Source organism: Streptococcus sp. sy004, from assembly GCF_007859205.1.
Classification (GTDB): Bacteria; Bacillota; Bacilli; order Lactobacillales; family Streptococcaceae; genus Streptococcus.
Genome location: NZ_VOHP01000004.1, coordinates 1 through 115,343, shown reverse-complemented (window position 1 = coordinate 115,343; position 115,343 = coordinate 1). Strand labels below are relative to the sequence as shown.

The window sequence follows — 115,343 nt, the reverse complement described above, 5'->3', positions numbered from 1 at the left end:
AAACACTTGCTAAAGGAAAAGAACTAGTAGAAGATGCAAAAGATGCTGTTGATGGTGCAGTAGAGTCTGTTAAAGAAAAATTGTAAACCGAAAATAATCTCTCTCTAAAAAAGATGATATATAGAGCCTAATTCCTTAGCTTAGCTAAGGAATTTTTATGTCAATCAGCTGTAATCTCATGGAAAAATGAGAAGATGACTGAAAATATGATATAATGTAAGAAGTATCTTGAAAGAATGGAAGACTAGTTAGTATGAGTAATTATGCAATCATTTTGGCAGCCGGAAAAGGCACACGCATGAAGTCAGATTTACCAAAGGTATTACATCAAGTGGCAGGAATCAGCATGCTAGAGCATGTGTTTCGTAGTGTATCAGCCATCAACCCTGAAAAAATGGTGACGGTTGTTGGTCATCAAGCAGAGTTGGTACAACAAGTTTTAGGAGAGCAAACCGAATTTGTTCTTCAAACCGAGCAGTTGGGAACAGGTCATGCCGTGTTAATGGCTGAGGAACAGTTGGCAGCTTTGGAGGGACAGACCTTAGTCATTGCTGGTGACACCCCCCTAATCACAGGAGAGAGCCTGACGGCATTGATTGATTTTCATGTTAGTCATAAAAATGTTGCCACTATTCTCACAGCTCAAGCAGACAATCCGTTTGGTTATGGTCGTATTGTCCGTAATCAGATTGACGAAGTGGTTAAGATTGTTGAGCAAAAAGACGCCTCTGATTTTGAGCAACAAATCAAGGAAATCAACACAGGCACTTATGTTTTTGATAACAAACGCCTGTTTGAAGCCTTGAAAAACATCAATACCGATAATGCCCAAGGTGAGTACTATTTGACAGATGTTATTGGTATTTTCAAAGAGGCTGGTGAAAAAGTAGGTGCTTATAAGTTACGAGATTTTAACGAAAGTTTAGGTGTCAATGACCGCCTAGCTCTAGCAACTGCTGAGAAAGTGATGCGTCAGCGTATCAATCAAACCCACATGCTAAATGGGGTGACCTTTATCAATCCAGAAGCGACCTATATTGATATTGATGTTGAGATTGCTGCGGATGTGACACTTGAGGCTAATGTTGTCCTTAAAGGGCAGACCAAGATTGCCAGTGAGGCCATTTTGACCAACGGAACTGTGGTAGTTGATTCTGTTATTGGTCAAGGGTCTGTCATCACAAGTTCAATGATTGAACAGTCTCAAGTTGGCTCTGATGTGACGATTGGCCCTTACGCCCATATTCGACCAGACTCAGTTTTGGCCAATAAGGTGCATATCGGTAATTTTGTCGAAGTTAAATCCTCATCAATTGGAGAAAATAGCAAGGCAGGTCATCTGACCTACCTTGGCAATGCAGACGTTGGCTCTGATGTCAATATTGGTGCTGGTACTATTACCGTCAACTATGACGGTCAAGGAAAATATGCCACCCATGTCGGCAAGGGTGCTTTTATTGGTAGTCACTCAACGCTAATTGCTCCCTTGTCAGTAGGAGATTATGCCCTAACGGCAGCAGGTTCAGTCATTACAGATGATGTGGCAGCAGACGCCCTAGCCCTAGGACGTAGTCGTCAGGTGACCAAAGAAGGCTATGCGACCAAGTTTCCTCATCATCCCCAACAAAAATAGGGTAACAAGATGAATTTTGAAGAAAAAACCATTGAGCGTAAAATCATTTTTCAAGGTAAAATTTTTGATGTCGCAGTTGACCAAGTAAAACTCCCTAACGGTCTAGGTACTAGCCAAAGAGAATTAGTTTTTCATAAAGGGGCAGTCGCCATTCTTGCCATTACCCCCAAAGACAAGATTATCCTAGTCAAGCAGTATCGAAAAGCGATTGAGAATATTTCTTATGAAATTCCTGCAGGTAAGTTAGAACTTGGTGAAATAGGTTTAGAAAAAGAAGCCGCACTCCGAGAATTGGAAGAAGAAACAGCCTATACTGGTCATTTGACCTTTCTTTATGAATTTTACACGTCCATCGGTTTTTGTGATGAAAAAATCATACTCTACTTGGCTGATAACTTGACTAAGGTCGCCAATCCCCGTCCCAAAGATGATGATGAAGTGATTGAAGTATTGGAATTAAGTTATGAAGAGTGCATGGGATTGGTTAAATCAGGGCAACTACAAGATGCCAAGACCTTGATTGCCTTGCAATATTATGCACTCCATCTATCTCAAAGAGGTGAACAACATGACTAAATCGAGTTTTCCAGATGATTTTTCAACTGTCAAACAAGCCCAACCAGTCAGAAGTCGCCGTCAGGCTCAACTTCAACGGAACAGGTTTCAATCAAAACTCAATGTGATTTTAATGATTGTTTTGATTTTGTTGGGGCTCTTAATTTATGCAATTTTGAAATGGTAGGAAAAGAAACATGAAAATAGGAATTATCGCAGCCATGCAGGAAGAATTGAATCTCTTGGTTGATACACTAGATGAAAAGACCAGTCACAAGGTTTTGGGTCATACCTACTATCAAGGACGACTAGGAAATCATGAGGTGGTCTTGGTTCAAAGTGGTGTAGGTAAGGTCATGTCAGCCATGAGTGTTGCTATTTTAGCCGAGAATTTTGGGGTCGAAGCCATTATCAATACCGGCTCTGCTGGAGCGGTCGCTTATGGATTGGCGATTGGAGATGTAGTTGTGGCAACTCAGTTAGTCTATCATGACGTGGACTTGACAGCTTTTGGCTATGCCTATGGTCAAATGTCTATGCAACCCTTGTATTTTGATTGTGATCCGTCTTTTGTTAAGACCTTTGAACAGGTCTTAGACAAGCATCAAACCACTAGTCATCTTGGTTTGATTGCCACAGGCGATAGCTTTGTTGCTGGTCAAGATAAAATTGATGCCATTAAAGAACACTTCCCTCATGCATTAGCTGTTGAGATGGAAGGGGCAGCGATTGCTCAAGCAGCAGCGAGCTGTAACCTCCCCTTTATTGTCGTCAGAGCCATGAGTGATACGGCAGCTCATGATGCCAACATGACTTTTGATGAGTTTATAGTAATGGCTGGTAAACAATCTGCCAAAATCTTGCTCAGTTTTTTAGAACAAGTAGTCTAAGACATCATAAAACCCTTTTCTGAAATAGAAAAGGGTTTTTACTAGGTTATTTATCACCTAAGAAAAAGAAAGGTGGGGTGTATTGGCTAATTTCTTTGAAGCAACGTTTGGCAGCGTCATTATCTTCACAAATAATCAAACAAGTATCATCGCCGCAAATGGTAGCGAGAACGTCAGAAAATTGTAAGGCATCAATAATTGACCCAAAAGATGGTGCCAAACCTGGTAAGGTTTTTAGAATAACCTGATGTTGCACAGGTCTGAGCATGATTAGAGCGTCTTCCATATAAAAACGCAAGCGTTGTTCCCAGTGAGCAGGAGACACAGTATGAATTTCGTAGTGTGAGTTTTCTGAAGCAACTTTGACGAGATTGAGTTCTTTCATATCTCGTGAGAGTGTGGCTTGAGTGACCTCAACGCCATTACGTTTTAAGGCACGCTGTAATTCTAGTTGTGTATGAATTTTAGTTTCAGAAATGAGGGATCGAATCAATTGGTGGCGGGCATCTTTTTTATTCATTTGAACTTCCTTTCTAAATTAAAATCTTCTTAATGTTAAGTATAGCAAAGAAAAAATATAAAGTAAACAGAAAACAAAGTCTATACAAAGAAAATGTAAACGTGAACAAAAACTTATATTTTATCAAAAAATCATATTTTTTGATAAAATATAAAAATAATATTGCAAAAAACGAGATGATTTGGTATGATTATAAAAAAGTTAATTTAGGAGAAAGATTATGTCGAAAGATTCTAAGAAATTAGGAGTTTTTGCTCTGACAGCCTTAGTCATTTCTTCTTCCATTGGTTCAGGAATTTTTGCCATTCCGACAGATATGGCATCAGCAACTGCACCAGGAGGAGCATTGATTGGTTGGCTAGTAGCAGGTGTGGGGGTTTTGACCCTTTGTTTATCTATTGTTTATATCGGTCAGAAAAAACCAAATTTGGCTGGTATTGTCAGCTATGCTGAAGAAGGTTTTGGTCCGTTTAACGGTTTTATCAGTGGATGGGGCTATTGGTTATCCGCTTGGTTGGGAACGGTGTCAGTTGTCATCATGATGATGAAAACTCTCTCTCGATTACTTCCAGTTTTTGGTAATGGTGATAACTTCTTATCTATTGTGGTTGGTTCGTGTTTACTCTGGTTCTTATGCTACTTGGTTAATCGAGGGGTTGAGAGTGCCATTGTCTTAAATACGATTATTGCCGTTTGTAAGATTGTTCCTTTAGCGCTGTGTATCATTTTGGCCTTTGTCTTTTTTGATATGGATACCTTTATGACAAATTTCTGGGGAACTCAGTCAGGTCAATTTGAATTAGGTAGTGTGGCTAGTCAAGTTAAAAATTCAATGATGACGATTATGTGGGTTTTTGTCGGAATTGAGGGGGCAGCGATGATGTCCGATCGGGCTAAAAATCAATCAGTAGTTGGAAAATCAACAGTTTTTGGCTTGATTAGCTTGGCAATTATTTATGTATCAGCATCGATTTTGCCTTACGGTATTTTAACTCAAGATCAAATTGCCAACTTACCAAGTCCAGCCTTGGGCTATGTCTTTACTAAGGATGTTGGCAACTGGTTTCCTGTAATGGTTAATATTGCGTTAATCATTTCTCTCTTTGGGTCGTGGTTATCTTGGATGATGTTGCCTGTTGAAACAACCGCGATTATGGCTCAACGTAAACTTTTATCAGCTAAATTTGCAGAGTTGAATGACAAAGGGGTGCCAACCTTCTCGCTAGTCTTTATGACAGCTTTAATTCAAATTTTTATGTTGACGTTGTTGGTTACAGATCAAGCCTATCAATTTGCCTATACGCTTTGTACGGCCTCAATGTTTATTTCTTGGCTTTATGTGGTGCTTTACCAAGTTAAACTAGCTTACCAACATAAAAATATGCCACAGGTAATCCTTGGCTTATTAGGTTCTGCCTTCTTTATTTGGGTAATCTGGGTTGCAGGATTTGATTATGTGTTGCTTTGTTTGATTGCTTACCTAGTTGGTATTGTCTTTTATATCAAAGCACGTCAGGCAGCAGGTGAGAAGAAAATTTTCACAACAGGTGAATGGTTATTAGTGGCTATTTTAGTCTTAGGTGCCCTTCTTGCCCTAGTCCGTTTGATGACTGGACAAATTGTCATTTAATGAAAAAGAGTTTGGTTTTCAAGTCAAGCTCTTTCGCTTAAAATGAAAGGATAAGTTATGGAGATTCAAGCTTTTGGAGTGGAAGAATGGCTAAATGTTTGGGAGAATGATGCTCGCTATGACATTGCGGGTAGTTCGATTGCTTCTTTGACCCTAGATGACATCTTAACGCTTGGCAATCAAAAAGAATGCCTATTGGAGCAACTAGCAGCAAAAACCATGAATTATGGCTGGATTGAGGGATCGCAAGCTTTTAAGGAAGAAGTGGCTAGTTTGTACCAACAGGTCAAGCCTTCTCAAGTCTTGCAGACCAATGGAGCGACAGGTGCCAATCACTTAGCTCTTTATGCCCTGATTGAGCCAGAAGACCATGTTATTTCCCTTTACCCGACCTACCAACAGCTTTATGATATTCCAAAATCTTTAGGAGCTGACGTCTCCTTTTGGCACATTAGGGAGGAACAAGATTGGTTACCATCTTTGGCTGAATTACGTCAGTTAATCCGTCCAAAGACTAAGATGATTTGTATCAACAATGCCAACAATCCAACAGGGGCAGTTATGGATCGCTCTTTCTTAGAAGAATTGGTTAGTATTGCTAAAGAAGTGGGCGCCTATATCCTATCAGATGAAGTGTATCAACCTTTAGAGAAAGATTTAGACGTGCCTGCTATCGTTGATCTTTATGATAAGGGGATTTCTACCAACAGTTTATCCAAAACTTATTCTGTTCCTGGAGTTCGGATTGGCTGGGTGGTAGCCAATGAAGCAGTAACAGATATTTTTAGAAAATATCGTGACTATACCATGATTTGTAGCGGTGTCATTGATGATTTTTTGGCAGTTCATGTGTTGAAACATCGCGAAACGATTTTATCACGTAATCGTGCTTTGGTGGCTAAAAACTTAGCCATTGTCAAAGATTGGGTTGCCAAAGAAAAACGGGTGTCATTGATTTTTCCACGCCATGTGTCAACCTCGTTCATCAAACTTGATATTCCAGAAGAAACCGAAAAGTTCTGCATTCGTCTGTTGAAAGAAAAAGGGGTCTTGCTTGTTCCAGAAAACCGTTTTGACATGCCAGGCTATGCAAGGCTAGGTTATTGTACTTCGACAGACACTCTAATCAAAGGATTAGCAGCCTTATCTGAATTTTTAAGGCAGTATGATTAAAACCAAGTAAGGACTTGGTTTTTCTTTAGCTTTTAAGCCAAAATTTGATATAATAAAATTTATGAGAGTTGTAGCAGGAGAATTTGGTGGCCGTCCCTTGAAAACCTTGTCTGGTCAAACAACACGACCGACCACAGACAAGGTCAAAGGAGCCATGTTTAATATGATTGGGCCTTATTTTGATGGGGGCAGGGTTTTAGATTTGTTTGCTGGTAGTGGTGGTTTGGCTATTGAAGCCATTTCACGAGGGATGACAAAAGCTGTCCTGGTTGAAAAAGACCGCAAGGCTCAGCAAATTATAGAAGCGAATATTCAAATGACTAAACGACAAGCTGCTTTTCAATTGTTAAAAATGGATGCCAATCAAGCTTTAAGTCAATTAACAGGTCAATTTGATCTGGTCTTGTTAGATCCTCCTTATGCTAAAGAAGAAATTGTTAAACAAGTCACGTTATTGGAAGAAAAAGGGCTTTTAACAGAAGAAGTGATGATTGTCTGTGAAACTGATAAGGCAGTAGCTTTGCCAGAAGAATTTAGTCAATTTGGTATTTGGAAACAAAAAATTTATGGAATTAGTAAGGTGACGGTTTATGTCCGCTAAAATAGGTCTTTTTACAGGAAGTTTTGATCCAATTACCAAGGGTCACCTTTCCATTATTGAACGAGCCAGTCAATTGTTTGACAAACTCTATGTGGGACTCTTTTATAATCAGGAAAAAAAAGGATTTTTTGACATTAACCAACGTCAAATCTTTTTACGAGAGAGTCTAGCACACTTGTCTAATGTTGAAGTTATCGTCGCTCAAAACAGTTTAGCAGTTGATGTTGCCCGACAGTTACAGGTGACACACTTGGTGCGTGGTTTACGTCATCAAGCTGATTTAGATTATGAAATGAGCTTGACTTATTTTAATAAGCAATTGGCTCAAGAGTTGGAAACTGTCTTTTTCTTGACTGATTTTCAATACCAGTATGTGAGTTCTAGTCGGGTGCGTGAACTGATTGCTTTTGAAACAGACATCAGTCCTTATGTTCCCGACCCAGTTTCAAAGAAAGTGAAAAGTAGTTATGAAACGCATCAAAAAATTTAGATGGTGGTTAGGAGTTAGTTTAGTCTTATCTATCTTGTTTACCTTGTTTTATCCGCTACCTTATTATATCGAAACGCCAGGCGGTGCTTATGATGTACGAACAGCTTTAACAGTAAATAACAAGGATGATGAAGCACAAGGCTCTTACAATTTTACAGCAGTCAGTGTCAGTCGAGCAACGCTTGCCCGTGTTTTATATGCCCTAGCGACTCCTTTTAGTGAGATAGCGTCAGAAGAAGGCACAACAGGTGGTTACAGTGAAGAAGAGTTTATGCGGATCAACCAGTTCTACATGGAAACGTCACAAAATGGAGCTATTTACCAAGCTCTAACCTTGGCGAATCAACCAGTTAGTCTAAACTTTTTAGGTGTTTATGTGTTAGATGTTGCTAGTGATTCGACATTTAAAGGCATTTTAAACCTAGCTGACACGGTGACAGGAGTTAATAATCAAACCTTCAAAAGCTCTAGTGAATTGATTGACTATGTTGGTGGCCTTAACTTAGGTGATAAGGTCTCTGTCCAATATACTTCTGATGGGAAAGAAAAGTCAGCTCAAGGTAAAATTATCAAACTCTCTAATGGGCGTAACGGTATTGGCATAGGTTTAGTAGATCATACAGAAATTGCAGCTGACGTAGATGTTCAATTCAAGCTAGAAGGTGTAGGTGGACCAAGTGCTGGCTTGATGTTTACTCTGGCGATTTATGATCAGTTGATTGATGATGATTTGCGTCAAGGACGTGTCATTGCTGGAACGGGAACAATTGAGCAAGATGGTTCAGTTGGCGATATTGGTGGCGCAGCCTTCAAGGTGGCGGCAGCCGATGCGATTGGTGCAGATGTTTTCTTCGTTCCCAACAATCCAGTTGACAAGAATGTCTTAAAGACCTATCCTGATACGAAAACCAATTATGAAGAAGCCTTAGAAACAGCCCAACAATTAGGAACCAAGATGAAGATTGTTCCTGTTAAAACGGTTCAGGAAGCTATTGATTATTTGAAAACCAATTAAAAAAGTTGAGATAACTTATCTCAACTTTTTTGATAGTTAGATTTCTTTAACAGCGTAATAATGCCCACTAGGTGCCTGGAAATTAAAATTTTTGAAAGGTTGCTCCTGAATCGGGCTGACTTGGGCAGAAACTTCTTTGACCCGAGCATGTAGCCCAACCAAATCACTGCTTTCAAATAAAATACTTGGCTGATTATTAGCTACCTCTGGTGACATTTTTTCAATAAAAGATAAGTCAAAAACGGTAAAAGTGACAGGAGAGTGGCTATCAATTTTCATATCAAAGGTTGGATAGCCCATGATGTCCTCCTTTTCTATAATCACAAAACCAAGTGCTTGCCAAAATGTTTTTTCAGCTAGAACGTCCTTACTGTAAAGCATCAAACCAAATGTGTTTTTCACAATCAATCACTCCTTTATTATGATAGTTTATTTTAACATATATAAAGTTGTTTTTCACATAATCATTTGTTCTTTGTTATAATGAAAGAGGACGGAGGTATTTATATGATTAATATTTATAAAAACTATTGGAAAAAATCCTTGGTATTTTCAGGAAAGAGTTCATGGAAAGAGTTACTGATATGTCTCGTAATCACTTTGCTTCTTTTGGCAGTGACTTACCTTATTCCAATTTTATTACCACCATCTTTGGAAAATCTAGGATCGGATTTATGGGATATATTAACAGCTTTTCTTTTATTTCCAATGATTGCCATGACTGTTCGTGTTTTAAATAAAAGATAAGAAAATAAGTAAGTCAATGATGACTTGCTTTTTTTGTTTTAGATTGAATGATTTGAGGATAAATTATATAATATTTTCATGGAAAATATAATGAAAATTGCAGAGCAACTGGCTATTAAAGAAAGTCAGATTAGTCAGGTTTTGAGTTTAGCAAGTGAGGGAAATACTATTCCTTTTATTGCTCGTTATCGAAAAGAAGCCACTGGTAATTTGGATGAAGTTCAGATTAAGGCCATTCTTGATTTGGATAAGAGTTTAACCAATTTATCAGAACGTAAGGCTAGCGTCTTGGCCAAGATTGCAGAGCAGGGAAAATTAACTCCTGCCTTGCAACAAGCCATTGAAGAGGCTGAAAAACTGGCAGATGTGGAAGAGCTTTATTTACCTTATAAGGAAAAACGTCGAACCAAGGCAACCATAGCTAGAGAGCAGGGCTTGGCAGACTTGACACGCTTGATTTTGCTAAATGATAAAGCACTCATGACCAAAGCTAAAGACTTTGTTAGTGAGCAAGTACCAACAGTAGAAACTGCTCTTGAGGGGGCAGTTCACATCTTGATTGAAGCTTTGGCAGAAGATAGTCGTTTGCGTTCTTGGACCTATAATGAAATCTGGACTTATAGTTTTCTCAAAACTAGTTTGAAAGATGAGAGCCTAGATGACAAACAAACCTTTCATATCTACTATGACTTTAGTGAAAAGTTGGCAGAGCTAAAGGGATACCGTGTCTTAGCCATCAATCGTGGTGAGAAATTAGGTGTTTTAACGGTTAAATTTGAGCACCATTTAGAGAAAATTTATCGTTTTTACCAATCTCGTTTCAAGGTTTTAAATCGTTATATTGAAGAAGCTGTAGTTAAGGCTGCTAAAAGTAAGATTATTCCAGCTATGGAAAGACGGATTCGTTCGGAGTTGACAGAGAAAGCTGAAGATGGGGCCATTAGTCTGTTTTCAACCAATTTACGCCAATTACTTCTAGTCTCTCCTCTTAAGGATAAGATTGTGCTTGGCTTTGATCCAGCCTTTAGAACAGGTGCTAAATTAGCTGTTGTTGATCAAACAGGAAAGCTTTTAGCAACAGAGGTTATCTACCCTGTTCAACCAGCTGCAGCTAGTAAAATTGAACAAGCTAAGGAACGTTTATCTCAGCTGATTGAGACTTATCAAGTGGATATTATTGCTATTGGTAATGGGACAGCGAGCCGAGAAAGTGAGGCTTTTGTAGCCCAAGTCTTACAAAAACACCTTAACACGTCTTATGTTATTGTCAATGAAAGTGGAGCATCCGTTTATTCTGCTAGTGAGTTAGCTAGAGCAGAGTTTCCAGACTTGACCGTCGAAAAACGATCAGCCATTTCTATTGCTCGTCGCTTACAAGATCCACTAGCAGAATTGGTTAAGATTGATCCTAAATCAATTGGTGTGGGGCAATATCAACATGATGTGGGACAAAAGAAATTATCTGAACAATTAGACTTTGTCGTTGAAACCGTGGTCAATCAGGTTGGTGTCAATGTTAATACCGCCAGTTCAGCCCTACTTGCTCATGTAGCAGGTTTGAATAAAACCATTTCTGACAATATTGTGAAATACCGTGAAGAACATGGTCGTTTACGTAACCGTCATGACATTAAAAAAGTCCCTCGCTTGGGTGCCAAGGCTTTTGAACAGGCGGCAGGCTTTTTGCGTATCCCTAATGGTGACAATTTGTTGGATAACACAGGTGTTCATCCAGAATCTTATGCTACGGTAACAAAACTGCTTGATTATTTGGGAATTGAACAATTGGATGAGTTGGCAAAAACTAAATTAGCTCAATTAGACATTGATGTTACAGCAGAAAAATTGAATGTAGGTGTTTTAACCTTACAAGATATTATTGCTGATCTGTTAAAACCAGGACGCGATTTGCGAGATGATTTTGCCAGCCCTGTCTTACGTCAAGATATTTTGGAATTGAAAGATTTAAAAATTGGGCAAAGACTAGAAGGAACTGTTCGTAATATCGTGGATTTTGGAGCCTTCGTTGATATTGGTTTACATGATGATGGTTTAATTCATATTTCTGATATGAGTCAGTCCTTTATTAAACATCCAAGCCAAGTAGTTTCGGTAGGTGACATCGTGACGGTTTGGATTAAGAGCATTGATGATAAGCGTGAAAAACTCAATTTAAGTTTGGTAGCTTTAGATGAACCTAACTGATTATGTGAATCGAGTATCTGAGGAGGATTTTGGTTTGCCTTTTAAGCACGAAGCAAAGTGGAATCCTCGTCTAAGAACAACCGGTGGTCGTTTTTTCTTAACAGATGGTCACTTAGATTTTAACCCTAAAATTTATGAAGCCTATGAGTTAAGTATTTTTCGTCAGATTGTTCGCCACGAGCTTTGTCATTACCATCTCTATTTTCAAGGTAAGGGTTACCGTCATCAAGATGATGATTTTAAACAATTGTTACGATCTGTCGATGGTTTACGTTATACGCCAAGACTGACACCAAAATTATTGTTTTCCTATTGTTGTGATGTTTGTGGGCAGACTTATCATCGTAGGCGACGCTTCAACTTAGAGCGTTACCGTTGTGGCTCTTGTCACGGCAGATTAGTTTTAGAAAATAGGTCTTATGACGGATGATTTTTCAACTGGATTAGCCTATAATAGAATTATCCAAAAGATGAAAAATCCATAGCAGGAGGATTTAAGATGACATCTGAATTTTATCGATTAAAACAAGGTAAGCTTGTGGCAGGAGTAGTGGCAGGCCTAGCTGATAAATTTGGCTGGGACTTGACCTACGCACGCATCTTACTTGGTCTATTTTTCTACTTTACTGGTTTTGGTTGGTTGATTTATCTTCTTTTAGCAATCATTCTTCCTTACAAGGAAGAAAAGGGAAAAGTGTACTGGCAAGGGCCTCGCCAGCGTAAAGAGGCTAAACCAGTTGAGGATGATTAGTCAATCCATAGTCATAAAATGAAAGTCCAGACGGCTAGATCTAGCTTGATTGACTTTCATTTTTTCTTTTGTCTAAAATATGATAAAATAAAGGTAATATAAAGGAGAACTTATGACAGTTACGGTACAGATGTTAGTTGACAAGCTAAAGCTTGAAGTTATTTCAGGTTCTGAAGCAGAACTCAGCAAGCCTATTATGACATCGGATATTTCTAGACCAGGGCTTGAAATGACAGGTTATTTTGATTATTATTCGCCAGAACGTATTCAGCTCATTGGCATGAAGGAATGGTCTTATATGAATGCTATGACTTCTGGCAATCGCTATGCGGTTTTGCAAAACATGTTTCAAGAGCAGACGCCAGCCATGGTTGTTTCTCGTAAATTAGAGATTCCTAAAGAAATGCTACAAGCAGCCAAGGAAGAAGGTGTAGCTCTTTTGCGTAGTCACTTGCCAACAAGTACCATTTCAGGTGAAATGTCTTGGTATTTGAATTCTTGCTTGGCTGAACGAACCAGTGTTCACGGTGTTCTCATGGATATCTATGGCATGGGTGTCTTGATTCAAGGCGATAGTGGGATTGGTAAGAGTGAGACAGGTCTGGAATTGGTTAAGCGTGGTCATCGTCTAGTAGCTGATGACCGAGTTGACATTTACGCCAAGGATGAAGATACGCTTTGGGGTGAACCAGCAGAGATTTTGCGTCACTTGCTTGAGATTAGAGGGGTCGGGATTATTGATGTCATGAGTCTCTATGGTGCTAGTGCCGTTCGAAATTCTTCCCAAGTGCAACTGGCTGTTTATCTTGAAACCTTTGAACCAAATAAGGTTTTTGATCGCTTAGGTAATAAAAAAGAAGAAATTGAACTGTCAGGGGTAAAAATCCCATTTATTCGTATTCCAGTTAAGACAGGTCGTAATATTTCCATTGTTATCGAGGCAGCAGCTATGAATTATAGAGCCAAACAGATGGGGTATGATGCCACAGAAACCTTTGAAAATCGCCTAACTCAATTGATTAGCCAAAATGGAGCGAGTCATGATTAGTCCGATTATATTTGAATGGGGACCGTTTGCAATACGTTGGTATGCTGTTTGTATTGTTGTTGGCTTAGTTTTGGCCGTTCATTTAGCGATGAAAGAAGTTCCCTATAAGCAGATTAAGCCAGATGATGTTTTAGATTTTATTTTGTTTGCTTTTCCTGTATCTATTATAGGGGCTAGACTTTATTATGTTGCTTTTCAGTGGGATTATTACCGCCAACATTTAAGTGAAATTCCTGCCATTTGGAATGGTGGCATTGCCATCTACGGTGGACTTTTGACGGGACTTTTATGTGTCTATGTTTTTACTCGTCAGCGTTTTATCAATTTTTTTGATTTTTTAGATATTGCAGCTCCTGGAGTACTTTTAGCACAGAGTCTTGGTCGTTGGGGAAATTTTTTTAACCAAGAAGCTTATGGTAAGGCCGTTGAGAAGCTAACAGGCCTACCAGACTTTATTCGTCAACAGATGTATATTGATGGAAGTTATCGCCTACCAACTTTCTTGTACGAGTCTCTATGGAATCTTTTGGGTTTTATCTTGATTATGATTGGGCGTCGTCAAAAAGGATTTTTGAAAAGAGGAGAACCAACCTTTTTCTATCTGATTTGGTATGGTTTGGGGCGTTTTGTGATTGAGGGGATGCGAACAGATAGTTTGATGTGGCTAGGTTTTCGTGTTTCTCAGCTTTTATCACTAGTGTTGGTCTTACTTGGTTTGACCTTGTTGATTTATCGTCGCTTAAGATTGGAAATTGAAGATTATTAAAAGGAGTAACAAATGAATTTAGGTGGAATTGCATTATTGATTATTGCCTTGGCAGTAGTAGCTTTGGTGGTTTATTTGATTATCTTATTGAAAAAAGTGTCCCAAACCGTCGAAGAAGTGACTAAAACTATCAACGTTTTAACGTCTGATTTGGACGTGACGTTGAATTTAACCAATGGTTTAATGGCCAAGGCTAATGTCTTGGTTGAAGATGTTAATAGCAAGGTCGCTACCATTGATCCCTTGTTTGAAGCTGTGGCTGATTTATCTGTCAGCGTGTCAGATTTAAACATGCAGGCACGTCAATTCAGTCAAAAAGCTAATAGTTCAACGTATAATTTAGTCAAAGCTGGTATGGCGAGTGGGGCAACGCGTATGGCAAGTAAATTATTGCGTAAAAAAGATAAAAAAGCCTAGTGGTTATAGAATAGGAGATAAGAGCTATGAGTAAATTTTTTAGAACAGTATTATTTGGCAGTCTAAGTGGTGCTACTGCGGCTTATCTTTTAACGAGTAAGGAAGGCAAGATCTTACAAAGTAAAGCCAAGGATTTCATTGTAGCTTATCAAGAAAATCCAGAAGCCTATCATGAATTGGTTAAAGAAAAAATTGATTATTATCGTCAACAGATGATCAAAAAAGTTCAATCTTATCAAGAGGATTTGCAAACAACCTTAGATAAAGACGCTGAATTGACGGGGCAAGCAGAAAAGTTGCCAGAAGTAAGTGCCTATATTGATGATATTGTCCTTGACTATGATGATGTGATTAACAAAAAAAAGTAGCGAAAGATTTCGCTACTTTTAATGTTTCATTGAAAAAATAAAATAAGATAGGGTAGAAGTTAAGGCGGTACTAATTAAGATAGCTAGTAGAAAGGCCCAACCAACTCCAATTTCAAGTGAGAGTAGAACAAAGCAAGATAACACAGATAAAATAGAAAAGATTGTAACGCGTGCAAAAAAGACCAGCTCACGAAATTTAGCGCTGTTGCTATTTAATTCTTGAAATTCTTTGTATTTTGGCGAGTAAGAAATTTGTAAGTCTTCTTCAAATTCTTCAATTCTCTGCCGTTTCAAGTTCGCTGGCATTCTAATCTCCTTTGTTAATCTCTTTCATTATACCATAGTATCGAAAATTTGTCATATTAAATCAAAAAAAATTTGCTTATCATGAATTTTTGTTATAATAGGTTACGAATAAATGGTAAAGGAGGTTTACATGGCAGAGTTCAAATTTGAAATTGTTGAAGAATTATTGGTTTTGTCAACCAATGATAAGGGCTGGAGCAAGGAGCTGAATCGCGTCAGCTTTAATGGTGCTGAGCCAAAGTATGACATTCGTTCTTGGAATGCAGATCATACTAAGATGGGAAAAGGAATTACTCTGACAAATGAGGAATTTAATACCTTATTAGAAGCCTTTCGTTCAAAAAAATAGTCTAGGATTTTCTAGACTATTTTTTTCGTTTTCTTAACCAATCAGCCAAGCTAATCATGAGAAAGGTAATGCCTAAATAGATAAACATCATTTTATTTTTTGATTGTGATAGCAAGCCATAAATGATGAAAATGAGGGCAGATAAATTGGTTATTGTTCGATTAGTTTTCATAGGCAATGATTATTTCATGGTTGGGAATAAGAGAACATCACGAATTGATGTGGTATCAGTGAGTAGCATACATAGGCGGTCGATACCGATTCCTAAACCACCTGTTGGTGGCATACCGTATTCAAGGGCTTCGACATAGTCATAGTCAATACCAGTTGCCTCATCATCCCCCAATTCTTTAGCTTTAGCTTGTGCTTTAAAGCGTTCTAATTGATCTAAAGGATCATTAAGTTCTGTGAAGGCATTTCCATATTCTTTAGTCATGATAAAGAGTTCAAAACGATCGGTAAAGCGTTTATCTTGATCATTCATCTTAGCCAGTGGTGAAATTTCAACGGGATGTCCATAGATAAAGGTTGGTTGAATTAAGGTTTTTTCTACAAATTCTTCAAAGAAGGCATTGATGATGTGGCCGACGGTAAAGTGTTTCTCAACAGCCACCTTGTGTTCTTTGGCAAGAGCAGTGGCGTCTTCTAAACTCATTTCTTGCCAGAAGTCAACGCCAGTTTGTTCTTTAATGGCATCAACCATGTGAACACGTTTGAAGGCTTGATGGATATTTAGTTCAGTATCTTGATACTTGATTGGGCCATCTCCCTTGACCTTTTGAGCAACGTGTTGGATAATTCCCTCAGTCAAGTCCATCACGTCTGTGTAGTCATGATAGGCTGTGTAAAGTTCTAGCATAGTAAATTCTGGATTATGGGTTTGGTCAACCCCTTCGTTACGAAAGACACGACCGATTTCATAAACTTTTTCCATACCACCGACAATCAAGCGCTTGAGATGAAGTTCAAGGGCAATGCGCAGCACCATATCCATGCTTAGTGCATTGTGATGGGTATTAAATGGCCTTGCAGCAGCTCCACCAGCTTCATTGTGAAGAACAGGAGTTTCAACTTCTAGATAACCAAGACCATCAAGGTAACGACGGATTTCTGAAATCACACGGCTACGTGTGGTAAAACGATCAAAACTCTCACGATTAGAGATTAAATCCAAATAACGTTTACGATAGATGGTTTCGATGTCAGTCAGGCCGTGGAATTTCTCAGGTAGGGGACGAAGCGCCTTAGACAAATGTGTTAGTTTGGTTGCCTTGATAGAGAGTTCCCCCATGTCAGTACGCATGATTTGTCCTTCAACACCAAGGAAATCACCAAGGTCAGCTTTTTTGAAAATATCATAATTTTCTTCTCCAACCATATCTTTACGAACATAGATTTGTAATTGCCCCTCACGGTCTTGGATATGGGCAAAGCCAGCTTTTCCCTTGCCTCGCTTGGTCATCAGGCGTCCAGCGATGATTGCCGTTTGATTAAGTTCTAGTAGGTCTTCTTTACTTTTATCAGCATATTGTGCTTTTAAGCTAGCTGAATCAGCAGTACGTTCAAATCGTTTACCAAAAGGGTCGATACCTTGTTGGCTTAGTTCATTCATTTTGTCACGGCGGACTAATTGTTGGTCGTTTAGTTCTTCAATATGTTCTGTGGACATGTCTTCCTCCAAAAGTTTCTTTCTCTTTTATTCTATCATAAATTGAGCAAAATTTCACAGTAGGATAGCTAAGTTTATATGTTGTAGAGGCTAGTATTCATTTAACTCTAGTAAAAAATCTCCTCTTTAGAGGAGATTAGTTGGTTAAGGCCAATTCTTCCTTTACTTGAAAATGTGAGGTGTCATTCCAACTTAGGAGTTGGAAGTTGACCATATCTTGACTTTCAAGGATGGTCAGACTAGCATTGTCCAATCTTCCATGGCGTCGAAGTTGAGCTGTGCTATAACCAAGTAGATGGCCAATACCAGCAGCTAATGAGGCACCATGACCAACAATTAGCACGGTGTCATATTTTTTAGGATCAAGTTGAGTGACAAAATTAGCGATACGCTGAGTGACTTGATAGACACTTTCCGCATCGAAAATGTCGTTGTTGAAACACGAAAGATTGTGGGTGAAGGCATAAATTTGTCGAGGATAAATCGCCTGCATTAGACTAATTTTTTTACCTTCCAGGTTTCCCAACCCCCATTCACGTAATTGGGGACTAATTTCAATCGATTTTGGTTGATGGTTTTCTTGGTTAATAAGTTGGGCAGTTTCAAGGGCTCGAGTCAAATCACTAGAAAAAATAGCATCAAAATCAATGGTTCTTAGGTGTTGACCAAGAGCGATAATATCTTCTTTACCATCTTCTAGTAGGCTAGGATTGAGGCTAGCTCCTTGAAAAATACCTTGACGGTTCCAAATAGTTTGACCGTGACGAACAAAGTATATCTTCATGTGGGAAATCTCCTATTTCTTGATATTAGTTAATGTCGTGTATTAAGTCTGCAAATGCTGCTTGAACAAAGTCAGCTAAATCTTGACTATCGATTTGGATAGAACGACCAAGTTCACCAGCAGATACAATGATTTGCCCTAAATTTAGAGCCGTTTGATCAATAAAAATTGGGAAAAGGTGTCGTTGACGAATGCCAATGGGGTTGTTAGCACCGTGAATGTAACCTGTTGTCTTTTCCAAGTCCTTCTGTGGAATCATCTGAACCTTTTTATTTTGGGATAATTTAGCTAATTTCTTCTCGGATACCTGAGTCGTTAGCGACACAAGAGCAATCAAGCTTCCTGTCTTGTCACCTGTTAGAGCTAAGGTTTTGAAAATCCGTTCTTTTTGAATTTCTGTTGGTACTTGCTCGGTTAGGGCATTAAGTGCTAGACTTTGGTAGCTGATTTTTTGCTTGTCTAAAATTTGCTCAACAAGGGTTTTCTTTAATTTGTATTTTTTACTCATTTGTACTTTGCTTCTAATTTACTCATCCAAGCTCCAAGTCCTACCCCTGCTAGAAATAGAAGCAGTGAGAGCAAGATTGTGAACCAGTTGATACCAATGTAAGAAATGGCTTCTTTACTATTTGGCACTGGAATGATAATCAAAAGGGTGCTAGAGAGAACAAGACCGATGATGAAATGATACACTTTGGAATGATAGTTGGCTAAGGCATAATCCATGGCTTTGGAAAATAGTAATACGGCTAAACCACCACCGATAGCAATAGGAAGAAAGACGCCTGTCAAATCCAAACGTTTGAAGCCATTAAGCATTGGGCTATATAAACCAAGAATGAGTAGTAAGTTAGACGGGCTAAGGCCAGGTACTAAAATACCAAGGGCAATCAAGCTACCAGCCAAGATAAAGCTCAAAAAGTTAGCAGGCAGAGTACCGATAAGATTATTTAGATTATAGAGTAAGAAACCAGATAGGACAAAGGTGACCAGTAGAATTAGCCAATCTGTTTGCTGGCGCGGGCTTTTTGAGCTGGCTTCTTGCCAAAGACTAGGTAGAGTACCAATAATTGCTCCAGTAAAGGCCCAAAGAACAGGAACTTGATAATGACTTAGAAGATACTCTAGCGGTGCTGAAAAGAGTGCGATTCCAAGAATCCCCCCAATTCCAACAGGTAGGAAAAAGAGGAGATTATTGACAAAATCTTTAGAGATATGAGCAAGAAAAGAAATAATCTTTTCATAAAGCCCTAAAATTGAGGCCAAAACCCCACCTGAAACACCAGGTAAAATAAAGCCAAGGGCAATAATAATTCCCTTAATGAGTCTTGTCAACCAAGATAGCATAGTAACCTCCAAAATAAAAAATGGCATTTGTTTCATTATACCATTTTTTAGCTTATTTGGTTGAGTTAAACAGAGAATAGTTTAGGGTTTTTCTTGGATAAAAGTAATAGCACGACACTGACTAGGATAGCAGACGGCAAAATGTAGCTGGCATTGTAACTTAGAGAATAGAGCCAAACAGGTGTGCCTTTTGGCGCATAAACACTATAAAACACAATACCGGCTAGGGTATGGGCAAATAATCTCGCCAGGCTAGCCAAACTCACTCCAAGTAGGAGTCTGCTAGTGCTTAGTTTGCCTGTATGTTTAAGGTTGACAAGACCAGCTAGTCCAATCATGGCATAAGCGATTGGATAGTCGAGCAAAAATTGCAAAGGACTGAGAAAATAGCCTCCTAAAAAGAGTTGTAGCCCTCCAGCCAAGCCTCCTAAGAATAAGCCTGCAGCTAGACCATGGCGTAGGGCAAAAATGATAAGAGGGAGCATTCCAAGTGAGATGTTGCCTCCTTGTGGTAGTTGAAATAAGATGAGCTTATCTAAAATCAGAGCAAGGGCAAGTAGTAGAGCACGTTCGGTCACTTTGGCAGATGCTAATGATGACATAAAAAACTCCTTTCTGTGACAGTCAGGAGTTTTAACTTTTAGTCACAATCCCTACGCTAGTGTTAACTAGATCAGGTGTTGAGGATTTCGTCTATGCTAGACGATCTCAGCAAAATGCACTCCTATGTGTCAATCATGATTTAATTTATTAGTTAAAAGTCTATCATGAAAGCCCTTTTTTAGCAAGAGTTTGCCCCAAATAAAAACAACTAAGCAAGAAAATACTAGCTTAGTTGTTGAGTTTGCCAAAGAGTTTTTCATAAATCGCTCTTTGGTTTTTGCTACTAGGAATTTGATTGAGGTCAAGTGCCTTATCAAATCCATTAAGATAACCTTGAGAGGTGTATTGATGTAAATCGTAGCTAAGGTTGGTTTCAGGTAGTGCTTCAAAGTAACCAGAGTCTGTTCCATAGGCTGGGAACCAGACAGCATCAAATTTATCAATCGAGATAGATTGTTCTTGCATGAAGTAAGTCCCAATATAGATGCCAACATTTTTAGCACCAAGGCGTTTTAGCTCTTTACGAAAAGCTTCAACCCCAGCGTCCATATCTTTCATGGTCACTTCTTCCACATCAATCCAGTAGAAAGTAGGGTTATAAGGCGAGGCATTTTTATAGAAGATTTGAGCTTCTTCTTTCATTTCTTTAACGCTTCGTCCTAAGGCGTAACTATAGACGGCAACAGGAACATTACGCTTTTGGAATTCTTGGATATGTTTCTTAAAGGATTTGTCAACCCCAGTAGTGTAGGCGGCATTATTACTGGTAGTAATTTGTGACCCACCAAAAACACGGACAATGGCCTCTGAAATATTTTTCGAAAGCACATCATAATTTATTTCTTCAGGTAGTTGCCAACCAGAAACGTCAATAATTGGATTTAGAACAAGATCATCCTCAGACGAATCAGTTTCTTCTTCATCGCTTGAACGACTAGTCGCTGTTGGAATGGTTTGTTTGGCTAATTTTAAGGTTTCTTTCTGTACTAGAGTAGAATGGATTTTGCCAATTAACAGGATTAGGGTGATCAAGCCGAAGAAAAGAAAGACAACAATTGGTTTAATTTTTCTTCTCATCATTATTTATTATAGCTTAATTCATTAAAAAAATCAAAGCACTTATCTCGAAAGCCTGACTTAAACTTACTCCAGGCATTTTATTTAAGATGAACCAGAGCTTACAAAGTTAACTTGATTTGATAAAATAGAAAAAGAGGTGTTGACATGTCTTTGAAACAATTAAGTCGAGTGGCTGTTTTATCAGCTCTTTGTGTAGTCTTACGTTACTTGTTTGCCCCATTGCCAAATGTTCAACCATTAACGGCTATTTTTCTAGTTTTAGCTAGTGTGAATGGTTTAGCAGAAAGCTTGGGTGTCATGGTTATTTCGCTTTTGGTCAGTAGTTTTTTTTTCCTATTTGGTCCGTGGGTCTTTTGGCAAATAGTCTCATTTACTCTGGTCATTTTGTTTTGGCAGTTTTTGATTTTTCCTTGGACTAAGCAGGCGATGGTACTACAAGCTCTTGGGGCAGCGAGTTTGGCTTTTTTTTATGGGATGATGATTGATGGCTTGATGGCACTTTTTTATGGAAGTAACCCTTGGTTGCATATGATAGCAGGGACAAGTTTTAATCTAGTCCATGCTTTGTCAACTCTAGTGTGTTATCCGCTTGTTATTCAGATGTTTAGGAGATTTGAAGATGAAAAAATTATTTAGTTTTGTATTGGTGTTATTTAGCTTTTTATTGGTGGCATGCAGGCAGCCAACAGAGCAATCAGTTGAAGAGCCTAATCCACAGTCTAGTCTTGTTTCAGAACAAGTGAGGGTTCAGTTGATTGTGAAATTTGACCAATCAAGTCAGGAAAAAACTCTGACACTTGAAAAAGAAGAAACGATCATGACGATCTTGAAAGCTAATTATGATATCAAGGAAGTTAATGGTTTTATTACTGCTATTGATGGGGTTGAACAAGATGAGGCGGCCAAAAGATACTGGTTATTCAAGGTCAATGGTCAAATGGCCCCTAAAGGTGCTGATCAGATAGTAGTAAAAGATGGAGATGTGATTGAGTTTTATCAAGAAAGCTTTTAGTGTGCCTTGTGCTAGTATTGTTAAGATGGTATTTTAATTGAAAAAATGATAAGATAGTCAGTAGGTTTAGCCAATAAAGGAGGCAACTGTGAACATTCCCAAATTAGAAAATTTGAATAGTAAAGAAACCGTTAATGAAGAAGTGGAGCTGTTAACTCGCTTGCTACAAGAAGTTACTAAGGACTTGGTCAGTGAGCGAATTTTCGAGTTAATCAAGCAACTAACAGAGTTGTCGATAGCCGAGGATTATAATCAGTTGGAAGAATTGATTCAGCAAATTGATAACCAAGAGATGATCATGGTGGCTCGCTATTTTTCAATTTTGCCACTTTTAATCAATATTTCTGAAGATGTGGAGTTGGCCTATGAGGTCAATTACTGTAATAATGTGGGGCAAGATTATCAAGGGAAATTATCCTTGATTATGGACGAAGTTGCTTATCATCAAGACGGGCAGGCCATCTTAGAAGCTGTCAACGTCGTACCTGTCTTAACGGCCCATCCAACCCAAGTTCAACGTCGTACCATGTTGGGCTTGACCAATCAAATTTATCTTCTTTTACGTCAGCGACGTGATTTGAGAGAAGGAAGCCTTAATCAAGAAAAATGGCAGCAAGATTTACGACGTCAGATTGAGTTGATGATGCAGTCTGATATTATCCGTGAGAAGAAACTTAAGGTTAAAAATGAGATTAGTAATGTCACAGAGTATTACAATCGTTCCTTGATTCCTGCCATTACCAAGTTAGTCAAAACCTATCAAGATTTAGCAAAGGATAAGGGCTTATTACTTGAAAAAGCTAATCCGATTAGTATGGGCATGTGGATTGGTGGTGACCGTGATGGAAATCCTTTTGTAACTGCAGAAACCTTAAAATTATCTGCTTTGACACAGGCAGAAGTCATTCTAACTTATTATATGACGATGGTGGATAAACTTTATGACGCCTTTTCCATCTCAACTAATCTGATTCCAGCAAGCTCAGCGGTGATAGAATTAGCTAAAAAATCTCAACACACGTCTGAATTTCGTGAAAAAGAACTCTATCGCCAAGCCTTATCTTATATCAAAAACAGTCTGCGTCATACGTTGGGATATATTAGTCAAGATCAAAAGGTTGCTCCTTACTATGCCAAGGCTAGCGATTTTAAGAAAGATTTGCTGCTGATTCAATCCTCTTTATTAGAGCATAAGGGACAACATCTTTTGACGGGTGAGTTTTCAGAATTATTGCAAGCAGTAGATGTCTTCGGTTTTTATTTAGCCAGTATCGACTTAAGACAGGATTCGAGTGTTCATGAGTCTTGTGTAGCTGAACTTTTACAAACAGCAGGCATTGAAGAAAATTATAAAGCCTTGTCTGAAAAAGAGAAATGTCAATTGTTGCTTGATACCTTGACCAAGGACCCTAGAACCTTATCTTCTAGCCTTTTACCTAAGTCTGAACAATTACAAACAGAACTAGCTATTTTTGAGATGGCAAAACAACTCAAGGATAAGATGGGAGAAGAGATTGTTCGTCAACACATCATTTCTCATTCAGAAAGTGTGTCAGATTTGTTAGAGTTGGCTATTCTCTTAAAGGAAGTTGGCTTGGTTGATAAGCAAACTTCCAGAGTTAGAATTGTACCTCTTTTTGAAACCATTGATGATTTGAATAATGCTTATGACATTATGGAGGCTTACTTCAATTTACCGATTGTTAAAACTTGGCTAAAGGACAATCAGCATGACCAAGAAATCATGCTGGGCTATTCGGATAGTAATAAAGATGGAGGGTATTTGGCATCTGGTTGGACCTTGTATAAAGCTCAGCAAGACTTGACACATCTTGGTACTCAGCATGGTATCAAGGTGACCTTCTTCCATGGCCGTGGAGGGACAGTTGGTCGTGGTGGTGGCCCTTCTTATGATGCTATTACATCACAGCCGGCAGGGACTATTAAAAATCGTCTTCGTTTGACAGAACAAGGAGAGGTTATTGGCAATAAATATGGTAATCAAGATGCAGCTTATTATCATTTGGAAATGTTGTTGTCAGCGACCCTAAACCGTATGATTAAGGAAAGGCAAACCAAGCCAGAAGATTTGGTTGGCTACCGGCAAATCATGGATGAGATTATTGCAGACAGTTATCAGACTTATCGCCATCTCATCTTTGACCACCCACATTTTTATGATTATTTTTTTGCGGCTAGCCCAATTCGTGAGGTGTCAAGTTTAAACATTGGTTCTCGTCCAGCAGCTCGTAAAACCATTACTGATATTTCTGGTTTAAGAGCGATTCCTTGGGTGTTTTCTTGGTCACAAAATCGTGTCATGCTGCCAGGTTGGTATGGTGTTGGCTCAAGTTTTAAAAAATTTATTGATCAAGACACAGAAAATCTTGGCAAACTACAAAAGATGTATCAAAACTGGCCGTTTTTCAAGAGCTTATTGTCTAATGTTGATATGGTGCTTTCCAAATCTAACATGACCATTGCTTATCAGTACGCACAGCTTTGTCAGGATGAGTCAGTGAAGGAGGTTTATCAACTCCTGCTTAAAGAGTGGGAATTGACGAAGATGATGATTTTGGCAATTGAACAAGAAGAAGACCTCTTGGCTGAAAATCCATATTTAAGAGCAAGTTTGGCTTTTCGCCTACCTTACTTTAATGTTTTAAATTATATTCAATTGGAACTGATTAAACGTTCGCGCCAAGGGGATCTAGCAAAAGGAGAAGATCATTTGATTCATATTACCATAAACGGAATTGCAACAGGTTTACGTAATTCAGGTTAGGTTAATAGACATTAAGAAGATTGAGGCTTGCCTAATCTTCTTTGTTTTTTCTAGGTAAAGATGATATAATCGAAACTGCAGTTTAGTCGTAAACGGAGAGAACTATGAAAATTGACAAAAAACACCTCTTGAATTATTCCATTTTAATCCCCTATTTGATTTTGTCTATTGTAGGATTGATTGTGGTGTATTCAACAACCAGTGCAACCTTGATTCAATATGGTCTGAATCCTTTTAAGTCAGTCATTAACCAAGGCATGTTTTGGATCATCAGCCTGCTTGCCATTACCTTTATTTATAAGTTGAAGTTGAATTTTTTGAAAAATTCTCGTGTTTTAAGCCTTGTTATGCTGATTGAGATGGGTTTACTGCTGATTGCTCGTTTTTTTACCAAGCAGGTCAATGGCGCTCATGGTTGGATTGTGCTTGGTCCAATTAGTTTTCAGCCAGCAGAATACTTAAAAATTATCATGATTTGGTTTTTGGCTTTTACTTTTGCCAAACGTCAAAAACTAATCGAACGTTATGATTATCAAGCCCTAACCAAGCGACGCTGGTGGCCACGCCAATTGTCTGATTTAAAGGATTGGCGATTTTACTCGTTAGTTATGATTTTACTAGTAGCTTCCCAACCCGATTTGGGTAATGCAACTATCATCGTTTTGACTAGTATTGTCATGTTTTCGATAAGTGGTATTGGTTACCGATGGTTTTCTGCCTTGCTGAGTGTGATTGTCGCAACATCCACCCTTTTTCTAGGCTTGATTTCGCTAGTGGGGGTAGAAACGATTTCTAAAGTCCCAGTTTTTGGTTATGTTGCTAAACGGTTTAGTGCTTTTTTCAATCCCTTCAAAGATTTGACCAATTCAGGACATCAACTAGCTAATTCTTATTATGCCATGAGTAATGGTGGTTGGTTTGGTCTAGGGTTAGGAAATTCTATTGAGAAAAAAGGATACCTGCCAGAAGCTCAGACAGACTTTGTGTTTTCTATTGTTATTGAAGAGTTGGGGTTGATTGGTGCCGGTTTAATTCTAGCTATTGTATTCTTTTTGATTTTGAGAATTTTATTGGTGGGGATGAAGTCTAACAATGCTTTCAATGCTATGATTTCCTTGGGAGTTGGCAGTATGCTCTTGATGCAGGTCTTTATCAATATTGGTGGGATTTCTGGCCTAATCCCTTCAACAGGGGTGACTTTTCCGTTCTTATCACAAGGGGGAAATAGTGTCCTAGTGCTTTCAGTAGCGATTGGGTTTGTTCTTAATATTGATGCCAGTGAGAAAAGAGAGAGAATCTTCCAAGAAGCAGAAGATAACTATCATAGTAGAATGTCTGATGAGTACATGAAAGAGCAAGCTAAAATTATTAAATTAAGAGAAGAAGATGATAAAGAGGTTTAGGTTTTATAAAAGCCTAGACTTTTTATTTTTCATAAATAGATGTCAATTAAGGAAAAAAATGATATAATTTATAAAGATAAAAAGAAAGGATAGCGAATAATGGAAGCGCTTAAAAAGATGGCTGGTATTAAAGCAGCAGATTATGTCCATGATGGCATGATTGTTGGCCTGGGTACTGGTTCAACGGCCTATTATTTTGTGGAAGAACTTGGTCGTCGCGTCAAAGAAGAAGGCCTACAGATTACAGGTGTGACAACGTCTAGTCGGACGAGTGAGCAGGCTAAACAACTCGGTATTCCACTAAAATCGATTGATGAAGTGGATCAAGTTGATGTGACTGTTGATGGGGCTGATGAAGTTGATCGTGCTTTTAATGGCATCAAAGGTGGCGGAGCCGCTCTTTTGATGGAAAAGGTGGTTGCTACACCAACTAAGTACTATATTTGGGTAGTTGATGAAACCAAATTAGTTGATCATCTAGGAGCTTTCAAGCTGCCTGTTGAAGTTGTTCGATATGGAGCGGAGCAGGTTTTTCGTCGTTTTGAGCGAGCAGGTTATAAACCGTCATTTCGTCAAATTGAAGGTCAACGCTATTTAACAGATATGGGTAATTATATCATCGATCTTGATTTAGGTTTGATTTCAGATCCAGTTGCTTTTGGAGAAGAATTAGACCATACAGTAGGTGTGGTTGAGCATGGTCTGTTCAATGGCATGGTTGATTTGGTTATTGTGGCTGGTCAATCAGGCTTAACGATTTTAGAAGCTAATAAGAAATAAATTATAGGAGAATAAACATGTCAAAATTTGATCGCATTCATCTAGTCGTCATGGATTCAGTTGGTATTGGTGCTGCTCCAGATGCAGATAAGTTTTTTAACGCTGGTACACCAGATACCGAATCAGATACTCTAGGACATATTTCAGAGCAAGCAGGTCTTAATCTACCACACATGGCTAAGATTGGTTTAGGGAATATTCCACGCGAGGAAGCCTTGGCCACTGTTTCCGCAGAAGCAAATCCAAGTGGTTATGTTACCAAACTAGAAGAAGTGTCTTTAGGTAAGGATACGATGACAGGTCACTGGGAAATCATGGGACTAAATATCACAGAACCATTTGATACGTTCTGGGATGGTTTTCCAGAAGATATTCTAGTTAAGATTGAAGAATTTTCTGGTCGTAAGATCATTCGTGAAGCGAATAAACCCTATTCAGGAACTGCTGTCATTGATGATTTTGGACCTCGTCAGATGGAAACAGGCGAGTTGATTGTTTACACGTCAGCAGACCCAGTTTTGCAGATTGCGGCTCACGAAGAGGTGATTCCATTAGATGAGTTGTATCGTATTTGTGAATACGCTCGCTCAATCACTTTGGAGCGTCCAACCTTACTAGGTCGTATTATTGCTCGTCCTTATGTCGGAACACCAGGTCATTTCACACGAACAGCCAATCGTCATGACTATGCTGTGTCACCATTTGAACCAACAGTGTTGAATAAATTAGCTGATGCAGGTGTGCCAACTTATTCTGTTGGTAAAATCAGTGACATTTTTAATGCGTCAGGCATTACCAATGACATGGGTCATACTAAATCTAATATGCATGGTGTGGATGTCTTGATTGAAACCTTGAAATTAAAAGAATTTGATCGTGGTTTCTCATTTACCAATCTAGTTGACTTTGATGCCGTTTATGGTCACCGTCGTGATGTCGAAGGCTATCGTGATTGCTTGGAAGAGTTTGATGCTCGCTTGCCAGAAATTATGGAAAATATGCGTGAAAATGATTTGCTCTTGATTACGGCTGACCATGGTAATGATCCAACTTATGCGGGAACTGATCATACGCGTGAGTATGTGCCATTATTGGCTTACAGTAAGTCATTCACAGGAAACGGTGTCTTACCAGTTGGACATTTTGCGGATATTTCAGCAACTGTAGCTGATAATTTTGGTGTTGATAAAGCTGTGATTGGTGAGAGCTTCTTGGATAAATTAGTTTAATAAAAAATAAGGAGAAAGAAAATGAGCTTAATGATTAAAATTAAAGAAACAGCAGCTTTCTTGAAAGAAAAAGGCATGACAGCCCCAGAATTTGGTTTGATTTTGGGTTCAGGCTTGGGAGAATTAGCAGAAGAAATTACGAATTCAATCGTACTTGATTATGCAGAGATTCCTAACTGGGGTCAATCAACAGTCGTTGGTCATGCAGGGAAATTGATCTATGGCGATTTAGCTGGTCGCAAAGTTTTGGCACTACAAGGTCGCTTCCACTTCTACGAGGGCAACGCTCTTGATGTGGTGACTTTCCCAGTTCGTGTCATGAAAGCTTTAGGATGTACAGGAGTTCTTGTCACTAATGCTGCAGGTGGTATTGGCTATGGTCCAGGAACCTTGATGGCAATTTCTGACCATATCAATATGACAGGTCAAAACCCACTCATTGGTGAAAACTTAGATGAGTTTGGCCCACGTTTCCCAGACATGTCTAATGCCTATACTGCTGAATACCGTCAGGTAGCTCATCGTGTGGCAGAAAACTTGGGTGTCAAATTGGATACAGGTGTTTATTTAGGGGTAACAGGTCCATGTTATGAAACACCAGCTGAGATTTTAGCTTATAAGAATATGGGAGCTCATGCTGTTGGGATGTCAACTGTTCCAGAGGTTATTGTGGCAGCACATTCTGGTTTGAAGGTCCTAGGTATTTCAGCGATTACAAATTTTGCTGCTGGTTTCCAATCAGAACTAAATCATGAAGAAGTGGTTGAAGTGACTCAACAAATTAAGGGGAATTTCAAGGATTTAATTAAGGCAATCTTAGCGGAGCTATAATTTTGAGTCTTAAACGAGATGATATTTGCTTGCTTGGCTTGACCATACTCATTGGTGTATTAACAGGCCTTGTTGCCATCGGTTTACATGACCTCTTAAAGACTATTCAAAAACTAGCTTACGGCTATGTGGATGGTCAATTTTTAGTCTTGTCAAGGTCAGTTCCCATTTGGCGACGAGTGGTATCGGTTAGCTTAGGTGGTTTATTAGCAGCTTTGGCTTGGTATTTGTTGCAGAAAAAACAACCCTTGGTTTCGATTAAAGGACAACTAAAGCAAGCAACTTTAGGTAAGCTCCCCTCCTTTTTTCAACATCTTACTCACGCCTTGACTCAAATTTTATTGGTAGGTATGGGTGGCCCTGTTGGCAAGGAAGTTGCGCCTAGGGAATTAGGAGCTTTAATTAGTGGTCAGTTAACCAGTCGTTTTCAATTATCGACTGAAAAGAGAGAATTAATGATTGCGTCAGCCGCTGCAGCAGGTCTATCTGCTGTCTATCAAACTCCGATTGCTAGTTTCTTCTTTCTTTTCGAAGGGATGAAGGCTAAAAAAAACTGGTCAAGTTTCCAGTTGGGTTTGCTGATGATTTTGGTGGCGACCTATACAGCTCGTCTAGGAATTGCCCCTAAGCCGACTTATCAAGTGACTCAACTAACCAATAGCTCATCAACTTGGTTATTAGCTCTTGTTTTAGGTCTGTGTTTGCCACCTTTTGGGCTTGTTTTTCGTAACTTGGTTCAGAAAATGGAACAAGAACGGATTAAAAAGGTTAGCATTTTATGGTGGTTACCTCTTAGTATGATTTTGGTTGCATTTGCTAGTATCTTTTTTCCAGAAATCCTTGGCAATGGTCGTGATACTGTACAAGCAGCTTTTCTTGGTTTAAATTGGCCCTATGCTTTGTCCTTGTTAATCGTTAAAGGAAGTCTAGTACTTCTAGCTTTGAAAGCAGGAGCTTACGGTGGTACTCTAACCCCAGGGTTTGCCATGGGTTCTTTGATGGGTCTGTTAATTGGTTTATTATTCTTTTCTTGGTTGCCTAATCTTTCTTTGGCTGAAGCCAGTATTATTGGTGCAGGTACTTTTTTATCTGTTTCAATGGCAACCCCTTTAACAGCCATTTTTCTAACCATGACCTTTACAGGTCAAACTTTTCTAACCTTGCCACCTGTCTTCTTGTCAGTTGGCTTGGCTTATGTGATAACAAAAATTATAAAAAAATAAGGAGATAATAATGTCAATTCATATTGGTGCCCAAAAGGGTGAAATTGCAGATAAAATTTTGTTGCCAGGAGATCCTTTGCGTGCAAAATTCATCGCAGAAAATTTTTTAGAAGACACTGTTTGTTTCAATGAAATCCGTGGTATGCTAGGTTACACAGGGACTTATAAAGGTCATCGTGTTAGCGTTATGGGAACAGGTATGGGAATGCCGTCGATTTCGATTTATGCCAACGAGTTGATTTCTTTCTATGATGTGAAGAAATTGATCCGTGTCGGTACGGCTGGTTCATTGAACAAGGATGTTCGTGTGCGTGATTTGGTTTTGGCTCAAGCTGCCGCAACAACCTCAGCTATTATCCGCAATGATTGGCCAGAGTATGATTTCCCACAAATTGCTGACTTTGATTTGTTGGATAAGGCTTATCATGTTGCCAAGGACTTGGGCATGACAACTCATGTCGGTAGCGTCTTGTCTGCTGATTTGTTCTATTCTGATTTGGGTGAGAAAAATCTTAAATTAGGTAGCATGGGTGTAAAGGCTGTTGAAATGGAAGCAGCAGCTCTATACTATCTTGGTGCTAAACACAATGTCCAAACTTTGGCCTTGATGACGATTTCTGATAGCTTGATTGATCCATCTCAAGATACCACAGCAGAAGAACGCCAAACTAGCTTTACTGATATGATGACAGTTGGTTTGGAAACCTTAATTGCAGAATAATGATAAAAAGAGCTGCATGTAGCTCTTTTTATTTAACAAAAAAACCTGTCAGTTTTAATTGACAGGTTTTATTTTTGACCTCAAGGGAGAGTTTCTTCGTTAGCGACATTACTATTTTCGACATCTTCACTTGAAGATGCCTCGGTGATGCTAGCCAAGGTTTCTTGAAGTTTAAGATAGCTTGGTGCTTGATAGAGAGATTGAGTTGACTTGCTTCCATTTACACTATACAGACTGGTGGATTGGTCGCCTAATTTTTTCTCAATAGCCTTTAGGGCATCAAGTGATTTTGTATAAGAAATAGTTGAGGTATCAACCGGCTCAATATCACTGTCCTTGTAGAAACGAAGTAAATCACCAGTTTGAATACTATCACTAATGCTAAGTTGCAACTTGGTTTCTTCTCTGATAGCATTGACAGTCTCTAAGGTGCTTTCATCAGGGTTGGTAATTTCTTCTCCAGTTTCTGTTTTGTACAATTTCCCAGAATAGCTGGTGTAGTCTGGTGTAACAAAATTACCTGATGTTCGGAAAGTGACAATCTGTTGATTATCAGGTGAGAGCAGATCTTGTCCTAGCTGGATGAAGTTACTGCTATCGATACCTAAGACATGTAGTAAGGTTGGAAGTGCATCGACTTCACCACCAAAGGTTGAGCTGACAAAGCCCTTGTCCATACCAGGAATGTGAATCATATATGGCACACGTTGCAACATGGCATTGTCATAGTCAGTCCAAGTCTCTGAATTTTTATCGAGTAAGGGAGCCAAATCAGGATTTCTTGAATTTGAAATCCCATAGTGATCCCCGTACATGACAATAATTGAGTTGTCATAAAGTCCTGACGTCTTTAGATAGTTAAAGAAAGCCTCCAAGGCTGAATCAAGATAATTGGCTGTCGCAAAGTAGCCGTTTATGGTTTCATCATCTGTTTTAGCTAATGGAAATCCTTTTTCATCACCAGTTAGGTTTTGATAGGGATAGTGATTGGATACCGTGATAAATTTGGTATAAAAAGGTTGCTGCAATCGTTCAAGGTATTTGATAGAGTCTGCAAACATGACTTTATCATTAAGCCCATACTGGAAGGAATTATCCTTGGTAGGTTTTGACATATAAGACTGGTCGAAGAAGTAGTTGTAACCAAGTTGTTTATAGACATTATTTCGATTCCAGAACGTCCCATTATTACCATGGAAAACAGCGCTGGTATAGCCTTCTAAACTAGCTAAAATATTCGGTGTAGCTTGTTGGGTGTTGTCGCCACCATATTGAACGAAAAAGGAACCTTGATTAAGACCGAAAAGCGACGTTTCCATTAAAGTTTCTGAATCAGATGTTTTACCAGCTTTTACCTGATGGAAAAAATTGGCAAAAGAGAAGGTCTGATTTGAGTTATAAAGTGAGTTAATAAAAGGAGTGACTTCATACTCTTTCTCGTCAACTTTTAGCTGATAGTTGATAAGAAATTGTTGGAAACTTTCTAAATGAATCACAATAACATTGCGTCCCTTGGCAATACCGTAGTAATCAGAGTTAGGTGCAGCGGCGTGCTGGCTGACATATTCCTTAACTTCTTCAATTTTTTCAGGTTTAGCTTCCGAACGAACCTTTTGAGTTTGATAAGTCTGATTGCCATCATAACCTAAGAAAGCCGGCAATCCTAAAGCACGAACGACATAGGTGTTGGAAAAACCACGCGACAGTAGCTCTGGTCGATCAACTTCAGCTAGGAAGAGATTGACAGAAAAAAGCATAACAGACAGTGAGGTCACGGCAAAGCTTGCCTGTTTAGCAAAAGGCCTAGGATCTTTTTTGGCCCACTGTTTCTTAAATAAATAGACTAAAATAAAAACATCTAAGACATAAAACAAATCCCAAGGTCGAAGTAGGTTGATGGCTGAACTTCCTAGTCCAGCTGAAACCTTGGAACTAGCCATGGCAGTTGTAATTGTGATAAAATCAGAAAACTCTCGAAAATAAATGGCATTAGCAATCAAGATGATATTCAAGATAGCATAAAGAAGGTATTCAAGAATATAAAAAAGTTTGGTGTTTTTAATATAAAGTGCTAGTCCTAAAAATAGTAGGCCAACAGGAATCGGATTGATAAAGGTTAAAAAGAGTTGGTAGAAGTTTTCCAATCCCAAGTTAAAATCAATCTGATAGGCCCACATGCTTTTAATCCAATAAAAGATTAAGAGGGTTAAGACAAAGCCGAGACGGGTACTAATAATTTTCAAAAGTGTTTGTAATTGTTTCTTCACAACAAGACGTCCTCGTTATAATTTCCTAATCTTATAAGTAAATCTCTTTCTCATCATTATACCATAATTTCATACTAATCCTAAACAGATAAGTTAAATAGAGTATTCTTCAGTGAGAAAAACGCCAGATAAGGATAGGCTTTTCTATTAAAAGACCAAAGGGCTAAAAAATCAATAAAAATAGTATAAAATACTTGCAATTCTGCTACAATTTGATAAAATAGTGGAGTAAAGTTAGACTGTATTGTACCGTCTATCTATAAAATATATTTTATTGGAGGCTTTTCCTAAAATGGCAAAAGAAAAATACGATCGTAGTAAACCCCACGTTAACATTGGTACAATTGGACACGTTGACCACGGTAAAACTACTTTGACAGCAGCTATCACAACTGTTCTTGCACGTCGCTTGCCAAGTTCAGTTAACCAACCAAAAGACTATGCGTCTATCGATGCTGCTCCAGAAGAGCGCGAGCGCGGAATCACAATCAACACTGCACACGTTGAGTATGAAACTGAGTCTCGTCACTATGCGCATATCGATGCCCCAGGACATGCTGACTACGTTAAAAACATGATCACTGGTGCGGCTCAAATGGACGGAGCTATCCTTGTAGTAGCTTCTACTGATGGACCAATGCCACAAACTCGTGAGCACATCCTTCTTTCACGCCAAGTAGGTGTTAAACACCTTATCGTCTTCATGAACAAAGTTGACCTTGTTGATGATGAAGAATTGCTTGAGTTGGTTGAAATGGAAATCCGTGACCTTCTTTCAGAATACGATTTCCCAGGTGATGATCTACCAGTTATCCAAGGTTCAGCTCTTAAAGCTCTTGAAGGTGACTCAGCATTTGAAGATATCATCATGGAATTGATGAACACTGTTGATGAGTACATTCCAGAACCAGAACGTGATACTGACAAACCACTTCTTCTTCCAGTCGAGGACGTATTCTCAATCACTGGTCGTGGTACAGTAGCTTCAGGACGTATCGACCGTGGTACTGTTCGTGTCAACGATGAAATCGAAATCGTTGGTATCAAAGAAGAAACGACTAAAGCAGTTGTTACTGGTGTTGAAATGTTCCGTAAACAACTTGACGAAGGTCTTGCAGGAGATAACGTTGGTGTTCTTCTTCGTGGTGTTCAACGTGATGAAATTGAACGTGGACAAGTTATCTCTAAACCAGGTTCAATCAACCCACATACTAAATTCAAGGGTGAAGTTTACATCCTTACTAAAGAAGAAGGTGGACGTCATACGCCATTCTTCAACAACTACCGTCCACAATTCTACTTCCGTACAACTGACGTAACAGGTTCTATCGAACTTCCAGCAGGTACAGAAATGGTTATGCCAGGTGATAACGTGACAATCGACGTTGAGTTGATCCACCCAATCGCCGTAGAACAAGGTACTACATTCTCTATCCGTGAGGGTGGACGTACTGTTGGTTCAGGTATCGTTTCAGAAATCGAAGCTTAAGAAATTAAGTTCCCAAAGACAATTAGAGTCAGACAACTATAATTGTAACCAGCAGATTATTCTGCTGGTTTTTTGTTTATCACAGATGATTTTATTGGCATCAGAATACAAAAACTCCTAGAGAAAAGTTCTCTAGGAGCTGAATAAATGATATTAATCAGTCATATCTGTCTGTTCTTTTTGAGCAACACTATCATCAGTAAAGACGAGAAAGGCATTAGCGGCAGGATCACTCCCCTTGATATTTGAGAACCAAGTGGCTCCAACACTTTTAGAACCAAGGACTTTAGACTCGGTATAAATATCTGGTTCTCCCCATACTGCAACAACATCAGCATAGCTAGTTCCCAAAGCTAATTCGTTGAAATTAGTCAGCTCGATATTGCTGTCACGTTTGAACAGAAATCCAGTAATAGCTTTATTAACGACCTTTCCATCAACAAAGGCAACAGAAATTGTGACATCACCATCTGTCCAAGTTAGGTTTTCAGCAGTGACACCATTTATTTCAGTAGTATTCGTAGCTTTGGCTTCACCAAGTAAGCTTTTTACTTCTTCAAGACTTTGTCCCCCATCGCCAGCATTAGAAGAGTCTCCAACCAGAATGCTGTCAAATTTTTGACGCAGTTCAGTATTGACGACAAGTTCTTGACTAGAGCTTGTTGGTTGTTCAGAAGAGCTAATGGTTTCAACGATAGGTGTTTGGCTGTTGCTTGCTTGTTGGCGACAAGCAGCTAGGCTGATCATGGATAAGAGCGTCAGACCTAACAGAGATATTTTTTTCATAGTTACTATTACACTTTCTAAATAAGATAAAATGACTATTTAAAGTTAGTCATTTTCTTTACAGACTAGTATATCATAAATTCTGGACATTTGACGGCCTAGCTAATAAAGATACTGACTTTTAATGCCTAGTAATAAACTGTTGCCAGTTCATTATAATTCAGAATTGTATATTATTTTGTGAGATTAGAATTTTTAGCAGTGATATGATAAAATGAGAGGAACTAATCAGAAAGGTAAGAGAAGATGTTAGACCGTTATACTCGTTCAGAGATGAAAATGATTTGGAGTGAGGAAAATAAATATCAAGCTTGGCTAGAAGTTGAACTTTTAGCGGCAGAAGCTTGGGCAGAATTAGGAGAAATTCCTAAAGAAGATATCAAGCAACTCAGACAAAAGGCAAGATTTAATATAAAACGTATTTTAGAAATTGAAGAAGAAACACGTCATGATGTGGTTGCTTTTACACGAGCTGTGTCAGAAAGTTTGGGAGAAGAAAGTAAGTGGATTCATTATGGTTTAACATCAACTGATGTCGTTGACACGGCTTATGGTTATCTTTATAAGCAAGCTAATGACATTATTCGTAAAGATTTAATTAACTTTATTGATATTATTGCAGATAAGGCACGTGAGCATAAATTTACCATTATGATGGGACGTACTCATGGGTCCATGCGGAACCAACAACTTTTGGTCTAAAACTTGCAACTTGGTACAGTGAGATGAAACGTCAGCAAGCACGTTTTGAACGAGCGGCCAAAGGGATTGAAGCGGGGAAGATTTCAGGAGCTGTGGGTAATTTTGCTAATATTCCCATGTTTGTTGAGGAGTATGTTTGCCAAAAATTAGGAATTCAACCACAAGACATTTCGACTCAAGTGCTTCCTCGTGATTTGCATGCTGACTATTTTGCTGCTTTAGCAGGTATTGCAACCTCAATTGAGCGTATGGCGACGGAAATTCGAGGTCTTCAAAAGTCTGAATAACGTGAAGTGGAGGAATTTTTTGCTAAGGGACAAAAAGGTAGCTCTGCCATGCCCCACAAACGTAGTCCGATTGGTTCGGAAAACATGACAGGTTTGGCACGAGTTGTTCGTGGTCACATGATGACAGCCTATGAAAATGTTGTTTTGTGGCATGAACGAGATATTTCCCATTCGTCAGCTGAACGTATTATCGCTCCAGATACAACTATTTTAATCAACTATATGCTTAATCGTTTTGCGAATATTGTTAAAAACTTGACGGTTTTCCCAGATAATATGAAACGTAATATGGAGTCAACTTTTGGTTTAATTTACAGTCAGCGTGTTTTATTAGCCTTGATTGATAAAGGAATGACTAGAGAGGAAGCCTATGATTTAGTCCAACCCAAGACTGCTTACGCTTGGGATCATCAAGTGTCATTTAAGCATTTATTGAAATCAGATAACAAGATTACTAGTCTATTAAATCAGCAAACATTAGATGACATGTTTGATCCGAGTTACTACACGAAACGTGTCAATGCCATTTTTGAGCGTTTGGGTTTGACTAGTAAATAATATTGTCAAATTTTTTAGAAATGGCACCGTTGATTTGAAAAATATTACGAATAAATAGGTAGAAGTTGATTTAACAAACATGTTAAATCTTTGTATAAAAATTGTAATTATTTTTTGGTAAAATTTCAAACAAATATTTAAATATAGGAGATTTTAATGAGAAATCGTCAAGAAACTAGCCAAAAGTTCAGTATTAAAAAATTTAAATTTGGTGCGGCATCTGTTTTAATCGGTGTGGTTTTTGCCTCTTTTACAGGCACTGCTCAAGCTGACACAGAAACGGTGTCTAGTGGAGAAACCTTGAATGTCCAATCCGAAGCTTCACAAAGTGTAGAAGCAAGTACTCAGGCATTGGATAGCTCACAAAGTGACTCAGCTGTGACAAGTAGCGAAGTTGAATCAACGACAACTTCTGAAGCAGTAGAAAAAGAGTCGACCATTGATACTTCAGTAAGTCCTACCATCGTTAGTAATCCAGCTAGTGAAAACACGACTCCAACGATGACAACAGTTGAAGAAACTGCTTCTGCGTCACAAGGGAATTATGCCGTGACTAATAAGGTTGTTTACTTGGACGCTGGTCATGGTGGTGTAGATCCAGGGGCAGTTTATAGTGGAACTAAGGAAGCTGATTTAACCTTATCCATTTACCAATTAGTTAAAAATCAATTAGAAGATGCAGGTTATGCTGTGGAATCGTCAAGAACCTCAGCTGCGTCTGTTGGTTTGTTGGAACGTTCTGCAGATGCTAATGATACGAATTCAGATATCTTTGTTAGTATTCATGTTAATGCTTCGGCAACATCGTCAACTGCAGGTGTCGAAACTTATTGGTATGAACCAGATTCAAATTATCCATCACAACTGAATTCTCGTTATCATGTTGATACTGAGCGTTTGAAACGTAGCGCCTACCTAGCTGAATCAATTCAAGCAGCAACAGTTTCTAAAACAGGAGCAAATGATCGTGGTGTACAAAGAAACACATTTGCAGTGCTAAGAGAAACGACAGCACCAGCCGTTCTTGTTGAAGTTGGCTATCTATCTAATCCTGTTGAACGTGCTAATTTGGTCACAGAGAATTATCAACAACAAGTTGCTTCTGCTATTGTAGGAGGGATTCTAGATTACTATCAAAAATATAATCAGAGTGGTCAAGCAGCGACCTCATCACAAAACACATCAGTTAAGCTGTCAAGTACTTCAACTTCTAAGTCGACATCAAGCAACCTATCATCAAGTGGAACTTATGAATTTAAAACACGCACAGGTGTTAAAAATGAAGCGAAGCTATCAAGTGAAGATTTGGCATATTATGAAGTAGGTCAAACGGTTAACTATGATAAGGTAGTGTCGTCAGAAGGTTATAACTGGTTGAGCTACGTTTCTTATAGTGGTAATCGTCGCTATGTCCCAGTAGAGAAAGTGTCATCATCAAGTACTACCCCATCTGCTGCCACGACACCAAGTTCTTCAACAACACCGGTTAAGACGGAATCCACTAAGGTAGAAACATCACAATCAGTTGCAAGTAATCTCTCATCAAGTGGAACTTATGAATTTAAAACACGCACAGGTGTTAAAAATGAAGCGAAGCTATCAAGTGAAGATTTGGCATATTATGAAGTAGGTCAGACGGTTAACTATGATAAGGTAGTGTCGTCAGAAGGTTATAACTGGTTGAGCTATGTTTCTTACAGTGGTAATCGTCGTTATGTACCCGTAGAGAAGATAACTTCAACAAGTTCTTCAAACACAACAACGCCAGTTAAGGCTGAAACAAGTAAGGTAGAAACAGCTAAATCGACATCAAGTAGTCTATCATCAAGTGGCATTTATGAGTTCACAACACGCACAGGTGTGAAAAATGAAGCAAAGTTGTCAAGTGAAGATTTGGCATATTATGAAGTAGGTCAAAAGGTTAATTATGACAAAGTAGTCTTATCAGATGGCTACAACTGGTTGAGCTATGTTTCTTATAGTGGCAATCGCCGTTATGTACCAGTAGAGAAGATAACTTCAACAAGTTCTTCAAACACAACAACGCCAGTTAAGGCTGAAACAAGTAAGGTAGAAACAACTAAATCGACATCAAGTAGTCTATCATCAAGTGGCACTTACGAGTTCACAACACGCACAGGAGTGAAAAATGAAGCGAAGTTGTCAAGTGATAATTTAGCTTATTATGAAGTTGGTCAAACAGTTAACTATGATAAGGTAGTCTCATCAGAAGGGTACAACTGGTTGAGTTATGTTTCTTATAGCGGTAATCGCCGTTATGTACCAGTAGAGAAAACTGACCAAATAAGTACTCCAGTGGTGGAAAAAGCAGCAGTTGATACTACATCAAGTTCAGAAAATGCTTTACCAAAAATGGAATCTGTTTCTGAAAAGAAAGAAACGGTTAAGACAGAGAATGGTTATACAACACGTATTAGCTATCAAGGAACTGGCGTTTATAAAGTGAATATTGATAATGTTGACGCTAATAAAGGAACTGTTAAAATGGCAGTTTGGTCAGAAGAAAATAGCCAAGATGATATTCGTTGGTATGATTTGAAGATGACTAATGGGGTAGCTGAAGGCAAATTTGATGCTAGCAATCATGTTGGTACTGGTCGTTATCAAATCCATCTTTACCAAAATAAGGCTGATACAATGACTTTCCTTTCTGCAGTTAGTCAAGAAGTGAAGCGTACTAACTTTGATGCACCGTATTACTCACAACGTGATGCACGTTGGGCAAGTAAGCGATATGGCTTATTTAATATGGATGCGACAGGTTGTGTGCCAACAGTTTTGAGTATGGTGTTTTCAGGCTTGATAGGTGAAGACATTAAACCAACAACAGTGGCAGACTATCTTTATAACGAAACGATATCTTTCAATAAGTTAGAACAAGGTACGAATGCAACAGGTATCATCTCGGCTGCTGAAAAATGGAATATGGATGCAACACCTTTGAAAACACAAGCTGACATTGAAGAAGCTTTGAAAGAAGGTCATTATGTATTAGCAGCAGTTCAAGGCTCGCCATTTGTTCGTGTTTATGGTAGTTTGAGTCATGAGTTAGTCTTAGCAGGCTATGATAATGGTAAAACTTATGTTCGTGACCCATACACACCTAGCTTAAATGGTTGGCATTCGTTGAGCAATATCTTCACGCAACAAAGTAAATTTGCGTCTGATATTGTGGGAATTGGTAAACCATTTGTGAAAATTACAGATAGATTGTAATGGACCAAATAAAAGAAGTCTAGTGATTAGACTTCTTTTTTGTGTTGAAATAAACGTAACTTTTCATATCTTTTCTAGAAGATTTGCTATATAATAGGAATAGTGATAAATGGAGGTTGTTAATGAAAGAAGAATTATTAAACCGTTTTTTAACCTATGTCAGTTATAATACTAGGAGCAATCCTGAGAGCCAAACAACGCCTTCTACTCAAAGTCAGGTTGATTTTGCCTTACATGTTTTAAAGCCTGAAATGGAAAAAATCGGCTTGGTTAATGTTCATTATCTGGAGAGTAATGGCTATATTGTTGGAACTTTACCTGCTAATTCATCAGATTTTAAGTATAAAATCGGCTTTATTGCCCATATAGACACAGCTGACTTTAATGCTGAGGGTGTGAAGCCGCAAGTTATTGAAAACTATGATGGGACAGCAATTGCTCTTGGTGAGAGTGGTTATACTCTTGACCAAGTAGAATTTCCTAATTTAGCTAATTATTTAGGACAAACGTTAATCACAACAGATGGAACAACCTTATTGGGTAGTGATGATAAATCTGGTATTGCTGAAATTATGACAGCAATGGCTTATCTACAAGCTCATCCCGAGATTCCCCACGGTGAAATTCGTGTTGGTTTTGGTCCAGACGAAGAAATTGGTATTGGGGCAGATAAGTTTGATGTGGCAGATTTTGATGTTGATTTTGCTTATACGGTTGATGGTGGTCCTTTAGGTGAATTACAGTATGAAACCTTTAGTGCTGCTGCAGCTCAAGTAACTTTTTTAGGACGCAATGTTCATCCAGGAACAGCTAAAGGAAGTATGATCAATGCGTTACAATTAGCTATTGATTTTCATGAAAAATTACCAGCTAGTGATCGACCAGAATTGACAGAAGGCTACGAAGGATTTTATCATCTCATGGATTTATCAGGTAATGTGGAAGAGAGTCATAGTTCTTATATCATTCGTGATTTTGATGCCACTATTTTTGAAGAACGTAAGGCTTTAATGTTAGCTTTGGCAAAAGAGATGAATGATCAGTTAGGTAGTGAACGGGTCTTGGTTGAATTAAAGGATCAGTATTATAACATGCGTCAAGTGATTGAAAAAGATATGACACCGGTACATCTAGCTAAGGCAGTGATGGAAGATTTAGCGATTGAGCCAGTTATTGAGCCAATTCGTGGTGGAACAGATGGCTCTAAAATATCTTTTATGGGAATTCCGACTCCCAATATTTTTGCTGGTGGAGAGAATATGCATGGACGATTTGAGTTTGTTAGTTTAGAAACCATGCTGCAGGCCGTTCAAGTGATTGTTGGAATTGCGAGTTTTGATTTGACAAGAGTAGAAAAGTCGAAAAAAGTGTGATAAAATAAAGATTAAGGAGGGTTCGACATGATTACACTATTTGGTAAAAATAGGTATCATTGGCAGCCGGAATTGTCTTGGTTCATTAGTTATTGGTCAATTGCCATTACACCGATTTTTCTTAGTTTGGCCTTGGTTTATGAACATACTAGGATACCACGCAACATTTTTATTTTATTTACTTTGTTTGTGGTTTTGGTTGGTCTAGGGTTTCATCGTTATTTTGTGATAGAAGGTGCTTATCTAAGGATTGTTTCACTCAATCTTTTTAGACCTTATCGGGTAGCGATTGCAGATATTGAAAAAATTCAAGTGACCAAATCAACCTTGACCTTGATTTTCAAAAATCAAAAAAAACGCTGTTTTAGTATGCGTAAATGGCCTAAAAAGTATTTTTTAGATGATTTGGCACTCCAAGAAGATTTTCAAGGGGAGGTTGAACTACTAGATAACTTTATCAGTCTAGATTACTTTGAGCTTTATAAGAATGATAAAAAAGCACTTAATCAATGATCAGTGCTTTGGTTGGACAAGACTTAACAGCCAAGAGAGTATTAGCATCATCTGGCAACTCTTGACGTAATTCGTCAGTATGGGCAAATTTGACAATGCCATCGTCATGGTAGTCAAAAACATCAGAATAAGTTTGGCAAAGGCCACATGCGATACATTTTTCTGGAATTAGTGATACTTTCATAGTATTATTGTAATATGAATTTTAAAAAATAACAAGGGGGACATGGTAGTGAAAAAACCGTGGGAACAAAAAGTTGATGAGAAGAAAGTCGATAAAGTCGCACGTTCAAAAAAGGGAGCTTTGATTAGCACGCCAATTTTGACTATTTTACTTAGTATCTTTTTCTTCATTGTCGTTGCGATTTTATTTATCGTTTTTTATACGTCAAATGGTGGTAGTGATGAAGCCAAAGCTACGCAAGGTTTTTATGGAGCGTCATCAGCTTCAAGCGAAAGCTTATCTAAATCATCATCTACTGAAGTAACTTCTTCAAGCTCATCAAGTACGTCAGAAACAACAAGTAGTTCTAAAAAGACTAAGTCAAGCTCTAGTTCGCAAGAATCAAGTAGTGAAATCGAAAGTGAAGTAGATTATTATAGTCAAGAATACGTTGCAGAAAGTCAAGTTGAAGAGTATTATGTGAGCTCATCGGAAGTTGCAACGCAAACCATTACTGTTTTAGCTGGTGAGGGTGCAGGCTCAATTGCTGCTCGTGCAGGTATTTCAGTTGCTCAACTAGAAGCACTTAATCCAAGTCACATGACTCGTGGTTACTGGTATGCTAATCCTGGTGATGTCGTTTATGTAAATTAGTGGTGACAATGAAACAGATAAATATTGCAATAGACGGACCAGCTTCAAGCGGAAAAAGTACCGTTGCCAAAATTGTTGCAGATAAATTAGGTTACACCTATCTTGATACTGGTGCCATGTATCGTTCCGTGACTTATTTGGCCTTGAAAAATAAATTGTCAGAAGAACAGGTAGAGGATTTAGTTAAGCTAGTTGATCAATATCCTATTTCCTTTTCTTTAGCAGAAGATGGAAGCCAACTTGTCTTTTTGGGAGAACAAAATGTTACAGATGCCATTCGTCAAAATGATGTGACCGCTAATGTGTCATGGGTGGCAGCTCTGCCTGAAATTCGAGAAAAGTTGGTTAAAGAACAACAACGCATTGCAAAAACAGGTGCTATCATCATGGATGGTCGTGATATTGGGACAGTGGTTTTACCAAATGCTGAATTGAAAATATTTTTAAATGCTTCAGTTGAAGAGAGAGCAGAACGACGTTACAAGGAAAACCAAGCCAAAGGCATTGAAGCAGACTTAGAGCGTTTGAAACAAGCTATTGCAGATCGTGATTATAAAGATAGTCACCGTAAGGTTTCTCCTTTGAAAGCGGCAGATGATGCCATTACTTTTGATACCACTGGTGTATCAATTGATGGTGTTGTTGCATTTATTTTAGAAAAAGTAACTGAAATTATTGACAGATCATGATACTTGTGATATTATAGTGATAATGAGAAAAGCAGAAGTGAGAACTTCTCGCCTTGCGACTAACGTTGTCTGGCTCTACATGTCAAGTTTCAGTGATGAAATACAAGATGTAGTGCGGACTTAGTGATAGGTCCGCATTTGTTTTTCTCTAAAAAAGTAAAGAGGTGAAGAACATAGCTAAAAAGGATTTGTTCATTAACGATGAAATTCGTGTCCGCGAAGTTCGTCTCATCGGTCTTGAGGGAGAACAATTAGGAATTAAACCACTATCAGAGGCGCAAGCTTTGGCTGATAATGCGAATGTTGATTTGGTTTTAATTCAACCTCAAGCAACACCACCTGTTGCTAAAATCATGGATTATGGCAAATTCAAGTTTGAATATCAAAAGAAACAAAAGGAACAACGTAAAAAACAAAGCGTTGTAACGGTCAAAGAGGTTCGTCTGAGTCCTGTTATTGACAAGGGAGATTTTGAAACCAAACTTAGAAATGGTCGTAAGTTCATTGAAAAGGGGCATAAGGTCAAGGTATCTATTCGTTTTAGAGGACGAATGATTACACATAAGGAAATTGGAGCTAAGGTCTTGGCAGACTTTGCTGAAGCTACACAAGACATTGCCATCATCGAGCAACGTGCAAAGATGGATGGTCGTCAGATGTTCATGCAGCTTGCACCAATTCCTGAAAAGAAATAGGGGAAACCCGTAGTTTATCAAAAGGAGAAATTTATCATGCCAAAACAAAAAACACACCGTGCATCAGCTAAACGTTTCAAACGTACAGGTTCAGGCGGTCTTAAACGCTTCCGTGCATACACTTCTCACCGTTTCCACGGAAAAACTAAGAAACAACGTCGTCATCTTCGTAAAGCAGCTATGGTGCATTCAGGAGATTTCAAACGTATTAAAGCAATGTTGACTGGTCTTAAATAAGATAGTCGCTAAGAAGTAGATTAACAGAATTTTTGGAGGAAACAATAAATGGCACGTGTTAAAGGTGGCGTTGTATCACGCAAACGTCGTAAACGTATTTTAAAATTAGCTAAAGGTTATTACGGAGCTAAGCATATCTTGTTCCGCACAGCGAAAGAACAAGTAATGAACTCTTACTACTATGCTTACCGTGATCGCCGTCAAAAGAAACGTGATTTCCGTAAACTTTGGATCACTCGTATCAATGCGGCTGCTCGTATGAACGGTTTGTCATACTCACAATTGATGCATGGTTTGAAATTGGCTGAAATCGAAGTAAACCGTAAAATGCTTGCTGATTTGGCAGTTAATGATGCAGCAGCTTTCACAGCTCTTGCAGAAGCTGCTAAAGCAAAATTTGGTAAATAATCTAAGTCTAAAAGAAGCTAACTCGTCTAGCTTCTTTTTTATTTGTATTTTTTAGGTTATAATAGACAATGAAAACTGTAAGGAGGGTAGCTATGTTGGAAAAAATGGACGCGACAGGTTTGGCAGAAAAAGTCAGATTAAAGGAAATATCACCCAGAGAATTGGTTGAGTATTCGATTGATAAAATAGAAAAATTGAATCCAAGCCTTAATGCTGTGACGAGTAAACGTTATGAGAAGGCTTTATTTGAAGCAGAAACTCGAGATTTCACGAATAAAGCATTTGCGGGTGTTCCTATTTTGTTGAAGGATTTGGGTCAGGAACAGGTGGAAGAGCCATCTAGTTCAGGGTCTAAATTATTTGTGAATTACCGTGCTAAACTATCGGATAACTACGTCAAAAGATTGGAAAATCTAGGTTTCGTGATTCTGGGTCGTACCAATACACCTGAATTTGGTTTTAAGAATATCAGTGACAGTCAATTTAATGGCCGAGTTAATTTGCCTATGGATTTGTCACGCAATTCAGGTGGTTCTAGTGGTGGTGCTGGGGCAGCAGTGGCTTCTGGTATAGTGTCTTTGGCAGGTGCTAGTGACGGTGGTGGGTCGATTAGGATTCCAGCGTCTTTTAATGGCTTGATTGGTTTGAAAACCAGTCGAGGTCGTATTCCTGTTGGCCCATCATCTTTTCGTGGTTGGCAAGGTTTGTCTGTTAATTTTGCTTTAACCAAGTCAGTGAGAGATACCAAGCGTTTATTGGCTGGCTTACAAGTTTGTCAATTAGATAGTCCCTTTCCTTTACCACTTCTTAGTCAAGACAGTCTGAACAGTTCATTCCCTAAAGGTTTAAAAATTGCCGTACAGAAAAACTCACCTGTTTATAGCTCAGTGTCAGATTCTGCCAAAAAGGCAGTTGATAAACTAGCCCATTTTTTAGCTACTCAAGGTCACGACGTAATAGAACTGGATAATCTTCCAGTTGATGGGCTTGAAGCCATTAGCAGTTATTATGTCATGAATAGTGTTGAAACGGCAGCTATGTTCGATGATATTGAAATGTTATTAGGGCGTTCAGTGACCAAGTCTGATATGGAATTGATGACGTGGGCGATTTATCAAACAGGTAAAGGGGTTAAAGCCAAAGATTATAGTAAGCTGATTCAGCTTTGGGATCGCTATACTTATTTGATGGAAGAGTTTCATCAAGAATATGATCTAATTATTTCCCCAGCAACGGCTGATGTGGCTCCTAAGCATAATCAGTTAGATTTATCAGAAAGTTTAATAGAATCTTTGAACCATATTACTGACTATAATCAAAAACAACAGGAAGAGTTGATTGTCGAGATGTTTGCTCCTAGTTTAGCCTTAACGCCATTTAACCAGCTGGCAAATATTACAGGACAACCGTCAATTAGTCTGCCAGTTTATCGAACAGCTTCAGGTTTGCCTTTGGGTGTGCAGGTTACTGCTGCTAAGGGAAGAGAAGACTTACTTTTGGCGTTAGCCCAGTTGTTAGAGGATCGAGAGCTTTTACGTTATAGTAATGAGATAAAATAGGGAGAAATAGATGACGAAATTTATTGATATCCCCTTGATGATAGACAGTTTCAGTTTTGTCATTAGTGGCTTACCTTATACTCTAGGAATTGCAGGTCTTGGTTTTATTTGTGGTTTAATCCTAGGTTGTTTCATTGCTTTGATGCGCTTGTCAGATAAAGCTTACTGGTCATGGCCAGCTCGTATATTTGTTTCAATCATGCGAGGAGTGCCCATGATTGTGGTTTTATTTGTTCTCTATTTTGGGTTACCCTATTACAATATTCAATTATCTGCTTTGACTTGTTCTTTGATTGGTTTTAGCGTGGTTTCTTCTGCTTATATATCTGAAATTTTTCGCTCTGCGATTAGTGCAGTTAATAAAGGTCAATGGGAGGCCGCAACAGCCCTAGGTTTACCAAAAGCCAAAGTGATTCGCTATATTATCCTTCCTCAAGCCATTCGTATTGCCATCCCTCCGTTGGGAAATGTGATGATTGATATGGTTAAGAGTTCTTCCTTGGTCGCCATGATTACGGTACCTGATATTTTTCAAAATGCCAAGATTATCGGTGGTTCCAAATGGGATTATATGTCTATGTATATCTTAGTCGCTATCATTTACTGGTCTTTGAGTTTCTTATTAGAATGTGGTCAAGGCATTTTAGAAAAACGATTAAAATTAGATCGTACTTAGTATCTCATCACCTAGAGTTTGAGAAAAAACTTTCAAGTCTGTTAAATTTATGATAGAATAGAGAATGTAAATAAAAATAGAAGAGGTATGTGAAATGTCACGTAAACCAATTATTGCTGGTAACTGGAAAATGAACAAGAATGTTCAAGAAGCTATGGCTTTTGTAGAAGAAGTGAAAGATAAATTGCCATCAGAAGAAGTGGTAGAATCTGTTATCGGAGCTTCAGCTGTTTTGCTTAACGGTGTTAAATTCCAAGCAATGGGTAGTCAATTGAAAGTTGCTGCTCAAAACTGTTATTTTGAAGATGCTGGTGCGTTCACTGGTGAAACAAGTCCAAAAGTTTTGGCTGATCTTGGTGCAGATTATGTAATCATCGGTCATTCAGAGCGTCGTGATTATTTCCATGAAACAGATGAAGACATCAATAAAAAAGCTCGGGCGATTTTCCGTAATGACTTGACACCAATCATCTGTTGTGGTGAGTCGCTTGAAACCTATGAAGCTGGTAAAGCGGTAGAATTTGTTGGTGCTCAAGTATCAGCAGCCCTTAAAGGTTTGACAGCAGAGCAAGTTGCAGCATCAGTGATTGCTTATGAGCCAATTTGGGCTATCGGTACGGGTAAATCAGCTACGAAGGATGATGCACAAACAATGTGTAAAGCAGTACGTGATGTGGTTGCAGCTGATTTTGGTCAAGAAGTGGCTGACAAGGTTCGTGTTCAATACGGTGGTTCAGTAAACCCTGCTAACATCGCTGAGTACATGGCTTGTCCAGATGTTGACGGTGCTCTTGTAGGTGGTGCATCACTTGAACCAGCTAGCTTCCTTGAATTATTGGCAGCAGTTAAGTAATTAAAAAAGAACTGGATAACCAGTTCTTTTTTTAGCGTTTCAAAACTTTTTTAATCATTTGGATAAACTTGTATTTCAAGGGACGAGGGTAGTAGTAAAAACTTCCAGGTTTACGTTCAATGTGACCGTTGAAATTTTGTTTGAAACGAAGGACACCGTCCTCACCTGAAAAATCTCCAGAAAAACCGAGTAAATTGTAGCGGGTGATACCACGCTTGATACTTTGGAGCATGACATATTCTTGTAAAAGGGCAGGTGCATAAAATTTATTGAATTCGGTATAAGAGCCACTAAAGAGGTAGATAGACTCTTGTGGCGTATAGACAAAAAGACTACCAGCTAGGAGAACATCTTGGTTGCCATATTTGTCAATAAAGTCAGCAGCTTCTTTTTTTCGGACAGTAAAGGTATCAAATTGACTTTTTAACTCACGCAATTGGTTTTGTTTTTTCTCAGAATTAGGATTTGTGAGCAAATCATTTTCTAATTTTTTAATTTTCTTTTGCAGTGTGTCTTGATCTTCTTGGAAATTGGCTAAATAATCTTGAAAGTTAAGACTAGCGACCATAAATTCACAATTGGAGCCAAAGCCATCATAAAAATATTCATAATAATCAAGACTTTTAGCGACATAACCACGTCGATCAGAAGTCGTATCAACAATTTCCTTAAAAAGTGGCAGTTCTTCACGGTTGAGGGCTCGTAGTTTAATGCCGAAGGTTTGTGCTTTTTTAACGAGTGGTCGTCCTTTTTTGCTGAAGGATTTGAGAAGCGTGTCAGGTGTTAGCCCATTTAAATTTTTAATATAGTGCCAATCACTGGTTTCAAATCCCTTAGTGAGTCCACCGTAGTGATAACCAGCTTTTTGATAAAGCTCCACCAAATCATCGTTTGCTGTTTCTAATGGCTGACCTTGGTCATCAAAATATTGATAGGTATCATAGGGTTTGATTTCTAATTCAATAATGCCTTCTTTTTTGGCAAATAGTTTTAGTTGATTGAGAAAAGGAAGAAGAAATTCTTTTTCCTTATAAATAGGCCCATAATGGATCTCCATACGCAAGCCACCAGCAACCGGTAAGCCAAATAAAATAGCAGCTACTTGAATCGTTTGTTTGTTATCAAATAAGCCAATAGCTTTTACTTGATAGCCTCGCTTTTCTAACAAAGACATCATTTGGCTATTTTGTTCAAAATTGGCTTCAGTTACCGTTTGATGAAACTGGTCAAATTGCTGAGGTGTGAGCAGTTCTAAATACATGACAATTACTTTCTATTGAGTAGTCGTTTGACAAGCTGAATGAGCTTGTATTTGTAAGGATTTGGATAGTATCGGAAGGTTCCCATTTTACGAACAATGTGGCCATTAAAATTTTGTTTGAAACGAAGGACACCGTCTGAATGGTCAAATTCCCCTGTAATCCCTAGGAAATTGTAGAAAGAGATGTTTCGTTTCAAACTTTCCAGCATCACATATTCTTGTAGGACTGCTGGGGCATAAAATTTGTTGAATTCTGTATAAGAACCGCTAAAAAGATAGACGGTTTCTTGAGGAGTGTAGATAAACAGACTGGCTGCCATGATAACATCTTGGTCACCATACTTATCAATGAAGTCTTGGGCTTCTTGTTGACGAATGGCTAGGGTATCCACTTGTTTGATGACTTGTTGTCGTTCTTTTTTCTTCTTAGCAGAATCAGGATTTTGACTTAGTTCTTGTTCGATGCGTTCTAACCTAGTTTGAATTTCTGTAGCTTCTAGATTGAGATTATCTTGATAATCTTGAAAATTGAGGCTGGCTACCATAAATTCACAGTTTTCCTTGAAACTATCATAGAAATCTTGATAATAGTCCAAAGATTTATCAGTATATTCACGTCGATCAGACGTCGAAGCAGTAATATCTTTGAAGATTTGCAGTTCTTCACGTTTAAGTGGACGAATTTTAATTCCAAAACTATTAGCTTTCTTAATTAGTGGTCGTCCTTTTTTACTAAAAGAAGCTGTTAGATTTTCTGTCGTAAGAGCTGTTAAATCTTTGACATAATGCCAGTCAGGTTCTCCTCCAGGATAACCTGTTTTTAAGCCATCATGAGTATAACCCAAATCAGTTAATTGTTGAATAAACTCAGTATGCTCTTGGCTAGTTGCTTGACCTTGGCTGTCAAAGGTTTGATAAGTTTGATAGGGTTTAACAACTAATTCTAAAGCCCCTTGTTGTTTAGCGTAATTTTTAAGTTCTTGATAAAATTCTGGTAAATCATCCGTTACGTTGCAGACAGGGCCGCCATTGATTTCTAAGTGTAGTCCACCAGTCATTGGAAGACTGTAAAGAAGAGCAGATACCACAATTTTCCCTTTTTTTTCTAAACCAATAAAACTGGTGTTGTAGCCTCGTTTCGTTAGCAAATCTGCCATTTCAGAGCTTTGAAGAAAGGATTTTTCCTTAACTTGACTAACATGGTCTAGAAATTGCTCTTTACTGAGAGTTTTTAGCGTCATTAGTTTTTCTTCCTTAATTTTTTACGTCCAGCGTAGGCCAACATGAAGAGTCGATAGAGAACAGGATTGATTGGTAAATTGAACTCGCCGATAAATTCTTCAATGGTTGGATTTAGTTTTGATTTAAAGTTATATAGGCCACCAGAGAGGTCATTTTCCACACCCCCCATATTCTGCCAAGTGATGCCCATGTCAAAGGCGTGTTGAGCCGTTTGATGCCAAGTCAGTAGGGGAGCATTGTAGCTACGGAAAATCTCATCCATTCCAGCATAAAGATTTTCAGATGTTGGTCCAAAATTCAATGACAAGGTTGCTGCAAGCGGAACCATTGAACGTCCTTTTTCAAGTTCTGTTTGAATAAAATCAAGTTCTTTTTGCAGACGATTGATTTCATTTTGAGTATTTTTGACCTTGTTTTTGTGAGTGTTTTCGGTAAATTCAGCAAAGGTTGCCTGAGCCTTAGCCAATTCTGAACTGAACTGTTCTTGTTTTTCAGTAAGATTGAGAAAAGCCATGGTGATATAGGCTTGTTCACCATAGGTTTCAAGGAGTTTAGTGTAATAATCCTTGTTACGCAAATGGATTTGTTTGCGAGTTTCCGTTTTTTTCATCAATTCAGTAAAATCTTCTACCAAATTGAGATGACCAAATTGAATTGTCACTCCCTTGTTTTGTGCCACACGAATGATTTGCTTTGTTTTTTTATGGAAATCCGCTAAATCATAATGGTCAGCATAGAGATTGGCTTGGAAACGAGGTTGAATGTTATCTGAGATGTCGGTGGTTAAACCAGTCCATTGAGCTCCCTTGGCTTGCAATAAGGCGATTTGCTTTTGAGCATCGGTTTTTTCTTGAGGATCTTGCCCAATTTGATTGGTTCGTAAATGAAGATTGGGATCAAATTTGATAAAAATAGCCCGTTGTTTGCGTCCAAATGCTTTTAGGGATTTGAAAACAAAACTAACCAATTCTTCATCATTATAATCCATAATTGGTCCTCTTGGAATATAGAGCATGGTAAAACCAAGAGGAAGTTTTCTAATTAGAATCGAGGCAGAAGCAACCAGTTCTTGATTGCGATAAAAGCCCACTCGTTGATTGCCCCAATTGTCCTTAATCTTAGCCCATTTTGAACTTTGAAGTAGATTGGCTTGGGGATGATTTTGGACGAAGGTATCGTGTTCGTCTTGGGAAATTCCAATTTTATAGCTGAACATATTATTTTAGTGCCCACTTTCTAATGGCGTAAGCAACGCCTGACTCATCGTTTGATTTGGTAATGTGTTTGGCAATTTTCTTGATTTCTGGATTGCCATTTTCCATAACAACAGGATGAGCAACGACTTCTAGCATGGCACGATCATTTTCCTCATCGCCAATCGCCATGGTTTCAGTCATATCAAAACCTAATTGTTCTGCTAAATGGATAATGGCGTTTCCCTTGCTGACTGTTTTAGCCACCACTTCAAGATAGAAAGGTTGCGATTTGACCAAGGTATATTGCTCATAAAAGTCACTTGGGATTTGTGAAATGGCTTGATCCAGTAGCTCTGGCTCATCAATAAACATGATTTTGACAATTTCCTTGTCCTTCATCTCTTCAGGTGTCCGATAAAAAACAGGCATATTGACCAACTGAGCTTCATGAATGGTATATTTGCCAATATCTTGATTGGCAGTATAGATACCATCTTTAGTAATGGCGTGCATGTGGACGCCTAACTGACGAGCTAGGTATTCTAAAGCCAAGTAATCTTGATAGCTCAAGGTTTCTTTGACCAAGTCTTGTCCACTAGCGACATCTTGCACCAAGGCACCATTAAATGTAATCACATAATCACCTGCCTCAGTTAAATGAAGTTCTTCTAAGAGGTTGGTGACACCAGCAATGGGTCTGCCAGTAGTAATGACAACCTTGATACCAGCAGCTTTTGCTTCTTGAACCGTCTGAAACACCTCAGGTGTGATTTGTCGTTGGCTAGTAAGTAGCGTGCCGTCAATGTCAACGGCGATAAGTTTGACTGACATAATATTTCCTTTAATATTGATAAAAATTCCAACTACTATCTTACTAAAATTATCATCATTTGTCATGCTTGGCAGCTAACTGTCTAGTTTAATGAAGCTAACAGTTGTAAAAATCTCTCTTTATGGCTAGCAAAGAGGTCTTCTGCAAAAAGCATTTCTTTTGGAAAGTAAAACCGACGATCACCATGAACCGTCCCCATTAAACTAGCCACCAAGGGTGATTCCTGTGATAACTCCAGTAGGCTGTTATCATCTTGTAAGATGTCAATCTGGGTTCTTGGTTTGTTACTTTCTGGGCGATAAATGTCATAGGGAAGGTCAAAACTACTATTGATGGCAGTATAATAAGCAGGATCAAAGCCAATAGCAGCGATTTCTTGTCGTAGTTGTTGGATGACTGGTTCGTCTTTTTCAGCAAAGGTTACCGATTTTAGAACTCTGCGATTGATAAAACGTTGCGACAAATCAGACAAGATAGGGTCGGTGGAGTCCATCCAGGCTTGAATATAGGTGTTGAGAATACTGTCATCTAATTTAAGGTAGTCTTTAAGCGTATAAGTTTTATCAAAAAATGGAATGAGTTTGGGTGATTCTTTACGGAAAAAATTTTGGTGTGTAGGGTAGAGCACCTGAGCTCGTTTCAGTAGATTTTTTAACAAAACCTCCATAGCACGACTGGCTGGGTGGAAATAGACCTGCATGTACATTTGGTAGCGACTAATAAGATAATCTTCAACGGCATGGTAGCCACCTTTGGTAAAAACAAGACCAGAATCGAGAGGTCGTAGGCTACTTAAAATCCTGGCTAAATCAAATTGACCGTATTGAACACCTGTCATATAGGAATCACGAAGAAGATAATCCATACGATCACAGTCAATCTGACTAGAGATGAGTTGAATGACTTGTTTATTTGGATAGGTATGATTGATCACACTAGCAACCTTATCAGGAAAATCGGGTGCTACCTTGGTTAAGATTTGGTTGATTGCTGTGGTCGGACTAGTGATGATTTCCTGAGTAAATTGTTCATGATCGGTAGCAAAAAGTCCCTCAAAAGTGTGTGAATAGGGGCCATGACCAAGATCATGAAGAAGAGCAGCGACCATTGTCAACAGGTTGTCGTCTGCCTGCCAATGCTCAGCATAATTTTCACTAAAGGTGCGTGTCACTTGTCTTGCTAAATGATAGACACCAAGGCAATGAGAAAAGCGGCTATGTTCCCCACCGTGAAAGGTAAACCCAGTGGTGCCAAGTTGTTTAATTCGTCTTAAACGCTGAAATTCTGGTGTGTTAATTAGATCATAGACAACAGGATGATCGACCACAATTTGATTGTGGATGGGGTCTCTAAATATTTTTTCTTTCATATTTTTATTATACCAAAAAATGCCTTTATTCTAGGCTTGAAAGATGGTTAAAATCTTGATAAAATGAACTAAAAGAAGGGGACGATGATGAAGATTGAGATAAAAAATAAGATTGATTTGGATGGTCAAATCGAAATGATTCATGAGGAGCATGACGTGACCGTGACTGAAAAAAATGATTGGCTATATCTGATTTACCAAAATGAAGACGCAGAAAAAGTGGTGATTAAATGCCAGAATCAAGAAATGGTTATGACACGCTTTGGTCAACCAAATACCATTATGCGATTTGTAAATGGTGCCTATGCTTTAGCAAGTGTTCCTACGCCAATGGGGTTACAACAACTGGTGACCCTAACCAAGTCTTTTGACCGATCTGAGAACAGTTTGCGTGTGACCTATGATTTATTACCAAATGAAGAAGCACACCAGGTCTTTGCCTCTTACACGTTACAGATTAGCTGGAGCTAGTTCTTAGTTTATTTAAGGAAATGAGCGTAAAATTCTTGTGAAATCTCTTTTTTTCGTGTAAAATAAAAAGGAGATCAAGGGAGTAGCGACGGTATTACCGTGACAAGGTCGTCAAGCCGAAAGAAATTTCCGGCCTTGTCTTAAACAGCAAGACTTGTTTAGAAAACAAACAGGTCTTTTTCTTATGAAAAAGATCGCTAGAGAGGAGTTTTATTTTGTCTAAAGAGCAAAATAAAGAATTGTTTTATACGAAACATCAAGACGATGTTTTAAAATCCTTGGGGGTAACCAAGGACGGTTTGACCAATGCTGAAGCACAAAAACGCTTAGAAGAATATGGTCGTAATGAGTTGGCAGAAGGAGAAAAACGTTCCTTCTTGGCTAAATTCCTTGATCAATTCAAGGATTTGATGATCATCATTTTGATTGCAGCGGCGGTTCTTTCTTTAATTGCCTCACATGGTGAGGAATGGGCTGACTCAGTTATCATCATGGCTGTGGTTATTTTGAATGCTGCTTTTGGTGTTTACCAAGAAGGTAAGGCGGAAGAAGCGATCAATGCCCTTAAATCAATGTCGAGTCCTCTTGCCCGTGTCCGTCGTGATGGTCATGTTGTTGAAGTGGATTCTAAAAAATTGGTGCCAGGAGATGTGGTAATGTTAGAGGCAGGGGATGTTGTTCCTGCTGACATGCGTTTGTTGGAATCAAATTCATTGAAGATTGAAGAAGCGGCATTGACTGGTGAATCTGTTCCGGTTGATAAATTCCATGAAGCTATTATTGCAGACGATGCTGGTGTTGGCGACCGTGTTAACATGGCCTACCAAAACTCTAACGTCACCTATGGTCGTGGGATTGGTGTAGTTACCAATACAGGTATGTTTACTGAGGTTGGTCATATTGCGACTATGTTGCAAAATGCCGATGAAACCGATACACCATTGAAACAAAATCTTCATCAGCTTTCTAAAATCTTGACCTATTTGGTGCTTGGTATTGCTGTTGTGACGTTTGCAGTTGGGGTCTTTGTCCAAGGAACAGCTCCCCTTAAAAGTTTATTGACTGCGGTTGCCCTTGCTGTAGCAGCTATTCCAGAAGGTCTGCCAGCTATCGTCACTGTGGTCTTGTCACTTGGTACACAAGTTTTAGCGAAACGCAATGCGATTATTCGTAAATTGCCGGCAGTTGAAACCCTTGGGGCAACAGAAATTATTGCTTCTGATAAAACGGGTACCTTAACCATGAATCAGATGACAGTTGAAAAAATCTATACTAATGGTGAATTATTGCCATCAAGTGCTAACTTAGCTCTTGATAACAACACCTTGCGTGTGATGAACTTTGCTAATGATACCAAGGTTGATCCAAATGGCAAGTTAATCGGTGACCCTACAGAAACTGCCTTGGTTCAATTTGGTCTAGATCATAATTTTGATGTGCGTGACATTTTAAAAGATGAACCACGTGTTGCTGAATTACCATTTGACTCAACCCGTAAATTGATGTCAACCATCCATAAGCAGTCAGACAATAAATTCTTTGTTGCAGTTAAGGGTGCTCCTGACCAGTTGTTGAAACGTGTTCGTCACATCGAATCAAACGGTCAAGTTCGTGAGATTACAGCAGAAGATAAAGAAGCTATCCTAGCTATCAATAAATCAATGGCCAAACAAGCCCTTCGTGTCTTGATGATGGCTTACAAGTATGTGGATAGTGTACCAACACTTGAAACAAGTATCGTTGAAAATGACCTGGTCTTTGCTGGCTTGGTTGGTATGATTGACCCTGAGCGTCCAGAAGCTGCAGAAGCTGTTCGTGTCGCTAAAGAAGCAGGCATTCGCCCAATTATGATTACAGGTGACCATCAAGATACGGCAGAAGCGATTGCTAAACGTTTGGGGATCATTGATCCAAATGATAAGGAAGATCATGTCTTTACTGGTGCCGAATTGAACGATTTGACAGATGAGGAATTCCAAAAAGTCTTCAAACAGTATTCTGTTTATGCGCGTGTGTCACCGGAACATAAGGTACGTATTGTTAAGGCATGGCAAAATGATGGTAAGATTGTTGCCATGACAGGTGACGGTGTTAATGATGCGCCGTCTCTGAAAACCGCGGATATTGGTATCGGTATGGGGATTACAGGAACAGAAGTATCAAAAGGTGCTTCAGATATGGTTCTTGCTGATGATAACTTTGCAACGATTATCGTGGCAGTTGAAGAAGGACGTAAAGTCTTCTCTAACATTCAAAAAACCATTCAATACCTCTTGTCAGCTAACATGGCAGAAGTATTCACCATCTTCTTTGCAACACTATTTGGTTGGGATGTCTTGGCACCAGTTCATTTGTTGTGGATTAACTTGGTAACAGATACCCTACCAGCTATTGCCCTTGGGGTTGAGCCGGCAGAACCTGGTGTCATGAGTCATAAACCTCGTGGACGTAAGTCAAGCTTCTTCTCAGGTGGTGTCATGATGTCAATCTTGTATCAAGGTATCTTGCAAACCATTCTTGTGCTTGGTGTGTACGCTTTTGCCTTGAAATTCCCTGAACATAGCAGTTATCAAGAAATCCATGCCGATGCCTTGACAATGGCTTACGCAACTCTTGGTTCTATCCAGCTCTTCCACGCTTACAATGTTAAGTCTGTTTACCAATCAATCTTAACTGTTGGTCCATTCAAGAACCGTCTCTTCAACTGGTCAATTGTTATCGCAGGACTTCTTTTGGCAGCTACTCTTGTGATTCCAGGCTTTAAGAACTACTTCCATGTGACGACTTTAAGTTTGACACAATGGTTAGTTGTCTTAGTTGCTGGTTCTATGATGATTGTGATTGTTGAATTGGTTAAGTTTTATCAACGTAAAGTTGGTTTGGATAAAAATGCGATTTAGGCATTAAAAAAGAAACTCTCGGACACATTTGCCGAGGGTTTTTCTTATTAAAAATAGCTATCACGTCTTGAAACTTCTACTTTTTTCCTTTAAGATAGATAGTATGAACATCAAGGAAGAAATTCAACGTTTAGCTAAGGAAATTGGCATTTCAAAAATTGGTTTTACGACGGCAGATGATTTTTCTTATTTAGAAAAATCACTCCGTATGGCCTATGAAAATGGTACGAATTCTGGTTTTGAACATAAGAATATTGAAGAACGGTTGGATCCTAAATTATCTTTGGAAAGTGCCAAAACGATTATTTCGATTGCAGTAGCTTATCCTAATAAACTTCCTATTGCCCCACAAAAATCGGATTATAAGCGTGGTAAGTTCACGCCCAATAGTTGGGGGTTGGACTATCATCATGTATTACAGGATAAGTTAAAACGTTTGGCTGCTGGTATTGAGGAGTTGTGTGCAGACTTCCCCTTAGAACATAAGGCGATGGTGGATACAGGAGCTTTGGTAGATACGGCAGTGGCTAGACGGGCGGGAATTGGCTTTATTGGTAAAAATGGACTGGTCATTTCCAAAGAATATGGTTCTTACATGTATTTGGGCGAATTGATTACCAATTTGGAAATTGAACCCGATCAGCCTGTTGATTATGATTGTGGGGATTGTAGGCGTTGTTTGGATGCCTGTCCGACCTCTTGTTTGAATGGTGATGGCACGATGAATGCCAAGCGTTGTTTAAGTTTTCAAACGCAGGACAAGGGCATGATGGACTTGGAATTTCGTAAGAAAATCAAGACGGTTATTTACGGTTGTGACATTTGTCAGATTTGCTGCCCTTATAATAAAGGTATTAACAATCCCTTGGCCAGTGATATAGATCCTGACATTGCCCACCCTGAATTGATTCCCTTTTTGGAGTTGAGTAACAAGACTTTCAAGGAAAAATTTGGTATGATTGCAGGTGCTTGGCGGGGGAAAAATATTTTGCAACGTAATGCCATTATTGCCCTTGCCAATGCTCATGACCGCTCTGCTATTATTAAATTGCTAGAAATTATTGAGAAAAAGCAAAATCCCATTCATGCAGCGACAGCTATTTGGGCTTTGGGAGAGATTGTCAAAAAACCAAGTCCAGATTTGATTGAGGTAATTTTAGAAGTATCCTCGGACAATCAAGACATCATGACGGAACGTGCGCTCTTGCTCAAAAAATGGCAGGTTTAGGCCAAATATGGTACAATAAATAGACTTTAATTTAGCGAGGTAAGAAAGATGGATATGGCAGAAATTCGCCAAAAAATACAAGCCTACGAAGAAAAGCTAGCTAGCTTTGGGAGGTCTCTTTGACTTAGAGGCTTTGGAAGAAGACATTGCTCAGCTAGAAAATCAAATGTCAGCACCAGATTTTTGGAATGACAATTTAGCTGCTCAAAAGGTGTCACAAGAACTAAATGGTCTAAAACAGACCTATCAGACTTATCATGACATGGCTAGTTTACTGGATGATGTGATGGTGTTACAGGAGTTGGTGGCAGAAGACGAGAGTCTGCTAGAAGAGTTGAGTGATCAGTTGATGCAATTAGAACAGATAATGACCAGCTATGAAATGACCCTTTTGTTATCAGAACCTTACGATAGTAACAATGCTATTTTGGAGATTCATCCAGGTTCTGGAGGAACTGAGGCTCAAGACTGGGGTGATATGTTGTTAAGGATGTACACTCGTTTTGGTAATGCCAAAGGTTTCAAGGTCGATGTTTTAGATTATCAAGCTGGTGATGAAGCAGGGATCAAGAGTGTTACCCTATCGTTTGAAGGGCCAAATGCTTATGGTTTACTCAAGTCTGAAATGGGTGTGCATCGCTTGGTAAGAATTTCGCCTTTTGATTCAGCCAAGCGTCGTCATACCTCATTTGCCTCGGTTGAGGTCATGCCAGAATTGGATGATACGATTGAGGTGGAAATCCGTGATGATGAGGTAAAAATGGATACCTTTCGCTCAGGTGGTGCTGGAGGTCAGAATGTCAACAAGGTATCAACAGGTGTGCGTTTAACCCATATTCCAACAGGAATTGTTGTAGCTTCAACTGTTGACCGTACCCAGTATGGTAATCGTGACCGTGCCATGAAAATGTTGCAGGCCAAACTCTATCAACTTGAACAAGAGAAAAAAGCTCAAGAAGTGAACGCTCTTAAAGGTGATAAAAAAGAAATTACTTGGGGAAGTCAAATTCGTTCCTATGTCTTTACGCCTTATACCATGGTTAAGGATCATCGCACTAGTTTTGAAGTGGCTCAAGTAGATAAGGTCATGGACGGTGATTTGGATGGTTTTATTGATAGCTATTTGAAATGGCGAATGGAATAGAAAGGAAAATAAATGGCAATTATTGAAATGAAAGGCGTGACGAAAAAATACAGTCGTGCCAATACCGTTTTGCGAGGTTTGGATTTGACCATTGGTTTGGGTGAATTTGTTTATCTCGTTGGCCCATCAGGAGCAGGAAAATCAACACTCTTAAAACTGCTTTATCGGGAAGAAAAAGTGACTAAGGGGCGTTTGCGTGTGGCTCGTTTTGATTTGACCAAGATGAAGAAAAAAGAAATCCCTGTATTACGTCGCAGTCTAGGTGTTGTGTTTCAAGATTATAAGTTACTATCTCAAAAAACAGTTTATGAAAATGTTGCGTTTGCCATGGAAGTTATTGGTAAGAGTCGCAAGGAAATTAAAAAGCGAGTCCCTGAGGTGCTTGAAATGGTCGGTTTGAAACATAAACAACGCTCTTTTCCAAGGCAGTTATCGGGTGGTGAGCAACAACGTGTGGCGATTGCACGCGCCATTGTCAATAACCCTAAAGTTCTGATTGCCGATGAGCCAACAGGTAACTTGGATCCAGAAATCGCTTGGGAAATCATGAAGTTGCTAGAAAAAATCAATCTTCATGGCACAACCGTGATTATGGCAACTCACAATAGTCAGATTGTTAATACCATGCGTCATCGGGTTATTGCCCTTGAAGAAGGCCGCATTGTCCGTGATCAAGAGGAAGGAGATTACGGTTATCATGATTAAAAGTTTATTTGAATCCTTGAAAAGTTTGAAGCGTAATGGCTGGTCAACCTTTTTTGCTACCACTTCAGTGGCAGTAACCTTAACCCTAGTTGGACTTTTCTTAGCAGTCTTACTCAATGTGGAACGCTTGGCAACAGGTGTGCAAAATAACCTAACCATCAATGCCTATCTAGCAGTTGATTCCACAGAAACCCAAGAAAATATTACTGACGGTGAGGGCAAGACCCAACCCAATCCTAACTATCATCAAGTTTACAATCAAATCACTGCACTTACTGGGGTTAAATCAGTTACCTTTTCTAGTAAGGATGAGCAGTTGGAACAACTCAAGGCGACCTTAGGTGATGAATGGGATACCGTTGAAGGTAATGTCTTATCTGATGTTTATGTGGTAGAAGTTGATTCAGCAGACCAGCTCAAGTCTATTGCTGAACAGATTCAAGGCATTTCAGGTATTGATGAAGTTAACTATGGCGGTCTTGATACGGAAAAATTACTAGGTATTTCTAAGATGGTTCGCTTATGGGGCTTGGTTGGCGCAGGTATTTTAGTGCTGGTAGCGATTATTTTAATTTCTAATGTGATTAAAATAACTATCATGTCACGTCGTCGTGATATTGAAATTATGCGTTTAGTTGGAGCAAAAAATTCTTACATTCGTGGTCCCTTTTTCTTTGAAGGAGCATGGATTGGCTTAATCGGGAGTGTTTTGCCAGCTTTATTGACTTTCTTTTTATACCAAGTTGTTTATAATTATTTGCAAGGTGGTTTGGCAGCTTCAGGTCTTAGCCTTTATCCGCCAACTATGTTTAGCCTTAGCTTGATTCTTGGCTTGACCTTGCTTGGTATCGTGATTGGTTCATTTGGTTCTTTACTAGCTATGGGACGCTATTTGAAAAAATAATAAAAAAGCCTTAGGGCTTTTTTTATTATTGATGATGTGTTGATTTTAAGCCTTGAAATTGGCACCGTATGCCGTTTGTTCAGTTAAGTCATAGCCAGATTTTTGCCCTAATTGCCAATAAAGTTTTGAACGGAAAGAAAAGAGAAAGACAAAAATAAACCAAGCGACTGCAAGAACGTAGTCAAACCAAGTCAATACGTTTGCTTGAAAGACAGTTGTAAAATAATAGATACCGATGATTCCCATGCCAACACTTGTCACTAGTCCAGCATTATAAATGGTTTTCAATTTTATCGGAAAGATAAGAAAGTGCATAATAACTTCGGCAAATAAAAATAGCATGGCAGACAGAGTAAGAAAACTAAAGTTTGGGAAAAGCAAAGGCAGGATGTAAACTAAAAATAGAAAGCTCCAATTTCCAAACATGGAATTAAGATTATTACAATTCCACTTAGTATAATCCATCTCATCACTATTCATCATGACTTTCATCCCCATTAAAGGAAAGCCACCTGGGAAACCAAATTCCTCAAAGAAATGTAGAAAGAGAAAAATAATAGCTGTTACTAAACAAACTTGACTAGCATTAAGTGGGAAAATGAAGGCTAACGCACTGATACCAGAAAGATAGACGGAAAGATAATGCCAATTATTTACGATTTTTTTCATAAAAGTTCTCCTAAATGATTGATAGTTGTATTATAAATGTTTTTTAACTATAATAAAACAGACAATGCTAAGCAAAATGTCTAATTAAAGGAGATAATGATGGCAAGGCCTAAAAAATCAGAAAAAGATGACCTGGCAACCACAAAAATTGAAAAAGCTTTTTTGGATTTACTTGAAATAATGCCTTATTCAGACATAACGGTTCTTCGTATCTCGCAAGAGTCGGGTGTTAATCGTAATTCTTTTTACTATCATTATGCCGATAGTTATGATTTGGCACAAAAGATTTTTCTAAAATTAACTAACAATGACGTGGCTAAACAGTTTCCTATGTTATTATTGGATTCTCTCAAAAAAGAAGAAAATTTTGCAAATCTGGATGAAGCACTTTTAACGTCTTCTAAACACATTATGCTCTATGCTAGAAATGACTCGTTATATTTAAATCAATTGGTCAAGGACTTATTAAAAGATGCTTGGTTTAAGGCTTTTGGGATTTGTGAGGAGCGTTTATCAATAGAAGAAAGGCTACAAGTGAATTTTATATTTACAGGTCTGGTGGCTGTCTTGGGAAGTCAAGAGATGAAAGACAATCCATTTAAGTTATTAACATTGTCTCATTCTAAGATTGGAAAAGCCATCATAATGACCTTAGTAGATTTGGCTAAGTCGCAAGAAAAATAAAAAACCACTTCGAAACATTAGTTAGAAGTGGTTTTTTATTTTATTTACGGAAATATGTTTTAGTTTCTTTAATAATAACTGGTGATAGGGCCAAGAGAGCGATTAGGTTTGGTAGGGCCATCAGACCATTGAAAATGTCTGCCAAAATCCAGACTAGCTCTAATTGTAAAAAGCCACCTAAAGCAACCATTAGAACAAAAAAGATTCGGTAGGCTGGGATGCCTTTAGTACCAAAGAGAAACTCAAAACAACGTTCGCCGTAGTAAGACCAACCTAAAATGGTTGTAAAAGCAAATAAAATCAAACAGAAAGTCAAGGCATAACTTCCCCAGACACCAAAAACAGAAGCAAAAGCTGCTTGAGTAAGGGCAGCACCACTCAGGTCAGTTGACCATTGACCGGTCACTAAAATGGCAAGTCCTGTCATGGTACAAATGATAAGGGTATCAATAAAGGTACCAGTCATTGAAATCAGCCCTTGTTCAACTGGTTGATTGGTTTTAGCGGCAGCTGCAGCAATCGGAGCAGATCCCAAACCAGATTCGTTTGAGAAAACACCACGTGCAATCCCTTTTTGAATGGCATCTTTTATGGTTGCTCCAGCAAAACCACCAATAGCAGCTGTTGAAGTGAAGGCAGATTGAAAGACGAGAGTCAAGGTTGGTAGGAGTTTGTCAATATTGATTAAAATAACACAAAGACTAGCTAAAATGTAGATAATCGCCATAAATGGTACAATTTTTTCAGAAATTTTTGAAATGGATTGAATCCCACCAAAGATAATGATAGCAGTGATAATAGCAATCACGATACTGGTCACTTGTGGTGCAAAATTAAAGCTATTTTCCAACGAAGCCGTAATCGAGTTAATTTGTGCAAAGGTTCCCGTTCCAAAAAGGGCAACGAGGATGCCAGCTAGAGAGAAAAATTGGGCAAGTGGTTTCCATTTTTGCCCCATACCATGAAGAATGTAGTACATTGGCCCACCAGAAATTTCGCCATTTTGGTCGGTTGTGCGATATTTGATGGCAAGTAGTCCTTCGGCGTACTTGGTTGCCATGCCAAAGAAGGCAGCCACCCACATCCAAAATAAAGCCCCAGGTCCACCAGCAGTGATGGCAGTTGCCACTCCAACAATATTACCAGTACCAACAGTTGCAGCAAGAGCAGTTGCCAGAGCTGCAAAACTCGAAATATCTCCCTCTCCCTCATCTTCAGTGAAGATTAACTTGAAAGCATGAGGCAAATGAATAATTTGTAGTAAGCCTAGGCGGATAGTCAGGTAGATACCAGTTCCGACTAGCAGAGTAAGGAGTGGCACTCCCCACACCAAATCATCAATAGTTGTAAAAAACGCAAGCATGTATAAGCTCCTTTTCTAAAGTGATTGACAAAAAAGACTGTCCGTTAAGACAGCCTTCTGGAAACAACAAAAAGAAAGACAAAAAGACTCACACAGTCATTTTTGTTTTTTCTTCTGTCCTTTTACCTGAGAGATTGAGCATCAATGCCTTGCCCCTTCGGTGCCGTAAAATAATCGGTCTCTCCAGAAGTCCGTCAGTAAATCAGTCTTTATCTTACAAGTAAGACACCTGAGAGTTTTACTCCTTGGGTGAAGACCGTGGTCTTGCTTTCCTGATTTCGTCAATCGGTTTATTTAATTTATGAATTATTTTACTTCAAAATAGATTTTCTGTCAATAGGTTTCAAAAAAATGATTGTTTTTGAAAGAATTTGCTTGACAATGATAGAAAAAAAGGTATAATGAAACTGTAAACGATTGCAGTAGGAGGTGGTTTTATCTTAAAATCAGAGCGAAAACGACTGATTGTAGACAAGATTCACCAAGATGGTGTGGTTAGTTTAGAAACCTTGGTTTGTCTGCTTAATACCTCTGAATCAACAGTTAGACGTGATTTGGAAGAGCTGGCGGCAGACAAGTTGCTTAGACGAGTTCATGGTGGAGCTGAGCGCCTACCTAGTTTGCAAGAGGAATTAAGCAATCAGCAGAAATCTATCAAAAACATTCAAGAAAAAAAAGACTTGGCTCAAGTGGCTGCAAACCTAGTGAATGAAGGCGATGTTATTTTCGTTGATGCAGGAACGACGACAAACTGTTTGATTGAAGCTCTTCCTGAACTAAAGATGACCGTGGTGACCAATTCCATTCAGCATGCTAGTAAGTTGGTGGAAAAAGGTATTGAAACCATGATGATTGGTGGTATGGTTAAACCAATAACCAATGCCAATATTGGCAGCATGTCGGTTGAACAAATCAATCAGCTAAATTTTGACAAGGCTTTTTTAGGCATGAATGGGGTGAATGACTCTTATTTCACCACACCAGACTTGTCAGAGGCCTCTATTAAAACGGCGGTTATTAAAAATAGTCAGGAAAGTTACATTTTGGTTGATTCGTCTAAGTTGGATCAAACTTATTTTGTTAAGGTTGCTACAGTTGAGGAAGCAACTGTGATTACCAATCGGAGTTCTGTTTCGTTTGTACAAAAATTAAAGGAGAAAACAAGAGTTATTGAAGCATGATTTATACAGTAACACTTAACTCGTCCATCGATTTTATCGTTCGTCTAGAACAGTTAGCATTAGGTGGTGTGAACCGCATGATTAGTGACGATAAATTTGTTGGAGGAAAAGGAATCAATGTTAGTCGCATCTTGAAACGCTTAGGTGTTGACAATACGGCGACAGGTTTCATTGGTGGTTTCACAGGTCGCTTTGTTGAAGACGGACTTTTGTCTGAGAAAATTCAAACGGATTTTGTCTGGGTTGACCAAGACACTCGTATCAATGTCAAAGTCAAGGCTGATAAAGAAACTGAAATTAACGGAGCAGGTCCTGTTATCAGCTCGGAACAATTAGTTTCTTTGGAAGAAAAGTTATCTCAGTTGACAAGCGATGATGTGGTTGTTTTTGCTGGTTCTGCACCAGCCAATCTAGGTAATGAAGTCTATAAGCAACTCATTCCCTTAGTCAAGCAGACAGGAGCTCAGGTGGTTTGTGATTTTGAAGGGCAGACTCTCCTTGATTCCTTGGCTTATCAGCCCTTATTAGTTAAACCGAATAACCATGAATTAGAGATGATTTTTGGGGTTCAACTATCTGGTCTGGATGATGTTGAAACATACGCTAAGAAAATTTTAGACCAAGGTGCTCAGCATGTCATTGTTTCTATGGCAGGTGACGGTGCTTTGTTAGTGACGCCAGAGGCAACTTACTTTGCTAAACCAATCAAGGGACAGGTAAAGAATTCTGTTGGTGCTGGTGATTCTATGGTGGCTGGTTTTACTGGCGAATTTGTCAAATCAAATGATCCTGTTGAAGCTCTGAAATGGGGCGTGGCATGTGGAACGGCGACAGCTTTTTCAGATGATTTGGCAGAATTAGAGTTTATTAAAGAGATTTATCAAAAAGTGGAGGTAGAAAAATTATGAAAATTCAAGATTTATTGAGAAAAGATGTCATGATGCTTGATTTACAAGCAACGACTAAGGAAGCTGTCATTGATGAAATGGTCAAAGACTTGGTTGACAAGGGCTATGTAACAGACTTTGACACGTTTAAGGCAGGTATCGTTAAACGTGAAGAGCAAACGTCAACTGGTTTGGGTGATGGGATTGCTATGCCGCATAGCAAGAATGCAGCCGTGAAAGAAGCAACGGTTCTTTTTGCCAAATCTGCTAAGGGAGTTGATTATGAAGCTCTTGATGGTCAACCAACTGATTTGTTCTTCATGATTGCTGCTCCCGAAGGAGCAAACGATACTCACTTGGCTGCCTTGGCTGAATTATCTCAATACCTCTTAAAAGATGGTTTTGCAGATCAATTACGTCAAGCGACAACAGCAGATCAAGTATTAGCAGTATTTAACCAAGCAGAAGACAAGAAAGCAGAAGAAGTTGTGGCAAGCTCAGCAACAAATCAAGACTTCATCGTAGCAGTTACTGCGTGTACGACAGGGATTGCCCACACTTATATGGCAGAAGAAGCCCTTAAAAAACAAGCAGCAGAAATGGGTGTAGGCATTAAAGTTGAAACAAATGGTGCGTCGGGTGTTGGTAACAAATTGACGGCTGACGATATTGCTCGTGCTAAGGGGGTAATCATTGCGGCTGACAAGGCTGTTGAAATGGATCGTTTTAACGGCAAACCTTTGGTATCACGTCCAGTTGCTGACGGTATTAAAAAATCAGAAGAGTTAATCAACCTAGTCTTGTCAGGTCAAGCTGATACTTATACTGCCAAATCAGGTACAGCAAGTGTGAAATCAGAACAACCAACAAGCTTGGGTGGTGCTTTCTACAAACACTTGATGAGTGGTGTTAGCCAAATGCTTCCATTCGTTATCGGTGGTGGTATTATGATTGCCCTAGCCTTCTTGGTGGATAACATGCTAGGTGTCCCACAAGATTCTCTTGGTAGCTTAGGTTCTTACCATGAGTTTGCCTCAGTCTTTATGAAAATCGGTGGTGCAGCCTTTGGCTTCATGTTGCCATTATTAGCAGGTTACATTGCTTACTCAATCGCTGAAAAACCAGGTTTGGTATCAGGTTTTGTGGCAGGAGCGATTGCATCAAGCGGTCTAGCTTGGGGTAAAATTCCATTTGCAGCTGGTGGTGAAGAAACACTAGCACTTGCAGGGGTATCGTCAGGTTTCCTTGGTGCCCTAGTTGGTGGTTTCTTGGCAGGTGGTGTCATTCTTGTCTTGCGTAAACTTTTGGCAGGATTGCCACGCTCACTTGAAGGCATCAAGTCAATCCTTTTGTTCCCCGTTTTGGGTGTCTTCTTGACAGGTTTCTTAATGTTATTTGTCAATATTCCAATGGCTGCTATCAATACTGGTTTGAATAATTTCCTTGAAGGTCTATCAGGAAGCTCAGCAGTTCTTATCGGCTTAGTTGTTGGTGGCATGATGGCTATTGACATGGGTGGGCCAATCAACAAGGCAGCTTATGTCTTTGGTACAGGTACTTTGGCAGCATCTGTTGCTAATGGTGGTTCAGTTGTCATGGCAGCCGTTATGGCAGGTGGTATGGTGCCACCGTTGGCAGTCTTTGTGGCAACCCTTCTTTTCAAAGATAAATTCACTGAAGAAGAACGTGAGTCAGGTTTGACGAACATTATCATGGGTCTATCATTCATTACAGAAGGTGCGATTCCATTTGCGGCAGCTGACCCAGCTCGTGCGATTCCAAGCTTTATGGTCGGTTCAGCCCTATCAGGAGCTTTAGTTGGTCTTGCTGGGATTAAATTGCTAGCGCCTCACGGTGGTATCTTCGTTATTGCTTTGACAAGTAATGCCCTACTTTATCTTGTCTTTGTCCTTATCGGAGCAATTGTTTCTGGTATCCTATTTGGTGCCCTTCGTAAAAAAGCATAATATTTAGAGGTTAGGCAAATTGTCTTAACCTCTTTTTATCGTTAGTGTTTAGAAAGCGTTTTATTTTCTGATAAAAGATGGTACAATAAAGTTAGTGACAAGGAGACGATGATGAAAAAACGTGATAATGTGACTGTTTTACTTTATTTTGGAATTTTGGCTATGGGTATCATGGCCATGCTAGCCAGTATTTTTGTACCAAAAAAAGAGAGTAATCAAACTAATTCAACGACTCAGACGGCACGAATTGTGGCTAATGGGGATATTTTGCTTCATAATGTTCTTTATACCAGTGTTCGTCAGCCAGATGGCACTTATGATTTTGATGATTACTTTACCTATGTCAAGGACTGGATTAGTGATGCTGATTTAGCCTTGGGTGATTTTGAAGGCACAATCAGCTCAAATTATCCCTTGGCTGGCTATCCCTTGTTTAATGCCCCGCCAGAAATTGCAAAAACGATGAAAAAAGTCGGCTATGATGTGGTGGATCTAGCACATAATCACATTTTAGATTCTCAGTTGGATGGTGCTATTGAAACGGTGCAAACCTTTAAGCAAGAAGGGATTGACAGCATTGGGGTTTATACTAAAGATCGTGCCAAGGAAAATATCTTGATAAAAGACGTCAATGGTATCAAAATTGCTATTTTGGGCTATGCTTATGGTTATAATGGGATGGAGGCTAATCTGATTAAGGAAGAATATGAAAAACACTTGTCAGATTTAGATGAAAAAAAGATGAAGGCTGATATTGAAAAAGCCGAAAAAGAGGCTGATGTAACGGTCATTATGCCTCAAATGGGAGAGGAATATGCTTTGAAGCCTACGGCAGAACAAACACGACTTTATCGTAAGATGATAGATTGGGGAGCAGATGTGGTCTTTGGAGGCCATCCCCATGTGGCAGAGCCAGCAGAAACCATTGAAAAAGATGGTCAAAAGAAATTTATCATCTATTCTATGGGGAATTTTATCTCCAATCAAACCTATGAGCAGTTGGGCAACAAATGGACGGAACGTGGGCTTTTGATGGATGTGACCTTTGAAAAGACAGATGATGAAACCATCGTGAAAACAGTCAAGGCTCATCCAACCTTAGTTTGGGCTTGGGGCAAGGGAATTTATGGTGAAGAAGGCTATGAATACTTTGACTATCGTGTCATGGTTCTAGAAGATTTTATTAAGGGCGGTCGCTATCGTGACCAATTAGATCAAAGCATGCGACAAAAAGTTGATCAAGCCTATAAGGAAATGAATCGTTTAGTCAATTTAAAATGGTAAATAAAAGATGCGTTTACTCTACTAACACGTCACTTAATCAAGGATATAAAAAATGAGTTGCTTAGCAACTCATTTGTTTTATTTACCGAAAAGTCCTTTAACTTTGTCAAGGATACCGTTAACACCTTCGCCACCGCTAACAAGAGCTTTAGCTTGCTCGAAGTACTCACCTAGGTTGTCTTTGTTTTCATTGATAAAGTCTTGAGCTGCTGAAAAATCTTTTTTAGCAATCATGTCTTTGAGTTGTTCTAAAAGTTCTTGTGGTTTCATTTATATTACCTCTTTTTTCATTTACTTCTATTAAATCATAAAAAAGACTAAAAGTCCAAAAGTTTGCTTAAAGTTTTTGAGTTATTATGCTATAATGACTATAAAACGTTTGCAAAAATGTTTGGTTTAGAATAGAAAGGATAATAGAAATGTTTACTTGGTTTACAGAATTGTCAGTGGTATGGCAAGGTTTTTTGGGTGGCATGTTTACATGGCTTTGTACCATTATAGGGGCAGGCATGGTCTTTTTATTTAAGGATATTAGTCGAAAATTATTGGATACCATGCTTGGTTTTGCGGCAGGTGTCATGATTGCTGCTTCATTTTGGTCACTTCTAGCCCCATCTATTGAATATGCCGATGCTCTGTATGGCAGGTGGTCGTGGATACCTGCTGCTGTTGGTTTTTTGGGTGGAGGATTTTTTATGCGTCTGGTCGATTTTTTGGTACCACATTTGCATTTGGGGAATGAAGTGGATCAGGCAGAAGGTGGTGCTGAAAAAGAACGTAAAAAACTTTCAAAAATTACTTTACTTTTTCTAGCCATTACCATTCATAATATTCCAGAAGGTTTGGCGGTAGGAGTAACCTTCGGTGCCTTGGCAAATAATCCGTCACCTGCTGCTTTTATTGGAGCTGTAGGTCTGGCTATGGGGATTGGTTTACAAAATATCCCAGAAGGTGCAGCCTTAGCTATCCCAATCAGAACAGATGGCAAATCGAGAAAAACAGCATTTTTTTGGGGTGCCATGTCGGCTGTGGTTGAACCTATTGCTGCCTTGATTGGTGCTGCGGCTGTCATCTATATGACCCCAGTCTTGCCCTATGCCCTATCTTTTGCGGCAGGAGCCATGATTTTTGTGGTTGTGGAAGAATTGATTCCAGAATCCCAAACGCATGGTTATACTGATTCGGCAACCTTGGGTTTGATGCTTGGCTTTGCCATTATGATGATTTTAGATGTAGCTCTTGGATAAGGAAATAGACTAGGCTGATGCTTAGTCTATTTTTTTGCTTCTTTGAGGATTTGAATCTCCTTGATGATAATGTCTTCTTTTGGCTTATCTTGACTATCCACCTTGGTTTGGGCAATTTTATCAACCACATCCATGCCTGCTGTGACTTGACCAAATACAGTGTAATTACCATCTCCTTGTGGATAACCACCGTTTTGATAGGCTTGTATGATTTTTTCAGGATAGAGTTGATTGTTGAGTTGGTTGGTAACATTATCTTTGTTTTGGACAATGTAAAATTGACTGCCATTAGTATCTGGTCCAGCATTAGCCATGGCAAGTGCTCCACGGATATTGTAAAGATAGTCAGACACTTCGTTGACAAATCCATTTCCTGCATCGATAGAACTATCCTTACCATTCCAAATGGATTGTCCCCCTGTTCCATTTCCTTCTGGATCTCCTGACTGAATCATAAAGTTATTGATAACACGATGGAAGGTCAAGCCATTGTAATAGCCTGACTTGGCGTGGGTAAGGAAATTTTCAACGGCCAAAGGGGCATATTCTGGGAATAATTTGATGGTGATGTCACCAGCAGAAGTTACCAATTTTATCTGGGCTTCATTTTCTCCAACTTGATCGGAAAGTTGTGGGAAATCAGCCTTATTTAATACAGTTAGACGTTCTTCAGCTTCTTTTTGTGCTTGACTTGATGCAATATAGTCATCTCCCTTAATAGCACGATCCAAGCTAGTGCAAGCGGATAAAGCAAAAATACTAACAAAAAGAGAGAGTAGGGTAAAGCTTTTTTTCATAGAATTCCTTCTTTCTTTTAGGGTATAGATAGTTGAGTAATCTTTATTATAGCATAATGACAGAAAAAGTTTCTCACTTTGATGAGTAAACTTGACGAATATCAAACATCTTTTGATTTATTGTTATAAATATATTAAAATAATAGTCAACAGAAAAGAAGGGACGACTCTTTAGAGGGGAATAGTTTATTGGTAAAATGACATCAGTAATGGTGATGTCATTTTTATAGATAGACGATAAATAAAACGATGACAAAATCAAAGAAACAAAAAAAAGGACGAACACGTCGTCCAACTAAGGCTGATTTGGAACGCCAAGCAGCCATTAGACGTTTATTAACGGCATTATTAACAGCTTTTATTTTCTTTTTTGCGATTTTTCAGCTAGGTCGTTTTGGCGTGACCACCTATAATCTCATCCGTTTTGTCGTCGGGAGCTTGGCTTATCCAGTCATGTTTGCCTTGCTAATTTATTTATTCGGCATCAAATGGTTGAAACAAATGACAGGCTTAATAAGTGGTAGCTTGATTTTTTTCATTGGCTTGTTATTGGAATGGCATGCTTATCTTTTTAGTCTAACGAATTTGGCTCGACAAGATGTCTTTGCGGGAACCTTTGACCGTTTAACCAGTGATTTGCTAACGTTTCAGACCAAACAATTTGTTGGTGGTGGTTTATTGGGTGCCTTGATTTACAAGCCTGTAGCCTTTCTATTTTCCAATATTGGTGCCTTTTTGATTGGTGGTTTATTTATCCTGTTAGGCTTGTTTTTGATGAGTCCTTGGGAATTGTTGGATCTCATTAATGGCTTTAAAGTCAGATGGGCTAAATGGCAGGCTGCTCATGAATTGAGAAAGCAAGAACGTTTTTTGGAGCGTGAGGAAAAACGACAAGCTCAAGCTAGTCTTTTGGCTGAAAAGATAGCAGAAAAACAAGTCGTTTTTGAAACCGGAGAAATTCTTGAACCTCAGAGTGTTATGTCAGAAGCTGAAATTATCTCGTATGAAGACGATAGTCTTTGGCAAGAAGAACCAGTTTATGACGAGGAATGGTTAGCAGAATCGATAGTTGATGATGAGAGAGATTTTGCTTTTACGACCAAGGAAAACTTATTTTATCAACTCCCTAATCTAGATTTGTTTGCGCCTGATAAACCCAAAAATCAAAATCGTGAAAAAAAATTGGTTCGAGATAATATCAAGATTTTGGAAGAAACCTTTGCCAGTTTTGGCATAAAAGTTGTAGTGGAGCGAGCAGAGATTGGGCCTTCTGTAACCAAGTATGAAATCAAACCAGCCGTAGGGGTTCGAGTGAATCGTATTGCCAATTTGGCGGATGATTTAGCTTTAGCACTAGCTGCCAAAGATGTGCGCATTGAGGCTCCTATTCCAGGGAAGTCCTTGGTCGGTATCGAAGTGCCTAACTCAGAGATTGCCACCGTGTCGTTCCGTGAGTTGTGGGAACAATCAAAAACCGATCCCAAAAAACTCTTGGAAGTTCCCTTGGGTAAAGCAGTCAATGGAACCGCAAGGAGTTTTGATTTGGCTCGCATGCCCCATCTCCTAGTGGCAGGATCTACAGGTTCTGGTAAGTCAGTTGCAGTTAATGGTATTATTTCCAGCATCTTGATGAAGGCAAGACCAGATCAAGTTAAGTTCATGATGATTGATCCTAAAATGGTAGAATTATCTGTTTATAATGACATTCCCCACCTTTTAATTCCTGTTGTAACTAATCCTCGAAAAGCGAGCAAGGCCTTGCAGAAGATTGTGGCTGAAATGGAACATCGTTATGAGTTGTTCAGTCAGCTAGGTGTTCGCAACTTGGAAACCTATAATAGTAAAATTGAGGCTTACAATGCTCAATCTGATCAAAAATATATTCCCTTGCCACTTTTGGTGGTCATTGTTGATGAATTGGCAGACTTAATGATGGTGGCTAGTAAGGAAGTTGAAGATGCTATTATTCGTTTGGGTCAAAAAGCGCGTGCCGCTGGTATTCACATGATTTTGGCAACCCAACGCCCATCGGTTGATGTAATCAGTGGTTTGATTAAGGCTAATGTCCCATCGCGAGTTGCCTTTGCTGTGTCTAGTGGGACAGATAGTCGTACGATTTTAGATGAAAATGGTGCGGAAAAACTTTTAGGACGAGGAGATATGCTTTTTAAGCCCATTGATGAAAACCATCCAGTTCGCCTGCAAGGTTCTTTTATTTCAGATGATGATGTCGAACGTATTGTCAACTATATTAAATCTCAGGCAAGGGCAGATTATGACGAGAATTTTGATCCGGGTGAGGTGTCAGAAGATGAGATGAGTGGATCGTCTTCTGGGCAAGGTGATCCCTTGTTTGAAGAGGCCAAGCGTCTTGTTATTGAAACGCAAAAGGCAAGTGCTTCAATGCTTCAACGTCGCTTGTCTGTTGGCTTTAACCGTGCTACTCGTCTGATGGAAGAATTGGAAGAAGCTGGTATTATTGGTCCAGCCGAAGGCACGAAACCTCGTAAAGTTTTACAAAGTTAAAATAAATAAGGTTGAAACAACATTGTTTCAACCTTATTTTAAAAGAAAAATCATTACCAACATGCCCAAGTAAAAAACTAAAGTGACCAGAAAACCAGTTCGCCAAAAAAGTTTGAAAAAAGCCTTGTAAGAAAAATAGTTGGGCTGTTTGTTTAAGAGCCAAAAGCTCACAAAGATAGCCAACAAGGATAATAAAATCAAATAATGGGGTAACAGAGAATGGAGAAAAAATTGTTTAGAGAGAAAAAAAGCAGCAACTGAGAGAGCTGGGAAAGCTAAATCAGGAAATTTCAGCCCCAGTCTATGTAGTTGACAAAATTTAGTGATTAGGAAAGATACTAATGGAATTAAAACAAAGAGAGCTGTAGCCACAATTTTATAAATCATCATATCCTTATTGTAGCTTGAAAAAGCGAAATTGTAAATGCAAATGCTATAATAAAGAGGTGAAATTAAAGAAAAAAACAATTCCAAGCCCCCTGGGTCAGCTCCTTATTATTGCTGATGACAAGTCTCTATACACCTTGACTTTCAGTGATAGTTCCAACCAATCCAGTTTACTGAAAAAAATCTGTCGGCAGACAGGTGCTATTATTGAAGAGGGGACAAATGATGTGATTGAGCAAGTCATCATAGATTTGCAGGCTTATTTTGCTGGCAAGTCCGTGTCCTTTAATCTGTCAATGACCTTGATTGGCACAAGTTTTCAGCAGACAGTCTGGCAGCTATTGTCAGTGATTCCTTATGGGGAAACAGTGAGTTATAAAGAATTGGCTCTTCAATTAGGAGATATCAAAAAAGCACGAGCTGTTGCCAATGCTTGTCGGCAAAATCCAGTTTTAATTCTTATTCCTTGCCACCGTGTCATTGCCAGTAATGGCAAACTAGGTGGTTATGTGGCAGGTTTGACCAAGAAAATGAATTTATTAAATCTTGAAAAAGAAGCTCAGTGTAATTTTTTTAAAAAAATCAAGTAAAATTCTTGCAAAAAAAATTAGGATAGGTTATACTGAGAAAGTATGCTTTAGGGCATATCTGTGGGAGGTAAAAATCTATAATTACCGCCAAAACCACAACAGGAGGATTTAGAAAATGGCTAAAAAAGTCGAAAAACTCGTTAAACTTCAAATTCCTGCTGGTAAAGCAACACCAGCTCCACCAGTTGGACCAGCACTTGGTCAAGCAGGAATCAACATCATGGGATTCACTAAAGAATTTAATGCTCGTACAGCTGATCAAGCTGGCATGATCATCCCAGTAGTTATCACTGTTTATGAAGATAAATCATTTGATTTCGTAACAAAAACACCTCCAGCTGCAGTTCTTTTGAAGAAAGCTGCTGGTGTTGAAAAAGGTTCAGGTACACCAAACACGACTAAAGTTGCTTCAGTAACTCGTGCACAAGTACAAGAAATTGCTGAAACTAAAATGCCAGATTTGAACGCTGCTAGTCTTGAAGCTGCAATGCGTATGATCGAAGGTACTGCTCGTTCTATGGGATTCACTGTTACTGACTAATAGTAAGCCCCATTTACCCGCAAGACTTCATCAGCAGATGAGCGACGTGGGAGATGAAAATCGTTAAAACCACATACAAGGAGAAAGAAAAAATGGCTAAAAAAAGCAAACAACTGCGTGCTGCACTTGAGAAAATCGACAGCACTAAAGCTTACAGCGTAGAAGAAGCTGTAGCACTTTCAAAAGAATTGAACTTTGCAAAATTTGATGCAACTGTAGAGGTTGCTTACAACCTTAACATTGACGTTCGTAAAGCTGACCAACAAATCCGTGGTGCAATGGTATTGCCAAACGGAACTGGTAAAACAGCTCGTGTCCTAGTTTTTGCGCGTGGAGCTAAAGCTGAAGAAGCTAAAGCAGCAGGTGCAGACTTCGTTGGTGAAGAAGACCTAGTTGCTAAAATCAACGATGGTTGGATGGACTTCGATGTTGTTATCGCAACACCAGATATGATGGCTCTTGTTGGACGTCTTGGACGTGTCCTTGGACCACGTAACTTGATGCCAAACCCTAAAACTGGTACAGTAACAATGGATGTTGCTAAAGCAGTTGAAGAGTCTAAAGGTGGTAAAATCACTTACCGTGCTGATAAAGCAGGTATCGTTCAAGCGATTATCGGTAAAGTATCATTTGACGCTGACAAACTTGTTGAAAACTTCAAAGCTTTCAACGATGTCATGGTTAAAGCGAAACCATCAACAGCTAAAGGAACTTACATGACTTCTATTACCATCACAACAACTCAAGGTGTTGGTATCAAAGTTGATCCAAACTCATTATAATCTATTAAAATCTCGTCTTTGGACGGGATTTTTTCTTATTTTTCTATGATATTGATTAAGAAAAAGACAGGAGAAAATTTTATCTAGTTGTGACTAGGTAAATGCGTTAAAATATGGTAAAATAATAAGGATAAAACAAGGAGTAAAGAAATAGTGAAACCAAAATATAAGCGTGTATTGATTAAGTTGTCCGGCGAAGCTTTGGCAGGTGAAAAAGGGATTGGTATCAATCTACCAACCGTTCAAGAAATGGCTAAAGAAATTCAAGAAGTAGCAGCATCAGGTGTGCAGATTGCCTTGGTTATCGGTGGTGGTAATCTTTGGCGTGGTGAACCGGCTGAGCAAGCTGGCATGGATCGTGTTCAGGCTGATTACACTGGAATGTTGGGAACTGTGATGAATGCTCTTGTTATGGCAGATAGTTTGCAACAGTATGGCGTTGACACACGCGTTCAAACGGCAATTGCCATGCAACAAATTGCTGAACCTTATGTGCGTGGTCGTGCCTTGCGTCATTTAGAAAAAGGACGAATTGTTATCTTTGCTGCAGGAACAGGTTCTCCTTATTTTTCTACAGACACAACAGCAGCCCTTCGTGCAGCTGAAATTCAAGCAGATGCCATTCTTATGGCTAAAAATGGTGTTGATGGGGTTTATAACGATGACCCTCGCAAGAATGCAGATGCTATTAAATTTGATGAATTGACTCACATGGAAGTTCTCAAACAAGGCTTGAAGATTATGGATTCAACGGCTAGCTCTTTATCGATGGATAATGACATTGACTTGGTTGTCTTTAATTTAAATGAGTCAGGTAACATCAAACGTGTTGTTTTTGGTGAAAATATCGGAACAACGGTTTCAAATAAAAAAGGATAAAAGGAAAAAAATTATGGCTAACCCAATTATTGAAAAAGCACAGGAACGTTTTCAACAATCACACCAATCACTTGGTCGTGAGTTTGCTAGTATTCGTGCAGGTCGTGCAAATGCTAGTTTATTAGATCGTATTCAAGTAGAGTATTACGGTGCACCAACCCCCTTGAATCAATTGGCATCAATCACTGTACCAGAAGCCCGTGTGCTGTTAATCACCCCATTTGACAAATCTGTTTTGAAAGAAATTGAACGTGCTATCAATGAATCTGACTTGGGAATCAACCCAGCCAATGATGGCTCAGTTATTCGTTTGGTAATTCCAGCCTTGACTGAAGAAACACGTCGTGAATTGGCCAAGGATGTGAAAAAAGTTGGTGAAAATGCTAAGATTGCTATTCGTAATATCCGCCGTGATGCGATGGACGAGGCTAAAAAGCAAGAAAAAAATAAAGAAATTACAGAAGATGAATTAAAAGTCTTAGAAAAAGACATTCAAAAAGTGACTGATGATGCCGTGAAGCACATCGATCAAATGACAGCTAACAAGGAAAAAGAATTGTTAGAAGTTTAAGAACAGACTTGAGCGGGATTTCCGAGAAATCCTGCTTTTTTGGCAAAATGGAAAGGAAAGGATTTGGCAGTTGTTCAAATCTAAGGAGATATGGAAAAATTACTAGCAAGAGAAGTAACAGGTCTTGTGACCGATGAAAATCAGGATTTTTACTTTGTTCAAAAAGAAGGGGTCACTTTGGCCCTATCAAAAAGTGAAGGTCAGCATGAACTAGGAGAGATGGTTAAAGGCTTTGTCTATACTGATATGCGACAAAAATGGCGTTTGACGACTTTGCCAGTCACTGCAAGCCGAACCACTTATGGTTGGGGAGTGGTAACAGAGGTTCGTCGTGATCTAGGTGTTTTTGTTGATACAGGTTTGCCAGATAAGCAAGTCGTTGTATCCTTAGATATCTTACCAGAACTCAAGGAGCTTTGGCCTAAAAAGGGCGACAAACTCTACGTCTGTCTTGATGTGGATAAAAAAGGACGAATTTGGGCTATACCAGCTCAGCCAGAAGTTTTTCAAAAATTGGCAGGACCAGCCTATGACAACATGCAAAATCAGCAGTGGCCAGCCATTGTCTATCGTTTGAAATTGTCTGGCACCTTTGTCTATCTGCCTGAAAATAATATGTTAGGCTTTATCCACCCTAGCGAACGTTACCAAGAGCCACGTCTCGGTCAGGTGTTAGATGCTCGTGTGATAGGTTATCGTGCCGTGGATCGGACCTTGAACTTGTCCTTGAGACCTCGTTCATTTGAGATGTTGGAAAATGATGCTCATATGATTTTGACCTATTTACAGGCCAATGGAGGCTTTATGACACTGAATGATAAATCTTCGCCAGACGATATTAAAGCCACTTTTGGCATTTCCAAAGGACAGTTTAAGAAGGCTTTGGGTGGTTTGATGAAGGCAGGTAAAATCAAACAAGATAGTTTGGGAACAGAATTGATTGATTAGGGCTAAAATCTCGGTTTTTCTGAGATTTTTTGCTACAATAAAGAAAACTAAGGAGGTAAGTTTATGGAGAGAGCGATTTTTGCAGGTGGTTGTTTTTGGTGTATGGTGCAACCATTTGAAGAAACCAAGGGTGTTTTGTCAGTTCGCAGTGGCTATACGGGTGGGCATGTGCCTAATCCAACTTATGAACAGGTGTGTTCTAAAACGACAGGTCATACAGAGGCGGTTGAGATTATCTTTGATCCGAGCCTGTTGTCTTATGCTGACTTAGTTGAGTTGTACTGGCAACAAACAGATCCTACAGATGCCTTTGGACAATTCCAAGATCGTGGTGATAGTTACAGACCTGCCATTTTTTATACCAGTGAAGCACAACGAGAAATTGCTGAAAAATCAAAAGCAAAGTTGGCGAATTCTGGACGATTTGATCAGCCAATCGTGACAACGATTGAGCCAGCTCAGACCTTTTATGAAGCAGAAGAGTATCATCAAGATTTTTATAAAAAAGATCCGTTCCGCTATGCCTTGTCTAGTAAAATTCGTCATGATTTCTTGGAGAAAAACTGGTCATGAGAAAATCTTTCTACACTTGGTTGATGACTCAGAGAAATCCGAAAAGTCAAGAAGCAGTCGCCATTTTGGCAGATTTTGTTTTTGACGATAGTACCTTTCCCAAGCATACCAATGAGTTTGAAGTAATTAGTCGTTATTTAGAAGACGAAGCGAGTTTTGCCTTTAATCTCAGTGAATTTGATCGCATTTGGGAGGATTATTTGGCTCATTAAGGAGCCATGAAGGAGTGTTAGTTGCAAGAGAAAACAATAGATATCAAGTTAAATCATCCTGAAGATGCCTTGGCACTTTTTGGGAGCAATGAACGGCATTTAGGATTATTAGAAGAGCAGTTGGCAGTGACCATTCATGTTGGAACGGAATGGTTGCAGGTTCTTGGCTCAGCAGAAGCAGTAGAACAAACACGTTTGGTCATTCAAGCCCTTTTGGTCTTGGTGGGACGTGGCATGTTGATCAATACATCTGATGTGGTGACAGCTATTTCTATGGCGAAAAATGATGAGATTGACAAATTTATTGCCCTGTATGAAGAGGAAATCATCAAGGATTTTGCGGGTAAACCCATCAGAGTTAAGACTTTGGGGCAAAAGATTTATACTGACAGTGTCAAAAATCATGATATTGTATTTGGGATTGGCCCTGCTGGGACTGGAAAAACCTTTTTAGCAGTGACCTTGGCAGTGACTGCTCTGAAACGTGGGCAGGTTAAGCGAATTATCCTAACACGTCCAGCCGTTGAAGCAGGTGAAAATTTAGGCTTTCTGCCTGGTGATTTGAAAGAAAAGGTTGATCCTTATCTGCGTCCAGTTTATGATGCCCTGTATCGAATTTTGGGCAAAGAGCAAACCACTCGGTTGATGGATCGAGAAATCATCGAGATTGCTCCCTTGGCTTATATGCGTGGTCGAACCTTGGATGATGCCTTTGTCATTCTTGATGAAGCTCAAAATACAACCATCATGCAGATGAAGATGTTTTTAACACGTCTTGGGTTTCAGTCTAAGATGATTGTCAATGGAGATGTCAGTCAGATTGATTTGCCTAAAAATGTTAAGTCAGGTTTGATTGATGCCACTGAAAAATTAGCCAAGGTCAGAGCTATTGATTTTGTACATTTTTCAGCCAAGGATGTGGTGCGTCACCCTGTCGTAGCTGAAATTATCAAGGCTTATGAGGAGTGACATGACAGACTACATTTCTTTTATCCGTTCTAAAGTTGGTCACGATAAGGTGTTTCTCAACTTTTCAGTGGGCATTTTGACTGACCAAGCAGGTCGTATTCTTCTCCAAAAACGGTCTGACTTTGTGGGTACTTGGTCATTGTTAGGTGGTTGTTGGGAACTAGGCGAAAGTTCGATTGATGCACTCAAGCGAGAGTTTATGGAAGAGTCAGGTATTGAGATTGACGTTTTAGAATTGCTCAACGTTTACACTAACTATGAAGAGAACTATCCAAATGGTGATGTGGCTCAGACAGTTGGATTTCTTTATCGGGTCAAAGCAGTTAAGGACTTTGACATCACAGGATTTACCAACGAAGAAACGTTAGCCTTAAATTTTTTCTCGGAGAAAGATTTAAGTCAAATCAAAATCATTAGTCCCCAGCAAGAATTGATGATTAAAGAATATTTTACCAATAGTTTTGGGTTAGGGCATTGAAGGTAAATTTTAGTACTGTTTTTGAATAGCAGTAGTTTCAGACTTTTACATAACTAGTTGAGTTAAATAGTCTTATCTCAGTGGTAGCAATTAGCAGGTTAGAGCTGACCTGCTTTTTATGTTGTGGGAGTGTAGATTATTTAGAAAAGTCTTATCGTTAAAAAATCTGTCGTTACAATTAGGCAGAATTTTGGATTGAATGATTAGCTGATAAGTTATATAATAGTAACATTAACGATAGGAAAGATGTCAATGAATATTCAACAATTACGCTATGTGGTGGCTATTGCTCGCAGTGGTAGCTTTCGTGAGGCAGCTAGTAGTTTATTTGTCAGCCAACCTAGTTTATCGGTAGCGGTCAAAGACTTGGAAGAAGAACTAGGATTTAAAATCTTTAATCGACTAGCGACAGGTGTGGTCTTGACTAAGCGTGGAAAAGTTTTTTTAGAAAAAGCACAAAAGCTAGTCACCAACTTTGAAAGTTTTGAAAATCAATATTCTCAGCTAATTGGACGAGATAAAGAGTTTTCGATTGCTAGCCAGCACTATGATTTTTTACCGATTCTGATGTTAGAGTTTACAAGGACTTATCCTGAGTATAATCAATTTCGGCTGTTTGAGTCAACGACTGTTCAGATTCTTGATGAAGTGGCTGAAGGTTATAGTGAGTTGGGCTTGATTTATCTCAATGAGCAAAATCGTTCGAATCTCTTAACTAAAATGGAGCAAGATGGTTTGGAATTTGTTGATTTAACCAATTTTCAAACCCATATTTATCTGCGAGCAGATCATCCATTGACGGTAAAAGATACGTTAACGATTGATGATTTGGCTAATTTACCTACCGTACGTTTTATCCAAGAAAAAGACGAATATCTCTATTATTTTGAGCATTTAGTTGATCGTAGTCAAAGCTCCACGATTTTCAATGTGACCGACCGAGCCACTCTAAACACGCTTTTACTAGGAACAGATGCCTATGCGACTGGTTCGGGTTTTGTGGAGCAAGAGTCGGATCAGATTGTGACACGTCCACTAGCAGACGATTCGCTCAATCAGTTAGTCTATGTGAAGCGTTCTGAGATGGCTTTGTCGCCTTGTGCAGCACGTTTTGTTGAAGTCATGTCGGCTTATTTCGAGCATAAGAAAGAAGAGGATAAGGCATGAGAAAAGTTCTTGTACCACTGAGTATTTTATTGTTACTGGCTTTGGATCAGGTAGTTAAGTTTTGGGTGGTAGCTCAGATTAGCCTAGGTCAGTTAAGAACGTTTTTACCAGGTTTAGTTAGTCTAACTTATTTGAGAAATTACGGAGCAGCCTTTTCCATGCTTCAAAATCAACAAATCCTATTTTTCTTGGTGACATTTGTTGTCATAGGGGGAGCGGTTTATTACCTGTACAAGCAATTAAATGGTTCTTGGTGGCAAATTTGGGGGTTGGTTTTGATTATTGCAGGTGGCTTGGGAAATTTTGTTGATCGTCTGCGTCAAGGCTATGTGGTTGATATGTTTCAATTTGATTTTGTTGAGTTTGCTATTTTTAATGTAGCAGACATCTACTTGACCTTTGGTGTTTTATTATTGTTATTGGTGTTTTGGAGAGAAGAAAATGAAAATTGAAATTCATGAGCAGGTAGTTGGTAGTCGCTTAGACAAGGTTTTAGCAGATTTGACCTCCCTATCACGTTCTCAAGCGAATGAGGCGATTAAAAAAGGAATGGTTTTGGTTAACAATCAAGTTAAAAAAGCCAAATATGCTGTGCAGTTAGGGGATTGTATTACTTATCAACTACCTGAAGAAAAAGAAGTAGCGTATGTCGCAGAAAATCTTCCTTTGGAGATTATCTATGAAGATAACCATGTTGCAGTCGTGAACAAACCTCAAGGTATGGTAGTGCACCCGTCAGCCGGTCATATCTCAGGGACTTTGGTTAATGCACTGCTTTACCACATCAAAGATTTATCAACCATCAATGGGGTTGTGCGTCCAGGGATTGTTCACCGTATTGATAAGGATACGTCAGGTCTGTTGATGATTGCTAAGAATGATCAAGCCCATCAAGCCTTGGCGAATGAACTTAAAGAAAAAAAATCTCATCGACAGTATTTAACCTTGGTTCATGGCAATCTACCAAATGATCGTGGTGTGATTGAAGCACCGATTGGTCGTAGTGACAAGGATCGTAAAAAACAAGCCGTGACGGCTAAGGGCAAGGAAGCTGTGACACGTTTTCAAGTTTTGGAACGCTTTGGCGACTACACCTTATTATCAGTTGTTTTGGAAACTGGTCGTACCCATCAAATTCGTGTTCACATGGCTTATATTGGTCATCCAGTGGCAGGAGATCCGTTATATGGCCCAAGAAAAACATTTAAAGGACAAGGCCAATTTCTTCATGCTCAAACCTTGGGATTTACTCATCCAGTAACGAGTGACTTTTTGACATTTGAAACAGATATCCCTGAAATTTTCAAAGAAACTCTGGACAAATTGAGATCAAGCAACCAGTAATCTTGATGTATATAATAAAAAGCTAGGCCAAAGTCCTAGCTTTTTATTTGCCAAATATTTTTTGGAAAAATGATTTTTTAGCAGTGGGTTGTTGAGTGGTTTCAGGTTCTTGTGGGAGATAGTCGCTGATGTTGTTGTAGTCTAAATTGACGGCATGGTCGGTATGGACAATCAAAGCAAAGGGTGATTGAGCTTGACTTTCATTGACAATGGTTGCACTAGTTTCTTGTTCTTGAGCGAGTTTGAGGTAGGTCATTTGCTGCTTAAGGTCTAGTTTAGGCGAGATTTTGACAGAGATAGGTGTGTGCTGACTGCTGATTTGCCGTAAGATTTGAGAAAAATTGCTGATAACAGTGTCCTTACTTGCGTCATCTGTTTTAAGAGCCAAAATCACTCTTTCTTCAAAGGTTCCCAAAAAATAGCGTTGTTGGTCAGGGTCTAGACGGTGTTTTGCCGTAGCAGCTTCCAAAATTTTTTGTTCAAGATTTTCCATAATAACTCCTTGAGGATGATTTCTATCATCTATTGTATCATCAAAATTAGAGTAAGACCAGTTTCTAAATCTCTTCAAATGATTTTTTCAAAAGATGTTGTCTTTGGTTTGCCTAATGCTTAGAATTATGGTATGATAAAAAAGTAACAAATTAAACTCAAAGGAGAGTAATATAATGTCAATTATTACTGATGTTTACGCTCGCGAAGTCCTTGACTCACGCGGTAACCCAACACTTGAAGTAGAAGTTTATACTGAATCAGGTGCTTTCGGACGTGGTATGGTTCCTTCAGGAGCTTCTACTGGTGAGCATGAAGCAGTTGAACTTCGTGATGGTGATAAATCACGTTACCTAGGTCTTGGTACTCAAAAAGCAGTGGACAACGTTAACAATGTGATTGCAGAAGCACTTATTGGTTATGATGTTCGTGATCAACAAGCAATCGACCGTGCCATGATCGCTCTTGACGGTACACCAAACAAAGGTAAACTTGGTGCGAATGCTATTCTTGGTGTTTCTATTGCTGTTGCTCGTGCAGCTGCAGATTACCTTGAAGTGCCACTTTACAGCTACCTTGGTGGCTTCAATACGAAAGTTCTTCCAACACCTATGATGAACATTATCAACGGTGGTTCACACTCAGATGCTCCAATTGCATTCCAAGAGTTTATGATTATGCCGGTTGGTGCACCAACTTTCAAAGAAGGACTTCGTTGGGGTGCAGAAGTATTCCATGCCCTTAAGAAAATCCTTAAAGAACGTGGTCTTGTGACAGCTGTTGGTGATGAAGGTGGATTTGCACCTAAGTTTGAAGGAACTGAGGATGGGGTAGAAACAATTCTTAAAGCTATTGAAGCTGCTGGTTATGAAGCAGGTGAAAATGGTATCATGATTGGTTTTGACTGTGCATCATCAGAATTCTACGATAAAGAGCGTGGTGTTTACGACTATACTAAATTTGAAGGGCCAGGAGCTGCTGTTCGTACATCAGAAGAGCAAATTGCTTACCTTGAAGAATTGGTTAACAAATACCCAATCATTACAATCGAAGATGGTATGGATGAAAATGACTGGGATGGCTGGAAAGCTCTTACAGAGCGTCTTGGCGATCGTGTTCAATTGGTTGGTGATGATTTCTTCGTAACAAATACAGAATATCTTGCAAAAGGTATTAAAGAAGGTGCAGCTAACTCAATCCTTATCAAAGTTAACCAAATCGGTACATTGACTGAAACATTTGAAGCTATTGAAATGGCTAAAGAAGCTGGTTACACTGCAGTTGTGTCACACCGTTCAGGTGAAACTGAAGATTCAACAATTGCTGACATCGCAGTTGCAACTAATGCTGGTCAAATCAAAACAGGTTCATTGTCACGTACAGACCGTATTGCTAAATACAATCAATTACTTCGTATCGAAGATCAACTTGGAGAAGTTGCAGAATACAAAGGTATCAAGTCATTCTACAACTTGAAAAAATAATTGATCATAAAGCTCTCTAAGATTATTTAGAGAGTTTTATTTATTTACTAGCAATATAAAATTATAATATAATCAGTCTGGATTAATTGTATGATAGAGGAGATACAATGAAAAAAGGAATAAGTTCAGATTTATTTAACAAACATTTAAAATTTTCCATTCGTAAATTATCTGTAGGTATTGCTTCGCTAGCCATAGGTGCTTTCTGACTAGGTAGTTCAGAGACGACAACCTTTGCAGACACAGTAGGTGCAACAACTGATTTGCCCCATAGTCCTTTGGTGCAATATCACTATGTGACCAAAGATGAGTTGACGGCTGAAGAAGAACAGTTGATTCAAAATGGCTTGCCCCAAAATCATGATGTGCATTGCCATAACTACTATTTGGTGTATCGTCCAATGAACCAAGGCATTCTGCCAAAAACAGCAAGTGAATCACTTTCTATTTTGACCATGGCAGGTGAAGTCTTGTTTGTTGTTTTGGGGCTTAGTGTCATTGTAACCAGTAAGGGTAAAAAGGAGCGCATTGTTTCTTCTATTATGTTAATTACCCTGTCAGGTACGATTTTCATGCCAAGTATCCAAGCCTTGCAAACTCAACAATTGTCTGCTTATAACCAGGTGTATCAATTGTCGGTAGGTGATAAGATGCCAGAGATTGCAGAGATTCCAGGTTATCAGTATGTTGGCTATATTTCATTATGTGGCTGTCAAGCCAAGAACGAGAACACCAGTACCCAGTTGTTAACTGATTGGACAAATGACTCTTCATCTGAAGCTAAAAGTCCATCATCGGAGTCACTAGTTAATACAGTGTCAAGTTCACCGACAAAAACAGAGGCGACTGAAGAGAGTGTAGTTGAAGAATCCATTTCAGAAACAAAGATTCGTCCAGTATTGCCAACGCTCCCAACCGTTCCTAATACGGAGACAGTTACTAATGAGCTTGAAACCAATCCAACATTGAGTGAGTTGGTAGTCAAAGAAGTTGTGACGAGCGTTCCAACATCAAGTGAAGTGATGGTTAAAGAAGAAGTCGTCACAACAATCCCAACTTCAACAGAAGTCATTGTCAAAGAAGAAGTTGTGACAACCATTCCAATCGGAGTCAACCGTTGTTGAAACAAGTGAAACGACTATTGAGACAACAAATGAAGAAGGCGAGATTGAAACATCAGTAACAGAAGTCGAAACAGTAGTGACAGTTCCATCATCAACGGAAGTGGTGAAGGAAGTCGAAACGGTAGTAACGGTTCCAACCTCAACAGAAGCAGTGACAGAAGTCGAAGAAGTTGAACCAGTAGCTCCAACTCCATCTTCATCAATGGAAGAAGTATCAGCTGTTGCCTCACAACCAGAAGTGGAACCGACTCCAAGCAGTGAAGTTGAATCAAGTGCGCCAGTTGACGAGTCATCAAGTAGTGAAGTTGAGTCAAGTGAGCCAGCTGAAGAGTCATCAAGTAGTGAAGTTGAGTCAAGTGGGCCAGCCGGCAAGTCATCAAGTAGTGAAGTTGAGTTAAGTAAGTCAGTTGACGAAATATCAAGTAGTGAAGTAATAGAAGAGCCAGTTGTTGATAAAGAAGAACTTCGTCAACTAGTTGAAGAGGACGATACGTTAAAAGAAACAATTCGTTATGCTTATGCAACACTGAAAACGAAACAAGTATATGATAGTTTGTTGACTCAAGCTCGTCAACTCTTGTTAAGTTCAAAAGCTACACAAGAACAGATTGATTCAGGTTTATTAGCTTTAAAAGAAGCGATTGAGCGACTGGTCGTTTAAAACGAGTACCAGAATTAGCTTTAACACAGGCTGAAAAAGATGACGATACTCGTACGGTGACCTTGACTTTCGCCTTGACCGATCCAGAGGAAACTTACCGTAGTGCCGTGGTCAAGGTTTATCAAGGCGAGCAGTTAGTCAAGGAAGTGCCAGTGATCGACATCAGTCAGCCATTGACGGTTGACGGACTAGACCATGAAGTACCGTATCGTTTTGAAACGGAGTTGACCTATGACTTGCGTGATGGTGAAGCAAGCAAGACCGTATCTCATGATCAAACGGTGACGCTAGACTTGAAACAAGAGCCAGACTTGACCTTGATGCAGGTTGAAAAGGATGAATTGACGAAGTCACTCAGCTTGTCTTACCAATTAACCGATCCCGATCAGGCTTATGTTCGTGTAATAGCCAAAATTTACGATGGGGAAACCTTGGTTAAGGAAGTGGCAATTAGTGATGTCAGCCAGTCAGTCCTTGTGGATGGTTTGGACTACAACATCCCTTACACCATTAAGACAGACTTGATTTATGATCGTCGTGATGGGGAACAAACTAAAACAGATACTTATGAAGACACGGTTGAGTTGATCCTTAAGAAAGTGGTGTTTAAGGACTTGACCCAAGTGACGCTTTATAAGTATGAAAACAATCAGTTGGTCAAACAAGAAGCGGCAATGGCAACGGATGACTTGTCTGCTTATGTGGTCAAATTAGAATCAGACAAGTACAAGGATGTGTATCTTCCAGTAACTAGCATCACAAACGATGGTAAGATTCGTGTGTCTTGGCCAGAATTGGTTCAGGATAAGACAATTGAAAACATTTATCAAGCAGATTTAGAGCTAATGCTTGGGCAACAAGTTAATAGTACAGATTACAGTCAGTTAGCACAGTATGAGAGTAGTCGTCAAGTGGTTTATCAAAATATTGAAAAATTATTGCCTCTCTACAATAAAGAAACCATCTTGACCTATGGTAACAAGGTGTCAGAATCAAGCAAGCTCTACACGACCCCATTAGTCAATGTTGTTCCAATGGTAGATAATGCCTTTGTGACGGATTATTATGGGCAACATGAGCAAATCAATCGTTTGATGTTGCACTATAGTGATGACACAGTAGAATATGTTGACTTGACGGCTGGTCAATTCTTCAAGGATAGTCAGGTGAAAGAGTACAGCCTAGCTGGTACAGATTTGATTTACACACCTGAGCAGTTTATTCAAAACCAAGACAGCCTAGTGGATGAGTTGGTCAATGAATTACAGGGCATGGATTACTTCGATAGCTTGAGTAACTTGTATCCAAACTTCAAGTATGACAATACCTTGATTGTGGCTGAGCGTCTGCGTCTAAGCTTGCCAAATTCAAGTGCTGGCAATAGCCAAGCAGAAGCGTCCTTGAGAGAGCTTCGTGTTGATCCATTGTATCTGGAACCAGCCTATAATAAGGTTAAGGATAATATTCGAAGTTATCTCAAATCTCTGTTGTCACAAGAGGCTGTTTATGCAAGTACGGATCAAGCTGGATTGACCTACTTGAAGGATCAAATCCTTGCTAATAAGGAAAAATTGATGTTGGGTCTGACTTATATGGATCGTCTATACAATATCAACTATGATGATAAGAACATTAAGGAACTCTCATTATTCAGACAAGACTTCTTTGGCAATGAGGTATCTCCTTATGAATTCTTAACGAACATTGGTAACCTTGGTACAGACAAGTTGATGTTCAAGAACAGTGCAACGACGTATGAAACTTACATTGGCAGTCAAAATGGTCAGACTACGGTGATGGATTATTTGAGTGCCTATAATCGCTTATTGACTGATAAGACAGATAATGAGTGGTTTAAGTCAGCAAGTAAAGCCTTTATTGTGGAAGAAGCTTCAAAAGAAGTACCTGATGTTAATGTTGAAGTTTATAGTATTCTATCTAAAGAACGGCATCAATCGTACATCCTACCATTATTGACTTTGTTAGAAGAAGGCACTTATGTCTTTACTAATATGACTACAATCAATTTTGGTATGTATGATCGTAATATTGATATGTCCCTTAAGGAAACTGATCCAGAAACTTATAAACAAAAAGTTACGGAATATGAAGCAGCAGTTGTTCAAGCAGCTAAGTGGCAACGTGATCATTTTGATACTTGGTATCGCATTGCTAATGATGATGTTAAGGATAAATTATATACTCGTTCTGATATGCAAATTCCAAACTGGGATGGTTACTCACTTAACAATAGACGTGGTTGGATGCAGCCTTATGGAAGTAGTGCAACGAGTCGAATGATAGACTTCTTTGGTCCAGTTGGTAAGTGGTATGCGTCAAATGGTTCTGGAGCCTATGCTAATGGAAGTTCTTCTCACTTTGTTGCAGATTCTATGATTGGCGCATATGGTATGGGAACTTTAACGCATGAAATGACACATAATTTGGATGGAGCAGTTTATCTAGGCGGTTATGGCAGACGACAAGGCATGGGTGGTGACAGCTTCACTAGTGGTTTCCTTCATAGTATGTCAAATTCAACCAACCAAACGATTGGTTTGAATCTATTTATTGATTTTACTACTGATCAGGGTGGTAAATTTGCTAAGGATCGTGTTCATAACGCTAGTCCAGAACGTTTCCAAACCAGCGATGATTTAGGTGAGTATGTTGGTGGTATGTTTGATGTTATCTATACTTTAGATGCCATAGAAGGAGAAGTATACCTAGAAGCACCACTTAGCACGAAAAAACAGGTCTTTAAGCGTTTAGAAGCTATTCCAAATGGAATGAATGCTACAGCTAAGAACCGTTCATTTACAGAAGCGGAATGGGAAACGACTACTTTCAATACTTTAGCTGATTTGGTTAATAATCAGGTGCTGTTTGGTCTAAAAGCTTATGCTAAGGATTCTGATATTGGTCAAAGTGGTTACCATACAAGTTTGATGTTTGTACCTATGTTTGGTGCTTTAACGAATGAAACTGGTTCATCAGACAATTTAACGTTTAAACGATTGTCTTATGAATTATTAGCAGAGGTTGGCTATGAAGGCATGCTAAGTTATTCGTCTAACAAACTGAAAGCCAAGGCTGAAGCAGAAGGACAGGTTTTCTCAGATACCTATATTTTGAAAGAACTTTTTGGAGATCGTTATAATAGTTTTGCTGACTTTAAATTAGATATGCTTGAACGTCGCTTATCTAAAGCGAAAGCTGGTGATTTGAAACCAGTAACGTTTACTTATAATGGACAAACTTATCAGGCAAACTATATTCAAATGAAGACTTTAATGACACAATTAGTTCAAACAAAACCAGCAGAAGTAGCTGCTTTGAAAGAAGCTATCTATAAAGCATATCTTATAGATACGGATGATTTCAGACAATCAGTTTACCAATAAGGGTAAATAAAAAAAGACAGGTTTTCCTGTCTTTTTTGTATCTTGATAACTCTTTTTATTGTAAATTCTATTTAAATGTAATACAATGTGTTACAATTAGAAGGGGGAACATTATAGGAACAATAACTATTCGATTAAATCAAGAAGAAACATTTTTCAAGAGTTATGCTCAAGTAACAGGACAAAGTCTGTCAAGTTTATTTAAGAAAGTTATTGAACGTGATATTGAAGATGAATATGATTTAAACCTCTACAAGCAAGCTTATGCAGAATATCAAGAGAATCCAGAAACAATCAGTCGTGCCGATTTTAAGAGAGAGCTGGGTTTTTAGATGTATCGTATTGAGTATTCTAAAAAAGTTCAAAAGCAAATTAAAAAGTTATATAAGTCTATTCAACGCTTACTGTTTGCTTGGATAGATAAATATGTAGAAAGAAAATGCCCCTCGTTCTATTGATAAGGGGTTAGCAGGAAATCATGCTAATGAATGGTGTTATCGTATTGGTGATTATAGATTGATTTGTGACATTCAAGATGACAGAATGATTATTTTAGCGCTCGAGTTTGGGCACAGAAAAGAAATTTATAACATTAAGAAATAGGATGTTTTGAAAGAAGTAGGTGTCATTTTCAGTTGGGAATAATTTATCTTAAAAAATTAGATTTTCTTTTAACCAATAAAACTCTCTAAATATGCTAGAGAGTTTTATTAGTTTATTAGATAGACAAGTCATGATATAATGGAGTAATTATATAATAAAGGAGATATAATGAAAAAAGAAGTTAGTTCAGGTTTATTCAATAGATGTTTAAAATTTTCCATTCGTAAATTATCTGTAGGTATTGCTTCGTTAGCGATAGGAGCATTCTGGGTGGGAAGTTCTGCAACACCAACTTTTGCGGATACCGTTACTACAGGGGATTTGACCCATAGTCCTTTGGTGCAATATCACTATGTGACCCAAGATGAGTTGACGGCTGAAGAAGAACAGTTGATTCAAAATGGCTTGCCTCAAAATCATGATGCCCATTGTCATAACTACTATTTGGTATATCGCCCAACGAGTCAAGGTATTCTGCCAAAAACAGCAAGTGAATCACTTTCTCTTTTGACCATGGCAGGTGAAGTCTTGTTTGTCGTTTTGGGTCTTAGTGTCATTGTAACCAGTAAAGGTAAAAAGGAGCGCATTGTTTCTTCGATTATGTTAATTACCCTGTCAGGTACGATTTTCATGCCGAGCATTCAGGCCTTGCAAACTCAAAAATTATCAGCTTATAATCAAGTTTATCAAGTATCTACAGGTGATAAGCTGCCAGAGATTACTGAAATCCCAGGTTATCAGTATGTTGGCTACATTTCATTATGTGGTTGTCAGGCGAAAGATAGTCAAACTAGTACTCAATTATTACCAGAGTTACCAGTAGAGCCATCATCAGACATGAGTCGTGCTTCATCTGTGTCGACAGTTGATACATTGCCAAGTTCAGCAACTCAAACTGAGGCAACCGGAGAAAGTGTGGTTGAAGAATCTGTGTCAGAAACGGAAGTACTTCCAGCAGATTCAACGACACCAAGTTCATCAGAGATTACCCCAGTCGTTAAACCGACTGTTCCAGAGTCATCTAAGTCAGAAACGGTTGAGAGCGAGGTCATATCAGTTCCTTCTTCAACACAAGCGATTGTTAAAGAAGAAGTAGTGACAACGATTCCAACGTCAACGGAAGTCATTATTAAAGAAGACGTAGTGACAACAATTCCAACTGAATCAACTCTTATTGAAACCAGTGAAACAACGATTTCAACAGAGAATGAAGCAGGTGAAGTTGAGACGTCAGTGACTGAAGTTGAGACAGTGGTGACGGTTCCGACTTCTACAGAAGTTGTGACTGAAGTTGAGACGGTGGTAACGGTTCCGACTTCTACAGAAGCTGTGACTGAAGTTGAACCAGTAGAAGAAGAGTTATCATCAAGTAGTGAGTTACCAGTTCCAAGTTCATCATCCGAAGAGCCATCGTTGAGTAGTGAATTGCCAACTTCAAGTTCACCATTAGAAAACTCATCATCAAGTAGTGAATTGCCAACTTCAAGTTCACCATTAGAAAACTCATCATCAAGTAGTGAATTGCCAACTTCAAGTTCATCGTCTGAAGAGTCATCATCGAGTAGTGAATTGCCAACTTCAAGTTCACCATTAGAAGAAGAATCATCGTCGAGTAGTGAACTACCAGTTTCAAGTTCATCATCTGAAGAGCCATCGTCGAGTAGTGAAGTGACTGAGGAACCGGTTGTTAATAAGGAAGAACTTCGTCAATTAGTGGAAGAAGATGAATCCTTAAAAGAAACGGTTCGCTATGCTTATGCAACCTTAGAAGTTAAACAATCCTATGACGAGTTGTTGGTGAAAGCCCAACAATTGTTACTAGATAATCAAGCTACTCAAGAACAGGTTGATGCAGGCTTGTTATCATTGAAAGAAGCCATTGAACGATTAAATGGTCGTTTGTATCGAGAACCAGAACTTGTCTTGATAGGTGTTGAGAAGGACGATGATGGTCGCACGGCTACCTTAAACTTTAGCCTGAGTGATGAAGATGGTAGCTACCGTAGTGCCCTTGTTAAGGTTTATCGAGAAGACCAGTTGGTTAAAGAAGTTTCAGTATCAGATATTAGTCAGCCATTGACGGTAGATGGTTTAGCCTATGAGGTTCCTTATCGCTTTGAAACAGAGTTGACCTATGACCTGCGTGATGGAGACCAAACCAAGACTATTTCGCATGACCAAACAGTGACCCTGGTCTTGAAGCAAGAACCAGAACTTGTCTTGACAGGTGTTGAGAAGGACAGCTTAACTAAATCACTTAGCTTGTCGTATCAATTAACCGACCCAGACCAAGCCTATGTTAGTGCAGTGGCTAAGATTTATGATGGAGATACCTTGGTTAAGGAGCTTGCCTTAACGGATTTGAGCCAGCCAGTAAGAGTTGAAGGATTAGATTACAATATCCCTTATACCATTAAGACCGACTTGGTTTATGACCGTCGTGATGGAGAGCAAACCAAAACAACCACCTATGAAGAAACGGTTGAATTAACACTTAAACAAGTGGTGTTCAAGGATTTGACCCAAGTGACCCTTTATAAATATGAGAATAATCAGTTGGTTAAACAAGAGACAGCTAGTCCAACGGATGACTTGTCTGCTTATGTGGTCAAATTAGAATCAGACAAGTATAAGGATGTCTATCTCCCTGTGTCTAGCATCACAAATGATGGCAAGGTTCGTGTGGTTTGGCCAGAATTGGTACAAGAAAATTCAGCTGACAATAGCTACCAAAAAGATTTGGAACTAACGCTTGGTCAACAAAATGCCACAACAGATTATAGCCAATTGGATGACTATGACAGTGCACGCCAAGTAGCTTATCAAAATATTGAGAAATTATTGCCATTCTACAATAAGGAAACCATTTTAGACTATGGTAATAAGGTGTCAGAATCAAGCAAGCTCTACACGACACCACTGGTCAATGTTGTTCCAATGGTAGATAATGCCTTTGTGACGGATTATTATGGTCAACATGACCAAATCAATCGTTTGATGTTGCACTATAGTGATGACACAGTAGAATATGTGGACTTGACGGCTGGTCAATTCTTCAAGGATAGTCAGGTGAAAGAGTATAGCCTGGCTGGTACAGACTTGATTTACACACCAGAGCAATTGATTCAAAATCAAGACAGTTTCTTAGATGACTTGGTTACTGAATTACAAGGGATGGATTATTTTGACAGTTTGAGTAGTTTGTATCCAAATTTTGCCTATGACACGACCTTAGTGGTAGCAGAGCGTTTGCGTTTGGGCTTGGCTAATAACAAGGCTGGCAATGCACAAGCGGAAGCGTCCTTGCGTGCTTCGCAAGTTGACCCGATTTATCTCGAGTCAACTTACAATAAGGTTAAGGATAACATCCGCAGTTATTTGAAATCTTTATTGTCACAAGAAGCGGTTTATGCAAGCACTGACCAGGCTGGTTTAACTTATTTGAAAGAGCAAATCTTGGCTAATAAGGAAAAATTGATGCTGGGTCTAACCTATATGGATCGTCTTTACAATATCAACTATGATGACAAGAACATCAAGGAATTGTCATTGTTTAGACAAGATTTCTTTGGCAATGAGGTATCTCCGTATGAGTTCTTAACCAATATAGGTAACCTTGGCACAGACAAGTTGATGTTCAAGAACAGTGCGACAACGTATGCGACAGCTATTGGTAGTCAAAATGGTCAAGCTACGGTGATGGATTATTTGAGTGCCTATAACCGATTATTAACAGACAAGACAGACAATGATTGGTTTAAGTCTGCAAGTAAAGCGTATATTGTTGAGACACCATCATTAGAGGTAGCTGATTCTAACTCAGATATTTACTATGCTTTATCAAAAGAGCGTCATCAAATGATGATTCTACCATTATTGACTCTTTCTGAAGAAGGTCTATTTATCATTAGCAACATGACTAGTATCAATATGGGAATGTTTGATCGTGATATTGACATGACTCTCAAAGAAACCGATCCAGCAACCTATGAACAAAAGGTTGCGGCCTACAAAAAACAAGTAGATTTAGCAGCCAAATGGCAGCGAGATTACTATGATGCTTGGTATCGTATTGCCTTAGATTCGGTTAAAGATCAAATGTATAACCGTTCTGATATGCCAATACCTAACTGGGATGGTTATCAGTTTAACTCAAACGGGACATGGATGCAGCCTTATGGTGAGACAGCAAGTAGCCGTATGACAGACTTCTTTGCCCCAATCGGTAAATGGTATGCGCCAAATGGTACAGCGGCCTATGCTAATGGAGGCTCTTCTCACTTTGTTATTTATAGTATGATTACTCAAGAAGGTCAATCAACCTTTACCCATGAAATGACACATAATTTGGATGGTACGGTTTACTTAGGTGGTTATGGCAGACGACAAGGCATGGGAGCAGAAGCCTATTCTAGAGGATGGGGAGAAAGTCCTGAAGAAGCCACTACTAAAATCATCAGTGTCAACCTTTTTGCAGATTACATCAATGATTTTAATGGGGCTTATGCTACAAGACGTAACCATAGTGCTAGTCCAGAGCGTTTCCAAAATAGTGGTGATTTAGAAGAATACATGAGAGGCATGTTCGATGTTCTTCATACCCTAGATGCTATTGAAGGTGAAATTTATGTTGATTCATCATTAGAAACTAAGAAACAATTCTTTAGACGCTTTGAAGCAGTTCCTGATGCCAAAGGTGGCGATGCCACTGGACGCAATCGAGCATTCACTGAGGATGAATGGAATCGTTTGAGTTTCAATAGTATTTCAGATTTGGTTAACAACGAAGTTGTGGCGGCCTTGACTGAAAATTATGGTAGAGGAGTCAATAAAGATCTGAACATTAACCGTAGTAACTACACCTCATCTCCAATGTTTGTGTCAATCTATAGTTCATTGACAAACCCTACTGGTTCGTCAAATAGTTTGACCTTCAAACGTTTATCATTTGAATTACTAGCAGAAGCGGGTTATGAAAATGGTATGTTGAATTATGCTTCTAATAAATTGAAGGATAAGGCTGCAAGTGAGGGTAAAACTTTCTCAGATACTTATGTGTTGAAAGAAATTTTCGGTGATAAATATGAAACTTTTGCTGACTTTAAGATTGATATGTTGGAAAGTCATCTAGCCAAGGCTAAAGCCGGTGAGATGAAAGTTCTTGATTTTACATATAAGAGAAAAACCTATCAAACAACTTATGAGCAAATCAAGACCTTGATGACAGAAGCAATCAATAATAATAAACCAGCAGATGTTATTAGTTTGAAAGAAGCTGTTTATCGAGCTTATCTTTTAAACACTGATGATTTCAGACAATCTGTTTATCAATAAGAATAAATAAAAAAGACAGGATTTCCTGTCTTTTTTTATTTATTTACAAGAACAAGAGTCACAAGTACAGCTAGTGCAGCTACAAGTTCCATTTTCTTTACAAGTGCAATTTGTCATAATAGGTCTCCTTTTTAACAAGAACAAGAGTCACAAGTGCAGTTAGTGCAGTTGCAAGTTCCATTTTCTTTACAAGTGCAATTTGTCATAATAGGTCTCCTTTTTAACAAGAACAAGAGTCGCAAGTACAGTTAGTGCAGTTACAAGTTCCATTTTCTTTACAAGTGCAATTTGTCATAATCAATCTCCTTTTTAACGAGTGACACGACGACGTGCTGCTTTTTTACGGTTTTCTTCGATGAAAGCGGCCTTCTCTTCTTCGGGCTCAATAATTGTTTTTTTAACAGCATAAACCGTTCCAGCAACCGCAGCGCCAGCACCGACAACCCCAGTTACAAGACCTTTAAGAAATGAATGTTTTTTTGCCATAATATTTCTCCTTTTCTTATGTTATAATCATAGTAACGAATTTATGAATAAAATGCAAGGAAAAATATGAAGACCAAATTGATTGTGATTGCAGGGCCAACAGCCGTCGGGAAGACAGCTCTGGGAATTAAGTTAGCTCAAGCCTTTGATGGTGAGATTATTAGTGGGGATAGTCAGCAAGTTTATCGTCAACTGGATATTGGTACAGCAAAGGCTAGTCAAACTGAGCAAGAAGAGGTTGTTCATCATTTAATTGATGTTAGGGAGGTATCAGAAACCTACTCGGCTTTTGACTTTGTTCAAGAAGCCAAAGAAGCAATTGAAAACATTTCTAGCAGAGGAAAATTACCCATTATTGTTGGTGGAACGGGTTTATATTTGCAAAGTTTGCTGGAGGGCTATCATTTAGGTGGACAGGTTAATCAAGAACAAGTCTTGGCTTATCGTCAAGAACTAGACCGTTTAAGTGAGGAAGAATTATTTATTAAAATAGCTGAGCAAGGCATTGAATTAGAACAAATTAACCGACGGCGAGCTATGAGAGCCTTGGAATTAGCAAAATTTGGTAATCACATGACGAATCAAGAACCGCCCTATCAGGCCTTGCTTTTAGGATTAACAGATGACAGGGAAAGTCTTTACCAACGAATCAATCAAAGGGTAGATCAAATGGTTGAGTTGGGTTTGTTAGACGAAGCTCGTTGGCTATATGATCATTTTCCAGAAGTTCAGGCTAGTCGTGGGATTGGTTATAAAGAATTATTTCCTTATTTTGCAGGTCAGATGAACTTGAATGAGGCCTTGGATAAATTGAAACAAAATACTCGACGTTTTGCCAAGCGTCAACTAACTTGGTTTCGTAATCGGATGTCCCTTGAATTTTATCAGATTGCCGATCCTAATATGGAAATGAACATCAAGCAGCGGGTTCAAACGTTTTTAGAACAATCGGATTGATACGATTATAATACCGGTGGTAAGATTGAACCATTTAGCTAAGGAGAAAGCCATGATTGAAACAAAAAAAGCACAGGAGCTAGTCCTTCTAGTTGGTGTTGAATTACCTAAGGATAGCAATTTTACCATGTCTATGTTGGAATTGAGTCGTCTAGCTCAAACAGCTGGTGCTAAGGTGGTGGATAGCTATGTGCAAAAAAAAGAAAGATATGATAGTAAAACGTTTATTGGTTCGGGAAAATTACTTGAACTCAAAGAACGCATTGAAGCAGATGAGATTGATACGGTCATTGTTAACAATCGCTTGACCCCTCGTCAAAATACCAATTTAGAGGCTGCATTGGGTGTTAAGGTTATTGACCGTATGCAGTTGATTTTAGACATTTTTGCCCTGCGTGCTAGAAGCCATGAAGGCAAGATGCAAGTTCATTTGGCCCAATTGAAATACATGTTACCACGTTTAGCTGGTCAAGGTATTATGTTAAGTCGTCAGGCAGGGGGAATTGGTAGTCGTGGTCCTGGTGAGAGTCAACTAGAACTTAACCGAAGAAGTATTCGCCATCAGATTTATGATATTGAGCAAAAATTAAAGACTATTGAAAAAAATCGAGAAACGGTCAGAGAAAAACGTCTAGATGCACAGACCTTTAAAATTGGCTTGATAGGCTATACCAATGCAGGTAAATCAACGATTATGAACCTGTTGACAGATAATAGCCAATATGAAGCAGACGAGTTGTTTGCAACGCTAGATGCGACAACTAAGAAAATCTCACTCAAAGGTGGTTTTCAAGCAACTTTGACTGACACAGTAGGGTTCATTCAAGATTTGCCAACGGAGTTGATTGCAGCTTTCAAATCAACCTTGGAAGAAAGTCGTCATGTTGATTTATTACTTCATGTCATCGATGCTAGTGACCCCAATCATAGCGAACAAGAAGATGTGGTTCTATCTTTGTTGACAGAATTGGGAATGGATCAGATTCCTCGTTTGGCAGTTTATAATAAGATGGATCAGGTAGAGCGTTTGGTAGCAACAGCATTTCCTAATGTTCGTTTGTCAGCCAAGGCATCAGGGAGTCGTCAACTACTGAAAAATTTGATTATTGATGAAATTCGTCATCTTTTTGTTCCTTTTTCTTTTACAATGGCAGCTAAAGATAGCTACAAATTGTATGAGTTGGATAAATTTGTAATTTTTGATCAAGTTCCTAGAGAGACGGAAGTTTTTGAAGTATCAGGCTATATTGCTCAAGAAAATAAATGGAGGCTAGAAGCATTTTATGATCAAGATGATTGATTTGGCTCTGACCTATGGTGGTTTTACCAGCCTAGATCGCCAATATTTACAAGAAAAATTTAAAAGAATGACCAAACAGGAGCAATTGGACTTTATCACGCCACCACCGAGTGTTTTGAATGCCTATTTTGCAGAATATTATCAAAAAGAATCACCTCAGAAAGCAACGGATTATTATTTTGAGCTTAGTCAAGCCTTGGATTTGATGAGTGACAACCCTAGTTTTATTGAAGAAAAACCCTTTGTTCGCCTTAATTTGCAAGGAAAATCTTACGGTTTTGCTTATCAGACGGGGCAAGAAGAGGTTGCTACTGTGTTTGCTGAAAGAGATGCCTTGCCTGTAGAGCAGCTGTGTTTTGAATTGGCGAGTATTTTTCCTCATTATCAGCTAGTAGCCAAAGAACAGGTCATTATGTTTCCTAAAAAAGAACCGTCAGCTAAGGTAGAAGATTTGGTTTTGGAAAAGGTTGATTTGACACAAGGGTGGCGACTGGCAGATGGTACGGTTCTTTTGCAAGGTTTTAATCAAGAGGAACTCTTAGAAGTAGCCAGTCAGTTTGAAGGACAACGTCAGTATGGTTTTTCCCAACGTCAATATCTACTCTACATTAAATAATAGAAAGTATGGATTATGCAACTACAATTTTTAGGAACGGCGGCTGGGCAACCAGCTAAATCTCGCAATGTGTCCAGTCTTGTTTTGAAACTCTTGGATGAAATCAATGAAGTTTGGATGTTTGATTGTGGTGAAGGCACGCAACGTCAGATTTTATCGACCAATATTCGCCCTCGTAAGGTGCGAAAAATTTTTATCACGCACCTACATGGCGATCATGTTTTTGGCTTGCCTGGTTTTTTGTCTAGTCGTTCTTTTCAAGCCAATGACGAGCAAACAGACCTTGAGATTTATGGGCCACAGGGAATTAAGCAGTTTGTGATGTCCAGTTTACGTTTGACGGGTTCACGCTTACCTTATCGTATTCATTTTCGGGAATTTACATCAGAACAGTTGGGTAAGATCTTAGAGACAGATAAGTTTACCGTCTATGCTGAAGCCCTGGATCATTCCGTTTTTTGTATTGGTTATCGAGTGGTACAAAAGGATTTGGAAGGTACGCTGGACGCAGACAAATTGAAAGCAGCAGGGGTTCCTTTTGGACCACTCTTTGGTCAAATCAAAAATGGCCAAGATGTCATCCTAGAAGATGGTACAAAAATCATTGCTAAGGACTACTTGTCAGCACCTAAAAAAGGCAAGGTTATCACCATTTTAGGTGATACTAGAAAAACAGATGCCAGTGTCCGTTTAGGCTTGGGAGCAGATATCTTAGTGCATGAATCAACTTATGGCAAGGGAGATGAAAAACTGGCTAAGAGTCATGCCCATTCAACCAATATTCAAGCCGCTCAAATAGCCCAAGAAGCCTCAGCCAAACGATTGCTACTCAATCACATTAGTTCTCGTTTTTTGGGTCGAGAAATTGGGCAAATGGCAGCCGATGCAAGAAAGATTTTTCCAAATACTTATATTGTCAATGACTTAGAGGGATTTGAAATATGAGAACAGTCTTAATTACAGGAGCTTCTGGCGATTTAGCACAGGCTATTATTCAGGCCTTACCAGATACAGATAGCATTTTAGCCCTAGGTCGTTCGAAAGAAACCTTAGACACCATTTACGCTCATCGAAGCAATGTTACCTCTTTTGGAGTAGATATTACCGATCATCAAGCGGTTGTTTGTTTGCTGGAAGAGTTGACTCAAAATTATGGGGCGATTGATGTGCTAATTAACAATGCAGGTTATGGCACTTTTAAGGCTTTTGATGATTTTAACGATCAAGACATCAGCCAACTATTTGAAGTCAATACCTTGGCAACGATACGTTTATCTCGGATGATTGGTCAAAAGATGGCTGAAAAAGGCCAAGGTCATATCATCAATATTGCTAGCATGGCAGGTTTAATAGCAACAAGCAAATCGAGTATTTATTCAGCGAGCAAATTTGCAGTGATTGGTTTTTCTAATGCACTTCGATTGGAGTTGGCGGATAAAGGTGTTTATGTGACGACGGTTAATCCAGGTCCCATTAAAACCAAATTTTTCCAAACAGCAGATCCAGACGGCAGTTACTTAAAACGTGTTGAGGCTTATAGTTTAAGCCCAGAACAAGTGGCTCAAAAAATTGTGAACAATATCGGTCGGAATAAACGTGAGTTGAATTTGCCTTGGTTGTTAGCTCTGACTCATAAGTTTTACAACCTATTTCCAGTTTTATCTGATTACATTAGTCGCAAGAATTTTAATTATAAGTAGCCGAAATCATCTCTTTTTGGAGATGATTTTTATGATTAAAAAAAGCTAGGACTCTAAAAATAGAGCCCTAGCCGGAGATTTATGAAAAAGAAAAGTTTTAGGATGATTACAGTATAGCCAAGTTACCTTAATTGAAACTTAACTGAAAACATATCCTTTTCTCCTTTATCTCTATCTTAATTTTTGCTATAATTTTATAGATAATGCTAGAAATGAGATGGGTATGATAAAAGCAAAGTATGACTGGCAATTAAGTAAGCATCAGCCAAGTGAAGAGTTTTTGAAAATAGCCAAGCAGGCAGGTTTATCCCCTTTAGCGAGTCAAATTTTGTATCAGCGAGGTGTGGTTGAACCAGAACAGCTAGAGCATTTTTTAACACTAGATTTGGCACAGCTTCATGACCCATATCTCTTCTATGAAATGGAAAAAGCAGTGACTAGGATTCGTCAAGCGATTGAAACAGGCGAGCGGATCTTAGTTTATGGTGATTATGACGCTGACGGTATGACTGCAGCCAGTATCATGAAAGAAACCTTGGAAATGATGGGGGCTGATTATGAGATTTATTTGCCCAATCGTTTTACGGATGGCTACGGTCCCAATAAAAGTGTCTATCAATATTTTATTGACCAACAAGCCATCTCTTTAATTATCACAGTTGACAATGGGGTGGCAGGGCATGAGGCCATTAGTTATGCCAAAGAAGTTGGCGTAGATGTCATTGTAACGGATCACCATAGTCTGCCAGCAGACTTGCCTGATGCCTATGCTATTATTCATCCGGAACATCCCCAAGGTGCTTATCCTTTTCCGCATTTGGCAGGTTGTGGTGTCGCATTTAAGTTGGCAACAGCTCTTTTGGAGACCGTACCAACAGAATTTTTAGACTTGGTAGCCATAGGTACTGTAGCAGACATGATGTCTTTGACTGATGAAAACCGTATCTTGGTCAAGTTTGGTCTGCAGATTCTGAAAGAAACTGATCGTATCGGTCTGCAAGAATTGATGAAGTTATCAGATTTAGAACCAGCCAATCTGACGGAGGATAGTATTGGTTTTACGTTAGCTCCTCAACTTAATGCCTTGGGGCGTTTAGATGATCCTAATCCTGCCATTGAGTTATTGACAGGATTTGATGATGAAGAAGTCAAGGACCTTGCCCAGTTGGTATTTAGTAAAAATGACGAACGCAAAGCTCTGGTGCAAAGCATTTTTGAAGAAGCTAAAGCTATGGTGGATCCGACAAAACCAGCTCAAGTGCTAGCTAAAGAAAACTGGCAACCAGGTGTCTTGGGCATTGTGGCAGGTAAACTTTTGGATGAATTACAGCAGCCAGTTGTTGTCTTAAGTATTAGTGACAATCAAGCTAAAGGTAGTGCTAGAAGTCCAGAGGTAGTTGATGTTTTTGAAGCCTTGTCTGGACAAAAAGATCTCTTTATCGCCTTTGGGGGTCACAGCGGAGCAGCTGGTATGACACTTGACGTAGATAAGCTAGAGCAACTTTCTACCTGTTTATGTGACTATATTAAGGAAAGGCAAATTGATTTAAGTCAAAAGATATCGCTGACTATTGATAGTGACATTGCCTTAGCTGATCTCAGTCTAGATACCATTAAAAACTTAGAAAAATTGATGCCATTTGGCATTTGTCATCAAAAACCAGTTTTTCGTTTGAGCAATATCCAAGTCATACAAGCTCGTCAGATGGGACAAGGTGGTAGTCACTTAAAATTGAAAATTGCTCAAGCGGATAAGGAATTAGAAGTCGTGGCTTTTGGTTATGGTCACTTGGTTCAAGAATTTTTACAGGCTAGTCATTTAGAGTTAGCGGTTCACTTATCTATTAATTTTTGGAATGGAAATCGTATGTTGCAGTTGATGTTGGTCGATGCTAGGGTTGATGGTGTTCAACTCATTGATATACGTTCCAAAAATCTACCATTGCCCAATCAAGTACCTAGTCTTGAGTCAGGACTGAAAAGCGATGTAGTCGTTGTGGCTCAAATACCAGAAGATGTCAATCAATTAAAAACCTTGCTACAAGAAGGACAATTTAAGGTCATTTATTTCAAAAACGAAATAAAAAACCAGTATTATTTGACAGGTTATGGTACAAGAGACCAGTTTGCTAAACTTTATAAGGTCATCTATCAATTTCCAGAGTTTGATGTTCGCAATAAGTTAGGGGAGTTAAGTCACTATTTGAAAATTCCTCAGATTCTTTTGGTTAAGATGATTCAGATTTTTGAAGAACTGGGATTTGTGACTATTACAAATGGCTTAATGACAGTTAATAAATCAGCTAGTAAACGTGAGATTGCAGAAAGTCGAATTTATCAAGAACTTAAAGAACAAGTGACCTATCAAGAGCTCATGGCTCTGGGAACGCCACAAGAAATTTACGATTATCTCATGACTTAGATGGTCAGGTTTTACCATTTTACAAAATCATGGTATAATAAAACGTAACGATTATTTTGACAAATGAATAGGAAGATAATATGGATTTAAAAAATTACATTGCAACCATTGAAAACTACCCAACTGAAGGCATTATGTTTCGTGACATTAGTCCCTTAATGGCTGATGGCGATGCTTATAGCTATGCTGTTCGTGAGATTGTCCAATATGCTATGGGCAAGGAAATTGACATGATTGTAGGGCCAGAGGCACGTGGATTTATCATTGGTTGTCCAGTTGCTTTTGAGTTGGGAGTTGGCTTTGCTCCTGTTCGTAAACCAGGTAAGTTACCTCGTGAGGTGATTTCAGCTGATTATGAAAAAGAGTATGGCTTTGATACATTATGTATGCATGCTGATGCTATTAAACCGGGCCAACGTGTGTTGATTGTGGATGATCTTTTAGCAACAGGTGGAACGGTTAAAGCAACTATTGAAATGATTGAAAAATTAGGTGGTGTTGTTGCGGGTTGTGCCTTCTTGATTGAATTAGATGAGTTAGAAGGTCGCAAGGCTATCGGAGATTACGACTACAAGGTGTTGATGCACTATTAAGATGAAAAATCGTTTGTGGAGGTAAAGATGAGTTTTTTAGAGCAGTATCAAAAAGGTCAACTGGTTTTACCAGCTAGTCTGCTCTTGCGTTACAGACAACTCTTTTCTAAGGCAGACGATTTTTTAGTTTGGCAATTTTTCTATCTGCAAAATACAACCAAATATGATGAGTTACCACCAGATCAAATTGCTGCGGCTTTGGGTTGGAGTGTAGAAGCCGTTAACCAATCGATTACCAATCTTCTAACACAAGAGTTGATGGCCATTCGTTCAATCAATTTGAACGGTTTGGAAGAAACCATCTTTGACACGAGTTTGGCCCTGAAAAAATTAGACCAGTTGGATAAAAACACTAAGGCAGTTTCAGAGCAAGAACCATCTCATCAAAATTCACAAGAAAGTTTGCCTAGTCTTTTAGCTGATTTTGATCAGGCAGGTTGGGTATTAACTTCTTTTGAGTTGGAGGACATTCAAAAATGGTTACAGGAAGAGCAACTTTCTCCAGACCTTATTCGTGAAGCCTTGCGTGAGAGCGTGTATAGTGGGACTCGTAACTGGAGGTATTTGAGTAAAATTTTACTTAATTGGCAAAGAGAAGGTATCCGTAGTCTGGCTGACATTGAGCAAAGACGAGAAGAGCGTGAACGACTTCAACCAGAACGTACAAGTACTCCTATACCATCTAGTATCTTAGATACCATGGACAAATTGTGGGGGTAGTCATGAGAATCGGTAAAGAACGTTTGAAAAAGGTTTTAGAGATTATTGGTGACTTATTTCCAGATGCTGCTTGCGAATTAAATTATGATACCCCTTTTCAATTATTGGTTGCTGTCATTTTATCAGCTCAGGCGACGGATAAGTCGGTCAATCAAGTGACACCAGCTTTATGGGCGGCTTATCCAAGGATTGAAGATTTAGCGCAGGCAGATGTCGCCCAAGTCGAAGAAACTATTCGTCATATTGGTCTATATAAAAATAAGGCGAAAAATATTGTTAAAACAGCTCAAATCGTTTTGGAAAAGTTTGCCGGTCAAGTACCGGATAATCATAAGGACTTGGAGAGTTTGCCTGGTGTTGGTCGTAAGACAGCTAATGTGGTCTTGGCTGAAATCTATAAAGTACCAGCCTTGGCTGTGGACACGCATGTCTCACGGATTGCCAAACGTTTGAATATTTCAGCACCAGATGCAGATGTCTTGGAAATTGAGCAAGATTTGATGAAAAAAATTCCTAAACGAGATTGGATTGTGACACATCATCGCTTAATTTTCTTTGGCCGCTACCATTGTTTGGCTAAAAAGCCCAAGTGTGAAATTTGTCCAGTACAAGCCTACTGTCATTATTATAAGGAAACGATTAAGAAATAAACGAAAGGCTGGGTCAAATGGCTCAGCCTTCTTTAGAAAGAGAGAACAATGGAAAACGAGTTATCACGACGTTTACAAGCAGTAGCTGACTTTATTCCTAAGAATAGTCGGCTCTTAGATGTTGGCAGTGATCATGCTTATCTTCCCCTTGATTTAGTAAAAAAAAATAAGATTGCTTTTGCCATTGCTGGCGAGGTGGTGAAAGGGCCATATCAATCAGCCTTAACTAATGTTGCCCAAGCTGGCTTGACAAAGGCAATTGACGTTAGATTGGCTAATGGTTTGGCAGCTTTTGAGCTTGCTGATCACATTTCTGTTATCAGTATTTGTGGCATGGGTGGACGTTTGATTGCTGATATTTTGGAAGCAGGTAAGGAAAAATTAGATCAGATAGAACGTTTGGTTCTCCAACCTAATAATCGCGAAGACGAGCTTCGTTCTTGGTTGATGGCAAACGGCTTTACGCTTGTGGCTGAACAAATGATTTATGAAAATGATAAGTATTATGAAATTATCGTGGCAGAACCAGGTATGGCTCATCTGTCAGCCAAGGACTTACGTTTTGGCCCCTACTTACTGGCTGAATGCTCTGATATTTTCAAAGCTAAATGGCAGAATGAATTGAAAAAATTAAACCACGCACTTAATCAGGTTCCAGAACATCGTCTTGAAGCAAGACAGCTTTTATTAGAGAAAATTGAACAGATAAAGGAGGTTCTTCTATGAGAGCAAGTCAAGTCATTGAACGTTATGAAGCGTTTTGTCCACCCCATCTCTCGTTGGAAGGAGATGTCTGTGGGTTGCAGATTGGTAGCCTAGATAAGGAAATCAACAGTTTGATGATTGCCCTTGACTTAAGAGAGCAAACCGTGCAAGAGGCTATTGAGCAGAGTGTGGATTTGATTATTGTTAAGCATGCTCCTATATTTCGTCCCTTAAAGGATTTAAGACAGGTACCAGAAAATCAAATGATTTTAGACTTAGTCAAACATGACATTGCTGTTTATGTGAGTCATACTAATATTGATGTGGTAGAAGGTGGACTTAACGATTGGTTTTGTGATTTGTTAGAGATAACAGAAACAAGCCCTTTGAGCCTAACTAACGGTGAACAAGGTATTGGTCGTATTGGTCAGATTGAACCCCAATCTTTGTCGGCTTTTGCTGAAAAGGTTAAAACGGCTTTTGGCTTGTCTTATCTTCGCTTGATTTCTTATGATGTTAAGGAAAATCCCACGATATCCAAGGTCGCAATCTGTGGTGGTAGTGGTCAGAGTTTTTACCAAGATGCTTTGGCCAAGCAAGCTGACTTGTATATTACAGGCGATATTTACTATCATACAGCCCAAGACATGCTGACGCAAGGCTTATTAGCTCTGGATCCAGGTCATTATATTGAAGTGCTATTTGTTGAAAAATTAGCTCAGTTGTTTGAAGAGTGGAAAATGGAAGAAAACTGGCAACTTCAGATTATTCCAAGCAGTCAATCAACCAATCCTTTCCAAGATATTTGAGGTAGTTATGACTAAAGTCGCAATTATTGGAGCGGGTATTGTTGGGGCAACGGCAGCCTACTACCTATCCAAAGAAGAACAAATTGAGGTGACTGTTTTTGATGATGGACTAGGACAGGCAACCAAGGCGGCCGCAGGAATTATCTGTCCTTGGTTTTCCAAACGACGCAATAAAACTTGGTATCGTTTAGCTCGGTTAGGAGCGGATTTTTATCAAACATTAATTGCTGATTTAGTGAATGACGGTTATGACACCGGTTTTTATCAGCAAAATGTTGTTTATGTCTTAAAAAAAGACGAAAGTAAGCTTACTGAGCTTTATCAATTAGCTCAGTCACGCCAAGAAGAGTCTCCTTTAATTGGTCATTTGGCTCTACATGATAAGGCGAAAGTTCAACAAATTTTTCCGAATTTAAAAGGATTTAATCAAGCACTTTATGCCAGTGGTGCAGCTCGTGTGGATGGTTCTCAGCTGACCCAAACGCTGTTGGCAGCTAGTGGTGTCGGTTATGTTCAGAAAAAAGTTACCTTAAAGCAAGAAAAAACGGGTTATAAGATTGATGGGCAAGTCTTTGATCAAGTTATTTTAGCCACAGGTGCTTGGTTGGGTGAGTTGCTTAGCCCCTTGGGCTATCAGGTAGATCTTAAACCTCAAAAAGGTCAGTTGCTAGATTATTATTTTTCAGATTTGGACCTAGCCGACTCCCCTGTTGTTATGCCAGAAGGGGAAGTTGATTTGATTCCTTTTGCAGATGGACGACTCAGTGTTGGTGCCAGTCATGAAAATGATAAAGGATTTGATTTAAGTTTAGATTCAGCTATTTTAGCTAGATTGGAAGAAGAAGCCTTGGTCTATTATCCCAACTTAAGAGCAGTGACAACTGTTAAACAAAGGGTGGGAATTCGAGGCTATACCAGTGACTTTTCTCCCTTCTTTGGTCAAATACCACAATTAGCAGATGTCTATGCAGTAGGTGGTTTAGGCTCGTCAGGGTTAACAACAGGCCCTATCCTTGCTAAAATGTTGGTCGATTTAATGAACAATCGAGAGTTGCTGCTACCAGCGGCTGATTATCCGATTGAGGCTTATCTAAAACCAATTTTGTAAACCTAAGAACACATGACATTTATTTTGAAAGATGATAGAATAAAAGTGATAAATTAGAAAGAGGATTTGATATGAAGGGTATCATTCTTGCTGGTGGTTCAGGAACCAGACTTTACCCATTGACGCGTGCAGCTTCTAAGCAGCTCATGCCTATTTACGATAAGCCTATGGTTTATTATCCCCTCTCAACCTTGATGTTGGCAGGGATTAAGGAAATTTTAATTATTTCAACACCAACTGATCTTCCTCGTTTTGAAGAATTACTGGGTGATGGCTCTGAATTGGGAATTTCTCTGTCTTACGCGGTTCAGCCTAGTCCAGATGGTTTGGCACAAGCCTTCATTATTGGTGAGGACTTTATTGGAGATGATAGCGTTGCCTTGATTTTGGGAGATAATATTTATCATGGTGCAGGCTTAAGCAAGATGTTGCAAAAAGCAGCTAACAAAGAAAAAGGATCAACTGTTTTTGGCTATCAAGTTAAGGACCCTGAACGCTTTGGAGTTGTTGAATTTGATGAACAAATGAACGCTATCTCAATTGAAGAGAAGCCAGAGCAACCCAAGTCAGATTATGCAGTGACAGGTCTGTATTTTTATGACAATGATGTGGTGGAAATTGCCAAAAATATCCAACCAAGTGTCCGTGGTGAGTTAGAAATTACAGATGTCAACAAGGCTTACCTTAATCGTGGTGACTTGTCCGTAGAACTGATGGGGCGTGGTTTTGCGTGGTTGGATACAGGAACTCATGAAAGCCTTCTTGAAGCTGCCCAGTATATTGAAACCGTCCAACGTTTGCAAAATGTTCAGGTTGCTAATCTAGAAGAAATTGCCTACCGTATGGGTTACATCACAAAAGAGCAGGTTTACGACCTAGCCCAACCCCTAAAGAAAAACGAATACGGACAGTACTTACTACGCTTGATTGGAGAAGCATAATGGCAGAACAATTTTTTGATAAAGAATTAGCAGCACGTTCGATTAAAGCGATTCCTGGTTTGATGGAATTTGATATTCCAGTTAGAGGAGACAATCGTGGCTGGTTTAAGGAAAATTTTCAAAAAGAAAAAATGATTCCCTTAGGTTTTCCAGAATCGTTCTTTAAGGATGGAAAGTTACAAAATAATATTTCTTTTTCACGTCAGCATGTTCTTCGTGGTCTTCATGCGGAACCTTGGGATAAGTATATTTCAGTGGCAGATGAAGGTCAAGTTTTAGGGACTTGGGTAGATTTGCGTGAGGGAGATAGTTTTGGTAATACTTATCAAACGATTATTGATGCGTCAAAAGGAATTTTTGTGCCCCGTGGTGTTGCCAATGGTTTTCAAGTTTTGTCTGAAAAAGTGGCTTATACTTACCTGGTCAACGATTACTGGGCTGCTGAACTTAAACCAAAATATGCCTTTGTCAACTACGCAGACCCAAGTCTTGATATTGAATGGGAAAATTTGGAAAAAGCAGAAGTTTCTGAGGCAGATAAACATCATCCGCTATTAAAAGATGTCAAACCATTAAGAAAAGAAGATTTATAAAAAGCTATTCTATCTTACTTTAATGGTTCACAATGAAAAGACAATTTTTTGAAAAATTTACTTAAACATGATAAAACTAAGAAAGGATAAGTCAGTTTATAACTGAATAGGGGAGTCGCTTGCTATAAATAATGCAGGGAACAACCCTTTTGTATCTTAATTTATGACTCAATATAAAAATATTATCGTCACAGGTGGAGCAGGTTTTATTGGCTCAAACTTTGTGCATTATGTCTATCAAAATCATCCAGATGTTCATGTCACTGTTTTAGACAAGCTGACTTATGCAGGAAATAAGGCTAATGTTGAAGCCATTCTTGGTGAACGTGTGGAGTTGGTTGTCGGTGACATTGCAGACGCTGACTTGGTTGATCAATTAGCTGCCAAGGCAGACGCTATCGTTCACTATGCGGCAGAAAGCCACAATGATAATTCGCTGAATGATCCAAGTCCTTTTATCCATACCAACTTTATTGGTACTTATACCCTATTAGAAGCGGCTCGTAAGTATGATATCCGTTTCCACCATGTATCCACAGATGAAGTTTATGGAGATCTTCCTTTGAGAGAAGATTTGCCAGGTTATGGTGAAGGCCCAGGGGAGAAATTTACAGCAGAAACTAGCTATAATCCATCATCGCCTTATTCGTCAACCAAGGCAGCTTCTGATTTGATTGTGAAGGCATGGGTGCGTTCTTTTGGTGTGAAGGCAACCATTTCTAACTGTTCAAATAACTACGGTCCTTACCAACATATTGAAAAATTTATTCCTCGTCAAATCACCAATATTTTATCAGGCATTAAACCTAAGTTGTATGGTGAGGGTAAAAATGTCCGTGATTGGATTCATACTAATGATCATTCGTCAGGGGTTTGGGCTATTTTAACCAAGGGACGTATTGGTGAAACCTATCTCATCGGGGCTGATGGTGAGAAAAACAACAAGGAAGTCTTGGAGTTAATTCTAGAAAAAATGGGACAACCCAAAGATGCCTATGACCATGTGACAGACCGTGCCGGTCATGATCTTCGTTATGCCATTGATGCGAGTAAATTGCGTGACGAGTTAGGTTGGCAACCAGAGTTTACCGATTTCAGTCAAGGTTTGGAAGAAACGATTAAATGGTATACGGATAACATTTCTTGGTGGCAAGCAGATAAAGAAACCGTAGAAGCTAATTATGCTAAGACTCAAGACATCATTAAATAATAATTTTTATGTCATTATAAATAGAAAAATCATTTTCAATTCGTGAAAGTGATTTTTTTAGATTTCTTTAAGTAAAATATTTGACAAATAGGGAGGGTATATTATAGAGTAGTGCATATTATGCACAAATATTATAAAAAGAGGTAGTCCTTTTGTTTAAAGATAGTAAACATAAAGACACAGCCCAACGCTTTACAATTAAAAAGTTTAAGTTTGGAGCTGCATCAGTATTGATTGGAACAGTATTTGCAGGTGGTGTTCAAGCTGAGGAAGTTGTGATGTCAACTGATTCAGTGACTACTACAGCAGTATCTGCTGAAGAGACTGCAACGGTAGAAGCGACATCAGAAGTTGCTGCATCAGAGTCTGTAGTAGCTGAAGAAGTTTCTGAACCAGTAGCAAGTTCAGAAGTGGTTGCATCATCAGAAGTTGCAGCGTCAACAACAGAAGCTTCAAGCAAGAAGACGACTGAAGAAAGCAAGTCAGAAGCAACAACGACTGCGTCATCTACATCGTCACCAGTAACAAGCACAACAGTTGAGACAACATCACGTGTGACAGCAACAACTTACAAGGTGACTTATACAGATGTTGAGACAGCTTCAGTTGTTTATCAAGAAAAGAAATCAACAGTTACGACAACGACGTTACCAGTTGAAGAACAAGACAAGGTAACGTTTGAGGTGACTGAGAAAGCTAAGATGTCAGTGTCTAGCTTATCAGCGTATAAATTGGCAGCAGACCAGTCAGAAGTTCAAGCGGCAGTAATTACTTACGGTGATCGCAACAGCCGTATCATCAACTTTAACGTGGTTAAAGAAGATGTGGCAGCAGCTGGTGGTAACAATGATTCTGAAGTAGAATCTGCTGGTTTCCGTGCCTTAAGTCCGATTGCTTCGTCAAGCGTTCAAGCTGGACAACCTGCAACAGGTTCAGAGTCACGTTATGATAATACGGCGGATAATAGTGTGCCTCATGGTACAGTTACCCCTGATCAATATTTAGCAACACAACCAGATACTACTAATACTTTAGTAACGACACCAGTCTTTGGTTTGACGACACCTAATTTGTATGGAAGTAAATTTGGTGATATAGCTCGTTTCCTGAATTTTGCTCCTAGTAATTTAGTAAAAGGTAGCTATGCTGCAGACGGCACTTTAACTGAAGGAATGGTTTTTGAAGAAGAAATCTATCCAGGTATGGTAATTCGTGCGACTGTAACGGAATTAAAGCCATTTAGAGCGACAGAAGCATATCGTGAAATGGCTACCGAAATTGATCGTATCAATGGAACAGATTATGCAACGACTGTCTATAATCCTACAGCAACAAATGCAACAAATGCAACACATCGTGGCACATCTGCAGGCTTTATTCCTACAGCTTCAAGAAACGATTCTGAAATTTCTGCAGGAAGTGGAGGTTTAATATGGGGAATCAGGCGGCTAGATTTGCTTCTAGTGCAGATGGTTCGGATGTTGATGTGAAATTAAGATTAGAGCGAATTGTTAATGGCGTAATTAAACCAGCTAATATCATCGTGGCTGATGGAGAGCAATTAACTAACCGCGAGTTAATTACATTTACTACAGATGGTAGTCCATGGGAATTGCTCGGAGAATATAAGAGAGGAAATAATTCTTGGATTCCAAATACACCTACGCTTTATAATGATGGCGTAGTTGAAGATGGTGAGACGTCTCCATATGGAGCAGGAGGATATGCTGGGAATGCGTATTATCCTGTTGGAACAAAACCTAATCCACAAGCCTTTTTAAGCTCATATCCTAACTCAGGGATAGGGACACAAATATTATCTAGTACAGTTAATTACCTTCATTCTTATCCTGGAAGAAACGGAGGGAAATCATTATCAGTTCCTGTTTTTTCTTCAGAGAATGTTAGTGAACTAGGAATTTATATTAATTCTGCTGGAAAACAGTCGGCCTTAATTGGTTTCCTAATCTTTGACGAATCAGATGCACCAGATAGTTACGGTAAGGCAGTACATGGTATAGCCCCTTTAAGTGGTTCAGGCGAGAGTCGTCAAATCCCACAATTAGGGAGAGCAGCTGCAGATATTGATAAAATAGAAGATTTAGGTACGAATCCTTTCTATGAAGATGATGATACTGTTGGTGAAAACGGTAATACACTAGTAGATGAAGGTGAAGACCAATTAGCTGCTAATAGATTTTATGAAGTAGTAAATGCAGGATCTTCGACATATACTCTAAGTGTTGTCGCTAATGCAAATGGTCCAGCAACGGCAAGTGCTAAAGCTTGGATCGATTTCAATAATGATGGTGTATTTGAGTCTTATGAGGCATCAGAAATCCAAACTTTTAGTGGAACGAATCAAACTATTTTGAATTTTACTTGGTCAAATTTGAATTTGGCAAATCTAAATCCTGATGATGTTCAAAAATTAGCTGCTCGTATTCGCATAGGTAGTGAAACGGATGTCGCTAATGCTATAGGGATAGCTTCAACAGGTGAGGTAGAAGACTTCCAAGTGATGATCAAATATCCACCAAAAGGTTCAGAAGCAGAAACTAGTGGCTATGCTGGTCAGTCACAAACAGGTACAGTAACATTTACATCTCAAGGTAAACTAGTTGAATCAGATGTATTAGTTCGTAATCAACAAAGTTTGTCTAATTCGATGATTGCTGCTCTAGATACAAATAAAATTGGTATTGTTAATCCGGACACTGGCAATATCGTTCAAAGCTTAGAAACTAGTCAAGGGTTATATACTGTTTTACCTTCTTCAACAGGTTCAACTGTTCAAGTGCAATTTACACCAAAAAGTGGATTTGTAGGTAGAGCAGATGGTGTAGTTATTCGTTCAACTGACTCTAGTGGTTTAACAAGTGGTTGGACTAGTAGAGAGACGATGCCAAACACTTCAAATCTTTTGCCAGTTGGCCAAACTTGGGATTCGTTATATATTCCAACTGTGATTAATTTAGTTCCGACAGCTACTCCACGCGAAACAGAAGGTCCACAAGGAAAAACTCAGACGACAGATGCAACCAGCATGTTTACTCCAGGAACAGATGGAACAGGAACTGAAGCTCTAGATCAATCAAGTTTAACTTTGTTAGATAGCTCAGATAATCCTGTGATGTCAGTTTCAGTGACAGAAGGAACTTACACTTTAGCTAATGGTATAATTACTTTCAAACCAAATCCAGATTTTGTTGGCACAGCTACTCCAGTAAAGGTTCGTATGTCAGACATGAGTGGCGATTCGGTAACAACTACTTATACGCCAATGGTGACCCCAGCTCAAATTATGGCGACTGATGATGAGTCAACAGGTGTACAAGGTGCCACTCAGAAAGGTCAAATCACCTCAAGCATTACTAATGGTAATAACGTGACAAATTCAACGTACACATTTGATGGTGGTAAGACGACTAAGACTGTTCCGGGTGAAGGAACGTACACAGTTAATCCTAAGACAGGTGAAGTGACCTTTGTTCCAGATCCAAACTTTGTTGGTACTGCAACGCCAGTTACCTCATTCGTGGATGAAGACGGCAACGTCATCTCACCAAACGAAGATGGTAAACAACCGTCTAAGGACATCTCAGGCTATAAGCTAGTTGGTTCAAGCACGGATGAAAACGGCAATGTAGTTCACACTTATCGCAAGGTAGTGAAGAGTACAACGTCATTCGTGGATGGCGATGGCAACCCAATCCTTCCGAATGAAGAGGGCAACGTGCCATCGAAAGACATCCCAGGTTATGAGATTGTCTCAAGTACAACGGATGCGAATGGTAACACAGTCCACACTTACCGTAAGGTAACAACGCCAGTAACATCGTTTGTAGATGAGGATGGTAATGTGATTTCACCGAACGAAGACGGTAAGCAACCATCTAAAGCGATTTCAGGCTATGAGCTAGTAGGTTCAAGCACAGATGAAAACGGCAATGTGGTTTACACTTACCGTAAAGTTGTGAAAACAACAACCTCATTCGTAGACGGCGATGGTAACCCAATCCTTCCTAATGAAGAAGGTAATGTGCCATCTAAGGA

Annotated in this window: 114 protein-coding genes, 3 pseudogenes, 2 riboswitches and 1 other annotated feature (1 of these 120 running past the window's edge); of the genes and pseudogenes, 92 read left to right on the top strand and 25 right to left on the bottom strand. The window is 39.0% G+C overall.

The features are described from left to right. The 5 genes from FRX54_RS04980 to FRX54_RS04965 all read left to right on the top strand — a co-directional run. Positions 1 to 86, top strand: the 3' portion of a protein-coding gene (locus FRX54_RS04980) for a CsbD family protein (protein WP_146461668.1). The gene continues 94 nt to the left of window position 1, outside the view; the window shows 86 of its 180 coding nt (coding positions 95-180); its start codon lies off the left edge, out of view; it ends in the stop codon at positions 84 to 86. A gap of 167 nt (positions 87 to 253) precedes the next feature. Beyond that, positions 254 to 1,633 (top strand): bifunctional UDP-N-acetylglucosamine diphosphorylase/glucosamine-1-phosphate N-acetyltransferase GlmU, encoded by a 1,380-nt coding sequence (glmU, locus tag FRX54_RS04975; RefSeq protein WP_146461666.1) that lies wholly within the window; start codon positions 254 to 256, stop codon positions 1,631 to 1,633. A 9-nt stretch (positions 1,634 to 1,642) separates the two neighbouring features. Beyond that, on the top strand, positions 1,643 to 2,209 hold the full coding sequence (locus tag FRX54_RS04970) for an NUDIX hydrolase (RefSeq protein ID WP_146461665.1): 567 nt from the start codon (positions 1,643 to 1,645) through the stop codon (positions 2,207 to 2,209). After that, positions 2,202 to 2,375 (top strand): hypothetical protein, encoded by a 174-nt coding sequence (locus FRX54_RS06350; RefSeq protein ID WP_186652504.1) that lies wholly within the window; start codon positions 2,202 to 2,204, stop codon positions 2,373 to 2,375. The genes FRX54_RS04970 and FRX54_RS06350 overlap by 8 nt, the downstream gene beginning before the upstream one ends. 10 nt (positions 2,376 to 2,385) lie before the next feature. Continuing rightward, positions 2,386 to 3,078: a 5'-methylthioadenosine/adenosylhomocysteine nucleosidase gene (locus FRX54_RS04965; protein ID WP_146461663.1), complete on the top strand. Its 693-nt coding sequence runs from the start codon at positions 2,386 to 2,388 to the stop codon at positions 3,076 to 3,078. A 46-nt stretch (positions 3,079 to 3,124) separates the two neighbouring features. Here FRX54_RS04965 and FRX54_RS04960 read toward each other — a convergent pair whose 3' ends face one another. Then, a complete protein-coding gene (locus FRX54_RS04960) occupies positions 3,125 to 3,598 on the bottom strand; it encodes an arginine repressor (RefSeq protein WP_146461661.1) in 474 nt (157 codons plus the stop codon). Positions 3,599 to 3,818: 220 nt separating this feature from the next. Here FRX54_RS04960 and arcD point away from each other — a divergent pair, with 220 nt between their 5' ends. From arcD to FRX54_RS04935, 5 genes are all read left to right on the top strand, one after another. Then, positions 3,819 to 5,228, top strand: coding sequence for an arginine-ornithine antiporter (gene arcD, locus FRX54_RS04955; RefSeq protein ID WP_146461659.1), 1,410 nt, complete (start codon positions 3,819 to 3,821; stop codon positions 5,226 to 5,228). Positions 5,229 to 5,285: 57 nt separating this feature from the next. Then, positions 5,286 to 6,401 (top strand): aminotransferase, encoded by a 1,116-nt coding sequence (locus FRX54_RS04950; RefSeq protein WP_146461657.1) that lies wholly within the window; start codon positions 5,286 to 5,288, stop codon positions 6,399 to 6,401. Between the two features lie 61 nt (positions 6,402 to 6,462). Next, positions 6,463 to 7,002: a 16S rRNA (guanine(966)-N(2))-methyltransferase RsmD gene (rsmD, locus tag FRX54_RS04945; protein ID WP_261379637.1), complete on the top strand. Its 540-nt coding sequence runs from the start codon at positions 6,463 to 6,465 to the stop codon at positions 7,000 to 7,002. Then, positions 6,992 to 7,492: a pantetheine-phosphate adenylyltransferase gene (gene coaD, locus FRX54_RS04940; RefSeq protein WP_146461653.1), complete on the top strand. Its 501-nt coding sequence runs from the start codon at positions 6,992 to 6,994 to the stop codon at positions 7,490 to 7,492. The genes rsmD and coaD overlap by 11 nt, the downstream gene beginning before the upstream one ends. After that, the gene (locus FRX54_RS04935; protein ID WP_146461651.1) at positions 7,470 to 8,507 is read left to right on the top strand and encodes a SepM family pheromone-processing serine protease; all 1,038 of its coding nucleotides are present in this window, start codon (positions 7,470 to 7,472) and stop codon (positions 8,505 to 8,507) included. Before coaD ends, FRX54_RS04935 begins: the two co-directional genes overlap by 23 nt. Positions 8,508 to 8,543: 36 nt before the next feature. On the opposite strand, the gene FRX54_RS04930 is transcribed toward FRX54_RS04935, so the two are convergent. Continuing rightward, positions 8,544 to 8,912: a glyoxalase gene (locus FRX54_RS04930; protein ID WP_398586857.1), complete on the bottom strand. Its 369-nt coding sequence runs from the start codon at positions 8,910 to 8,912 to the stop codon at positions 8,544 to 8,546. A gap of 102 nt (positions 8,913 to 9,014) precedes the next feature. Between FRX54_RS04930 and FRX54_RS04925 the strand changes: the two genes are divergently transcribed. The 8 genes from FRX54_RS04925 (at position 9,015) to FRX54_RS04890 (ending at position 14,809) form a co-directional block, all read left to right on the top strand. Then, entirely contained in the window at positions 9,015 to 9,254 is a 240-nt protein-coding gene (locus tag FRX54_RS04925) for a hypothetical protein (protein WP_146461649.1), read from the top strand. A 78-nt stretch (positions 9,255 to 9,332) separates the two neighbouring features. After that, a complete protein-coding gene (locus tag FRX54_RS04920; RefSeq protein WP_146461648.1) occupies positions 9,333 to 11,459 on the top strand; it encodes a Tex family protein in 2,127 nt (708 codons plus the stop codon). Next, positions 11,446 to 11,889: a SprT family protein gene (locus FRX54_RS04915; RefSeq protein WP_146461645.1), complete on the top strand. Its 444-nt coding sequence runs from the start codon at positions 11,446 to 11,448 to the stop codon at positions 11,887 to 11,889. The genes FRX54_RS04920 and FRX54_RS04915 overlap by 14 nt, the downstream gene beginning before the upstream one ends. Positions 11,890 to 11,958: 69 nt before the next feature. Next, complete coding sequence (locus FRX54_RS04910; RefSeq protein ID WP_146461643.1) at positions 11,959 to 12,210, top strand: PspC domain-containing protein; 252 nt, start codon at positions 11,959 to 11,961, stop codon at positions 12,208 to 12,210. A 112-nt stretch (positions 12,211 to 12,322) separates the two neighbouring features. Next, complete coding sequence (gene hprK / locus FRX54_RS04905) at positions 12,323 to 13,258, top strand: HPr(Ser) kinase/phosphatase (RefSeq protein WP_146461642.1); 936 nt, start codon at positions 12,323 to 12,325, stop codon at positions 13,256 to 13,258. Then, the gene (gene lgt, locus FRX54_RS04900) at positions 13,251 to 14,024 is read left to right on the top strand and encodes a prolipoprotein diacylglyceryl transferase (protein WP_146461640.1); all 774 of its coding nucleotides are present in this window, start codon (positions 13,251 to 13,253) and stop codon (positions 14,022 to 14,024) included. The genes hprK and lgt overlap by 8 nt, the downstream gene beginning before the upstream one ends. Positions 14,025 to 14,036: 12 nt before the next feature. Beyond that, positions 14,037 to 14,441: a DUF948 domain-containing protein gene (locus FRX54_RS04895; protein ID WP_146461638.1), complete on the top strand. Its 405-nt coding sequence runs from the start codon at positions 14,037 to 14,039 to the stop codon at positions 14,439 to 14,441. A 26-nt stretch (positions 14,442 to 14,467) separates the two neighbouring features. Continuing rightward, positions 14,468 to 14,809: a YtxH domain-containing protein gene (locus tag FRX54_RS04890; protein WP_146461636.1), complete on the top strand. Its 342-nt coding sequence runs from the start codon at positions 14,468 to 14,470 to the stop codon at positions 14,807 to 14,809. Between the two features lie 18 nt (positions 14,810 to 14,827). Here FRX54_RS04890 and FRX54_RS04885 read toward each other — a convergent pair whose 3' ends face one another. Further along, a complete protein-coding gene (locus FRX54_RS04885) occupies positions 14,828 to 15,115 on the bottom strand; it encodes a DUF3270 family protein (protein WP_146461634.1) in 288 nt (95 codons plus the stop codon). Between the two features lie 130 nt (positions 15,116 to 15,245). Between FRX54_RS04885 and FRX54_RS04880 the strand changes: the two genes are divergently transcribed. Then, positions 15,246 to 15,464: a YdbC family protein gene (locus tag FRX54_RS04880; protein ID WP_146461632.1), complete on the top strand. Its 219-nt coding sequence runs from the start codon at positions 15,246 to 15,248 to the stop codon at positions 15,462 to 15,464. 16 nt (positions 15,465 to 15,480) lie between these two features. Here FRX54_RS04880 and FRX54_RS06345 read toward each other — a convergent pair whose 3' ends face one another. The 7 genes from FRX54_RS06345 to FRX54_RS04850 form a co-directional block, all read right to left on the bottom strand. Then, positions 15,481 to 15,636, bottom strand: coding sequence for a hypothetical protein (locus FRX54_RS06345; RefSeq protein ID WP_186652501.1), 156 nt, complete (start codon positions 15,634 to 15,636; stop codon positions 15,481 to 15,483). Positions 15,637 to 15,645: 9 nt separating this feature from the next. Then, on the bottom strand, positions 15,646 to 17,133 hold the full coding sequence (gene lysS, locus FRX54_RS04875; RefSeq protein WP_146461629.1) for a lysine--tRNA ligase: 1,488 nt from the start codon (positions 17,131 to 17,133) through the stop codon (positions 15,646 to 15,648). Between the two features lie 136 nt (positions 17,134 to 17,269). Then, positions 17,270 to 17,917, bottom strand: a complete 648-nt coding sequence (locus FRX54_RS04870) for a histidine phosphatase family protein (RefSeq protein ID WP_146461627.1) — start codon at positions 17,915 to 17,917, stop codon at positions 17,270 to 17,272. 25 nt (positions 17,918 to 17,942) lie between these two features. Continuing rightward, entirely contained in the window at positions 17,943 to 18,425 is a 483-nt protein-coding gene (locus tag FRX54_RS04865) for an aminoacyl-tRNA deacylase (RefSeq protein ID WP_146461625.1), read from the bottom strand. Next, positions 18,422 to 19,264: a DUF368 domain-containing protein gene (locus FRX54_RS04860; RefSeq protein WP_146461686.1), complete on the bottom strand. Its 843-nt coding sequence runs from the start codon at positions 19,262 to 19,264 to the stop codon at positions 18,422 to 18,424. The genes FRX54_RS04865 and FRX54_RS04860 overlap by 4 nt, the downstream gene beginning before the upstream one ends. Positions 19,265 to 19,329: 65 nt before the next feature. After that, positions 19,330 to 19,866 (bottom strand): energy-coupled thiamine transporter ThiT, encoded by a 537-nt coding sequence (thiT, locus tag FRX54_RS04855; protein WP_146461623.1) that lies wholly within the window; start codon positions 19,864 to 19,866, stop codon positions 19,330 to 19,332. Between the two features lie 31 nt (positions 19,867 to 19,897). After that, a riboswitch (TPP riboswitch) is annotated at positions 19,898 to 20,000 on the bottom strand. Between the two features lie 95 nt (positions 20,001 to 20,095). Next, positions 20,096 to 20,944: a glycoside hydrolase family 25 protein gene (locus tag FRX54_RS04850; protein WP_146461621.1), complete on the bottom strand. Its 849-nt coding sequence runs from the start codon at positions 20,942 to 20,944 to the stop codon at positions 20,096 to 20,098. A gap of 147 nt (positions 20,945 to 21,091) precedes the next feature. Between FRX54_RS04850 and FRX54_RS04845 the strand changes: the two genes are divergently transcribed. The 9 genes from FRX54_RS04845 (at position 21,092) to deoD (ending at position 30,931) form a co-directional block, all read left to right on the top strand. After that, positions 21,092 to 21,583, top strand: coding sequence for an ECF transporter S component (locus tag FRX54_RS04845; RefSeq protein ID WP_146461619.1), 492 nt, complete (start codon positions 21,092 to 21,094; stop codon positions 21,581 to 21,583). Then, positions 21,567 to 21,959, top strand: coding sequence for a DUF4430 domain-containing protein (locus FRX54_RS04840; RefSeq protein WP_146461617.1), 393 nt, complete (start codon positions 21,567 to 21,569; stop codon positions 21,957 to 21,959). The genes FRX54_RS04845 and FRX54_RS04840 overlap by 17 nt, the downstream gene beginning before the upstream one ends. An 88-nt stretch (positions 21,960 to 22,047) precedes the next feature. Then, positions 22,048 to 24,744, top strand: a complete 2,697-nt coding sequence (ppc, locus tag FRX54_RS04835) for a phosphoenolpyruvate carboxylase (RefSeq protein WP_146461615.1) — start codon at positions 22,048 to 22,050, stop codon at positions 24,742 to 24,744. Between the two features lie 104 nt (positions 24,745 to 24,848). Continuing rightward, positions 24,849 to 26,147 carry a cell division peptidoglycan polymerase FtsW gene (ftsW, locus tag FRX54_RS04830; protein ID WP_146461613.1) on the top strand — a complete coding sequence of 433 codons (1,299 nt, stop codon included), beginning with the start codon at positions 24,849 to 24,851 and terminating at the stop codon, positions 26,145 to 26,147. 99 nt (positions 26,148 to 26,246) lie between these two features. Continuing rightward, the gene (gene rpiA / locus FRX54_RS04825; protein ID WP_146461611.1) at positions 26,247 to 26,927 is read left to right on the top strand and encodes a ribose-5-phosphate isomerase RpiA; all 681 of its coding nucleotides are present in this window, start codon (positions 26,247 to 26,249) and stop codon (positions 26,925 to 26,927) included. A 17-nt stretch (positions 26,928 to 26,944) separates the two neighbouring features. Then, a complete protein-coding gene (locus FRX54_RS04820) occupies positions 26,945 to 28,156 on the top strand; it encodes a phosphopentomutase (protein WP_146461609.1) in 1,212 nt (403 codons plus the stop codon). 21 nt (positions 28,157 to 28,177) lie between these two features. After that, complete coding sequence (locus FRX54_RS04815) at positions 28,178 to 28,987, top strand: purine-nucleoside phosphorylase (protein ID WP_146461607.1); 810 nt, start codon at positions 28,178 to 28,180, stop codon at positions 28,985 to 28,987. A 2-nt stretch (positions 28,988 to 28,989) separates the two neighbouring features. Further along, positions 28,990 to 30,210, top strand: coding sequence for a chloride channel protein (locus FRX54_RS04810; RefSeq protein WP_186652499.1), 1,221 nt, complete (start codon positions 28,990 to 28,992; stop codon positions 30,208 to 30,210). A 10-nt stretch (positions 30,211 to 30,220) separates the two neighbouring features. Further along, positions 30,221 to 30,931: a purine-nucleoside phosphorylase gene (gene deoD, locus FRX54_RS04805; protein ID WP_146461603.1), complete on the top strand. Its 711-nt coding sequence runs from the start codon at positions 30,221 to 30,223 to the stop codon at positions 30,929 to 30,931. An 80-nt stretch (positions 30,932 to 31,011) separates the two neighbouring features. On the opposite strand, the gene FRX54_RS04800 is transcribed toward deoD, so the two are convergent. Continuing rightward, on the bottom strand, positions 31,012 to 33,198 hold the full coding sequence (locus tag FRX54_RS04800) for an LTA synthase family protein (protein WP_146461601.1): 2,187 nt from the start codon (positions 33,196 to 33,198) through the stop codon (positions 31,012 to 31,014). Between the two features lie 292 nt (positions 33,199 to 33,490). On the opposite strand from FRX54_RS04800, the gene tuf reads away from it, so the two are divergent. Then, positions 33,491 to 34,687: an elongation factor Tu gene (gene tuf, locus FRX54_RS04795; RefSeq protein WP_146461598.1), complete on the top strand. Its 1,197-nt coding sequence runs from the start codon at positions 33,491 to 33,493 to the stop codon at positions 34,685 to 34,687. 153 nt (positions 34,688 to 34,840) lie between these two features. Here the strand turns inward: tuf and FRX54_RS04790 are convergent, their stop codons facing one another. Beyond that, complete coding sequence (locus FRX54_RS04790) at positions 34,841 to 35,473, bottom strand: DUF3862 domain-containing protein (protein WP_146461596.1); 633 nt, start codon at positions 35,471 to 35,473, stop codon at positions 34,841 to 34,843. Positions 35,474 to 35,719: 246 nt separating this feature from the next. On the opposite strand from FRX54_RS04790, the pseudogene purB reads away from it, so the two are divergent. The 4 genes and pseudogenes from purB (at position 35,720) to FRX54_RS04770 (ending at position 42,143) form a co-directional block, all read left to right on the top strand. Next, a pseudogene (purB, locus tag FRX54_RS04785) lies at positions 35,720 to 37,020 on the top strand (adenylosuccinate lyase). 156 nt (positions 37,021 to 37,176) lie between these two features. Further along, positions 37,177 to 40,257 (top strand): SH3 domain-containing protein, encoded by a 3,081-nt coding sequence (locus FRX54_RS04780; RefSeq protein ID WP_146461594.1) that lies wholly within the window; start codon positions 37,177 to 37,179, stop codon positions 40,255 to 40,257. Positions 40,258 to 40,379: 122 nt separating this feature from the next. Continuing rightward, complete coding sequence (gene pepT, locus FRX54_RS04775) at positions 40,380 to 41,630, top strand: peptidase T (protein ID WP_146461591.1); 1,251 nt, start codon at positions 40,380 to 40,382, stop codon at positions 41,628 to 41,630. Between the two features lie 27 nt (positions 41,631 to 41,657). After that, entirely contained in the window at positions 41,658 to 42,143 is a 486-nt protein-coding gene (locus FRX54_RS04770) for an EbsA family protein (RefSeq protein ID WP_146461588.1), read from the top strand. Here FRX54_RS04770 and FRX54_RS04765 read toward each other — a convergent pair. After that, positions 42,133 to 42,327: a ferredoxin gene (locus FRX54_RS04765; protein ID WP_146461585.1), complete on the bottom strand. Its 195-nt coding sequence runs from the start codon at positions 42,325 to 42,327 to the stop codon at positions 42,133 to 42,135. The genes FRX54_RS04770 and FRX54_RS04765 overlap by 11 nt on opposite strands. Before the next feature lie 42 nt (positions 42,328 to 42,369). Here FRX54_RS04765 and FRX54_RS04760 point away from each other — a divergent pair, with 42 nt between their 5' ends. The 8 genes from FRX54_RS04760 to tpiA all read left to right on the top strand — a co-directional run bounded on the left by FRX54_RS04760 (position 42,370) and on the right by tpiA (position 48,077). Beyond that, positions 42,370 to 42,960, top strand: coding sequence for an SAG1386/EF1546 family surface-associated protein (locus tag FRX54_RS04760; RefSeq protein ID WP_146461582.1), 591 nt, complete (start codon positions 42,370 to 42,372; stop codon positions 42,958 to 42,960). A gap of 8 nt (positions 42,961 to 42,968) precedes the next feature. Then, entirely contained in the window at positions 42,969 to 43,649 is a 681-nt protein-coding gene (cmk, locus tag FRX54_RS04755; RefSeq protein ID WP_146461579.1) for a (d)CMP kinase, read from the top strand. Positions 43,650 to 43,672: 23 nt separating this feature from the next. Further along, positions 43,673 to 43,799 (top strand) — a sequence feature (ribosomal protein L20 leader region). A 14-nt stretch (positions 43,800 to 43,813) separates the two neighbouring features. Further along, positions 43,814 to 44,344 carry a translation initiation factor IF-3 gene (gene infC, locus FRX54_RS04750; protein WP_146461575.1) on the top strand — a complete coding sequence of 177 codons (531 nt, stop codon included), beginning with the start codon at positions 43,814 to 43,816 and terminating at the stop codon, positions 44,342 to 44,344. Positions 44,345 to 44,380: 36 nt separating this feature from the next. Beyond that, the gene (gene rpmI, locus FRX54_RS04745; protein WP_003025048.1) at positions 44,381 to 44,581 is read left to right on the top strand and encodes a 50S ribosomal protein L35; all 201 of its coding nucleotides are present in this window, start codon (positions 44,381 to 44,383) and stop codon (positions 44,579 to 44,581) included. Between the two features lie 48 nt (positions 44,582 to 44,629). Next, positions 44,630 to 44,989, top strand: a complete 360-nt coding sequence (gene rplT, locus FRX54_RS04740) for a 50S ribosomal protein L20 (protein ID WP_146461572.1) — start codon at positions 44,630 to 44,632, stop codon at positions 44,987 to 44,989. 92 nt (positions 44,990 to 45,081) lie between these two features. After that, on the top strand, positions 45,082 to 46,548 hold the full coding sequence (locus FRX54_RS04735) for an amidase (RefSeq protein WP_398586834.1): 1,467 nt from the start codon (positions 45,082 to 45,084) through the stop codon (positions 46,546 to 46,548). 10 nt (positions 46,549 to 46,558) lie between these two features. Beyond that, positions 46,559 to 47,224, top strand: a complete 666-nt coding sequence (locus tag FRX54_RS04730) for an amino acid ABC transporter permease (protein WP_146461571.1) — start codon at positions 46,559 to 46,561, stop codon at positions 47,222 to 47,224. A 94-nt stretch (positions 47,225 to 47,318) separates the two neighbouring features. Next, positions 47,319 to 48,077 (top strand): triose-phosphate isomerase, encoded by a 759-nt coding sequence (gene tpiA, locus FRX54_RS04725; protein ID WP_146461569.1) that lies wholly within the window; start codon positions 47,319 to 47,321, stop codon positions 48,075 to 48,077. A 31-nt stretch (positions 48,078 to 48,108) separates the two neighbouring features. Here the strand turns inward: tpiA and FRX54_RS04720 are convergent, their stop codons facing one another. From FRX54_RS04720 to FRX54_RS04700, 5 genes are all read right to left on the bottom strand, one after another. After that, a complete protein-coding gene (locus tag FRX54_RS04720) occupies positions 48,109 to 49,338 on the bottom strand; it encodes an aminoacyltransferase (protein WP_146461567.1) in 1,230 nt (409 codons plus the stop codon). Positions 49,339 to 49,343: 5 nt separating this feature from the next. Beyond that, a complete protein-coding gene (locus FRX54_RS04715) occupies positions 49,344 to 50,579 on the bottom strand; it encodes an aminoacyltransferase (RefSeq protein WP_146461565.1) in 1,236 nt (411 codons plus the stop codon). Beyond that, positions 50,579 to 51,796 (bottom strand): aminoacyltransferase, encoded by a 1,218-nt coding sequence (locus FRX54_RS04710; RefSeq protein WP_146461563.1) that lies wholly within the window; start codon positions 51,794 to 51,796, stop codon positions 50,579 to 50,581. The genes FRX54_RS04715 and FRX54_RS04710 overlap by 1 nt, the downstream gene beginning before the upstream one ends. Position 51,797: 1 nt before the next feature. Beyond that, entirely contained in the window at positions 51,798 to 52,607 is an 810-nt protein-coding gene (gene yidA, locus FRX54_RS04705) for a sugar-phosphatase (RefSeq protein WP_146461682.1), read from the bottom strand. Between the two features lie 83 nt (positions 52,608 to 52,690). Further along, positions 52,691 to 53,977: an HD domain-containing protein gene (locus FRX54_RS04700; RefSeq protein ID WP_146461561.1), complete on the bottom strand. Its 1,287-nt coding sequence runs from the start codon at positions 53,975 to 53,977 to the stop codon at positions 52,691 to 52,693. Between the two features lie 84 nt (positions 53,978 to 54,061). Here FRX54_RS04700 and FRX54_RS04695 point away from each other — a divergent pair, with 84 nt between their 5' ends. The 6 genes from FRX54_RS04695 (at position 54,062) to ftsX (ending at position 61,329) form a co-directional block, all read left to right on the top strand. Next, positions 54,062 to 54,448 carry a DUF1934 domain-containing protein gene (locus FRX54_RS04695; RefSeq protein ID WP_261379636.1) on the top strand — a complete coding sequence of 129 codons (387 nt, stop codon included), beginning with the start codon at positions 54,062 to 54,064 and terminating at the stop codon, positions 54,446 to 54,448. A 215-nt stretch (positions 54,449 to 54,663) separates the two neighbouring features. Further along, on the top strand, positions 54,664 to 57,348 hold the full coding sequence (locus FRX54_RS04690) for a cation-translocating P-type ATPase (RefSeq protein WP_146461559.1): 2,685 nt from the start codon (positions 54,664 to 54,666) through the stop codon (positions 57,346 to 57,348). A gap of 103 nt (positions 57,349 to 57,451) precedes the next feature. Further along, entirely contained in the window at positions 57,452 to 58,576 is a 1,125-nt protein-coding gene (queG, locus tag FRX54_RS04685) for a tRNA epoxyqueuosine(34) reductase QueG (RefSeq protein ID WP_146461557.1), read from the top strand. Between the two features lie 48 nt (positions 58,577 to 58,624). After that, positions 58,625 to 59,720 (top strand): peptide chain release factor 2 gene (gene prfB / locus FRX54_RS04680; RefSeq protein ID WP_146461555.1). Its coding sequence is split into 2 segments (ribosomal slippage): positions 58,625 to 58,696 and positions 58,698 to 59,720, totalling 1,095 coding nucleotides; the frame shifts between segments, so codons are not numbered across the junction. Positions 59,721 to 59,732: 12 nt separating this feature from the next. Beyond that, complete coding sequence (gene ftsE, locus FRX54_RS04675; RefSeq protein WP_146461553.1) at positions 59,733 to 60,425, top strand: cell division ATP-binding protein FtsE; 693 nt, start codon at positions 59,733 to 59,735, stop codon at positions 60,423 to 60,425. Beyond that, positions 60,418 to 61,329, top strand: a complete 912-nt coding sequence (ftsX, locus tag FRX54_RS04670) for a permease-like cell division protein FtsX (protein ID WP_146461551.1) — start codon at positions 60,418 to 60,420, stop codon at positions 61,327 to 61,329. Before ftsE ends, ftsX begins: the two co-directional genes overlap by 8 nt. A gap of 45 nt (positions 61,330 to 61,374) precedes the next feature. On the opposite strand, the gene FRX54_RS04665 is transcribed toward ftsX, so the two are convergent. Continuing rightward, entirely contained in the window at positions 61,375 to 61,998 is a 624-nt protein-coding gene (locus FRX54_RS04665; RefSeq protein ID WP_146461548.1) for an HXXEE domain-containing protein, read from the bottom strand. 99 nt (positions 61,999 to 62,097) lie between these two features. On the opposite strand from FRX54_RS04665, the gene FRX54_RS04660 reads away from it, so the two are divergent. After that, complete coding sequence (locus tag FRX54_RS04660) at positions 62,098 to 62,682, top strand: TetR/AcrR family transcriptional regulator (protein WP_146461546.1); 585 nt, start codon at positions 62,098 to 62,100, stop codon at positions 62,680 to 62,682. Between the two features lie 40 nt (positions 62,683 to 62,722). Here FRX54_RS04660 and FRX54_RS04655 read toward each other — a convergent pair whose 3' ends face one another. Further along, on the bottom strand, positions 62,723 to 64,045 hold the full coding sequence (locus tag FRX54_RS04655; RefSeq protein ID WP_146461543.1) for a sodium:alanine symporter family protein: 1,323 nt from the start codon (positions 64,043 to 64,045) through the stop codon (positions 62,723 to 62,725). Between the two features lie 104 nt (positions 64,046 to 64,149). Beyond that, a riboswitch (glycine riboswitch) is annotated at positions 64,150 to 64,242 on the bottom strand. A gap of 240 nt (positions 64,243 to 64,482) precedes the next feature. Between FRX54_RS04655 and FRX54_RS04650 the strand changes: the two genes are divergently transcribed. From FRX54_RS04650 to FRX54_RS04635, 4 genes and pseudogenes are all read left to right on the top strand, one after another. Then, complete coding sequence (locus tag FRX54_RS04650; RefSeq protein WP_146461541.1) at positions 64,483 to 65,226, top strand: DeoR/GlpR family DNA-binding transcription regulator; 744 nt, start codon at positions 64,483 to 64,485, stop codon at positions 65,224 to 65,226. Further along, the gene (gene pfkB / locus FRX54_RS04645; protein ID WP_146461539.1) at positions 65,223 to 66,134 is read left to right on the top strand and encodes a 1-phosphofructokinase; all 912 of its coding nucleotides are present in this window, start codon (positions 65,223 to 65,225) and stop codon (positions 66,132 to 66,134) included. Before FRX54_RS04650 ends, pfkB begins: the two co-directional genes overlap by 4 nt. After that, positions 66,131 to 68,080, top strand: coding sequence for a fructose-specific PTS transporter subunit EIIC (locus FRX54_RS04640; RefSeq protein WP_146461537.1), 1,950 nt, complete (start codon positions 66,131 to 66,133; stop codon positions 68,078 to 68,080). Before pfkB ends, FRX54_RS04640 begins: the two co-directional genes overlap by 4 nt. Before the next feature lie 228 nt (positions 68,081 to 68,308). Next, positions 68,309 to 69,364 (top strand): annotated as a pseudogene (locus FRX54_RS04635) (CapA family protein); the annotation flags it as partial. A gap of 78 nt (positions 69,365 to 69,442) precedes the next feature. Here FRX54_RS04635 and FRX54_RS04630 read toward each other — a convergent pair. Then, positions 69,443 to 69,634 (bottom strand): hypothetical protein, encoded by a 192-nt coding sequence (locus tag FRX54_RS04630; protein WP_146461533.1) that lies wholly within the window; start codon positions 69,632 to 69,634, stop codon positions 69,443 to 69,445. Positions 69,635 to 69,783: 149 nt separating this feature from the next. On the opposite strand from FRX54_RS04630, the gene FRX54_RS04625 reads away from it, so the two are divergent. After that, complete coding sequence (locus FRX54_RS04625) at positions 69,784 to 70,611, top strand: ZIP family metal transporter (RefSeq protein ID WP_146461530.1); 828 nt, start codon at positions 69,784 to 69,786, stop codon at positions 70,609 to 70,611. Positions 70,612 to 70,637: 26 nt separating this feature from the next. On the opposite strand, the gene FRX54_RS04620 is transcribed toward FRX54_RS04625, so the two are convergent. Next, complete coding sequence (locus tag FRX54_RS04620) at positions 70,638 to 71,408, bottom strand: peptidylprolyl isomerase (RefSeq protein WP_146461528.1); 771 nt, start codon at positions 71,406 to 71,408, stop codon at positions 70,638 to 70,640. Between the two features lie 249 nt (positions 71,409 to 71,657). Here FRX54_RS04620 and FRX54_RS04615 point away from each other — a divergent pair, with 249 nt between their 5' ends. Further along, a complete protein-coding gene (locus tag FRX54_RS04615) occupies positions 71,658 to 73,934 on the top strand; it encodes a DNA translocase FtsK (protein WP_146461525.1) in 2,277 nt (758 codons plus the stop codon). Between the two features lie 33 nt (positions 73,935 to 73,967). Here the strand turns inward: FRX54_RS04615 and FRX54_RS04610 are convergent, their stop codons facing one another. Then, positions 73,968 to 74,321: a DUF3397 domain-containing protein gene (locus FRX54_RS04610; protein ID WP_261379151.1), complete on the bottom strand. Its 354-nt coding sequence runs from the start codon at positions 74,319 to 74,321 to the stop codon at positions 73,968 to 73,970. A gap of 59 nt (positions 74,322 to 74,380) precedes the next feature. On the opposite strand from FRX54_RS04610, the gene FRX54_RS04605 reads away from it, so the two are divergent. The 13 genes from FRX54_RS04605 to FRX54_RS04545 all read left to right on the top strand — a co-directional run bounded on the left by FRX54_RS04605 (position 74,381) and on the right by FRX54_RS04545 (position 83,375). Further along, a complete protein-coding gene (locus tag FRX54_RS04605) occupies positions 74,381 to 74,911 on the top strand; it encodes a methylated-DNA--[protein]-cysteine S-methyltransferase (protein WP_146461521.1) in 531 nt (176 codons plus the stop codon). 115 nt (positions 74,912 to 75,026) lie between these two features. After that, positions 75,027 to 75,452 carry a 50S ribosomal protein L11 gene (gene rplK / locus FRX54_RS04600; RefSeq protein ID WP_146461519.1) on the top strand — a complete coding sequence of 142 codons (426 nt, stop codon included), beginning with the start codon at positions 75,027 to 75,029 and terminating at the stop codon, positions 75,450 to 75,452. Positions 75,453 to 75,544: 92 nt separating this feature from the next. Beyond that, positions 75,545 to 76,234, top strand: a complete 690-nt coding sequence (rplA, locus tag FRX54_RS04595; RefSeq protein ID WP_146461518.1) for a 50S ribosomal protein L1 — start codon at positions 75,545 to 75,547, stop codon at positions 76,232 to 76,234. A gap of 150 nt (positions 76,235 to 76,384) precedes the next feature. After that, entirely contained in the window at positions 76,385 to 77,113 is a 729-nt protein-coding gene (gene pyrH / locus FRX54_RS04590; RefSeq protein WP_146461516.1) for a UMP kinase, read from the top strand. Positions 77,114 to 77,126: 13 nt separating this feature from the next. Further along, the gene (gene frr / locus FRX54_RS04585; RefSeq protein WP_146461514.1) at positions 77,127 to 77,684 is read left to right on the top strand and encodes a ribosome recycling factor; all 558 of its coding nucleotides are present in this window, start codon (positions 77,127 to 77,129) and stop codon (positions 77,682 to 77,684) included. A gap of 90 nt (positions 77,685 to 77,774) precedes the next feature. Continuing rightward, on the top strand, positions 77,775 to 78,632 hold the full coding sequence (locus FRX54_RS04580; RefSeq protein WP_146461512.1) for a S1 RNA-binding domain-containing protein: 858 nt from the start codon (positions 77,775 to 77,777) through the stop codon (positions 78,630 to 78,632). A gap of 63 nt (positions 78,633 to 78,695) precedes the next feature. After that, positions 78,696 to 79,205 carry a peptide-methionine (S)-S-oxide reductase MsrA gene (gene msrA / locus FRX54_RS04575; protein WP_146461510.1) on the top strand — a complete coding sequence of 170 codons (510 nt, stop codon included), beginning with the start codon at positions 78,696 to 78,698 and terminating at the stop codon, positions 79,203 to 79,205. Next, positions 79,202 to 79,417 carry a YozE family protein gene (locus FRX54_RS04570; protein WP_146461508.1) on the top strand — a complete coding sequence of 72 codons (216 nt, stop codon included), beginning with the start codon at positions 79,202 to 79,204 and terminating at the stop codon, positions 79,415 to 79,417. Before msrA ends, FRX54_RS04570 begins: the two co-directional genes overlap by 4 nt. A gap of 21 nt (positions 79,418 to 79,438) precedes the next feature. Next, on the top strand, positions 79,439 to 80,386 hold the full coding sequence (locus FRX54_RS04565; protein ID WP_146461506.1) for a PhoH family protein: 948 nt from the start codon (positions 79,439 to 79,441) through the stop codon (positions 80,384 to 80,386). A gap of 1 nt (position 80,387) precedes the next feature. Then, positions 80,388 to 80,864 carry an NUDIX domain-containing protein gene (locus tag FRX54_RS04560; protein ID WP_146461504.1) on the top strand — a complete coding sequence of 159 codons (477 nt, stop codon included), beginning with the start codon at positions 80,388 to 80,390 and terminating at the stop codon, positions 80,862 to 80,864. Between the two features lie 252 nt (positions 80,865 to 81,116). Next, positions 81,117 to 82,031 carry a LysR family transcriptional regulator gene (locus FRX54_RS04555; RefSeq protein ID WP_146461501.1) on the top strand — a complete coding sequence of 305 codons (915 nt, stop codon included), beginning with the start codon at positions 81,117 to 81,119 and terminating at the stop codon, positions 82,029 to 82,031. After that, on the top strand, positions 82,028 to 82,483 hold the full coding sequence (gene lspA / locus FRX54_RS04550) for a signal peptidase II (protein ID WP_146461500.1): 456 nt from the start codon (positions 82,028 to 82,030) through the stop codon (positions 82,481 to 82,483). The genes FRX54_RS04555 and lspA overlap by 4 nt, the downstream gene beginning before the upstream one ends. Continuing rightward, complete coding sequence (locus tag FRX54_RS04545; RefSeq protein WP_398586822.1) at positions 82,473 to 83,375, top strand: RluA family pseudouridine synthase; 903 nt, start codon at positions 82,473 to 82,475, stop codon at positions 83,373 to 83,375. Before lspA ends, FRX54_RS04545 begins: the two co-directional genes overlap by 11 nt. 43 nt (positions 83,376 to 83,418) lie before the next feature. On the opposite strand, the gene FRX54_RS04540 is transcribed toward FRX54_RS04545, so the two are convergent. Further along, entirely contained in the window at positions 83,419 to 83,868 is a 450-nt protein-coding gene (locus FRX54_RS04540) for a YueI family protein (RefSeq protein WP_146461498.1), read from the bottom strand. A 175-nt stretch (positions 83,869 to 84,043) separates the two neighbouring features. On the opposite strand from FRX54_RS04540, the gene eno reads away from it, so the two are divergent. From eno to FRX54_RS04500, 8 genes and pseudogenes are all read left to right on the top strand, one after another. After that, positions 84,044 to 85,351 (top strand): surface-displayed alpha-enolase, encoded by a 1,308-nt coding sequence (gene eno / locus FRX54_RS04535; protein WP_146461496.1) that lies wholly within the window; start codon positions 84,044 to 84,046, stop codon positions 85,349 to 85,351. Positions 85,352 to 85,458: 107 nt separating this feature from the next. Continuing rightward, positions 85,459 to 85,560 carry a YSIRK-type signal peptide-containing protein gene (locus FRX54_RS06465; protein ID WP_146461494.1) on the top strand — a complete coding sequence of 34 codons (102 nt, stop codon included), beginning with the start codon at positions 85,459 to 85,461 and terminating at the stop codon, positions 85,558 to 85,560. 72 nt (positions 85,561 to 85,632) lie between these two features. Beyond that, positions 85,633 to 86,475, top strand: coding sequence for a hypothetical protein (locus FRX54_RS04525; RefSeq protein WP_146461492.1), 843 nt, complete (start codon positions 85,633 to 85,635; stop codon positions 86,473 to 86,475). Between the two features lie 76 nt (positions 86,476 to 86,551). Beyond that, the gene (locus tag FRX54_RS04520) at positions 86,552 to 87,136 is read left to right on the top strand and encodes an FIVAR domain-containing protein (RefSeq protein WP_146461490.1); all 585 of its coding nucleotides are present in this window, start codon (positions 86,552 to 86,554) and stop codon (positions 87,134 to 87,136) included. A gap of 56 nt (positions 87,137 to 87,192) precedes the next feature. Further along, a complete protein-coding gene (locus FRX54_RS04515) occupies positions 87,193 to 90,540 on the top strand; it encodes a ZmpA/ZmpB/ZmpC family metallo-endopeptidase (RefSeq protein WP_146461488.1) in 3,348 nt (1,115 codons plus the stop codon). Between the two features lie 113 nt (positions 90,541 to 90,653). Next, positions 90,654 to 90,872, top strand: coding sequence for a type II toxin-antitoxin system RelB family antitoxin (gene relB / locus FRX54_RS04510; RefSeq protein WP_146461677.1), 219 nt, complete (start codon positions 90,654 to 90,656; stop codon positions 90,870 to 90,872). After that, positions 90,873 to 91,143: pseudogene (locus FRX54_RS04505) on the top strand (type II toxin-antitoxin system RelE/ParE family toxin). 168 nt (positions 91,144 to 91,311) lie between these two features. Beyond that, positions 91,312 to 96,477, top strand: a complete 5,166-nt coding sequence (locus FRX54_RS04500; RefSeq protein WP_146461486.1) for a ZmpA/ZmpB/ZmpC family metallo-endopeptidase — start codon at positions 91,312 to 91,314, stop codon at positions 96,475 to 96,477. A gap of 309 nt (positions 96,478 to 96,786) precedes the next feature. On the opposite strand, the gene FRX54_RS04495 is transcribed toward FRX54_RS04500, so the two are convergent. Beyond that, positions 96,787 to 96,963 (bottom strand): DUF3042 family protein, encoded by a 177-nt coding sequence (locus tag FRX54_RS04495; RefSeq protein ID WP_146461484.1) that lies wholly within the window; start codon positions 96,961 to 96,963, stop codon positions 96,787 to 96,789. Positions 96,964 to 97,029: 66 nt separating this feature from the next. Here FRX54_RS04495 and miaA point away from each other — a divergent pair, with 66 nt between their 5' ends. From miaA to FRX54_RS04410, 17 genes are all read left to right on the top strand, one after another. Continuing rightward, a complete protein-coding gene (miaA, locus tag FRX54_RS04490; RefSeq protein ID WP_146461482.1) occupies positions 97,030 to 97,920 on the top strand; it encodes a tRNA (adenosine(37)-N6)-dimethylallyltransferase MiaA in 891 nt (296 codons plus the stop codon). A 52-nt stretch (positions 97,921 to 97,972) separates the two neighbouring features. After that, positions 97,973 to 99,220 (top strand): GTPase HflX, encoded by a 1,248-nt coding sequence (gene hflX / locus FRX54_RS04485; protein ID WP_146461480.1) that lies wholly within the window; start codon positions 97,973 to 97,975, stop codon positions 99,218 to 99,220. Next, positions 99,204 to 99,836, top strand: a complete 633-nt coding sequence (locus tag FRX54_RS04480; protein WP_146461478.1) for a cystathionine beta-lyase — start codon at positions 99,204 to 99,206, stop codon at positions 99,834 to 99,836. Before hflX ends, FRX54_RS04480 begins: the two co-directional genes overlap by 17 nt. A gap of 15 nt (positions 99,837 to 99,851) precedes the next feature. Continuing rightward, positions 99,852 to 100,781: a ribonuclease Z gene (rnz, locus tag FRX54_RS04475; RefSeq protein WP_146461476.1), complete on the top strand. Its 930-nt coding sequence runs from the start codon at positions 99,852 to 99,854 to the stop codon at positions 100,779 to 100,781. Further along, positions 100,778 to 101,536 (top strand): SDR family oxidoreductase, encoded by a 759-nt coding sequence (locus tag FRX54_RS04470; RefSeq protein ID WP_146461474.1) that lies wholly within the window; start codon positions 100,778 to 100,780, stop codon positions 101,534 to 101,536. The genes rnz and FRX54_RS04470 overlap by 4 nt, the downstream gene beginning before the upstream one ends. A 223-nt stretch (positions 101,537 to 101,759) precedes the next feature. Next, positions 101,760 to 103,958 (top strand): single-stranded-DNA-specific exonuclease RecJ, encoded by a 2,199-nt coding sequence (recJ, locus tag FRX54_RS04465; RefSeq protein WP_146461472.1) that lies wholly within the window; start codon positions 101,760 to 101,762, stop codon positions 103,956 to 103,958. An 80-nt stretch (positions 103,959 to 104,038) separates the two neighbouring features. Continuing rightward, positions 104,039 to 104,551: an adenine phosphoribosyltransferase gene (locus FRX54_RS04460; RefSeq protein ID WP_146461470.1), complete on the top strand. Its 513-nt coding sequence runs from the start codon at positions 104,039 to 104,041 to the stop codon at positions 104,549 to 104,551. A gap of 27 nt (positions 104,552 to 104,578) precedes the next feature. Beyond that, positions 104,579 to 105,271, top strand: a complete 693-nt coding sequence (locus FRX54_RS04455; RefSeq protein WP_146461468.1) for a DnaD domain-containing protein — start codon at positions 104,579 to 104,581, stop codon at positions 105,269 to 105,271. A gap of 2 nt (positions 105,272 to 105,273) precedes the next feature. Next, entirely contained in the window at positions 105,274 to 105,921 is a 648-nt protein-coding gene (gene nth / locus FRX54_RS04450; RefSeq protein ID WP_146461466.1) for an endonuclease III, read from the top strand. Positions 105,922 to 105,969: 48 nt separating this feature from the next. After that, complete coding sequence (locus FRX54_RS04445; protein ID WP_146461464.1) at positions 105,970 to 106,647, top strand: tRNA (adenine(22)-N(1))-methyltransferase TrmK; 678 nt, start codon at positions 105,970 to 105,972, stop codon at positions 106,645 to 106,647. Beyond that, positions 106,644 to 107,435, top strand: coding sequence for a Nif3-like dinuclear metal center hexameric protein (locus FRX54_RS04440; protein ID WP_146461462.1), 792 nt, complete (start codon positions 106,644 to 106,646; stop codon positions 107,433 to 107,435). The genes FRX54_RS04445 and FRX54_RS04440 overlap by 4 nt, the downstream gene beginning before the upstream one ends. A 7-nt stretch (positions 107,436 to 107,442) precedes the next feature. Further along, entirely contained in the window at positions 107,443 to 108,543 is a 1,101-nt protein-coding gene (locus tag FRX54_RS04435; RefSeq protein ID WP_146461460.1) for an FAD-binding oxidoreductase, read from the top strand. 71 nt (positions 108,544 to 108,614) lie between these two features. Continuing rightward, positions 108,615 to 109,484, top strand: a complete 870-nt coding sequence (gene rfbA, locus FRX54_RS04430) for a glucose-1-phosphate thymidylyltransferase RfbA (protein WP_146461457.1) — start codon at positions 108,615 to 108,617, stop codon at positions 109,482 to 109,484. Then, on the top strand, positions 109,484 to 110,077 hold the full coding sequence (locus FRX54_RS04425; RefSeq protein WP_146461455.1) for a dTDP-4-dehydrorhamnose 3,5-epimerase family protein: 594 nt from the start codon (positions 109,484 to 109,486) through the stop codon (positions 110,075 to 110,077). The genes rfbA and FRX54_RS04425 overlap by 1 nt, the downstream gene beginning before the upstream one ends. Positions 110,078 to 110,240: 163 nt before the next feature. Then, positions 110,241 to 111,287 (top strand): dTDP-glucose 4,6-dehydratase, encoded by a 1,047-nt coding sequence (gene rfbB, locus FRX54_RS04420; protein WP_146461453.1) that lies wholly within the window; start codon positions 110,241 to 110,243, stop codon positions 111,285 to 111,287. 152 nt (positions 111,288 to 111,439) lie between these two features. Continuing rightward, positions 111,440 to 112,777, top strand: coding sequence for a YSIRK-type signal peptide-containing protein (locus FRX54_RS06415; RefSeq protein WP_146461451.1), 1,338 nt, complete (start codon positions 111,440 to 111,442; stop codon positions 112,775 to 112,777). Further along, positions 112,720 to 115,343 (top strand): CshA/CshB family fibrillar adhesin-related protein (locus FRX54_RS04410; RefSeq protein WP_261379634.1); only part of this gene is annotated, 2,624 nt, incomplete at its 3' end. The genes FRX54_RS06415 and FRX54_RS04410, both read left to right, overlap by 58 nt.

Bases quoted from the DNA above. Each gene is read 5' to 3' on its own strand.
- tuf (WP_146461598.1), top strand. From the start codon at position 33,491: ATGGCAAAAGAAAAATACGATCGTAGTAAACCCCACGTTAACATTGGT.
- FRX54_RS04615 (WP_146461525.1), top strand. From the start codon at position 71,658: ATGACAAAATCAAAGAAACAAAAAAAAGGACGAACACGTCGTCCAACT.
- FRX54_RS04570 (WP_146461508.1), top strand. From the start codon at position 79,202: ATGAGAAAATCTTTCTACACTTGGTTGATGACTCAGAGAAATCCGAAA.
- FRX54_RS06465 (WP_146461494.1), top strand. From the start codon at position 85,459: ATGAAAAAAGGAATAAGTTCAGATTTATTTAACAAACATTTAAAATTT.
- miaA (WP_146461482.1), top strand. From the start codon at position 97,030: ATGAAGACCAAATTGATTGTGATTGCAGGGCCAACAGCCGTCGGGAAG.
- FRX54_RS04870 (WP_146461627.1), bottom strand. From the start codon at position 17,917: ATGAAGATATACTTTGTTCGTCACGGTCAAACTATTTGGAACCGTCAA.
- hflX (WP_146461480.1), top strand. From the start codon at position 97,973: ATGATTGAAACAAAAAAAGCACAGGAGCTAGTCCTTCTAGTTGGTGTT.
- FRX54_RS04470 (WP_146461474.1), top strand. From the start codon at position 100,778: ATGAGAACAGTCTTAATTACAGGAGCTTCTGGCGATTTAGCACAGGCT.
- hprK (WP_146461642.1), top strand. From the start codon at position 12,323: ATGACAGTTACGGTACAGATGTTAGTTGACAAGCTAAAGCTTGAAGTT.
- FRX54_RS04965 (WP_146461663.1), top strand. From the start codon at position 2,386: ATGAAAATAGGAATTATCGCAGCCATGCAGGAAGAATTGAATCTCTTG.
- lysS (WP_146461629.1), bottom strand. From the start codon at position 17,133: ATGTCCACAGAACATATTGAAGAACTAAACGACCAACAATTAGTCCGC.
- FRX54_RS04960 (WP_146461661.1), bottom strand. From the start codon at position 3,598: ATGAATAAAAAAGATGCCCGCCACCAATTGATTCGATCCCTCATTTCT.
- FRX54_RS04720 (WP_146461567.1), bottom strand. From the start codon at position 49,338: ATGTATTTAGAACTGCTCACACCTCAGCAATTTGACCAGTTTCATCAA.
- frr (WP_146461514.1), top strand. From the start codon at position 77,127: ATGGCTAACCCAATTATTGAAAAAGCACAGGAACGTTTTCAACAATCA.
- rnz (WP_146461476.1), top strand. From the start codon at position 99,852: ATGCAACTACAATTTTTAGGAACGGCGGCTGGGCAACCAGCTAAATCT.
- FRX54_RS04500 (WP_146461486.1), top strand. From the start codon at position 91,312: ATGAAAAAAGAAGTTAGTTCAGGTTTATTCAATAGATGTTTAAAATTT.
- tpiA (WP_146461569.1), top strand. From the start codon at position 47,319: ATGTCACGTAAACCAATTATTGCTGGTAACTGGAAAATGAACAAGAAT.
- FRX54_RS04860 (WP_146461686.1), bottom strand. From the start codon at position 19,264: ATGCTATCTTGGTTGACAAGACTCATTAAGGGAATTATTATTGCCCTT.
- eno (WP_146461496.1), top strand. From the start codon at position 84,044: ATGTCAATTATTACTGATGTTTACGCTCGCGAAGTCCTTGACTCACGC.
- FRX54_RS04440 (WP_146461462.1), top strand. From the start codon at position 106,644: ATGAGAGCAAGTCAAGTCATTGAACGTTATGAAGCGTTTTGTCCACCC.
- rpiA (WP_146461611.1), top strand. From the start codon at position 26,247: ATGGAAGCGCTTAAAAAGATGGCTGGTATTAAAGCAGCAGATTATGTC.
- FRX54_RS04700 (WP_146461561.1), bottom strand. From the start codon at position 53,977: ATGAAAGAAAAAATATTTAGAGACCCCATCCACAATCAAATTGTGGTC.
- deoD (WP_146461603.1), top strand. From the start codon at position 30,221: ATGTCAATTCATATTGGTGCCCAAAAGGGTGAAATTGCAGATAAAATT.
- FRX54_RS04915 (WP_146461645.1), top strand. From the start codon at position 11,446: ATGAACCTAACTGATTATGTGAATCGAGTATCTGAGGAGGATTTTGGT.
- FRX54_RS04735 (WP_398586834.1), top strand. From the start codon at position 45,082: ATGTTGGAAAAAATGGACGCGACAGGTTTGGCAGAAAAAGTCAGATTA.
- FRX54_RS04625 (WP_146461530.1), top strand. From the start codon at position 69,784: ATGTTTACTTGGTTTACAGAATTGTCAGTGGTATGGCAAGGTTTTTTG.
- glmU (WP_146461666.1), top strand. From the start codon at position 254: ATGAGTAATTATGCAATCATTTTGGCAGCCGGAAAAGGCACACGCATG.
- FRX54_RS04820 (WP_146461609.1), top strand. From the start codon at position 26,945: ATGTCAAAATTTGATCGCATTCATCTAGTCGTCATGGATTCAGTTGGT.
- FRX54_RS04920 (WP_146461648.1), top strand. From the start codon at position 9,333: ATGGAAAATATAATGAAAATTGCAGAGCAACTGGCTATTAAAGAAAGT.
- FRX54_RS04780 (WP_146461594.1), top strand. From the start codon at position 37,177: ATGAGAAATCGTCAAGAAACTAGCCAAAAGTTCAGTATTAAAAAATTT.
- pfkB (WP_146461539.1), top strand. From the start codon at position 65,223: ATGATTTATACAGTAACACTTAACTCGTCCATCGATTTTATCGTTCGT.
- FRX54_RS04640 (WP_146461537.1), top strand. From the start codon at position 66,131: ATGAAAATTCAAGATTTATTGAGAAAAGATGTCATGATGCTTGATTTA.
- FRX54_RS04620 (WP_146461528.1), bottom strand. From the start codon at position 71,408: ATGAAAAAAAGCTTTACCCTACTCTCTCTTTTTGTTAGTATTTTTGCT.
- FRX54_RS04760 (WP_146461582.1), top strand. From the start codon at position 42,370: ATGGTAGTGAAAAAACCGTGGGAACAAAAAGTTGATGAGAAGAAAGTC.
- thiT (WP_146461623.1), bottom strand. From the start codon at position 19,866: ATGTCATCATTAGCATCTGCCAAAGTGACCGAACGTGCTCTACTACTT.
- FRX54_RS04460 (WP_146461470.1), top strand. From the start codon at position 104,039: ATGGATTTAAAAAATTACATTGCAACCATTGAAAACTACCCAACTGAA.
- pepT (WP_146461591.1), top strand. From the start codon at position 40,380: ATGAAAGAAGAATTATTAAACCGTTTTTTAACCTATGTCAGTTATAAT.
- rfbB (WP_146461453.1), top strand. From the start codon at position 110,241: ATGACTCAATATAAAAATATTATCGTCACAGGTGGAGCAGGTTTTATT.
- FRX54_RS04890 (WP_146461636.1), top strand. From the start codon at position 14,468: ATGAGTAAATTTTTTAGAACAGTATTATTTGGCAGTCTAAGTGGTGCT.
- rfbA (WP_146461457.1), top strand. From the start codon at position 108,615: ATGAAGGGTATCATTCTTGCTGGTGGTTCAGGAACCAGACTTTACCCA.
- FRX54_RS04885 (WP_146461634.1), bottom strand. From the start codon at position 15,115: ATGCCAGCGAACTTGAAACGGCAGAGAATTGAAGAATTTGAAGAAGAC.
- coaD (WP_146461653.1), top strand. From the start codon at position 6,992: ATGTCCGCTAAAATAGGTCTTTTTACAGGAAGTTTTGATCCAATTACC.
- FRX54_RS04455 (WP_146461468.1), top strand. From the start codon at position 104,579: ATGAGTTTTTTAGAGCAGTATCAAAAAGGTCAACTGGTTTTACCAGCT.
- FRX54_RS04655 (WP_146461543.1), bottom strand. From the start codon at position 64,045: ATGCTTGCGTTTTTTACAACTATTGATGATTTGGTGTGGGGAGTGCCA.
- FRX54_RS04495 (WP_146461484.1), bottom strand. From the start codon at position 96,963: ATGGCAAAAAAACATTCATTTCTTAAAGGTCTTGTAACTGGGGTTGTC.
- FRX54_RS04695 (WP_261379636.1), top strand. From the start codon at position 54,062: ATGATGAAGATTGAGATAAAAAATAAGATTGATTTGGATGGTCAAATC.
- FRX54_RS04845 (WP_146461619.1), top strand. From the start codon at position 21,092: ATGTCTTTGAAACAATTAAGTCGAGTGGCTGTTTTATCAGCTCTTTGT.
- rpmI (WP_003025048.1), top strand. From the start codon at position 44,381: ATGCCAAAACAAAAAACACACCGTGCATCAGCTAAACGTTTCAAACGT.
- nth (WP_146461466.1), top strand. From the start codon at position 105,274: ATGAGAATCGGTAAAGAACGTTTGAAAAAGGTTTTAGAGATTATTGGT.
- cmk (WP_146461579.1), top strand. From the start codon at position 42,969: ATGAAACAGATAAATATTGCAATAGACGGACCAGCTTCAAGCGGAAAA.
- yidA (WP_146461682.1), bottom strand. From the start codon at position 52,607: ATGTCAGTCAAACTTATCGCCGTTGACATTGACGGCACGCTACTTACT.
- FRX54_RS04935 (WP_146461651.1), top strand. From the start codon at position 7,470: ATGAAACGCATCAAAAAATTTAGATGGTGGTTAGGAGTTAGTTTAGTC.
- FRX54_RS04925 (WP_146461649.1), top strand. From the start codon at position 9,015: ATGATTAATATTTATAAAAACTATTGGAAAAAATCCTTGGTATTTTCA.
- FRX54_RS04895 (WP_146461638.1), top strand. From the start codon at position 14,037: ATGAATTTAGGTGGAATTGCATTATTGATTATTGCCTTGGCAGTAGTA.
- FRX54_RS04555 (WP_146461501.1), top strand. From the start codon at position 81,117: ATGAATATTCAACAATTACGCTATGTGGTGGCTATTGCTCGCAGTGGT.
- rsmD (WP_261379637.1), top strand. From the start codon at position 6,463: ATGAGAGTTGTAGCAGGAGAATTTGGTGGCCGTCCCTTGAAAACCTTG.
- FRX54_RS04610 (WP_261379151.1), bottom strand. From the start codon at position 74,321: ATGATTTATAAAATTGTGGCTACAGCTCTCTTTGTTTTAATTCCATTA.
- ftsX (WP_146461551.1), top strand. From the start codon at position 60,418: ATGATTAAAAGTTTATTTGAATCCTTGAAAAGTTTGAAGCGTAATGGC.
- lgt (WP_146461640.1), top strand. From the start codon at position 13,251: ATGATTAGTCCGATTATATTTGAATGGGGACCGTTTGCAATACGTTGG.
- FRX54_RS04815 (WP_146461607.1), top strand. From the start codon at position 28,178: ATGAGCTTAATGATTAAAATTAAAGAAACAGCAGCTTTCTTGAAAGAA.
- msrA (WP_146461510.1), top strand. From the start codon at position 78,696: ATGGAGAGAGCGATTTTTGCAGGTGGTTGTTTTTGGTGTATGGTGCAA.
- FRX54_RS04765 (WP_146461585.1), bottom strand. From the start codon at position 42,327: ATGAAAGTATCACTAATTCCAGAAAAATGTATCGCATGTGGCCTTTGC.
- ftsW (WP_146461613.1), top strand. From the start codon at position 24,849: ATGAAAATTGACAAAAAACACCTCTTGAATTATTCCATTTTAATCCCC.
- FRX54_RS04840 (WP_146461617.1), top strand. From the start codon at position 21,567: ATGAAAAAATTATTTAGTTTTGTATTGGTGTTATTTAGCTTTTTATTG.
- FRX54_RS04710 (WP_146461563.1), bottom strand. From the start codon at position 51,796: ATGTTCAGCTATAAAATTGGAATTTCCCAAGACGAACACGATACCTTC.
- FRX54_RS04630 (WP_146461533.1), bottom strand. From the start codon at position 69,634: ATGAAACCACAAGAACTTTTAGAACAACTCAAAGACATGATTGCTAAA.
- rplK (WP_146461519.1), top strand. From the start codon at position 75,027: ATGGCTAAAAAAGTCGAAAAACTCGTTAAACTTCAAATTCCTGCTGGT.
- FRX54_RS04880 (WP_146461632.1), top strand. From the start codon at position 15,246: ATGGCAGAGTTCAAATTTGAAATTGTTGAAGAATTATTGGTTTTGTCA.
- FRX54_RS06350 (WP_186652504.1), top strand. From the start codon at position 2,202: ATGACTAAATCGAGTTTTCCAGATGATTTTTCAACTGTCAAACAAGCC.
- arcD (WP_146461659.1), top strand. From the start codon at position 3,819: ATGTCGAAAGATTCTAAGAAATTAGGAGTTTTTGCTCTGACAGCCTTA.
- FRX54_RS04730 (WP_146461571.1), top strand. From the start codon at position 46,559: ATGACGAAATTTATTGATATCCCCTTGATGATAGACAGTTTCAGTTTT.
- FRX54_RS06345 (WP_186652501.1), bottom strand. From the start codon at position 15,636: ATGAAAACTAATCGAACAATAACCAATTTATCTGCCCTCATTTTCATC.
- FRX54_RS04770 (WP_146461588.1), top strand. From the start codon at position 41,658: ATGATTACACTATTTGGTAAAAATAGGTATCATTGGCAGCCGGAATTG.
- lspA (WP_146461500.1), top strand. From the start codon at position 82,028: ATGAGAAAAGTTCTTGTACCACTGAGTATTTTATTGTTACTGGCTTTG.
- FRX54_RS04790 (WP_146461596.1), bottom strand. From the start codon at position 35,473: ATGAAAAAAATATCTCTGTTAGGTCTGACGCTCTTATCCATGATCAGC.
- FRX54_RS04910 (WP_146461643.1), top strand. From the start codon at position 11,959: ATGACATCTGAATTTTATCGATTAAAACAAGGTAAGCTTGTGGCAGGA.
- FRX54_RS04425 (WP_146461455.1), top strand. From the start codon at position 109,484: ATGGCAGAACAATTTTTTGATAAAGAATTAGCAGCACGTTCGATTAAA.
- FRX54_RS04865 (WP_146461625.1), bottom strand. From the start codon at position 18,425: ATGAGTAAAAAATACAAATTAAAGAAAACCCTTGTTGAGCAAATTTTA.
- recJ (WP_146461472.1), top strand. From the start codon at position 101,760: ATGATAAAAGCAAAGTATGACTGGCAATTAAGTAAGCATCAGCCAAGT.
- FRX54_RS04665 (WP_146461548.1), bottom strand. From the start codon at position 61,998: ATGAAAAAAATCGTAAATAATTGGCATTATCTTTCCGTCTATCTTTCT.
- rplA (WP_146461518.1), top strand. From the start codon at position 75,545: ATGGCTAAAAAAAGCAAACAACTGCGTGCTGCACTTGAGAAAATCGAC.
- FRX54_RS04540 (WP_146461498.1), bottom strand. From the start codon at position 83,868: ATGGAAAATCTTGAACAAAAAATTTTGGAAGCTGCTACGGCAAAACAC.
- queG (WP_146461557.1), top strand. From the start codon at position 57,452: ATGAACATCAAGGAAGAAATTCAACGTTTAGCTAAGGAAATTGGCATT.
- FRX54_RS04660 (WP_146461546.1), top strand. From the start codon at position 62,098: ATGGCAAGGCCTAAAAAATCAGAAAAAGATGACCTGGCAACCACAAAA.
- FRX54_RS04445 (WP_146461464.1), top strand. From the start codon at position 105,970: ATGGAAAACGAGTTATCACGACGTTTACAAGCAGTAGCTGACTTTATT.
- FRX54_RS04560 (WP_146461504.1), top strand. From the start codon at position 80,388: ATGACAGACTACATTTCTTTTATCCGTTCTAAAGTTGGTCACGATAAG.
- FRX54_RS04480 (WP_146461478.1), top strand. From the start codon at position 99,204: ATGATCAAGATGATTGATTTGGCTCTGACCTATGGTGGTTTTACCAGC.
- rplT (WP_146461572.1), top strand. From the start codon at position 44,630: ATGGCACGTGTTAAAGGTGGCGTTGTATCACGCAAACGTCGTAAACGT.
- FRX54_RS04950 (WP_146461657.1), top strand. From the start codon at position 5,286: ATGGAGATTCAAGCTTTTGGAGTGGAAGAATGGCTAAATGTTTGGGAG.
- FRX54_RS04545 (WP_398586822.1), top strand. From the start codon at position 82,473: ATGAAAATTGAAATTCATGAGCAGGTAGTTGGTAGTCGCTTAGACAAG.
- ftsE (WP_146461553.1), top strand. From the start codon at position 59,733: ATGGCAATTATTGAAATGAAAGGCGTGACGAAAAAATACAGTCGTGCC.
- FRX54_RS04580 (WP_146461512.1), top strand. From the start codon at position 77,775: ATGGAAAAATTACTAGCAAGAGAAGTAACAGGTCTTGTGACCGATGAA.
- FRX54_RS04435 (WP_146461460.1), top strand. From the start codon at position 107,443: ATGACTAAAGTCGCAATTATTGGAGCGGGTATTGTTGGGGCAACGGCA.
- FRX54_RS04715 (WP_146461565.1), bottom strand. From the start codon at position 50,579: ATGACGCTAAAAACTCTCAGTAAAGAGCAATTTCTAGACCATGTTAGT.
- FRX54_RS04850 (WP_146461621.1), bottom strand. From the start codon at position 20,944: ATGAGAAGAAAAATTAAACCAATTGTTGTCTTTCTTTTCTTCGGCTTG.
- FRX54_RS04970 (WP_146461665.1), top strand. From the start codon at position 1,643: ATGAATTTTGAAGAAAAAACCATTGAGCGTAAAATCATTTTTCAAGGT.